This is a genomic window from Massilia sp. WG5, assembly GCF_001412595.2.
Classification (GTDB): domain Bacteria; phylum Pseudomonadota; class Gammaproteobacteria; order Burkholderiales; family Burkholderiaceae_D; genus Telluria.
Map to the genome: position 1 here is coordinate 166887 of NZ_CP012640.2, position 115343 is coordinate 282229.

Here is a 115343-nt window from a genome sequence, read left to right on the forward strand (position 1 = left end):
AAAAAAGAGGTCTACGAGCGCTACGGCCAGCTCGGCATCGAGCGCCTGCGCACCGACGAACTGGGCGCCGTCACGCTCGACTTCGACGGCGCCGTTGCGCACCAGGCCTACCGGACAGCGCACGCCCGCTACTGGAGCGCGCCGCCGCCCTAGGTCAGCCGGCGGCCGGCAGCGTGATCGTCATGCGCAGGCCGCCGCCGGCGCGGTTCGCCGCCGTGATCCGCCCGCCATGCGTCTCGACCACGCGCTTGGCGATCGCCAGCCCCAGGCCGTGGCCGTCGACGTTGTTCTGCGTCGGGTTCGAGCGGAAGAAGGGTTCGAAGATGTCGCCCAGGTCTTCCTCGGCGATGCCCGGCCCCCGGTCAAGCACTTCGATGTGCACCGCGCCCTGCTCGGGATGCAGGGCCACGTCGACCGCGCCGTCGGCGCCGCCGTGCTTGACCGCGTTGCGCACGATGTTCTCGACCGCGCTCCACAGCAGGTCCGGGGCGCCGCGTACCGTCACCGGGACCGGGGCGTCGACTTCGATGCGGGCGCCGGCTTCGAAACGGGCGTCGTCGGCGATCTGGTCGACCATCTCGACCAGGTCGACCGCCTCCATCGCCGGCGGCGCGCTGGCGGCTTCCAGGCGCGACAGGGTCAGCAGCTCGCCGACCAGGCGGTCCATGCGCACGCTCTCGCGCTCGATGCGCTCCAGCGAGGCGCCGATCTTGTCCGGCTGCTGGTGCGCCAGGCCGATCGCGGCCTGCAGCCGCGCCAGCGGCGAACGCAGCTCGTGCGAGACGTCGTGCAGCAGGCGGCGCTGGCCGTCCATCAGCGCGCGCAGCTGGGCGCTCATGCGGTCGAAGTCATGGCCCAGTTCGGCCAGCTCGTCGCTGCCGACCGCCATCCGGGAGTCGGCGAACCTGGGCGCGAGGTCGCCCGCGGCGGCGGCTTCGAAGGCGCCGCGCAGGGCGCGGATCGGGCGCGAAAAATACCAGGCGAGGAGGGCGGCGAACAGGAAGCTGGCCAGGGTCGCGGCGACGATCGGCAGCCAGCGTCCCACGTGGTGGCCGAACTCGGGCGGCAGTCCTAACCAGCCGCCCGTGCCTCCGTGGCCGGGACCGAAGCCGGGACCGAGACCGGGGCCGAAACCAGGGCCGCGGCCTTCCGGCGCCGGATCGGCTGCAGCGCCGGCCGCCGCGGCGATGCCGCGGGCCGCCGGAGCGCCGCCGTCCGCCGTGCCGAAACCGCTTCCCCTGTCGCCAGGGCCGGGACGCGGGCCGGGCATGCGCGAGGCGAAGACGAGCAAGCGCTGTCCGTCGGGGGCGGTGAGGCGGGCCACGGCGTGCGCCTGGGCGCCGGCTTCCAGCTTGCGCTCGACTTCCTCGCGCAGCTTGGGCGGCACCGTCCGCCCGAGCAGTTCGCGACCCTGCTCGTCCAGCACGTACAGGCGCATGCGGCGGCTGCTCGCGGCCAGGTCGCGCAGGCCGTCGACGCCGCCATGCTTCAGGGTGGCGGCCGCCGCATCCAGCATGATGACGGCCGGCGGACCGAGGTCGAGCGTGGGTTCGGTGTTGCGCTGGCGGGCCTGGTCGCGCAGCCAGACCGTGCCGCCGATGCCGATCGTCGCCGCAACCTGGGCGAGCAGGATCGACAGGAAGAATTTCCAGAACAGCCGGCCCATCGCTAGTCGCGGATCAGCTGGTAGCCGAGCCGGTACACGGTCTGCAGGCAGGAGCGCCCGTCCGACAGCGTGCCCAGCTTGTGGCGCAGGCTGCTCAGGTGGACGTCGATGTTGCGGTCGAAGCGGGCCAGCGGGCGGCCCAGGCCCTGCTCGGACAGGTCGTTCTTGCTGACCGGGCGGCCGGCATTGCGCGCCAGGACTTCGAGCAGGTTGAATTCGGTGCTGGTCAGTTCCAGCGGGCTGCCGTCCCAGGTGGCGCGACGCTGCTCGGGCAGCATGGTCAGCTTGCCGACCGTGAGCGTGATGCCGGGACCGTCGCTGACCGCGCCCTGGGTGCGGCGCAGGATCGCGCGTACGCGGGCGGTCAGCTCGCGCGGGGTGCAGGGCTTGGTCACGTAGTCGTCGGCGCCCAGTTCGAGGCCGAGGATGCGGTCGGCGTCGTCGCCGCGGCCGGTCAGCATCAGCACCGGGATGCGGCTGGCGGCGCGGATGCGACGCAGGGTCTCGATGCCGTTCATGCGCGGCATCATCACGTCGAGGATGGCGATGGCGTACTGGCCGCTCAGCGCCTCGCGTGCGCCCAGCTCGCCGTCATGGGCGCAGGCCACGCGGAAGCCTTCCTGTTCCAGGTATTCGGTAAACATCCCGACCAGTTCGGTATCGTCGTCGATCAGCAGTACTTGGTTCATGCTCGCATCTTAACAAATGGGGGAGGAGGGAGGGCCGGGCGGGAACTCGTCTTTACCCCGTTTTACAAGGAACTAACAGCGCTTAACAGGGGCGCGCACGACAATGCGGCATCCCAACCACACAAGGATGCACAACATGAATCTGACGCGCCAAACAATGGCGGCCGCTTTGCTCGCTGCCTGCTGCGCCACCGCCTTCGCCGCCGGCCAGTCCGGGGCGCCGGCCGACGCCGGCCAGCCGGCGGAGCAGGGGCCGCACGGCGGGCCCGAGCGTGGTCCGGGCCCCGGCTTCGGCGGCCACGGGTTCGGCCATCACCTGCACGGCCTGCGCCTGAGCGAAGCCCAGCAGGACAGGCTGTTCGCGATCGAGCACGCCGCCGCGCCGCAGCGCCGCCAGCAGGACAAGGCGGTGCGCCATGCCCACGAGGCCCTGCGCGCCGTCGGCGACGCCGCCCAGTTCGACGAAGCCAGGGCCGGCGCCGCCTCGCGCGAGCTCGGCCAGGCGATCGCCGCCCAGGCCCTGCTGGAAGCACGCCTGCACGCCCAGGTGTTGGCCATCCTGAGCCCGGAGCAGCGCGAACAGCTGCGCCAGCGCCGCCCGCAGCCGCCGCAGGACCGTCCCTGAGCCGGGAGGAGGAAGCATGGATCGCCAGCATGAAGGTCCGGCGCTGGCTGTAGGCGTTTCCCTCTAAACGGGCCGCGCACAGGGAACCCGTGCGCGGCAATGCCCTTACAATGGGCGCCATGAACAAGCCTCTGCTGCACTTCACGCACGGGAACAGTTATCCGTCCGGCTCCTACGGCCGCCTGCTCGACGAGCTGCGCCGCGATTTCGACGTTCGCACCACCGACATGCTCGGCCACGATCCGCGCTACCCGGTCGACGACAACTGGCACGCGCTGGTCGACGAACTGATCGGCCAGCTCGAGCGCTACGACCGGCCGGCGATCCTGGTCGGGCATTCGCTGGGTGGGGCGATCGGCATGATGGCGGCCTGGCGCCGCCCGGAACTGGCGCGCTGCGTGGTGATGCTGGACTCGCCGGTGGTGGCTGGCTGGCGCGCCTGGCTCTGGCGCCTGGCGAAGGCGCTGGGCGCGGGCCGCAAGCTGTCGCCGGGCGGCGTGGCCGAGCGCCGCCGCAATATCTGGCCTTCGCGCGAGGCCGCGCGCGCGCACTTCCTCGCCAAGCCGATCTTCCAGGCCTGGGCGCCGGGCGCGCTCGACGACTACCTGACGCACGGGTTGAAGCCGCATCCGGACGGCGTGCAGCTGCGTTTCGACCGGGATGTCGAGGCGGCCATCTACAGCAGCCTGCCGCACGACATGGGAAGGATCCTGCGCCAGTCCTTCCCGGTGCCGATCGGTTTCGTCGCCGGCACCCGCTCGGAAGAACTGCGCCAGGCCGGCATGAAGGCGACCCGCAGGCTGGTCGGCGACAATCTGGTGACGATCGAGGGAAGCCACCTGTATCCGATGGAGTCGCCCCAGCTCACGGCGCAGCTGACGCGGGAGATGATCGAACGCCTGCTGCCGGCGCTTTCGGCAGGTGACCGCAGGAAGGTATTCGCGTAGAATCGCGGGTTAATATTTAATCACCCGGGAAGCCCTGCGATGAGCATCAAAAGCGATAAATGGATCCGCCGGATGGCGGAAGAACACGGCATGATCGAGCCTTTCTCGGCCAAGCAGGTACGCGAGAGCGAAGGCCGCAGGATCATCTCCTGGGGCACCTCGTCGTACGGCTACGACATCCGCTGCGCCGATGAATTCAAGGTGTTCACGAACATCAACAGCACCATCGTCGATCCGAAGAACTTCGATTCGAATTCCTTCGTCGACGTCAAAAGCGACGTCTGCATCATCCCGCCGAACTCGTTCGCGCTGGCCCGCACCATCGAATACTTCCGCATCCCGCGCAATGTGCTGACGGTCTGCCTGGGTAAATCGACCTACGCGCGCTGCGGCATCATCGTCAACGTCACTCCCTTCGAACCGGAATGGGAAGGCTATGTGACGCTGGAGTTCTCGAACACCACGCCGCTGCCGGCCAAGATCTACGCGGGCGAAGGCTGTGCGCAGGTGCTGTTCTTCGAGAGCGACGAAGTCTGCGAGACCTCGTACAAGGACCGCGGCGGCAAGTACCAGGGGCAGCATGGGGTGACCTTGCCGAAGACCTGATACGGTTTTTGGCGCTAGCTGGCCTGAAACGTATCAAATGAAAAGGGAGGCCTCGGCCTCCCTTTTCATTTGGCGGAACAAACCCGGATCGCTCCGGGTCTTGTTCATGGCCGGACGATCAATCCTGCCTGACGCAATCCACGAAGTAGCCCAGCTTGCCGTCGACTTCGCGCTTGACCAGTCCGTGCACGTCGGTCTCGAAGCCAGGGAAGCGCTCGTTGAAGTCGCGTGCGAAGCGCAGGTAGTCGACGATGGTCCTGTTGAAGCGCTCGCCCGGGATCAAGAGCGGGATGCCCGGCGGGTAGGGGGTCAGCAGGATCGCGGTGATGCGGCCTTCCAGGTCTTCGATCGCCACGCGCTCGATCTCGCGGTGCGCCATCTTGGCGAAGGCGTCCGAGGGCTTCATCGCCGGGATCATGTCTGATAAATACATCTCGGTGGTCAGGCGCGCCACGTCGCGGGATTTATAGAAGTCGTGGATCGACTGGCACAGGTCGCGCAGGCCCCAGGCTTCGTAGCGCGGATTCGCCGCGGTGAACTCCGGCATGATGCGCCACATCGGCTGGTTGCGGTCGTAGTCGTCCTTGAACTGCTGCAGGGCGGTGACCAGCGTGTTCCAGCGGCCCTTGGTGATGCCGATCGTGAACAGGATGAAGAAGGAATACAGGCCGCACTTCTCGATGATCACGCCGTGCTCGGCCAGGTACTTGGTCACGATCGAGGCCGGGATGCCGGAAGCGTCGAAGCTGCCGTCCAGCGACAGGCCCGGCGTCACCACCGTCGCCTTGATCGGGTCGAGCATGTTGAAGCCTTCGGCCAGCTTGCCGAAGCCGTGCCAGGTGTCCTCGGCATGGATCATCCAGTCGGCCTGGGTGCCGATGCCTTCCTCGCTGGTGACCTGCGGGCCCCAGACCTTGAACCACCAGTCGTCGCCGATTTCCTCGTCGACCTTCTGCATCGCGCGGCGGAAGTCCAGCGATTCGTAGATCGACTCTTCGACCAGGGCGGTGCCGCCCGGCGCTTCCATCATCGCCGCGGCGACGTCGCAGGACGCGATGATCGAGTACTGCGGCGAGGTCGAGGTGTGCATCAGGTAGGCCTCGTTGAAGGCGTCCTGGTCCAGCTTGACGGTCTCGGATTCGCGCACCAGCACCTGCGAGGCCTGCGAGAGGCCGGCCAGCAGCTTGTGCGTCGACTGGGTCGAGAAGATCATCGATTCCTTGGCGCGCGGACGGTCGCGGCCGATCGCGTGCATGTTCTTGTAGAAGTCGTGGAAGGTCGCGTGCGGGATCCAGGCTTCGTCGAAGTGCAGGGTGTCGATTTTCCCGTCCAGCATTTCGCGCAGCGTCTCGACGTTGTACACCACGCCGTCGTAGGTCGACTGCGTGATGGTCAGGATGCGCGGCTTCTTGTTCTTGGCTTCGCGCGCGAACGGATTGGCTTCGATCTTGCGGGCGATCGATTCGGGCGTGAACTCTTCCAGCGGGATCGGGCCGATGATGCCGAGGTTGTTCCGGGTCGGCATCAGGAACACCGGGATCGCGCCGCACATGATGATCGAGTGCAGGATCGACTTGTGGCAGTTACGGTCGACCACGACGATGTCGCCCGGCGCCACGGTCGAGTGCCAGACCATCTTGTTCGAGGTCGAGGTGCCGTTGGTGACGAAGTAGCAGTGGTCGGCGTTGTAGATGCGCGCGGCGTTGCGCTCGGACTTCGCCACCGGGCCGGTATGGTCCAATAACTGGCCCAGTTCCTCGACCGCGTTGCAGACGTCGGCGCGCAGCATGTTCTCGCCGAAGAACTGGTGGAACATCTGGCCGATCGGCGACTTCAGGAAGGCGACGCCGCCCGAGTGGCCGGGGCAGTGCCAGGAATAGGAACCGTCGTTGGCGTAGTTGACCAGGGCGCGGAAGAAGGGCGGCGCCAGGCTGTCCAGGTAGGCCTTGGCTTCGCGGATGATGTGGCGCGCGACGAATTCCGGCGTGTCCTCGAACATGTGGATGAAGCCGTGCAGCTCCTTCAGGATGTCGTTCGGGATGTGGCGGCTGGTGCGGGTCTCGCCGTAGATGTAGATCGGGATGTCCGAGTTCTTGTGGCGGATCTCCTGCACGAAGGCGCGCAGCGCGGCCAGCGCGAAGTTGGTCTCTTCGAGTGTCCCGCCGCCGAATTCCTCGTCGTCGATCGACAGCACGAAGGCCGAGGCGCGCGACTGCTGCTGGGCGAACTGGGACAGGTCGCCGTAGCTGGTCAGGCCCAGCACTTCCATGCCTTCTTTCTCCATCGCGGCGGCCAGCGCGCGAATGCCGAGGCCCGAGGTGTTCTCGGAACGGAAGTCCTCGTCAATGATGACGATAGGGAATCGAAATTTCATGGACAGCTCCAAAGCGAAGCGCCGTGCACCCCATCTTCCTGAGCGGTAGATGGCCGGGCACGGCACCGAAAAAAAATAGAAGCGGATTTTCGCAGAATTTCCGCAAGTCGGCGCAATTTTTTTGCTAGGTTAGCCAGACTCGGGCGATCATGGCGCACCGTTGTTGCTCCGTAAGCAATCTTGGCCGATTGCGCCGGCCCAAACGATGGTAGAGTGTACGCTGCATTGCAACTATACAGGCGAGGCCCATCATCCGCACCATTCGCGTCCAGTTCGAAAGCACCCTCCCGGTCTCGCCCGCCGAGCTGTGGGACTGGAGCACTTCCGTGCGCGGCGCCGCCGCGGAGATGCGGCCCCTGCTGAAGCTCGATTTTCCGAAGGGGATGACGCATATCCCGCGCGACGGCAGCGGCCTCGGCACCCCGCTGGGCAACTGTCCCTTCCTGCTGCTGGGCCTCCTGCCGGTCGACCTGTCGCGCCTGACCTTCGTCGAGATGGAGCCGGGGCGCCGCTTCGTCGAACAGTCGCCGCTGCTGTCGATGAAGAGCTGGCGCCATGAGCGCACCATCACGCCGGCCGCGGAGGGCGCGACGGTAACGGACAGCCTGGAATTCACGCCGCGCTTCGCCGCCCCTATCGTGGGCTTTTTCGTGACGAAGCTGTTCCAGCACCGGCACGCGATGCTGGCGAAGCACTACCGCTAGGGTCGAAACGGGCTCAATGCGCGGCCGCGCCGCCGGCCAGCAGCGCCCCGAGCGGATCCACGTGCAGCCAGGCGAAGGCGCCCAGCGCGAAGCCGATCGCGGCCACCACGTAGGTGACGCTCAGCAGCCAGCGGCGCCGCGTCAGCAGGGTGATCGCCGCCAGCGAGATCGCGATCTGCTCGGCGGTGGTGGCCAGCGCCCACTGGTGGTGGGTGTGCATGGCGGCTTCCGATTTGTGGTTCCACTCGTCCGACTGGGCCTCGTATTTTTCGGCTTCCTTCTTGATGCCGCCTTTTTCGCCCTCGTAGCGCGCAACGTCGGCCTTGTACTTCGCCTGGGTCGGCTCGGGCATGCCGGGCAGCGAAGACGCCAGCTCGGCCAGGTTCTGCTTGTTCGACTTGGCCTGGTAGTAGTTCCAGGAGTTCGCCGCCGTGGTCTTGGCGATCGCCGCGTTGTTCTTGAAGAGGGCGGCGTCGTTCTGGGTTGCGCCGCCCAGGTAGCCGAACAGCGCGCCGACCGTGGCCAGCACCGCGGTCATGACGGCGATATTGTTCGAGAAGCCGTCGCTGCCATGCTGGGCGACGTGTTCGACCGCGTGGTCATGCGGTCCATGTACGTGAAAACCGTGTCCGGACATGATGGGGGCTCCCTTATTTCCTGCGTTCGTAGGTGACGAAGGCGAACGCGACGCCCTCCGCCGAGCGGTGTTCTTCGCGCGCGGTCTCGGCCCAGACGGCCGGATCGATCTCGGGGAAGAAGGTATCGCAGCGGTAGGCGCCGTCGATGTGGGTGACGATCATGCGGTCGGCGAAGGCCATCGATTCATTGAAGATCTGGGCGCCGCCGATGATACTGGCCACAGCATCGCCGCCCCGGCCGCCGGCCAGGGCGATCGCCGCTTCCAGCGAGCCTGCCACCTCGACGCCTTCGCGCGACCAGTCCGCATTCCGGGTGACGACGATGTTGCGGCGCTTGGGCAGCGGGCGGCCGATCGAATCGAAGGTCTTGCGGCCCATGATGATCGGATGGCCGAGCGTGACCCGCTTGAAGTGGGCCAGGTCCTCGGGCAGGTGCCAGGGCAGCTTGTTGTCGACGCCGATGCCGCGCTGGGCGTCCATCGCGACGACGAGGGTCAGTTGCGTGCTCATCTCTTACACCGCCACCGGCGCCTTGATTGCGGGATGCGGATCGTAGCCGACCACCTCGAAGTCCTCGAACCTGTAGTCGAACAGTGAATCCGGCTTGCGCTTGATGACCAGCTTCGGCAGCGGACGCTCCGCGCGCGACAGCTGCAGCTCGACCTGTTCCAGGTGGTTCGAATACAGGTGGCAGTCGCCGCCGGTCCAGACGAAATCGCCGACCTCGAGCCCGGCCTGCTGCGCCATCATGTGGGTCAGCAGCGCGTACGAGGCGATATTGAAGGGCACGCCCAGGAAGATGTCGGCGCTGCGCTGGTAGAGCTGGCAGGACAGCCTGCCGTCGGCCACGTAGAACTGGAAGAAGGCGTGGCAGGGCGGCAGCTTCATCTGCGGCACGTCGGCCACGTTCCAGGCCGAGACGATCATCCGGCGCGAGTCCGGATTGTTCCTGATCTGCTCGAGCACCTGGCTGACCTGGTCGATGTGGCCGCCGTCAGGGGTCGGCCAGCTGCGCCACTGGTAGCCGTAGATCGGGCCCAGTTCGCCGTTCGCGTCGGCCCACTCGTCCCAGATCGAGACGCCGTTTTCCTTCAGGTAGGCGATGTTGGTCGAGCCGGCCAGGAACCAGATCAGCTCATGGATGATGGACTTCAGGTGCACCTTCTTGGTCGTGACCAGCGGGAAGCCGTCCTGCAGGTTGAAGCGCATCTGGTAGCCGAACACGGAACGCGTGCCGGTGCCGGTGCGGTCGGTCTTGACCGCGCCATGATCGCGCACATGGCGCATCAGGTCTGAATATTGGCGCATCGGGTAAGTACAGGTGAAAAAAATGCCATTTTAACCGATGGCTGCCTGCGCCGACATCAGCTCGGCCGCCAGCAAGGCCGCCACTTCGCGCACCCGGCCATCCGGCGCGTCGAGCAGGTTGTCGCCCACGTAGACTTCGAAGTAGCTGCTGTCCGGCAGGGCGCCGTGGCTGACGCGGTTGAAGATCCAGACCCCATGCTCGGCCGCGAGCTTGCGGCGGATCTCGAGCGCACGCTCGCGGCTCACCGGCAGGTGGATGTGCAGCATGTTGGCCTGCGGGCGGGCCGGGTTCACTTTGATGGCGGGATGGTCGCGCAGGACGTCATACAGGAACTCGGTGCGGCGGAACAGGGCCGGCATGCTGGCCAGGCGCGCATCGAACTGCATCGCCGCCGCGACCACATAGGGCGAGCGGTGGACGACATTGCCGCCCTGGCGCTTGAACCACTCCGAGGCGCGCGCCACGAATGCCCGGGAGCCCAGCAGCATCGCCCCGCCCAGGCCGCCGATGCCCTTGTACAGCGAGACATAGACGCTGTCGAAGCCGGCCGCGATCTCGGCCACGGGGCGGCCATAGCCGGCCGCCGCTTCCCACAGGCGCGCGCCGTCCATGTGCAGGTGGATGTCCTGCGCCTTGCAATGCGCCTTGATGGCCGCGAGCTCGTCCCAGTCGGAGAGCTGGCCGCCGATCTCGCGCATCGGGATCTCCAGCGCCACGGCCGACAGCCGGTCCGGCACCGACGTGATGTCGGCGGCGCTCCACGGACGGTGGCGGTCGCCGATCTGCAGGGCGTCGAAGTGGCCGAGCAGCTGGTAGTTGGAGCGTTCGTGGACGATGATGTGGGAGGTCGGGTGCAGGGCGACCGGGGCCATGCCGCGGTCCATCGCGGCCAGGCGCAGCGCCGTCACCTGGGTCATGGTGCCGGAAATGCAGAATACCGCGGCTTCGAAGCCGAGCAGGTCGGCGACTTTGCGTTCGAAGTCCTGCACCACGGCGCCGTCGCCGTAGATGTCATGGCTGAGGCCATTCGCTTCGCACCAGGCGGCCATGGCGGAAAACGTCTCGGCGGGCCGGCGCGCGCGGTGGCCGGGAAGGATGGTGGTGCAGCGGGCAAGCAGTTCGGTATCGCTCAAGAGACACTCCAGTGGCGCGGACAATGTTGACCGCGCCACTGTACACCGAAACCTCAGTAGCTGACGAGTGCCGGCCGGCCGGCGGCCGCCGCGGCCTGCGCGCCGTCGAGCTTGAACAGGCGCACGGCGCGCGCCAGCTCGTCGGCCTGTTCCTGCATCGCCTGGGCCGCCGCGCTGGCCTGCTCGACCAGCGCCGCGTTGTGCTGGGTGGCCTGGTCCATCTCGCCGATCGCGCGGTTGATGTTCTCGATGTCGCCGGTCTGCTCGGTGCTGGCGGCGCTGATCCGGCCCATGATGGCGGTGACCTGTCCGGCGCTGCCCAGCACCTCGCTCATCGTGGCGCCGGCTTCCTGCACCAGGCGGCTGCCGGCGTCGACCTCGGCGCCCGAGGCTTCGATCAGGGCCTTGATCTCTTTCGCCGCCGCGGCCGAGCGCTGCGCCAGGTTGCGCACTTCGGAAGCGACGACCGCGAAACCGCGGCCCTGTTCGCCGGCGCGCGCCGCTTCGACCGCCGCGTTCAGCGCCAGGATGTTGGTCTGGAAGGCGATCCCGTCGATCACGCCGATGATGTCCTTGATGCGGCCGGAGGACTGCCGGATCGCTTCCATGCGCTCGATCACCTGGCCGACCATGCGGCCGCCTTCCTCGGCCACCATCGAGGTGTTCACGGCCAGCTGGTTGGCCTGGTGGGCGTCGCCGGCGTTCTGGCGCACGGTCTCGGTCAGGTCCTGCATCGAGCTGGCGGTGGCGGCCAGGGTCGCGGCCTGCTGTTCGGTGCGCGCGCACAGGTCCAGGTTGCCGGACGAGATCTCGCTGGACGCGCTGGCGATCTGCTCGGCGCCGCCGCGCACCCGGCCGACCACGTTCGAGAGACCCTTGCCGATCTCGTCCATGGCGGCGGCCAGGCGGCCGATCTCGTCGCGCCGGCTCGATGCCAGCGCGACGCTCAGGTCGCCCTGGGCCATGCGCACGGCGGCGTCGCGGGCTTCGCCCAGGGGGCGGGTGACGGTGCGCTTGATGACCGCATGGAGGATCGCCGCGAAGATGGCCAGCGCCACCAGGCCGCTGAGGATCGCATGGTTGCGCAGGCGCGCCGCTTCCTGGACGATTTCGTCTTCATAGGTGCCGCCGGCGATCAGCCAGTTCCAGTCCTCGAACAGGGTGTAGGCCACCAGGCGCTTGCGCGGGGCGGCGTCGTCCGCGTTCTGCACGGTGTAGGTGGTGAGGCCTTCCTTCGCGGCCAGCATCTCGCGCACGTAGTCGCGTCCGGCCGCATCGCGGCTGGCGAGCATGTTCTGGCCTTCCCTGGTCGGGTGGACCAGCACCTCGCCCAGGTTCTTGCCGGGCGCCGCGTTCAGCACGTAGATGTAGCCGGAGTCGCCCACCTTCATGCTCTTGATGCGCTGCTTCAGCACGGCGAGGTCGGCGCTGATGTCGACGCCCACGTAGAGCACGGCGATGACCTTGCCCGACGCATCGAGCACGGGCTCGTAGTCGGTGATGGTCTGCTTGCCGAACAGGGTGATCAGGCCGACGTAGGGCTTGCCGGCGCGCACCTTGGCATAGGCCGGGCTGGCGTGGTCGAGCATGGTGCCGACCGCGCGCTCGCCGTTTTCCTTGCGCACCGAGGTGCTGATGCGCACGAAGTCCTCGCCGCTGGCCACGAAGATGGTGGCGTTGCCGCCGGTGGTGCGGGTGAATTCGTCGGGCGCGCTGAAATCGAGGTTCAGCGGCTTGCCCTTCTGGAGCAGCGCCGGCACCTGCTTGCCGCCCACGGCGATCGGGTTGGCGGTGTCGAGGCTGAAGCCGCCCGGCAGGCCGGCGGCGAAGATCCGGCCGAAGGCGGTCGCTTCGCTGGAGACGGCCTTGTCGAACATCTCGACGGTGGCCATCACGCTGCGCAGCTCGGCCTTCACGTTGACCTCCGCGCGGCCCTGCAGGATGCTGGAGGTGGTCCAGCTGATGACGGTGACGAGGGCGGCCAGGATCAGGCCGACGAGGGCGAAGGTGAAAACGGTGATCTTCGAGCCGACCGACCAGCTCGAGACGTCGAACAGACGTTTGTTCATGGATCTCGTGTATGCGGAATGAATCCCGACATGATACGGGAAGTATCCACACGGCAACTATCGAAACCCGCCGGCCCGACGTATTGATACAACAAATTAATATTTGAGTATCATCTTTTGGTCAATGCACGACCTGCACGTTGTGGAACTGCAGCGCCGCCAGGTTCGCGTAGATCCCGCCCAGCGCCACCAGCGAGGCATGGTTGCCGGTTTCGACGATGCGGCCGTCCTCCATCACGATGATCCGGTCGGCGCGCTGCACGGTCGCCAGGCGGTGGGCGATGATCAGGGTGGTGCGGCCGACCATCGCTGCTTCCAGCGCGCTCTGCACCAGGCGCTCGGATTCGGCGTCCAGCGCGCTGGTCGCCTCGTCGAGCAGCAGCAGCGGCGGGTTCTTCAGCAGTGCACGGGCGATCGCGATGCGCTGGCGCTGCCCGCCGGACAGGCGCACGCCGCGCTCGCCCAGGTAGGAGCCATAGCCTTGCGGCAGGCGCTCGATGAACTCGTGCGCGGCCGCCATCTTCGCCGCGGCGATGACTTCAAGGTCGCTGGCGTCCGGGCGGCCGTAGCGGATGTTTTCCATGGCGTTGGCCGAGAAGATCACCGTATCCTGGGGCACGATGCCGATCGCGCCGCGCAGGGTGTGCAGCTCGAGTTCGCGGATGTCGACCCCGTCCAGCTGGATCTTGCCGGACTGCGGATCGTAGAAGCGCAGCAGGAGCTGGAACAGGGTGGTCTTGCCGGCGCCGGACGGTCCGACGATCGCCACCGTCTCGCCCGGCAGGATCGACAGGTCCAGGTGCGCCAGCGCCGCATGGTCCGGGCGCGACGGGTAGGAAAAGCCGACATCGAGCAGCTCGAGGGCGGCGCCGCCCACCTTGCGCGGCGGCAGCGGCTTCGGATGTTGCGGGCTGCCGATGCTGGAGCGCAGCGACAGCAGTTCCAGCAGGCGTTCGGCGGCGCCGGCCGCGCGCTGGGCCTCGCCCATCACTTCGGACAGGGCGCCGACCGCGCCCGAGACGATCGAGGCGTACAGGATGAACTGGCCGAGGTCGCCGCCGGTCATGGTCCCGGCCAGCACCGCATGCGCGCCCAGCCACAGCACGAAGACGATCGCGCCGAACACCAGCACGATGGCCAGCATGGTGAGGATGGAGCGCGCGCGGATGCGCCGCATCGCGGTCTGGAAGGCGTGTTCGACCGAAGCGCCGAAGCGCTGGGCCTCGCGCTTCTCGCCGGTAAAGGCCTGCACGGTCGGCATGGCGTTGAGGATTTCGCCGGCCAGCGCGGAGGCGTCGGCGATGCGGTCCTGGGAATCGCGCGAGAGCTTGCGCACGCGCCGCCCGAACAGCACGATCGGCACCACCACCAGCACCAGCAGGCCGAGGATGATCGAGGTCAGCTTGGCGCTGGTCACGAACAGCATCGCCAGGCCGCCGGCGAACAGCAGGGTATTGCGCAGCGCCAGCGAAATGCTGGTCCCGACCACGGACTGGATCAGGGTGGTGTCGGTGGTCAGGCGCGACAGCACTTCGCCGGTGCGGGTGGACTCGAAGAATTCAGGGCTCTGCTGCACCACGTGGCGGTAGACCGCGCTCCGGATGTCGGCCGTGACCCGCTCGCCCAGCCAGGACACCATGTAGAAGCGCGCCGCGGTCGCCACGCCCAGCACGGCCGCCACGCCGAACAGCGCCAGGAAGGTGGCGTTGACGTTCTCGATGCTGCGCCCGCCGGCGGCGGCCCCGAAGCCGTGGTCGATCATCTGCTTGAAGGCGTAGGGAATGGCCAGGGTGGCGGCGGCGGCAACCACCAGGGCGATCCCGGCCAGCATGAACTGGCGGCGGTAGGGACGCAGGAAAGGCAGCAGGCGGGCCAGGGCGGCGAAGGTGCCCTTGCGGCTGGCGGATTCGGCGGCGTTGCTGGAAAGGGTAGAGCTCTTGGTCATGTCTCGTTGCTTCTTCTTGTTTCGTAAAGGTGAGTCAAAGTCGGGCCGTCAAAGATGCAGCGGGTCGACGTAGCCGGTCAGCTCGAGGTAGCCGCGGCCCACCGGCCGGCCGTCGCGGGCGACGCCCACCGCGCCTTCCCAGTACACCGCGCCGGTCGAGCGGCGCGAGTCGAGTTCCTGGTCCTGCTGCAGGGGCGTCAGCTGCCAGTTCAGCGCGCCGGTCGCGATGGTGGTCGCCACCGGGTAGCTGGCGCCGGTGCGCGGCGACTTCCAGCGCGCCCGGGGGGTAAACGATACCTGATCGGGGCCGAACTGGCTGAGGCGGCCGGCGGCGTCGCGCAGGGTGGCGTGGGCCCAGAGCTTGGCGCCGTCCTTCGCGCGGATCTGGAAGGCCATCAGCGCGCCGCCGTCGTCGAGGTTGATCCCGGTCCAGTCCCAGCCGGCCGCATTCGTGTCCAGCACCTGGCTGGACCATTCGTGGTCGAGCCAGGCCGTGCCCTTGACCCCGATCGCCTTGCCGGCGCGGGTGACGGTGCCCGATACCAGCAGCTGCGGCTGGCTGTAATAATAACTGGCGTGTTCCGCTTGCGGACCTTTCTGCGAAAAACCGGCTTCGCCCTCGAGCAGCACCGGCTGGGTCGGCGCCAGCGCCAGCTCGAAAGCCAGGTCGGCGCCGCGCACCGACACCCGGTAGCGGCCGTCGGCGCCGCGCCGCATGCTCCAGTCCTCGAGCTTGACGTCGGTGTCGCCGGTCCTGGCCCAGGCCAGGCCGAAGCCTTCGCGTGCGCTGCGCTGGTCGTGCAGTAGCCGTCCCCGGGCCGGGTCGGACAGGGCGGCGTGGCCGATGATCAGCTGTTTCGGCGCGAAGGCGCTGGGGTTGGCCGGGTCGTGTGCGGTACGGCTGCGGAAGAAGGTGACCTGGAAGCCGAGCGGCTTGCCGTCGGCATCGGCCAGCCAGCCGGTCACGTACCACCACTCCGTGCGGTACGCGGGATGGGCGCCGAAGTCCTGCGGGAAAACGAGGGCGCGGCCGGGCGTCACCGGCGCAAAGAGCGGCGCCGCCGCCTGGCTTGACTGCACTGCGCCGGCCAGGGCCAGCAGCAGGATGAAGAAACGGCGGAGCATCACCAGTCCTCCCTGACGGCCCGCACCGGCCCGCCGGACAGCGCATAGCGGCCCGACACCAGCGCCGTGGCGACGGCGGCCAGGACCAGCACCGCCGCCACGCTGCCCAGCAGCGGCCAGGGCAGGTGCAGCTGCATGGTCCAGTGGAAGGACTGCGGATTCACGACGAACACCAGGATCAGGCTGATCAGGAGGCCGAGCGCGAAGCCGGTGGCCACGCCCAGCACGGTCAGCGCGCCGCCTTCGAGCGCCAGGATCTTCAGCACCTGGCCGCGCGAGACGCCGACGTGGCGCAGCATGCCGAACTCGCGGGCGCGCGCCAGGGTCTGGGCCGAGAAGGTGGCGGCCACGCCGGACAGGCCGATGGCGATCGCGATCGCTTCCAGCAGGTAGGTCACGGCGAAGCTGCGGTCGAAGATCTTCAGGCTGGCGGCGCGGATCTCGCCGGGGCTGGCCAGCTGCAGGATGGCGCCGAAGGGCAGGGCGCGCAGGCGCGCGGCGAGGGCATCCGCGGAGCTGCCCTTGGCCGCCCACAGCGCGGCGTCGGTGACGGTGCCGTCGCCGGTCAGGCGGCGGTAGTCGGCCAGGCGCACCACCACCGAGCCGGTCTGGTTGGCGTAGTCGCGCCAGACCCCGGCCACGAAGAAGCGCTGCCGGCGCCCGCCCAGCGGCAGCGTGATGCGCTGGCCGGTATGGAAGCCGTACAGGTCGGTCATCGCTTCCGAGACCCACACCGGCAGCTCGCCGGCCGGCGCCGCGGCGGGCGCGCCGACCAGCGCCAGCATCCGGCCGGGGTCGGCCGCATCGAGATCGCGCGCGATCAGGTTGATGGCGGGGCGGGCCGGGTCGAGCGTCAGCGGACGGGTGCGCAGGAAGGCGGCCTGCGCGGCGCCGGGCAGGCCGGCGATGGCCGCCTGTTCGGCGGGACCGAGTCCGCCGGTATTGCCGCCGTTGGCGGTGCGCACGTACAGGTCGGCCGGCAGGATGTGCAGCATCCAGTCGTCCACCGAGACGCGGAAGCTGGCCACCATGATGCCCATCGCGACCATCAGCGAAAAGCTGGCCAGCACGCCGCCCAGCGCGATCGAGGCCTGGCCCGGCGCATTCGCCAGCCGCGCCAGGGCCAGGCTCAACACGGGCGAAGGCGCCGGCGACGAATGCGTGGCCTGCCGGCGCATCTGGACGCGGTTCAGCAGGCGAAAAGCACTGGCCGCCAGGCGCGGCATCAGGCCGATCCCGCCGATCAGCAGCAGGGCGACGGCGATGTAGCCGAACAGCGGCAGTTCGAACACCGGCGGGGCGAAGGCGCAGGCCGCGGCGGCGCCGAGGCAGAGCAGCGAGGGCCAGATGCGCGACAGGCGCTCCAGCGCCGTTTCGTCGTTGCCCGACTTGAGGGCGACCGCCGGGCGCGCGCGCGCCGCTTCCCAGGCCGGCGCCGCGCAGCCCAGCAGGGCCACGCCCAGGCCGAGCAGGAAGAACACGCAGGCCGCCAGCGGGGTGAAGTGGACAGCGGGCTTCACGCCCGAGAAATAGCCGGCGCCGAGGTCGCCGCCGAAGAAGGCCAGTGCGGCGGCGGCCAGCGCATAGCCGGCGCCGATGCCGGCCAGCGAACCGATCACGCCCAGGCTGGCGCCTTCGATCAGCACCTGGCGCAACAGCAGCCGGCGCGGCAGGCCGAGCACGCGCAGCAGCGCGAACTGGCTGCGCCGCCGCAGCACCGACAGGGCCTGGGTCGAGAACACCAGGAAGGCGCCCGTGAACAGGGCCACCAGGGCCAGCACGGTCAGGTTCACGCGGTAGGCGCGGCTGAGGTTATTGTTGCGGCTTTCCTGCTGCGCGTCGTTCGGCGCCGCCACCGTGAAGCGGCCGGGGAAGCTGCTTTCCAACTCCGCCGCCAGGCTGCGTTCGAAAGCGGCGCGGTCGACGCCCTCGCGCAGCTTGAGGTCCACGCGCGACAGCTTGCCCAGCTGGCGGAAGCGCCATTGCAGGGCGCCGATATCCATCACCGCCAGGCGCTGCCCGCTGCGCGCGCGCAGGATCGGGCCGGCCACGCGCAGCGCCACGTCGGCGGTGCCGGCGCGCAGGTGCAGGGTGTCGCCGGTCCGCAGGCCCAGCCAGCTTTGCGCCGCGGGCGAGAGGAAGATGGTGTCGTCGGCCAGCAGGTCGGCGCCGCGGCCTGGTTCCGGCACGCCGGCCAGGTCGGGCGTCACGTAGCCGGCGCGCAGGGCGTCCAGGCCGACGATGTGCAGCGCCCCCGGCCTGCCGGCCAGGGCGGCGTTCACTTCCAGCACCGGCGAGGCGATTGCCACGCCCTGGTGGGTGGCCAGGCGCGGGTAGATGCCTTGGTCGAACTGGGCTTCGCGGCCGCCGACCTGCAGGTCGGCCTGGCCGGCCAGGCTCTGGATGGCGGCGGAGAATTCGTTGAACGCGGCGGCGTTGATCAGGTGAATGGCGAAACCCATGGCGACGCCGACCGCGATCGCCAGCACCGCCAGCAGGGCGCGCATCGGGTGGGCGCGCCACTCGCCGAACAGCAGCCAGCGCGACAGCAGTCCTAGGCCGGACATTCCACCGCCAGGGCTTCGGCCTGGCGCCGCAGCTTGAGGCGTGCAGCCTCGTGCTTCGGGCCGTGGGCGGTGCGTGCCAGGTCTTCCTCCGCCCACTTGCGGCGCAGGCGCAGCCGGTCGCATTTCTTGCGCTGGGCCTGGATCAGGCGCGCTTCCCTGACCTGGACGCGGCCTTCCTTCTCCTGCGATTTTTCACGGGCGATGCGGGCCTTTTCGAGTTCCAGCAGGGTACGCGCATCGCCGCCCTGCGGGCCCAGGGTGTCGGACAGGGAAATGCCGGCCGGCGGCGGCATCGCACTCGATGCGCCGTGGGCGCAGGGCCGGTCGCTGTAGGCGGTCTTGCCCTCGGACTGGCATTTATAGACGGCCTGCGCGTGCAGGATGGTGCAGCAAGCGCAGGCGGCGAGGACGGCGAACAAGCGGGTGGGTAAGCGCAGCATCGGGTCTCCTGGTCAAAGAATTTTGCCAGGGTTCATGATGCCCAGCGGGTCCAGCGCGGCCTTGATGGCACGCATCAGGTCGAGTTCGACCTGCGCCTTGTAGCGCGGCAGTTCGTCGCGCTTGAGGGCGCCGACGCCGTGCTCGGCGGAAATCGAGCCGGCGAAGCCCGCCACGCTGTCGTGCACGATGCGGTTGATGTCGCCCTGGTAGGCCAGGAAGGCGTCGTGCGGCGTGCCGTCGGGCGGTGCGATGTTGTAATGCAGGTTGCCGTCGCCCAGGTGGCCGAAGCAGACCACCTGCACGCCCGGCCAGGCGCTTTCGAGCAGGGCGTCGGTGGCCTCGACGAAATCGGCGATGCGCGAGATCGGCACCGAGATGTCGTGCTTGATGTTCTTGCCGTCCGCGGCCTGGGCCAGCGGGATGTGCTCGCGGATCGCCCACAGCGCGCGCGACTGCGCGATCGAGGTCGCGACCACGGCGTCCTGGGCCAGCCCGGCTTCGAGCGCGCGCTCGATGGTCGCTTCCAGCAGGCGCACCGCGTGCTGCTCGGACTCGTGGCTGGACAGTTCCAGCAGCGCGTATTGCGGATGCGTATCCGGGAAGGGCCGCGGCAGGCCGGGAAAGTGCTTGCCGACCAGGCGCAGGCAGACGTCGCTCATCAGTTCGTAACCCGTCAGGGTCGGGCCGGCGGTCTCCTGGGCCAGGCCCAGCAGCGCCAGCGCGTCGCGGCAGCTGTCCAGCGCCACCAGCGCGGTGATCCCGGCCTTCGGCTGCGGGAACAGCTTCAGCACCGCGCCGGTGATCACGCCCAGCGTGCCTTCGGCGCCGATGTACAGGTCGCGCAGGTCGTAGCCGGTGTTGTCCTTGCGCAGTCCGCGCAGGCCGTCCCACAGCTGGCCCTGGGCGGTGACGAGCTCGATGCCGAGGCAGAGTTCGCGGGTATTCCCGTAGCGCAGCACGCCGGTGCCGCCGGCATTCGTCGCCAGGTTGCCGCCGATGGTGCAGCTGCCTTCGGCCGCCAGCGACAGCGGGAACAGCATGCCCGAGGCGGCTGCGGTCTGCTGGATGTCGTGCAGGATGCAGCCGGCGTCCACCGTCATGGTGCGGTTGACGGGGTCGACGGCGCGGATGCGGTTCAGGCGGCGCAGCGACAGCACCACGGCCTGGCCGGATTCGTCCGGCACGCTGCCGATGACGAGGCCGGTGCGTCCGCCCTGCGGCACGACCGGCACCCGGTGCGCCGCGCACAGGCGCACCAGGCCGGCCACCTGGCCTGGGTCGGCCGGCAGCAGGACGGCGCGTGCGCGCCCGGTAAAGCGGCCGCGCCAGTCGGTCAGGTAGGGCGCGACATCGTGTTCGTCGACCAGCACATGCGCATGGCCGATCAGTTCGCGGCAGTGGGCGAGGAATAAATCTGTCATGCGAAATCAGTCATGCGGCACCTTGACCTTGTCGAGCAGTTCCTTGGCCAGTTTCTGCGCCTGCTTCTTGTAGGGGCGCAGGTAGAGGAGGGCGAACACGAAGTAGGAACAGACCAGCAGCACTTCGCCCAGCGCCATGATGCGCGAGAGTTCGCTCTTGTCGCTCCAGGCCCGCACCACGCCCTCGACGAAATAGATCAGGATGACCATCGATGACCATTGCAGCGTGTACAGGTCGCGCTTGATCACCCCGCGCAGCGGCAACAGCAGCGGCAGCGCCTTCAGCGCCAGCAGCGAGCCGCCCGGATGCAGCGGCGCCACGCCGATCTCCCAGGCGAGCAGCCAGACGCACAGGATGACCAGGCTGGTCACCGCCCCCGTATGAAATACCCTATGGACTTGCATCGCCTACTCCATCCCCTGCAGGTTGCGGCTCGCCAGCGCCAGGCGCCGGCCCAGCGCGATCGCCAGCCGCTTTTCGTCGTCCGTGATGGGACGGTTGCCGTCCACGCCGGACCAGTGGGTCGCGCCGTAGGGGCTGCCGCCGCTTTCGGTGGTCATCAGTTCCGGCATGGTGTAGGGCAGGCCCATGACCATCATGCCGTGGTGCAGCAGCGGAATCATCATCGACAGCAGGGTCGACTCCTGGCCGCCGTGCAGGCTGCCGGTGGAGGTGAACACGGCCGCCGGCTTGCCCGACAGGGTGCCGGACAGCCACTGCGCCGAGGTGCCATCGAGGAAGTATTTCATCGCCGCCGCCATATTGCCGAACCGGGTGGGAGAGCCCAGCGCCAGGCCGGCGCACTCGGCGAGATCCTCGAGTTCGACGTAAGGAGCGCCGCTGCGCGGGATATCCGGCTCGGTAGCCTCGGCCACGGTCGACACGGCAGGCACGGTGCGCAGGCGCGCCTCCGCCCCGGGGACGCTCTCCACGCCCTGGGCGATGAGTTCGGCGAGCTTGCGGGTCTTGCCATGACGTGAGTAATAGAGGACGAGGATGATCGGATTGGTTGGGTTCATCGTTGGTATTATAGGGCGCTTTATAATATGTCACGAAGCGTCCGACACGGAGCGCTGTACGAAACCGGACGGGCTCCGTTCCCGGCCCCCATTTTCCAGGCACCGATGCTCTCGAAAACCGTCTCTTCCATTTCCCGTTCCACCAGCGAGATGATCAATGTCAGCGTCGACATGGTGCGCGGGCTGAGCTGGGCCGAGGTGCGCGACCTGCTGCGCTTCGCGCGCCGCCGCCTGCTCGAAGAAAAGCTGCCGCAGGTGGCCGGCAGCCTGACCTTCACCACCACGCTGGCCCTGGTGCCCCTGCTCACCATCGTGCTGGCGATCTTCACCACCTTTCCGATCTTCGGCCAGCTGCGTTCGAGCCTCGACCATTACTTCGTGCAGATGGTCATGCCGAAGGCCATCGCCAATACGATCACCTCGAACCTGACCCAGTTCGCCAGCAAGGCGACCAAGCTGTCGGCGGTGGGCGCGGTGGCGCTGGTCCTGACGACGGCGGCGATGATCAACATGATCGAGCGCGCCTTCAACCAGATCTGGCGCGTCAAGCGCCCGCGTCCGCTGGTGCAGCGGGTGCTGATCTACTGGGCACTGGTCACGCTCGGGCCGCTGCTGTTCGGCCTCTCGCTGACCCTGACCTCGCAGCTGTTCAGCGCCACCACCGGCCTGATGAGCGCCGTGCCTTTCTTCGGCGCGCTGTTCTACTCGGTGGTGTCGGTGGCCCTGACCACCGGCGCCTACACACTGCTGTACATGACGGTGCCGAACCGCTGGGTCGAGTGGCAGGACGCGCTGTGGGGCGGGCTGGTGGCGGCGATCGCCTTCGAGGTCGCCAAGCGCGTGTTCGCCATTTTCATCCGGCAGTTCCCGACCTACGCCATCATCTACGGCGCCCTGGCGGCGCTGCCGCTGTTCCTGCTGTGGATGTACCTGTCCTGGCTGATCACCCTGGTCGGCGCGCTGCTGACGGCCGCGCTGCCGGTGGTGAAGTACGAGCGCTGGTGGTACCAGCCGGTGCCGGGTGGCGCCTTCGTGGACGCGATGGCCATCCTCAAGGTGCTGCACGGCGGCGCCCGGATCACCGGCACGGCGCTGGTGACCGGCGCCCAGATCCGCGCCCACACCCGCATCGGCTACGACGAGATGAGCCAGCTGCTGGAACAGATGGCGGCCGTGGGCTGGGTCGGCCGCGTGCAGGCCGGCGAAGCGGTCCAGGCGATCTGGGGGCGCGGCGCGCGCGAGGGCGGCGAGGCTTGGGTGCTGCTGGCCGACCCGGCGCTGATCCGCCTGTCCGAGGTCTACCGCCTGTTCGTGTTCGGCGGCGCCAGCGTGGATGCCGGCCCGGGGCCCGGGGCGGCGGCCGGGACGGGCGCCACTGCCGCAGCGGCCGCGAACGGCGAGCCGGCACCGGCGTCGCCGCTGGCGCTGGACACCGCCGCCCTGGCGCGCAAGGTCGAGACGGCGGTCGATCGCGGCCTGGACCAGACCCTGTCCGCGCATTTCGCGCGCTGAAAATTCCTGCGCGGCCACTGTTCTGTTTCTGCATGGATACGTTTTTGCGTTGAATTGTGGAATCAAACGTTTCTCGATGTTACTATTGTCGAGATACGTTTGGAGACCACATGGCTGTGCATCGCGTCCTTTTTGGCCTGCTGTTCCTGTGCTGGACCGCGCTGGCCAATGCCGGCCCGGCCGCGGAGGCATCGGTCCCGCAGTTTGCCCGGGAGCTGGCGCTGGCCCGCGAGGAAGCCTACGTCGCTCCGGCCCAGGCATTGACGACGCTCGACCGCCTGCAACAGGGGCGCGGCGGCGCCGAGCAGGCGCAGGTCCTGAACGAGATGAGCCGCGCCTGGTATTGGCTCGGCGACAAGAACAAGGCCGTGGATACCGCGCTCCAGGCCGAAGGGATCGGCCGCAGCCTGCACGACGACGCCGTGCTGGCCGCGGCGATGCTGAACCAGGGCGCCGCGCTGTCGCGCCTGGTGCACGACCAGCCGAAGGCGCACCGGCTGATCGCGCAGGCGGCGGCCCTTGCCGCCAGGTCCGGCGATCCCTATCTGCAAACCAGGGCGCTGGTGGCGCAGGGACTGCTGGCCGAACTGGACGGCCGCGACGCCGACGCCATCGCCTCGACCGCGGAGGCGCTGGCGCTGGCCAGGACCGGCGGCGATCCGGACGCCCTGGCGCTGGCGCTGCGCGAACATGCCCGGCTGCTGGCCGGCGTCGGCAGCCACGACGAGGCGCTGCGCCTGACCGACGAACTGCTGGCGATCGCGAAGGCCAGGAACGTGCCGGCGCTGCTCGCGCATGCACGGCTGGCGGAGTATGCGGTGGCGGTCCGCGCCGGCCGAGCCAGGCAGGCGGAAACGGCGCTGCAGGCCGCGATCGATATCCTCGAAAAACTGAAGGCCAGGGAACGGCTGGCGACGCCGCTGGCGAACCTGGCCGAACTGTATATCAAGGAGCGGCGCTTCGGCGAAGCCGCGAGGGCCAGCGAGTCGGCGCTGCGCATCGCGCGCGAGTTCGGCGACGAGACCGGCAGGAAGCTTGCCTCCTTCGAACTGGGCATCGCCAGCATCTATTTCCGCGACATCCGCAACGGCAGGGCCACCGTCGACAGCGCGCTCGCCGGGTTGCAGGACGACGAGCGTTACGTGCGCATGCTGCTCGACTATGGCCACGCGCTGAACCAGGTGGGCGAGGGCGACGCCGCGCTGGCGATGTACGAAAAGGCCGGTTCGGTCTCGCTGGCGGCCTGGCGCAAGGAAAAGCAGCTTTCCTACCAGGCGCTGCAGCGTATCCAGGCGGACCAGAAAAAACAAGCCGAACTGGCCCGGCTGCACCACGACAGCGCCATGAAGGCCGCCGAACTCGACACCGTCAAGCGCCTGCGCAGCCTGTGGGTGCTGCTCAGCGTGACGACCCTGGTGGCGGTGCTCCTGATCGCCCTGCTGTACGGCCGGGTGAAGAAGGCGAACGCCTCGCTGCAGACCAAGAACGAGCAGCTGTTCCGCCAGAGCACGCGCGATTCGCTCACCGGCCTGTTCAACCGCCATTTCTTCTACGAGCACGTGGTGCCGGGCTACGACGCCAACCCCGGCCGGGACGGCAAGGCCGGCGGCGTGTTCCTGCTGATGGATGTCGACCACTTCAAGTCGATCAACGACCGCTTCGGCCACAGCGCCGGCGACGTCGTCCTCAAGGAGGTGGCGGCCCGGCTGGCGTCCAGCATGCGCGAGCAGGACGTGCTGATCCGCTGGGGCGGCGAGGAATTCCTGGCCTACCTGCCGGGCGTCGCCACCGAGGAAGCGCGCCAGGTCTGCGCCCGCCTGCTGGCGGCGGTGTCGGGCACGCCGATCGAGGCCGAAGGCCGCGAGCTGAGCGTCACGGTGTCGATCGGCTTCTGTCCGAAGCCGGCGGCGCCGGGCGTCGATGCGCCGGACTGGGAAAAGCTGGTGCACCTGGCCGACCTCTGCCTGTACCTGGCCAAGACCGCGGGCCGCAACCAGGCGTTCGGCGTGCTCGACGCGAACGTGCTGACGAAGGAGGCGATCGCCGCGGCCGACGCCGACCTGAAGCAGGCTTCGAGCGACGGGCTGGTGGGCCTCGTCAACGTCAAGACCCTTACCAGCTGAGCTTGCCGGTAAGCATCTGCCAGTACATCACCCAGTCCGCGCGGAAGGACCACCACGGGTTGCCGAAGGTGGCCGGGCGGTTCTTCTCGTAGACGAAGTGGCCGATCCAGGCCCCGCCGTAGCCGCTCAGCAGGGCGAACAGCAGCCACCACGGGTTCAGGCTGTCGATGTACTGGGCGATCGCGGCGATGGCCGAGGAGGTGCCGATGAAATGCGCGCGCCGGCACAGCCGGTTGTCGTGCTGGGTCAGGTAATACGGGTAGAACTCGGAAAAGCTGCTGTAGCGAACGGCCGCCATGCCAGGTCTCCTTCTAATTTTGTCAGCGGGCCCCGGCAAAGGCGATCAGGGCGTCGAGCACCGCGTCCGGCTGTTCGGCCATCATCGCATGGCCGGCATCCACGGTGACGATTTTGCCATGCCTGAGCGCCGCCGTCAGCGCCTGCGCGGAACGCGGCGGCGTCATCACGTCGCGCGCGCCCAGCACGAACAGCACCGGGCAGCCCACGCCGGCGGCCGCCGCGCCGCCATTCGCGTAGGCATTGCAGGCGGAGAAGTCGGTGTGGAACAGCTGGGCCGGATTGCACTCGGCCATCCGCTGCATCAGGCGGCGCGACATGCCGGTGACCGAGAAGCCCGGCGCCGGGCACGACGGCTTCGGCAGCGGACCGCTGTGGGACCAGATGTTGACCATGTCGATCGCCGCCTGCAAGTCGTCCTTCGAAGCCGCGAGCAGGGCGTCGGACACCTTCATCGGCCAGGTCGTGCCGAGCAGGGCCAGGGATGTGACCCGGTCCGGCGCGCGGTGCGCCGCTTCCAGCGCGATCAGCGATCCCATGCTGTGGCCGACCAGCAGCGCCTGGCGTGCGCCGGCGGCGTCCAGCAGGGCCAGCAGCCAGTCGGCCATGGCCTCGACCGTGGCAAGCGCTGCGCCGCCGCTGCGGCCGTGGCCGGGCAGGTCGGCCGCCAGCACGTTCCAGCCGTGCCAGGCAAACCAGCGGCTCTGCAGGGCCCAGACCGAATGGTCGTTCTGGGCGCCATGCAGGAAGGCGATGGTGGGCTGGGCGGGATCGAAGGCCTTGCCGCCGGTGTAGCAGTAGGCCGCGCTGCCATGTACCTGGTAGATCATCTCAGGCTCCCTTCTGGGCCAGCTTCAGGCCGCGCGCGAGGTCTTCGATCAGGTCGTCCGGGTCTTCCAGCCCGACCGACAGTCGGATCATCCCTTCGCCGACGCCGGCCGCCGCCAGCTGGTCGGCCGGCACCCGGAAGTGGGTGGTCGAGGCCGGATGGATGGCGAGCGACTTGGCGTCGCCGACATTCGCGAGATGCGAGAAGAGCTTCAGGCCGTCGACGAAGCGCTTGCCGGCCGCGCGCCCGCCGCGCAGGTGGAAGGAGAACACGCCGCCGCAGCCGCGCGGCAGCAGGGTTTTCGCCAGCGCATGGTCGGGGTGGCTCTCCAGCTCCGGCCACACGACCGATTCGACCGCCGGGTGGCTGAGGAGGAACTCGACCAGCCTGCGCGCGTTGGCGACGTGGCGTTCCATGCGCAGGCCGAGGGTCTCGATGCCCTGCAGGATGGCGAAGGCGTTGTGCGGGCTCAGCGCCGCGCCGAAGTCGCGCAGGCCCTCGCGGCGCGCGCGCAGGGCGAAGGCGCCGACCGTGGATTCTTCGGCGAACACCATGCCGTGGAAACCCTCGTAGGGCTCGCACAGTTCGGCGAAGCGGCCGCTGCGCGCATGGGCGCGCTGCCAGTCGAAGCCGCCGCCGTCGACCAGCAGGCCGCCGATGGCGGTGCCGTGCCCGCACAGGAATTTGGTGGCCGAGTGGAACACCAGGTCGGCGCCATGATCGAATGGCTTCAGCAGCCACGGCGTGGTGAGGGTCGAGTCCACCATCAGCGGCAGGTCGTGTTCGTGGGCCAGCGCGGCCACGCGCGGGATGTCGAGCAGGTCCAGGCCCGGGTTGCCGATGCTCTCGCCGAACAGGACCCTGGTTTCGGGCCGGATCGCGGCGCGCCAGGCGTCGAGGTCGCGCGGGTCGACGAAGGTGGTCTCGATGCCGAAGCGCTTCAGGGTGTAGGCGAGCAGGTTGTGGGAGCCGCCGTACAGGGCGCGCGAGGCGACGATGTGGCTGCCGGCGCCGGCGATGGTGCAGAGGCCCAGGTGCAGCGCGGCCTGGCCGCTGGCGGTGGCGATGCCCGCCACCCCGCCTTCGAGGGCGGCGATGCGTTCCTCGAGCACCGCATTGGTCGGGTTCGACAGACGCGAATAGACGTGGCCCGCGCGCTCCATATTGAACAGGGAGGCCGCGTGGTCGGCATCGCGGAAGGCGAAGGAAGAGGTGAAATACACCGGCGTGGCGCGCGCGCCGGTGGCCGGGTCGGGGCTGGCGCCGGCGTGCAGCGACAGGGTGTCGAAGCCGGGATACCTGGGACCGCTCATGTTCGCTTCATCCATGGTTGTGTAGACAAGCGGCATCCTACCACTAGGCAAGAGCGCAACAATAGAAGTTTGTTAGCGCGCAAGTCTGGCTTTTTTGGGAGGCATAGGCTAGAGTCGCGCTTATGTGTTAAACAAGGTCAAGTACCTCAGAATCCAGTGTCCAGTTCTCTCGTTCCCAGCGCTCCCGTACCACGTACCCACGACATGGTGACTACTATGAAAGTATCTGAAATCTTGCAGGTGAAGGGCGATATCCTTTACACGGTGTCTCCGGACACGCCGCTGGGCGACGCGGCCTCGACGATGGCGGAACGCGACATCGGTTCGCTGGTGGTGATGGAATACGGCGACCTGGTCGGCATGCTGACCTTCCGCGAAGTGATCCAGGCCGTGAATACCTACGGCAGCGTGAGCGCGGCCGGCAACGTCCGCAAGCACATGGACGACAGCCCGATCACCGTCACCCCGGACACCGAAGTCAACGAGGTGCGCCGCATCATGCTGGAAAAGCATGCGCGCTACCTGCCGGTGATGAACGCCCGCACCCTGCTGGGCGTGATCTCCTTCTACGACGTGGCCAAGGCGGTGCTGGAAGCGCAGAGCTTCGAGAACCGCATGCTGAAGGCGTATATCCGGGATTGGCCGGCGGAGCAGGCGGCCGAGGATTGACGCAAGGTGGGCTCGCCGAGCCCACCCTGCGTATCGCGATTCAGGCGGCGCGGTTGAGGGCATCCGCCCCCAGCCATTCCAGCAAGGCTTCCGGCGACAGCGGCCGGGAGAACAGGAAGCCCTGCGCCAGCGGGCAGCCGAGCGCCTGCAGGATCTGCGCCTGGCGTTCGTCTTCCACGCCCTCGGCGATGATCGACAGCCCCAGGTTGCGTCCCAGTTCGATCACCATCTCCGCAATGCTGCTGCCGCGCGCCGAGCCGGTGATCTCGGTGACGAAGGCGCGGTCGATCTTCAGGCGGTCGACCTGCAGGCGCTGCAGGTAGGACAGCGAGGAGAAACCGGTGCCGAAGTCGTCGATCGCGATCGAGACGCCGGTGCGCTTGATCGCGGCCAGGCGCTCGATCAGCAGGTCCGGCTCTTCCATCGCCATCGATTCCGTGATCTCCAGCTCGATCCGCTCCGGCGGCGCGCCCGATTCCGCCAGCGCCGCGCGCAGCATGTCGAGGAAGCCCGGGTGGCGGAACTGCACCTGCGACACGTTCACCGACATCGTGAAGTCGAGGTAGCCGGCTGCCCGCAGGCGCATCAGCTCGGCGCAGGCCTGGCGCAGCACCCAGGCCCCGATCTCGATGATCAGGCCCGAGGACTCCGCGATCGGGATGAAGCGGTCCGGGCCCACCTGCCGCCCGTCCTCGGTGCGCCAGCGCAGCAGGGCCTCGGCGCCGAAGGGGCGGAGCGCGGCCAGTTCGACCTGCGGCTGGTAGGCCAGGAACAGTTCGCCGCGCGCGAAGCCGCTGCGCAGCGCGTGCATCAGGCGCACCCGCTCGCGGATCTCGACGCCCATGCCGCGCGAAAAATAGAAGTGGCCGCCGCGCTGCCGGCTCTTGGCGCGCTTGAGGGCGATGTCGGCGTCCTTGAGGGCGTCGGCGCCGCTGCCGTCGTGCTCGCGCAGGCGCACCAGGCCGAGGGTGCTCGAGACCTGCAGGTCCTGGCCTTCGATCGAGAAGGACGCCGCGAACAGGGCGCGCAGCGCTTCCGGATCGACCTCGGCGGCGTCGCCGAGCACGCAGAAGATGTCGCTGCCGATGCGCCCCAGCTGCAGGCGCGGATGGAGCCGGGTGCGCAGGCGCTGCGCGACCGCCACCAGCAGGGCGTCGCCGAACTGGTGGCCGAGGGCGTCGTTGATCTCGGCGAAGTGATCGAGGTCGACCAGGCACAGCACCTCGTCGGCGGTGCCGGCGCTGCAGGCCAGGCCGTCGTCGATCAGCTCGACCAGGCGGGTGCGGTTCGGCAGGCCGGTCAGCGGATCGTAGAAGGCGGCGCGCTGCAGGTCGGTCAGCAGGGCCACGTTGTCGAGGCCGACCGCGATGTTCGAGGCGAACAGTTCGAGCAGGCCGCGCCGCATCGGCTCGAGCGGGCGTTCGAGTTCGATCCAGGCGGCGAAGTCGCAATGGGCCTTGCCGCCGAAGTAGAGGGTCAGGTGGCGCTCGCCGAAGACGTGGCGCTGGCCAAGCAGGGTTTGCCGGATCGCGCTTGCTGCGCCGTCGCCGGCGGCGGCCAGCATGCCGGTCGGCGCCAGCGCGGTGCAGCTGCCGCTGGCGGCCAGCACCTGCCAGGCCGCGGCCTGCATCCCGCCCAGGCAGGAGCACATCAGGCCCGGCGCCGGCTGGCCGATCAGGCGCGCCGCTTCGCGCAGGATCCCGTCCGCCATCGCGCCGATCGAACGCAGCGCCATCAGCTCGGCGTTGGCGCGCACCACCTCGGCCAGGCCCCGGCGGCTGGCTTCCAGCGCGTGGATCTGCTCGTAGGCGCGGATCGCCGAGGCCACCGAGGTGTACAGCTTGGTGCGCGTGAGTTCGGACTTGGTGCGGTAATCGTTGATGTCGTAGCCGCGGATCGCATCCATCTCCGGCGCGTAGCCGGGCTGGCCGGTACGCAGGATGATGCGCAGGTCGTGGCGTCCGAGCGTTTCGCGGATGTGGCGCACCAGGTGCAGGCCGGCGTCCGCTTCTTCCATGACCACGTCGAGCAGGACCACGGCGACGTCGACTTCGCGTTCGAGCAGGGTGCGCGCCTCGGCGGCCGAGTAGGCATGCAGGAATTCGATCCGGCGGCCGTGCACTTCGAGGCTGCCGAGCGCGAAGCTGGTGGTGGAGTGGACGTCGGCGTCGTCGTCGACGATCATCACCCGCCATGCGCCGCCGGGCTCCACGGCGCTGCCTTCCATCGAAGCGCCGGGGACGGCCGGCGCTTCGTCGACGAAGACCAGTTCGTCGTTCTGCGCGGGGGGCGGTGCGGGCATTGCTGCGTCTCCGGTTTGACTTGAATCAATGAAACCAAGTATATCTGACTTGCCGACCCGACAGGAAAAAAATTCTCTACGGCAACACTTTGCCAACATTCGAAGCCTGGTTCTCGAACCGCCGCCCACCGAAGGCGGCCGCCTGCTGGTAGAATCGATCATTCCGTTTATTCAACTCGTACGCACCATGTCTGGCAATTCATTCGGTAAGCTGTTCTCCGTCACCACCTTCGGCGAATCCCATGGCCCGGCCATCGGCTGCGTCATCGATGGCTGCCCGCCCGGGCTGCCCCTGTCCGAGGCTGATATCCAGCCCGAGCTGGACCGCCGCAAGCCCGGCACCTCGCGCCACGTGACCCAGCGCCAGGAAGCCGATCGCGTGCAGATCCTGTCGGGTGTCTACGAAGGCGTGACCACCGGCACCCCGATCGCGCTGCTGATCCCGAACGAGGACCAGCGCAGCAAGGACTACGGCAACATCGCCGACACCTTCCGTCCCGGCCATGCCGACTACACCTACTGGCACAAGTACGGCGTGCGCGACCCGCGCGGCGGCGGCCGTTCCTCGGCGCGCCTGACGGCGCCGGTGGTGGGCGCCGGCGCGATCGCCAAGAAATGGCTGCGCGAGCACTACGGCACCGAGTTCATGGGCTGCATGTCCCAGCTCGGCGACATTCCCGTTCCCTTCCAGTCTTGGGAGCACGTGCACGCGAATCCCTTCTTCGCCGCGACCGCGGACGCCGACCTGATCGCGCGCATGGAAAGCGCGATGGACGAACTGCGCCGCGCCGGCGACTCGATCGGTGCGCGCATCGACGTGGTGGCGAAGAACGTCCCGGTGGGCCTGGGCCAGCCGATCTACGACAAGCTCGACGCCGACATCGCGTATGCCATGATGGGGATTAATGCGGTGAAGGGTGTGGAGATCGGCGCCGGCTTCCAGTCGGTGGCGCAGAAGGGTTCCGAGCATGGCGACGAGCTGACCCCGGAAGGCTTCGTCGGCAACAACGCCGGCGGCGTGCTGGGCGGGATCTCGACCGGCCAGGACATCACGGTCTCGATCGCGATCAAGCCGACCTCGTCGATCCGTACGCCGCGCCGCTCGATCGACAAGGACGGCAATCCGGTCACCGTCGAAACCTTCGGCCGCCACGATCCCTGCGTCGGCATCCGCGCGACGCCGATCGCGGAAGCGATGCTGGCGCTGGTGCTGATCGACCACGCGCTGATGCACAGGGCGCAGTGCGGGGATGTGCGGGTCAGTACCCCGCGGATCTAGGAAGGATCAGGCGCGGCTGGCCACGGCTTCCAGCTGCTGCCGCTTTTCCACCGATTTCACCACCAGCGCGCGCATGTCGTTCAGCAGCGAGAACTCGGTCTGGCTCAGGTAGACCGAGGGGAAGCGGTCGTCCCAGTCGCCGTAGATGAAGCCGACCGGCTCGCCGTGGGTGCACAGCGGGATGATCACGAAGCAGCGCGCGGCGCCGAGGCTGCCTTTCCACCAGCCGGGCAGCTTGCTGGCGAACTTCGGATCGCGCGCGTTCTCGATGAAGATCACGCGGTCGCTGCCGAGCGCGGCGAAGAACACGTTCGGCTCGTAAGCGTCGTCGAACACGAGGTTCGGCTGCAGGCTCTTGGCGCCGTCGCCGAGGCCGATCTTGGCGCTGTACTTGCCGTCGCGGCGGCTGCGCAGGAAGCCGAAGGCGCGCGTGAACGACAGTCCGTGGTAGGCGCTCTCGATCGCCATCGACATCATCTGGCCCGGCGAGGCGCTGGCCGCGGCGCTGCGCATCTCGGCCACGCCGCCGATCAGGATCTTGTTGCCGGCGTCGCGCATGCGCGAAGCAAGCGCGGCGCGGGCGCGCTTCTCGGGTGGATTCGCCAGCGGGGCGATCGACAGGTCGGCGGCCGCTTCGATCTTGGCCTGCTCGATGGCGCCGACGAGGCTGTCCGGCTCGATGCCCAGCATCGGTGCGAAGCTCGACGCCAGCTGGGCGACCTGTTCCAGCGCTTCCTCGTCGCCATGCCACAGCGATTCGGCGCACTGCGACGACATGGTGCCCAGCGCCGCCAGCCAGTCATCGTGGCCGAAGCTGTCGCCGCGCTCGCCCGGCTCGACCCGGCGCATGCCGGCGATCAGGTTGCGCGGCAGGCCCCAGTGCTCGGCGGTGGCGCGGCCGACCTGCTCGAGCGTCAGGCCGAGCTGCTCGAATGCGGCATGGTCGACGGCGCCGCCGCCCGCGGCCTCTTGCAACAGGGTCCAGCGCTCCGGCAGGTAGAAGGTGACCATCATCCGGCCCAGCGAATGCAGGATCGAGCAGACCACCGCTTCCTCGGGATCGCGGACCTCGGCCCTGGCGGCGACCTGCTGCGCCACCATCCCGGCCAGCACCGCCTTTTCCATCTCGATGTGGGCCTGCAGCGAATCCGGCGTCGACTTGCTCAGTTCCTCGATCAGCTTCAGGCCGAGGGCCAGGTGGCCGATGGCTTCGGTGCCGAGCACCAGCACGGCCTTCGACACGGTGTTGATGTGCTGGCCGAAGGCCGAATACATGCCGCTGTTCGCCAGGCGCAGCACCTTCTGGGTCAGCACGGGGTCGGACAGCACGGTCTGGGTCATCGAGAAATCGCGCTCGTCCTCGCCGCGCATCGAGGCCAGGATGGCGTTGATCGCGCGCGTGAAGCCGGGCATGTCGCCGCGCCGGCGGATTCGTTCCCACAGCAGGGAGAGGGTGGCGTCGGCCTTCGGCGAACGGTCGATAGGAAGTGTCTGGTTCATAGGGTGCCCGCCCGCAGGTCGTTCGGCAGGAGTTCGGTGTACAGGTCTTCCTTCAGGGCGGCCAGCGCCACATGGGCCGACATCGGCTTGCCGGTCAGGTAACCCTGCACGTAGTCGCAGCCGCGCGATTCGATGTACTTGAATTGGTCTTCGGTCTCGACGCCTTCGGCCACCACCGACAGGTCGAGGTGCTTGGCGATGTCGAGCACCGCGTTGCAGATCGCCGCGTCCTTGCTCGAAGCGGGCAGGTCCTTGATGAAGGCGCGGTCGATCTTCAGCACCGAGATCGGGAAGCGTTTCAGGTAGGCCAGCGAGGAGTAGCCGGTGCCGAAGTCGTCGATCGCGATGCGCGCGCGGCGTTCGGCCATCTTGCCGAGGATGCTTTCGGCATGCGCCGGGTCGACCATCAGCGTGCCCTCGGTGATCTCGAGCACCAGCTTGTCGCCGGGCGTGCCGGAAAAGGCGAGGGCGTCGTCCAGCACCGACAGGAAGCGGTCGTTGCGGAACTGGCGCGGGCTGATATTCACCGAGATGTACAGGTCGCGCTTGGCGACTTCCTCGAACTGGCGGATCTGCACCAGCGCCGACTTCAGCGCCCAGGCGCCCAGCATGTTGATCAGGCCATTGGTTTCGGCGATCGGGATGAAGCGCACCGGCGGCACCATGCCGAGGGTCGGGTGCTTCCAGCGCATCAGGGTCTCGAAGCCCTCGATGCGGCGCGTGCGGCTGCTGACGATCGGCTGGTAGTACAGCATGAACTCGCCCTCGCGCACCGCCTGGAACATCGCCGCTTCGAGCGAGATGTCGTGCTGGGGGGAGCCGGCGGCTTCGCCCGGCTTGCGGCTGCTGTAGGTGACGGTCCGGGCGCCGCCGGTTTCCTTGGCGCGGCCCATCGCGCTGTCGGCCAGCGCCACCAGGCGCACCTCGTCCTCGGCATGCTCGGGATAGACCGAGACCCCGATCGAGGCGCCCAGGTAGACCGTGTGGGCGTCGATCTCGAACGGCGACTGCAGGGCCGCCAGCAGGCGTCCGGTGACCAGCTTGATCTGGGCTTCGTTGTAGGTGCCCGGCAGGACCGCGACGAACTCGTCGCCGCCGACGCGGGCCAGGGTGTCGCTGTCGCGCAGGGTCTTGCGCAGCCGGCCCGCGGCCATGCGCAGCACGGCGTCGCCGACCGGATGGCCGAGGCCGTCGTTGACCTTCTTGAAGCCGTCCAGGCCGATGGTGGCGACCGAGAAGCCCTGGCCGGAACGGCGCGCATTCGCGATCACCATGCGGATCCGGTCCGACAGCAGCAGGCGGTTCGGCAGTTCGGTCAGGGCGTCGTGGGTCGCCATGTGGCGCAGGCGCTGCTCGGTGGCGCGCTGCGCCGACATGTCGCGCCCGACCGCCAGCAGTTCCATGCCGGCGCCGCTGCGGTCATCCAGCAGGCTGACGCGCAGCTCGAACCAGGTTTCCTTCTCGCCGGCCCGCAGGCGGGCTTCGACCAGCACCGCTTCGGTGCGCGCGATGGCGTCGACGATGGCGTTGCGCAGCGCGGCCTGGTCGACGTCGAGGGCAAGGGCGGGAAGGGAGGTGCCGCGCAGGTCGCCGGCGGCAGCCAGCAGGCGCAGGCTGCGCTGGCTGGCATGGCGGATCAGGCCGGACGGGTCGATCCTGAACGCGATATCACCCACCGCTTCCATGAACGCATCCAGCCCGTGGGCTGGCGCCGCATGGCGCGGATCCTCGTTCGTTGCTGCTGGTGAACCGGGGCGCATTGTTGGATTCGTGTCTTTCTTATTTTGGCCGGAACCAGTGATTCCGTTGGAACCGCACGAGTGTACCAAATCAACGGGAAATGTATCACTGAAAGATTCTCAAAAGCATTAAAAAACACAATCGACAGTCGTGTTTAGTCGCGCCTTGATGCCCCGCAGCCCCCATGGCGAACAGGTCGTGCTTGCCCGGCACAAGGCTTTACGCTAGCCTTGTTGCCTTGTCGATAACTCGACCCGACGCCGTGCCGGAGCATTGTCGCCGATATAGTGCAATTAGGAAACTTTTCCTTCTCATGCATGATGCTTAAGTGCAACAACGCAGATCAGGTCCCGGCGGCGCGGCGCCACACTACCAGGAGACGCGGCATGAACCGATTCGATACGCACGAGGTATTCAACCAGGCGCCGCCCTTCGGTGACGTCAATCTGTTCCGGTGCGATCCGGCCTTGCGCGAAGGACTGCAGCGCGAAGGCGCCGGCTGGGCTGCCGGCATGCTGGACGCGCTCGGCGCCCGGCTCGGCGCCAGCGCCGTGCTGGACCTGGCGCGCCTGGCCAACGAGTTCACGCCGCGCCTGGTGAATTTCGACCGCGCCGGCCATCGCATCGACGAGATCGAATTCCATCCGGCCTGGCACGCGCTGATGGTCCTGCTGATCGAAAACGGGGCCCACTCGCTGCCCTGGGAGGCGCCGAAGGCCGGTGCCCAGGTTGCGCGCGCCGCCGCCTACCTGTTGTTCGGCCAGGTCGAGAACGGTTCGCAGTGCCCGGTCACGATGACCTACGCCTCGGTGCCGGCGCTGCGCCAGAATCCGGCAATCGCCGCGCGCTGGCTGCCGAAGATCCTGTCGCGCGAGTACGACCCGCGCTCGCTGCCGGTGACGGAAAAGCGTGGCGCCCTGGTCGGCATGGGCATGACCGAAAAGCAGGGCGGCACCGACGTGCGCGCCAATACCACCCGCGCAGCAAGGCTCGACCCGGCCCAGGCGACAGCCCGGTTCGGCGAGGAGGGCGAGGGGGCATTCGTGATCGTGGGTCATAAATGGTTCTTCTCGGCGCCGCAGTGCGACGCCCACCTGGTGCTGGCCCAGGCCGGCGCGGAAGGCGACGGATCGCCGCCGGGCCTGAGCTGCTTCTTCGTGCCGCGTTTCCTGCCCGATGGCAGCCGCAACGCGATCCGCGTGCAGCGCCTGAAGGACAAGCTGGGCAACCGCTCGAACGCCTCGTCCGAGGTCGAGTTCCACGACGCCATCGGCTGGATGATCGGGCGGGAGGGGCGCGGCATCCCGACCATCCTCGAAATGGGCAGCCACACCCGGCTCGACTGCGTGACCGGTACCGCGGGCATCATGCGCGCGGCGCTGTGCCACGCGCTGCACCACGCGCGCGGGCGCAGCGCCTTCGGGCGTCCGCTGGCCGAACAGCCGCTGATGCAGAATGTGCTGGCCGACCTGGCGCTGGAATCCGAAGCCGCCACCGCGTTTGCACTGCGCCTGGCCGCCTGCTACGACCGCCAGGACGATCCGATGGAGGTGCTGCTGGGGCGGATCCTGACCCCGGCCGGCAAGTACTGGATCTGCAAGCGCGGCCCGGCCTTCGGCGCCGAGGCGATGGAAGTCATGGGCGGCAACGGCTATGTCGAGGACGGCCCGCTGGCGCGCCTGTACCGCGAGTTCCCCGTGAATTCGATCTGGGAAGGCTCGGGCAATGTGATGTGTCTGGACGTGCTGCGCGCCTTCGGCAAGGCGCCCGAGGCGCGCACCGCGCTGGCGCACGAACTGGGCCTGGCGGCGGGGCGCGACGCCCGCTACGACGCCTGGTGCGCGCGCCTGCTGGACGACATCCCTGCGGCTGCGGCCGCCGAATTCGGCGCGCGCCGCCTGGCCGAGCGGCTGGTGGTCGGGGTCCAGGCCGGCCTGCTGCTGCGCCATGCGCCGGCCTTCGTGGCGGACGCGTTCGTGGCTTCACGCATCGCACAGGATGCCGGGGGCGCCTTCGGCAGCCTGCCGGTCGGCGCCGACGCAGCGGCGATCCTGGCCCGCGCGCTGGAAATTTCTTCAACGAGGTAGGGACAAACCGGCGCGCGGCTGGGATAATGCTGGTTTAGCTATGCCTGGCAGCACTTATATAGAGTTCCGACAATGAAACAAGATCCGCGTTTTCCCAGCCTGTACATCCTGAATCACCCGCTTATCCAGCACAAGTTGTCGCACATGCGCGACCGCGGCACTTCGACCCGGACGTTCCGCGAGCTGCTCAGGGAGATCACGCTGTTGATGGGCTACGAGATCACGCGCGACCTGCCGCTGACCACCCGCGAGATCGAGACGCCGCTGATGACGATCGACGCGCCCGTGATCGCCGGCAAGAAACTGGCCATCGTCCCGATCCTGCGCGCCGGCGTCGGCATGAGCGACGGACTGCTGGAACTGGTGCCGTCGGCCCGCGTCGGCCACATCGGCGTGTTCCGCGACCCGGAAACCCACCAGCCGGTCGAATACCTGGTGCGCCTGCCGGACACCAATGAGCGCACCTTCATCCTGTGCGACCCGATGGTCGCGACCGGCAACTCGGCGGTGTACGCGGTCGACGTGCTGAAGAAGCGCGGCGTGCCGGACGATCAGATCATCTTCCTGGCCCTGGTGGCGGCGCCCGAAGGCGTGGAGGTGTTCCACAAGGCCCACCCGAACGTCAAGCTGTACGTGGCCTCGCTGGACAGCCACCTGAACGACCACGCCTACATCATCCCCGGCCTGGGCGATGCCGGCGACCGCATCTTCGGCACCAAGTAAGCCGATGCAGCCGAGCATGGGACAGGCAATGAGCGGCGGCGCCGATGCCGAATTCTTCGAGCGCCTGGCCGAGCTGAACGACAGGTTCGCGGCGGCCCTCCCGCAGACCCTGGCCCGCGTGTCGGCTGCGCGCAACGTTTTTGATACGGAACGGCCGCAACCCGAACTGATCCAGGAATTGCATGCCGTGCTGCACACGCTGGCCGGCTCCTCCGCCACCTTCGGTTTCCGCATCCTCGGCCACCAGGCGCGCAATCTTGAACAGCGCCTGCGGGTCCTGATGACCTTCGATGCCGTCGCGCCCGGCGAATGGGATGCCTGGCTGGCCGAGCTGGATGTCTTCGTCGCCTGGGCGCTGAAGGATCCGAAGGACGCCTATCCTATTGAAGAGCCCGCCGCGTAGATGTTGAACAAGAAGCTTGTCCGGGAGTCGTTTGATTTAGGACAAACTTGCCAGATGTCGATGACCTATATTCTGCGTACTGCCGACGCAAATAAGGGCCGCAACAGTTGAAATTTGGAATTATTACGGGTGCGGTGTTTTTATTTCGCGAAAACCGTGTATTTTTTGGTTTATTCGGTATAATTAGGGATCGTTGGATTCGAGGTAGCAGTGCAGTTAGTCTGTCATTTGTTTCTTGCTTCTTCAAACGATCGTAAACGGACGCAAGTCCACTTCAACTGAAATAGGAAATAGTAATGGCAACTGGCATCGTAAAATGGTTCAATGACTCCAAGGGTTTCGGCTTCATCACCCCGGACGAAGGCGGCGAAGATCTGTTCGCTCACTTCTCGGCGATCCAATCCCAAGGCTTCAAGTCGCTGCAAGAGAATCAGCGTGTTTCGTTCGACGTGACCTCGGGTCCGAAGGGCAAGCAAGCATCGAACATCCAGCCGCTGTAATCGTCACGATTCAGCGCTGAGTGTCAGCAAAAAATCCTCGGCATGTCCGGGGATTTTTTTTGCCTGGAGAAACCGGAATCATCGATTCCGGCTGGCTTTCTATCAAATTCCCACACTGTTCCGCCAGTAATTCGGCTGGGAATAAGTGTGGCGTAGAAAATCGACAAAGGCGCGGATCCGCAGCGGCAAGTGGCGGCGTTGTGCAAATACTGCATAAATGTCGTTGCCGGGCGCTGCATGGTTCTCGAGCACGGGCACCAGTTGTCCCGCCGCGATTTCCGCGCCCACTTCCCACATCGAGCGCCACGCCAGGCCCCGTCCCGCCAACGCCCATTCGTGCAACACCGCGCCGTCGTTGCAGACCATGTTCCCGCTCACCTTCAGGGTCACGTTGCGGCCGTTCTCCTGGAAGGTCCAGCCGCGCTGGCTGCCTTCGCTGCTGATCGCCAGGCAGTTGTGGCGCGCCAGTTCCTCGAGCGACTGGGGGGCGCCGTGGCGCTTCAGGTAGCTCGGGGCCGCCACCACGACGCGGTGGTTGTCGGCCAGCTTGACGCCGACCAGGCTGGAATCGGACAGGGAGGCGATCCGGATCGCCACGTCCACGCCCTCGCCGATGACGTCGACCACGCGGTCGTTCAGGTTGAGGTTGACGGTGACGTCGCGGTGTTCGGCCACGAAGGAGGGCACCAGCGGCGCCACGTGCTGGCGCCCGAAGCCGGCCGGCGCCGACACCAGCAGGTGACCGGTGGCGACCGCGCTGCGCTCCGATACCGCCGCCTCCGCTTCCTCCAGCTCGGCCAGGATACGCTGGCAATCCTCGAGGAAGGCCGCGCCCTCGTCGGTGAGGACCAGCTTGCGCGTGGTCCGCTGCAGCAGCTTGACGCCGAGGCGGCTTTCGAGGGCGTCGAGGCGGCGTCCGATCATGGCCGGTGCAATGCCCTCGGCACGCGCCGCGGCCGACAGGCTGCCGCGGGCAACGACTTCGACGAAGGTGGAAATCTGGCGGAAGTGACCCATGAATGTGTGCTTGGCTCCTCAGCTGTGATAAAAACGCACAGATGAATATATTATTTGTCTCGTTTAGTACGGCTGGAGTGAATATACTTGACGGGATAGCAAACGCCAAGCCGCGTTGCTGCGGATTTATATACTAAGAGGAGCATGTCATGACCATCGCCACCCCGTCCGGAATGGAGATCCGTGCCGAGATCAAGCCCGGCTACGAACAAATTCTGACACCCGAGGCCCTTGATCTCGTTGCCAAGCTGAGCCGCGAATTCGAACCGCGCCGCCAGGAACTGCTGGCCGCCCGCGCCGAGCGCGCCAAGCGCCTGGATGCCGGCGAGCGTCCCGACTTCCTGCCGGAAACCGCCGATATCCGTAACGGCGACTGGAAGATCGCCCCGATCCCGAAGGCACTGGAATGCCGCCGCGTCGAAATCACCGGCCCGGTCGAGCGCAAGATGGTGATCAACGCCCTGAACTCGGGCGCCGACAGCTACATGACCGACTTCGAGGACTCGAACACCCCGAACTGGGACAACCAGATCACCGGCCAGCTGAACATGCGCGACGCCGTGCGCCGCACCATCTCGCTGGAGCAGAACGGCAAGCAGTACAAGCTGAACGACAAGGTCGCGACCCTGGTCGTGCGTCCGCGCGGCTGGCACCTGGACGAGAAGCATGTGCTGGTGGACGGCAAGCGCGTCTCCGGCGGCATCTTCGACTTCGCGCTGTTCATGTTCCACAATGCCAAGGAACAGATCGCGCGCGGCGCCGGCCCGTACTTCTACCTGCCGAAGATGGAATCGCACCTCGAGGCGCGCCTGTGGAACGACATCTTCAAGATGACCCAGGACGAGCTGGGCCTGCCGCAGGGCACCATCAAGGCGACCGTGCTGATCGAGACCATCGTCGCCGCTTTCGAGATGGACGAGATCCTGTATGAGCTGCGCGAGCACAGCGCCGGCCTGAACGCGGGCCGCTGGGACTATATCTTCTCCTGCATCAAGAAGTTCAAGCTGGACAAGGAGTTCTGCCTGGCCGACCGTCCGAAGGTCACGATGACCGCGCCCTTCATGCGCGCCTACGCACTGCTGCTGCTGAAGACCTGCCACAAGCGCGGTGCACCGGCAATCGGCGGCATGTCGGCCCTGATCCCGATCAAGAACGATCCGGAGAAGAACGCCGTCGCAATGGCCGGCGTGATCGGCGACAAGTCGCGCGACGCCACCGACGGCTACGACGGCGGCTGGGTTGCCCACCCGGGCCTGGTCGAAGCCTCGATGGCCGAATTCAAGAAAGTGCTGGGCGACCGTCCGAACCAGATCGACAAGCAGCGTCCGGACGTCGAGGTCAGCGCCAAGGACCTGCTGGACTTCCGCCCGGAAGCCCCGATCACCGAGGCCGGCCTGCGCTACAACATCAACGTCGGCATCCACTACCTGGGCGCCTGGCTGGCAGGCAATGGCTGCGTGCCGATCCACAACCTGATGGAAGACGCGGCGACCGCCGAGATCAGCCGTGCCCAGGTCTGGCAGTGGATCCGCACGCCGAAGGGTGTGCTGGACGACGGCCGCAAGGTCACCGCCGACATGGTGCGCGCGATGATTCCGGAAGAGCTGGCAAAGGTCAAGCAGGTGGCGCCGAACGGCGACAACCCGACCTACGCACGCGCGGCCGAGATCTTCGAGCAGATGTCGCTCTCGGATGAGTTCGCAGAGTTCCTGACGCTGCCGCTGTACGAAGAGATCTGATGGCAGGGTGGGCGGCCTCCGCCCACGCGGGCGCGCGCCTTACGTTGACGTCCCCGTGGGCACGGTGTGCCCACCCTACCGTTGACGCTGCGCCAGCGGCGGCCGCGCCAGGAACTCCTGCAGCTTGTCTTCGTCGATCGTTCCGCCCTCGAGCCGCCACAACAGCGTCTCGATGCGGTCGCCGCCCCAGAACAGCTCGCCGTCCAGTCTGAAGGTCGGCACGCCGAAGATCCCCTCGGCGACCGCCGCCTCCGTGGCCGCCGCCAGCGCCTGCTTCACGGCCGGCGTGGCGGCGCACGCCATCAATGCCTTCCCCTCGAAGCCGGCCGCATCGGCCAGGCGCGCCAGCACGGCCGCGTCCGAAATATCTTGCCCGCCTTCCCAGCAGCCCGCGATCAGGGCCAGCGCCAGCCTGCGCCGTTCGGCGTCGTCGGCGAGCGCCGTACACATGCGCAGGGCCGCCAGCGGGTTGAAGGGATGGCCGGGCGGGCCGGCGAAGGGCAGGGCGCGCCGCTCCGCTTCGCGCATCACGTCGCGGAACAGGTAGCTGCGCTTGGCCGGCACTTCGGCCGGCCCGAGCTTGGCATGGGCCTTCAGCAGGCCGGCGAACAGCACCGGTACGAAGCGCAGGTGCAGGCCGGCCGCGTCGATCCGGTCCAGCGAACGCGCCGCCAGCCAGGCATAGGGACTGACCGGGTCGAAGTAGAAGTCGATCGTGGGCATGGCCGGGCGGGGCGGCCGTCAGAACACGTTCTTCCACTCGCGCAGCGCGGCGAAGGCCGCCACCGGCGAAGCGCCCGGCTGCAGCCGGCCGGCCGCCACCAGGCTGTCGACGATGCCCGGCTCGGTCGCGCGCAGGAAGGGGTTGGTGGCCTTCTCGATGGCGATGTTCGAGGGTACGGTCGGCAGATTGGTGCCGCGCGCCTTGCTGTCGGCCACGATGCGCATCTTCAGCGCCACGTTGCCGGGTTCGACCGCCTCGGCGAAGCGCAGGTTGGACAGGGTGTATTCGTGGGCGCAATACACCAGGGTGTCCTCGGGCAGGGCGGCCAGCTTGGCGAGCGAGGCCGCCATCTGCTCGGGCGTGCCTTCGAACAGGCGGCCGCAGCCGGCGCCGAACAGGGTGTCGCCGCAGAACAGCCAGTGCGGCGCGGAGGGATTGTCGGGATCGTTCCTGACGTAGGCGATGTGGCCGCGCGTGTGGCCCGGCACGTCCAGTACGCTCAAGGTCAGCGCCAGCCCCGGCACCTGTACGCGGTCGCCTTCTCCCAGCGGCTGCGTCACCGCATCGATGCCATCCTTGCGCGGACCGAGGACAGGTACGCTATATTCTGAAAGCAATTGAGGCACACCACCGATATGGTCAGCATGATGATGGGTGAGTAGAATGGCAGTGAGGGTCAATCCATTCGCCCGCAAGGCATCGAGGATGGGCTGCCCGTCGCCCGGGTCGACCGCCGCGGCATGGACGCCGTCGTGGATAAGCCAGAGATAGTTGTCTTTGAAAGCGGGAACCGTCAGGACGCTCAGGGCTGCGGGGCTGCTCGGCGAATTCGTCATAAGCTAGTCAGATGAGATGCGTTAAAAAAGGGGTGGCATGGATAGCGCGGCATCCGAAAAATCCATTATAGCGCTCGACCAGTGGTTGCAATCGCCGGCCGGCGCCTACGTGCGCGCCTGGGAGCAGGCCTGCCTGGACGAGCTCACGGCCGATATCTTCGGTTTCAATGCCGTGCAGATCGGCGTACCGCAGATCGACGCGCTGGCGGCCAACCGCATGCCCAACAAGTGGCAGGCCGCGACCCGCACCTCCACCGCCGACGAACTGTCGATCGCCGCCGGCGGCAAGCAGATCGCGGTGGCGCTGGATTTCGCCGACCTGCCGTTCGCTTCGCAGAGCCTGGACCTGGTGGTGCTGCCGCACGTGCTGGAGTTCGCGGCCGAGCCGCACCAGGTGCTGCGCGAGGTCGAGCGCGTGCTGATCCCGGAAGGCCAGTTGATCATCTGCGGCTTCAATCCGGCCAGCATGTGGGGCATACGCCAGGGCATGGGGCGCATCACCAGCAGCGCCTACCTGCCGACGGCGGGGGAGTTCATCTCTATGCCGCGGCTGAAAGACTGGTTAAAATTGTTGAATCTCGGCGCCACGCGCAGTCATTTCGGCTGCTATGCGCCGCCTTTCCGCACCTCGCAGTGGCTGAACCGCTTCGCCTTCGCCGAAGGTGCGGGGCAGCGCTGGTGGCCTTACCTCGGCGCCGTCTACATCGTGCATGCGATCAAGCGCGTCAAGGGGATGAACATCATCGGTCCGGCCTGGAACAAGAAGCCCGGCAAGGCGCCGAAGGCGGTGCCGGCCACCAACCGCAACGAACGAAACAAGTAAAGAGAGCATGACGACCAAAGTAGAGATTTTTACCGACGGGGCCTGCAAGGGAAATCCGGGCACCGGCGGCTGGGGCGCACTGCTCGTGGCCGATGGCAATCACCAGAAGGAAATCTTCGGCGGCGAGCCGAACACCACCAACAACCGCATGGAGCTGCGCGCCGTGATCGAGGCGCTGACGGTCCTGAACCGTCCCTGCCAGGTGGTGCTGCACACCGACAGCCAGTACGTCCAGAAGGGCATCTCGGAATGGATTCATGGCTGGAAGGCGCGGGGCTGGAAGACCTCGACCAAGGAGCCGGTCAAGAACGAAGACCTGTGGAAGGCGCTCGACGCCGCCCAGCAGCAGCATGCGGTCGAATGGCGCTGGGTGCGCGGCCACAACGGCCACCCGGGCAACGAGCGCGCCGACGTCCTGGCGAACATGGGCGCGGCCTCGGTCAAGCGCTGAGAATGGTAGAATAAGCGTTTGATTTTTCAACGAATTCATCACTGAGAGCGCATGCGCCAGATCGTCCTCGATACCGAAACCACCGGCTTGAATCCCCGCACGGGTGACCGCGTCATTGAAATCGGCTGCGTTGAAATCCTCAACCGCAAGCTGACCGGCAACAACTTCCATCGCTATATCAATCCCGAGCGCGACTCGGATGAAGCGGCGCTGGCGGTGCACGGCCTGACCACCGAATTCCTGCGCGATAAACCGAAGTTCCACGAGATCGTCGAGGAACTGCGCGAATTCGTGCAGGGCGCCGAAGTCATCATCCACAACGCGCCTTTCGACCTGGGCTTCCTGAACCACGAGTTCGAGCGCCTCGGCCTGCCGCCTTTCGTCAAGCACTGCAGCAATGTGATCGACACCCTGGTGAACGCGAAGGAACTGCACCCGGGCAAGCGCAACTCGCTGGACGCGCTGTGCGACCGCTACGGCATCTCGAATGCGCACCGCAAGCTGCACGGCGCACTGCTGGACTCGGAGCTGCTGGCCGACGTCTACCTGGCGATGACCCGCGGCCAGAACATGCTGTCGATGGATGTCGAGGCCGAACAGGCGGGTGGCGGCGAGCTGCTGGAAGCCGGTCCGCTTGGCGAGATCCTCGTGCTGCCGGCGGCCGCTGACGAGCTCGCCGAACACGAGAATGTGCTCGCCGCACTTGATAAGGGTGTGAAGGGAGAATGTGTTTGGAGAAAATATTCTCTGCAGGGGTGACAAAACGCAAAAGTCCCCCTATAATGCTCGTCATTGCAGCGACGCAATCGCAGCAAAGCAGTAAGAAGTAGGGCGGTTAGCTCAGGGGTAGAGCACAGCATTCACACTGCTGGGGTCGCAAGTTCGAAACTTGCACCGCCCACCAGAATTCAGCGTTTGGATTCAAATACTTGGGTTTCCATAGAAAGTCGAGAAAAGCGACTTGGGAGAATCTGGGGAATCTGAACAAGACAGTAGAGGCCAGCGAATAGCTGGCCTTTTTGTTTTTGCGGCCCATGTCAAGGGTTCGCAGCGGGAGGATTTTCGGTCTTCAGACGTTCGCCGAAAAGAGTTGGTTGCTGAGTTGGACGACGATGTCGAATGTGCGTGCATGTTTCTCGGTGCAGGCGAAGCCCGATGAAATGCTCGAGCCGGTCATGCGACAGGTCTTCATCATTCGGCACTACCTGCATGTAGTCGACGATGCACTTGTGAAGCCCTTCCCGGCGCCAAATGGAAAAATGGGGGAAAAGCCTGGAGCAGGTTCCGCGAACTGGTTTGCTACTGTGAGCGACATTCCACTTGCAGACCTCATCTTTGAAGTGTGGCTTTACCAGCTCGGATGGGATAAGGCAAAGCCACATGAAATGGTCGAAGTCCGGGTGCCTCACATTCAGTCGCGCGCTCCCTTTCGATAGCGGTATCGGCGCTGGTCGGCTCGACTTGCAAGCACTTGCACCATTTTTGCAAGCTGCGTGAACAGTAAGGCAGCGCATGTCTGTCTGCATTGGCCAAGCCTGGCATGACGCAGCTCAGATCTGCGTTTCCAGGCTGGGGATTGCATACACGATGCCGAAGGGTTCAGAGGGACAGCAGGATTTCGCTCGCGGCGATACAGCAAGATGATGAAGGCTCAAACTCTAGCTGGCTTGCATACCATGCCGAAATTTTTCCGTCACCGGCATTCTGTGGACAGACAAAGTGTCTTCCATCTTCGCCGCCCCCAGGGAAATCGCTCGCAAGCGCTCCCGCATACCATACACGCTAACCGAACGCTATTTCATGTTCTGAAATTCAATTAGAACAAGGGCATGGTGGAAGCGTGCCTTGTTCATAACCGAGAGATTCGACCGTAGCGATGGTGGTCGCTTTGTGCAGGGTGGGGGACATGTTAATAAGTGGAACGAGCATCTGTGATCTTGGCGAAATGCAAGCATCCGTCATTTCGGGCGTGCAGACCTGGGCCTGAACGAAGCGAATGCAGTTGTCGGCGTTAGGGTTCTTCATGCAAACCTCCTTGTTCTCCGCTGCGCTTGCCGGCCAATCCGACTCCGGGATGACCGACAGATCATGTCGCAGATAACTGAGCCGGATGTATTTATCCGTGATGGGAGCTGCCAGGATGAGCTCGCCAGGAGAGTCGCGGAAAACGGCGCGCTGCTTCAGTTTTGCAATGGCGGCAGTGTCATTGGGATACACGTGAACGGCAGCAGCGACGGCACGGCGGGTGACTTCCTGCAACGTGTTGTAGACGAACAGCAATCGTGAGACTTCGATTATCCCGAATACAAGGGTGAAAAAAAGTAAGGCCAGTATCGCGAATTCGACAGCGGCAGTGCCGTTCTGCGAAATGGATGGGCAGGACCGTTTACGCTGCGCCATGTCAATTGCCGGCATAGTTCAGTGTTACCGAGGCGTTGATTGATATCTGCCCCCAGGTCTCGATGTTGAAAATCGGATCGGTCATGAAGAATCCCATCTCTACAGTCACGGTTTTCGGCAACGATCCGATCGGAATGGTATAACCGCAGCGCGCGCCGCCATTGCAATACGCTTGTGGAGGAATGATTTCCCCGCCCGGTGAAAGTTCGGCGATCTCTCGCGTTGCGATTTCAATGGCGCGATTCACGGCGATATCAGCGAGCGCAGGCGACAACATCTCCGATTTGGGAACCGATGCGAGATAGCGTACGGCGTCCTGTACTGCTTTCTGTGCTGCCGTGTAATGCCATAGACAGCGTGCATAGAAGATGGGAAACGTGAGAAAGAGGATCAGGATTGGCAGTAGCAGAGCTGCTTCAAGGGCTACGGCGCCGCGTTCACGGGTTCGCCATCGATAGTTCAATCGAGCAAGCTTCCTTTTCATGGATAGAGCCTCACTTCACCAGTCAATGATTGTTCTTCGATCAGTCCGCTGAATTCTGCAATCAAGCTTTCTTCCGTCGCAGGAACCATCATGAAGAACTTTGCGATTGCCAGGACGGTTGCCTGCGCATTGCTGCCAGCGGGTGCTGTGGGCGAGCAGGAAAGAAGAGGTATGTTCAATACCCGCCGATTACGTGTCGGCACAGTACCGGAAGCCACGGTTGGGGGCAGATAGAATCCGTTGGTGGTGGTGGTAGCCTGGTAAGGGACGCTCGGAAGGTTCGGATAATTGCTCTGTTTGGTGGGGCCGGATTTGTAGAGAGTGGCCCAGACACTGGCATCGAAAGCTGTATAGCCGCCGCTTGGCTCGGCACTGTCGACCGGGGAAGGGGCCTTGACGGCTCTGGCGTAAGCCCAGAGCGGCCCATAGTCGCCCGGCGATGACGGCAGCGCCGGATGATTGTCCGGGAGGTCGGCGACCGTCTCAAGCTTGTTGCGGGCCCGGGTTGTCAGCGCAGCGGGCGTGCCTTTGACAGGATTCATCCACTTTACGCCATTCGTCTGGTCGTATGCATACTCCTTGGAGTTGGCGTCGGGTGGCGAGATGCTTGGCTCGCATGAGCCGTTGACATATTTGTTGAAGCGCGAGTTCAGGGGGGTGTAAAGGGATGCAAGTGGGGATGTGGACGGCAGTGGAGTGACACGGATGTCGCCTCCGGTCAGCCGTGGCACCCACATGGTTCCGCTGCACATGAATGGTTTGAGCATCGAGATGCTGAACGCCGAACCGCCCGTCTGCGGTGCAGCAGCCGGGTTGATCGCGAAGCGGACAGGCGTCGTGCCGTTGGGATTGAGTTGCATGAGGTCGTAGCTCACGCCGCGACGAAAGCCGTACTGCACCAGTTCTGAAAGTACTGTGCCATTGGCTGCGGTCGCCTTGCGCTCTGCAGTCTTTTCCGCGGACATCGCACAGACCCCGATTGGGGTGACATTTATGGAAACTCTTCCCGCAATTGCACTATCCTGCAGCTGGACAGTTGCGAGGTTGCTGGAAAGAATTTGAATGAAAAAGGTTTTGACGGTTGTTGCCTCTTTGTCAATTCCGCTGGTATCCACTTTGGTAAAATAGAGCCCTGAAGCCGCTTCGGTGGACTCCGGACCCAATGACGATGCCGGTATCCAGGTTCCGGAGCGTGAAGGAGAGGTACTGAAGCTGAGCGCGTCATCGCTCCAGACAAAGTCGCTACCGTTGCCATAATATTGATACTTGAGACGTTCTGCAGTTTGTCTGGCCATCGCTTTGGCTGCAAGGACGCCAGCCGCGGTGCCATTGAGCTCGTGTGCTGCCGATAGTGCCACCTCTCTGGCCATCCCGTGCAGGTCGACCTTCCGGTTGTACAAACGCCCCGCGTCGATCGCCATGCCACAGAAGCCGATGATCACGATCAGCAAGGGGCCGAACATTACTGCGAATGCCCCTTCCTGACGCGTCGCAAGGCGGGTGCGCTTGTCGCGAGATGTCATATCGCCGGCCTCATGCCTCAACGCCATCCGGTTGCTCATCTTTTCATGCGTGCGCATGTCGAGTTCACCATCAATCCGTAAATGGATGCGATTGGAAAGCGCTGGCAACGCGTTTTGCGCTACGCTGGTTCTGCCACAGTTTTTCTGCTTTCGACAGGAGAACGAGAGCAGTGCATGTCCAGAATATCCAGGAAGCGATCGCTGGAAACATCAGGTCAATTGAGTGACGCCCGATGTAGAGTGCAGAAGCAATTCCGGCCGACATCACTATGCATGCTGAAAAAAGATGATTACGGCAAAAAGGAATACGTGACCACGGGGCAAAGCAGAGGGGGACAATCAGTGCAGCAAGAAAGAACGTTCCTCCATTGACCACGAACACTCCGATCAGATTGCCTATCCCGAAAAGGAATAAAGCGTATCCGATGTCCGGTCCTCGAAAGTCGGGCCGTCCGGAAGGCCGCAGAGCGTCATCCTCGACCCGTCCAATCCGGTATTTCGACGAATGTCTCAACGAGAGGTAAACAAGTATCGAGCCCAGTACCCCTCCTGCCATTTGCGCGCGTACGCTCGCATGCATCAGTAGGAACCACATTTCGAGAAGAAGCCAGCCACTGAATGAAAAGACGACGGCAATGAAAGACTTGCTCAGAAGTGAATCTGTCAGTGCCTGGGTATTTTTGCTCATGAAATCCTCTTGAACGAGGCTAGCGTTACGAAAGTTCCAAAGGAAATTGTTTTAATGATTGTGCAGAGACCATCTGGGCCATACGCCGAGTTGTCTCAATTAAAGGTTCTTCAACGCTTGATCAGGATCATTCCTTCTTGCGCGTGTGGGCGTAAGCCCATGTCGTGTTCAGCGGCTACGCTCTTGCTTTGGCAGGGCGTGGCAACGGGCAGACTGTTCCGTCCAGCTCTTGCTGACTGAAAACGAAGAAACAGGCACCGATGCGAGCCTGACTCCATGCTCCGGCTGATCACCGATTGATCACTGATGAAGGGCGAACGTGATGTTCCGGAACCGGGGAACAACAGATCAGCCAAGCGCACAACAGATGACCGCTTGCATCGTCGTACCCAGCCCCGGTCAGCGCTTGCGCCGATGAACAGCTGGCGGGTCGGCCGCGCGGCGGCGCATTTGCGAGGTCACGGCATCGAACCAGAGCGTCCCCAGCAGTGCGCTGCCAATGGCGACGGACAGCATCCCGACCGGCGGCAGGGCGAAGGAAAACAGGCGCGCGATCTCCGGCGTGGCGAGAACGATGGCGAGCAATCCCGCCGCCAGCAGGGCCATCCAGTTGAAGTAGCGATTGGCGCGCCGCCTGGCTTGCCAAAGGGAGGCGTCCCAGCTGCGGTTCACATAGATCAGCCCGATATTCGAGAGAACCAGCACCGTGAAGCTCATGGCGCGGGCGATCTCGTCGGACAGGGTTTCATGGCGGCTCCATGCATACACGGCGCACAGCAGCACCAGCAGCCCGCTTCCCTGCAGCAGCCCCCTGGCCAGTACCGCGCGATCGAACAGCCGGTCATCCGGACGGCGCGGCTTGCCGCGCATGGCATCCTGTTCCTGCTCCTCTGCTTCGAACACCAGCGAGCAGCTCGGGTCGATGATCAACTGCAAGAACAGGATATGGGCCGGCATCAGCACCAGCGGCCAGCCGAAAATGACGGGAAGAATGGACAGGCCGACGATGGGTACATGGACGGCGACCACGAACACGATCGCCTTGCGCAGGTTGGCGAAGATGCGCCGGCCATAGCGCACCGCCGTGACGAGCGAGGAAAAGTCGTCCTTCAGCAATACCAGGCTGGCCGCCTCGCGTGCGACGTCGGTGCCGCGCGCGCCCATCGCAACCCCGATGTGGGCCGCTTTCAGGGCCGGCGCATCGTTGACGCCGTCGCCGGTCATGGCGACCACTTCGCCCCTGGCCCTGAACGCGCGCACCAGCCGAAGCTTGTGCTCCGGTCGTACCCGGCAGAAGATGTCCGTCTGCTCCAGTCGTGTTTCGAGCGCTTCGTCGTCCAGCAAGGCCAGTTCGGGGCCGGTCATGAGCCCGCCGTTCGCGGACAGTCCCGCCTGGCGCGCGATCGACTGGGCGGTGGCCGGGTGGTCGCCGGTGATCATCACGACGCGGATACCCGCCGCACGGCACTCGGCGATGGCGGCCGGCACGTCGGCGCGGACCGGGTCCTCCAGCCCCACCAGGCCGAGGAAGCGGAAATCGAAATCGTGCTGGCTTTCCGGCAGCTCGTGCGATTCGAACACCGCCCTGGCCACGCCGATGACGCGCAGGCCGCCGGCGGCCATGCGCGCGACCTGTTCCGCGATCCGCCCGTTGTGCGCGGCGTCGAGATGGCACAGGTCGGCGATCGCTTCCGGCGCGCCCTTGGCCGCAATCATGCGTTCGCTCATGTCGGGCGATTGCCATACCCGCGACATGGCCAGCATCTGGCGCGACAGGGGATAGTCGTCCACCAGTGTCCAGTCGCGGTGCAGATGCTCGGTGTCGGCCAGCAATGCCTGGCCGGCCTCCGTGATGGCCGTTTCCATCGGGTCGAAGGCGCGGCGGTGGCTGGCCAATACGGCGTACTCCAGCAGGCCATGAAAGGTCTCTGGAAAAAGAGCGTTCCCTGCGTCGGCCACGCTGTATTCCGCGTCTTCGCACCACAGCTTGCGGACGACCATATGGTTGGTGGTCAGGGTGCCGGTCTTGTCGACGCAGAGCACCGTCGTCGCGCCGAGCAGTTCGACAGCCGGAATGTTCCTCGCCAACACGTTTTCCCTCGAAAGGCGCCAGGCGCCGAGTCCCAGGAACAGCGTCAGGACGACCGGCAGCTCCTCGGGAATGACCGCCATCGCCAGGGTGAGCCCCGCCAGCAAGGCACGCAGCCAGTCTCCGCGCAGAAGGCCATAAGCGAGCGCCAGCAAGGCGGCCAGCGCCATGCCGGCCAGGGCCACGAACTTGACGATACGACGGGTTTCGGCCTGGATGGGCGTGCTTTCGCTCCCCAGCGCCGCCAGCGACTTGCCGATCTTTCCCAGGGCGCTGAGCTCGCCGGTCGCGACGACCTCGCCGCGCCCGGTGCCTTGTGTCACCAATGTCCCGGAGAAAACCTCGCTGTCCGTGGCCGCGGCCGGCTCGGGCGCCCCCGCATGCTTGGCGACCGGCGCCGACTCCCCGGTCAGCATCGATTCGTCGACCATCAGGTTCGACGATTCGCACAAGCGGATATCGGCCGGCACGCGGTCGCCTTCGGCCAGGAGAACAATGTCGCCGCGCACGAGTTCGCGTCCGGGGATTCTGCGCGCCCGGCCCGAGCGCAGCACCAGCGCTCGCGGGCTGGACAGGTCGCGCAAGGCATCGAGCGAGCGTTCGGTGCGGCGCTCCTGGACGAAGGTAATGCCCATCACGACAAACACGAAGGCCAGCAGCATCAAGGCTTCCCGCCGGTCGCCCAGCATCATGTAGATGCCTCCGCAGACCACCAGCAGCAGGAACATCGGCTCGAACACGACCTGGCGTAGCAGGCTCAGCAGACTGCGTGGCCTCGATGCCGGAAGCTCGTTGGGGCCCTCTTCGCGCAGCCGCCGGCCGGCTTCCTCTTCAGCGAGCCCTGGGGCCTGGCCGGGGGGCGTGCTCATGCTGCTTGCCGGGCTGCGTCTGCAAGGCGACTATTTCTATGCATGTCGGCTCCTTCACCTGTCTAATCGGACAGTAGCACTTTGCGTCGCTGAGCCGCGTACGATCGCGGCCGGGCGGCGGCAAACCGACTTCCGTGGAGGGCAGGATGAAGCTTATCGTTTCCTACAGCGCCGAACCGGTCGGCTCGCATCGGACCGAACTATGCGAACACAAGGGCGAGGGTCATCCCGACAGCCTGTGCGACAGCGTTGCCGAAGCCGTCAGCCAGGCCCTGTGCGCCGCCTACCTGCGGGCCTATGGCGAGATCCGGCACCACAACGTGGACAAGGCCCTGCTGATCGGCGGCCGCAGCCGCCCCCGCTTCGGCGGCGGCGAGGTGGAGGCGCCGATGCGTATCGTGATCGCGGGCTGCGCGGACCCGCTGCCCGCGCCGGCCGAGGTGTCCGAGCTCGCCAAGACCGCCGCCCGGGCATATCTCCGAAGCGCATTGCGGCATGGGCCGGACCGTTTCGACATCGAGGCGGCGATCCGGGTGGGCGCCCCGCAGCTGCGCAGGACGGTGGTCCACGCCGGCATTCCCCTCGCAAACGACACGTCCTTCGGCGCGGGCCATGCGCCTTGCTCCAGGCTGGAACAGGCGGTGCTGGACTTCTCCTCGCTGCTGCGCGGCGGCGAATTTCGCCGGGCCTTCCCGGCGGCAGGCGATGATCTCAAGGTGATGGGCAGGCGCATCGATGGGGAGATCGGCATGACGGTCGCGCTGGCCTTCGTCGACCGCGAGGTCAGAAGCGTGGACGATTACTTTGCGCTGAAAGCCGCGATGGAGAGCTGGCTGACGGCGCGGCTCGCGGAGCCGTGCTCCGTCCGCATCAATACGCTCGACGCCAGGGACGCGGGCGACGAGAGCGGGATCTACCTGACGGTTACCGGCACCAGCGCCGAGCACGCCGACGACGGACAGGTCGGGCGCGGGAACCGGGTCAACGGGCTGATCACGCCGTCGCGGACGATGTCGCTCGAAGCCGCCGCCGGCAAGAATCCGGTCAGCCATGTCGGCAAGCTCTACAACGTACTGGCACTCGAGATGGCGCGCGCGCTGAGGGTGAACATACCCGAACTGTGCGAAGTGAGCGTGCAATTGTTGTCGGCGATTGGCGAGCCGGTGGACCGGCCCTTGCTTGTCGGGCTCGGCTGCTGCCTGGAGGAGGGCGTAGCCTTACCGTTCGACGAACGGCGCCTGCTGCCGGTCGTGCAAGCCCGGCTCGCCGAACTTCCCGTTCTCTCGATGCGTCTTGCCCGGGGCGAGCTGCGCGTCTTCTGAGCCCTACCTCGCATTGCAGGCCTGCGGCTCCAGCCGGATCCGCCTGGGCGCCCATCGGTAGTCCGCCCACTTGAGGATCTGGACATGCATGCTGCCGCGATTATTGTCGAAGGCGCCGGGCTGGTCGTTCATCGACAGGCTCAGTTCTCCGGACGCCGCTGGAATGAAGCAGAGCTGCCTTTCGATGAGAAAGGGGGCGTTCGCGCCGATCCTGCCGATCAGTGCGCCGGTCCGGGAGACCACTTCCGGAACCGTGTTGGGCTCGTCCTTGCCGAATCCTTCCGGCCCATAGAAGGGCGTCATCGCCTGGATGCCCTGGCCACCGTGGGACCAGAGTCCTTCCGCCCCCACGCAAATGAACTGGCCCGGCCCGACGCTCACGCCGCTGCCCTGCCACGCCGCATTCGCCTGGACCGTGCGGCATTGGCTCTCGGCCTTGTTTCCGGGCTCCGCCGCGCCGCTCGCGCCGGCAGCCGTGGCCGCCAGCAGGGTGCACGCCATCGCTGCACGCCTGAATCGGTAGATGGGGTTCATTGGCGAGCCTCCCTGGTTTTGCAGGACGCTCCGATTATGTGCCGGCTTTTCCCATGCCGGTCGGCGGACATCAATGCATGGCGTCGAACTTTTTTGGGATGCAGGACACGGCGCATATGTATTGATGTGTTAAGCTGCGCGCCCACATGACCATAAAAACGGCGCGGTGCGCCATATCCTCGCGACGCCCGGCCTTCAAGGAGCCACTCATGCACAGTACCCAGTGGCCACCGGGAGGCGGCGAATCAGGCGCATTGATGCGGTGCTTCGATTGGGCCGCGACCCCGCTCGGCCCGGTCGGGGAATGGCCGCAGTCCCTGCGTACCCTGGTCGAGCTGGTACTCATCAACCCGGCGCCGAGCGCACTGCTGTGGGGCGAGACGGGCACCCTCATCTATAACGACGGCTATGCGACGATCTGCGGCGGCAAGCACCCGCAGGTATTCGGCGGCTCCGTGCGCGACGCCTGGCCGGAAGCCTGGGACTTCAACGGCAAGATGCTGGCAAACTGCCGCGCCGGTCATCCGCAAGTCTTCCAGAATGCCCATTTCGTTCTCGAACGCGATGGTCTCATGCGTGATTCCTGGTTCGACCTCTATTATGCGCCCGTCGGCGGCGGCGGCGGGGCGTATGAAGGCGTGATGGCGACCGTCGTCGAGATCACCGACCGCGTCCTCGCCGAACAGGCCAACGCGGCGCGGGCCACCGAGTTGCGCAAGCTGAACACGGAACTCGACACGCAGCGGGCACGCCTGGAAATCGCCAACCGCCGGCTTGCCGGCGACATGGCCTTCCTGAACAATCTGTTCCAGAGTTCACCCAGCTTCTTTGCGGTGCTGATCGGGCCGGACCACCGTTTCGAACTGACCAACGCGGCTTACGACGAGCTGATCCAGAAGAGCGACGTGCATGGCAAGCCGGTGCGGGAGGTGCTGCCCGAGATTGCCGAACAGGGATTCCTCGACCTGCTCGACCGCGTGTACCATAGCGGCGAACCCTTCCACGGACAGAACGTCGAAGTGATGCTGGCCCCTGCCGGCTCGAGCGTCACCGAGCGCCGTATCCTCGACTTCATGTACCAGCCCCTGAAGAATGCCGACGGGCTCACCTATGGCATCCTGGTCGAAGGCATCGACGTCACCGCCCGCGCGCTCGCCGAGGAGCGCTTGCGTGTGGCGCAGGAAGCCGGCGGGGTCGGCACTTTCGAATGGTATCCGCTGCGCAAGGAGCTGGTCGTGTCGGACGCCTACCGGAGCCTGTGGGGCATCGCGCCCGGCGTGCCGGTGACCGATGAGCTGCTGCTGGGCCTGCTCGACGCTTCCTATATGTCGCACAGCGGCGTTCACCGCTATGGACGGGTCCAGAATCCGCTCGAATACACGGAATTTCCGATACGGCGCGCCGATACGGGCGAACGCCGCTGGCTCGCCCGCCGGGGCCAGCCTGTCGACACCCAGCGGCAGGCAGAGCCGCGCTATCTCGGCGTTGCGTTCGACATCACCGACCGCAAGGCGGCCGAGCAGGCCTTGCGCGAGCTGAATGAATCGCTCGAACGCACCGTCAGCAACGAGGTCGCCGAACGCCTCAAGGCCGAAGGCGCCTTGCGCCATGCGCAGAAGATGGAAGCGGTGGGACAACTGGCCAGCGGGATCGCCCACGATTTCAACAATGTCCTGCAAGTCATCTCGAGCAACCTCCAGCTTGTCGAGCGCGATTTCGCCGGCTCGGCGCGGCAGCTCGAGCGGGTGTCGCAGGCGCTGGCGGCGGTGTCGCGCGGCTCCCGCCTGTCGCTGCAGCTGCTGGCTTTCGGGCGCAAGCAGAGCCTGCAGCCTGCGGTGACGCACCTGGGCCGCCTGCTCGAGGACATCCGGCCGCTTCTCCAGCGTGCGCTGGGCGACGGGATTGTCATGTCCATCGAGTCCGACGCGGAACTGTGGAGCGCGTTTGTCGATCGTAACCAGTTCGAGAACGCCGTCCTGAATATCGCGATCAACGGACGCGACGCCATGAAAGGCAAGGGACGGCTGCGCATCGCCGCGGGCAACCGGGTCGCGCCCGACGGCGGCGAGCGGGTCGTGCTGTCCCTGGCGGACAATGGTTGCGGCATGCCGCCCGAGGTGCTGGCCAAGGTGTTCGATCCCTTCTACACGACCAAGGAAGCGGGCAAGGGCACTGGACTGGGGATGAGCATGGTCTACGGTTTCGTCAAGCAGAGCGGCGGGCATATCAGGATCGACAGTACGGTCGGCGCGGGCACCACGATCGCGATCGAATTGCCGCGCATGGCGGGCGAACACGAAATCCACGGCGCGACGGTCGACTCGCCGGTCGAGCGCGGGCAGGAGACGATCCTCCTTGTCGAGGACGATCCTTCGATCCGCACGGTGGCCGTCGACATGCTGGCCGGACTGGGCTACCGCATGCTGACCGCCGCCGACGGCGAACAGGCCCTGGATATCCTGAAGAGCGGGGCCGCGATCGATCTCATGTTCAGCGATATCCTGATGCCCGGCCCGGTGTCCGCGGCGGAACTGGTGCGCCAGGCCGCCGGCCTGGCCCCGGACATGGCGATCCTACTGACGTCCGGGCATGCCGTCGACAGCGCGCTGCTCGACGACGGCATGCCCAGCGATCTCGCTCTGCTGCCGAAGCCCTACGCGCTGGCCCAACTGGCGCATGCGATCCGCGCGAGCCTGGGGCCGCGCCTTGCGGGCCGCGTGCAGCCGCCGCAGGCGGCGCCGGCGGACGGCGGGGACGAAGGCGGGGCGCTGCGCTTTCTCGTCGTCGAAGACGACCCCGAGTCACGCGCCCTCGCGTGCGAGATGATCGAGGCGCTCGGCTGCGAGGCGCAGGGGGTGGCGTCGGCCGAACAGGCGCTGACCGTGATGGCGTACACCACGGTCGACGTGCTGTTCACCGATTTGCATCTGCCCGGCATGCCCGGCGATGAACTGGCCGCGCAGGCCTGCCTGCTCAGGCCGTCCGTGCAGGTGGTCTTCGCATCGGGCGAAGGGATGGTCGACCTCGATGCGGCGGCGTGTCCCGCCATGCTGCTGCCCAAGCCCTACGACCTGCTGCAGCTCCAGCAAACGATCGGCATGCTCGAGCGCGCGCGACACCAGGCCGGCGCGAAGACCGTGCCCGATACAGACTTGTTCTCACAAATTCAGTAATGCATAACAACGACAACAGCGTCCGCATCCTTCTGGTCGATGACGAACCCATGAGCGCCGATATGCTGAAGGGCATGTTCGCCGGGGCTCCCGAGGTTGCCATCTGTTTCACCAGCGAGCCCGGCGCCGTGCTCGAGACCGCATACGCATTCGCGCCAAGCGTCATGCTGGTCGACCTGCGCATGCCCACCATCGACGGTCTCGAGCTGATCCGGATGCTGCGCAGCGACCCGCGCACGGCGGTCATTCCACTGCTGATGCTGTCGACCGAGGTCGATCCGCGGATCAAGGCGGCCGGATTCGAGGCCGGCGCCGCCGACTACCTGGTCAAATGGCCGGATCGCGTCGAGCTGACGGCGCGGATCCGCGCGCACTCGAACGCCTGTCGCCTGGCCCAGGAGCGCGACCGCGCCGCTGCGGCGCTGGCCGACAGCCGCAACGAGCTGCTGCGCCGTACCGAGCAGCTGGCGCTGGCGCAAGCGGCCCTGCATGAAGCGCAGAAGCTGGAAGCCATCGGCCAGCTGACCAGCGTGGTCGCGCATGACGTCAACAACATCCTGCATATCATTAACGGCCACCTGCAGCTGATGCGCATCGAGCACAAGGACGAGCGCGCGCTCCGGCGGATCGATATCGCGACCGAAGGCGTCAGGCGCGGCACGCAGCTGACCGCGCAGCTGCTGGCGATGGCGCGCGGCAAACCCGTGGCCGGCGAACGGATCGACCTCGCGGCCTTCCTGCGCGGGATCGAGGCGACCGTGTTCAATCCTCCAGGCTTGCCGGCGTGCCGCGTGCTCCTGGCCGACGGGGCGCACGAGGCCGTGCTCGATCCGGTGGAACTGCAGAAGGTGCTGGTCGAACTCGTGGACAACGCGCGCGAAGCCACCAGCGATGGAAGTCCGGTCACCATCGCACTGGACAGTGAAGCTGGCGGCAGCCGGACCGGGCTCCTGCCTCCCGGCGGCCAGGTCCGGATCTGCGTGTCGGACCAGGGCCGCGGGATGGCGCCGGAAGAACAGCGGCGCGCGTTCGAGCCCTTCTTCAGCACGAAGACCGGTGTCCAGGGAGCCGGGCTGGGATTGAGCCTGGCGGCCGGATTCGTCCGCAAGCACAAGGGCCAGATCGATCTCGAGACGGAAGCCGGCCGCGGCACCCGCGTCAGCCTGCGCTTCCCGCGCTGCGCCGACTGAAGCGGTCACGCATCCGGCGCGGGCCGGCCGGCCCTTGATCGATCAGCGCTGCATCTCGCGCCTGATCAGCCAGAGGCCGGGCAGCATCGGCAGCCAGGTGGTCGTGCCGCGCAACAGCAGCGTCGCCGTCAGGCCGGCTTCGAGACCGATGCCGGCGCCGTGCAGCATCGCGACGCAGCTCGCCTCGAAGGTGCCGAGGCCCAGCGGAACCGGGCTCACCGACATGACCGCCGACGCCACCACGAAACTCGAAAACACCGGGGCGAAGGCCGGATCCAGCCCCAGTGCGCGCAAGCTCGTCCAGAGAGTGGCCGCGTCCAGCAGGATCACGCCGGCGTGCAGCGCCATCATCTGCACGAAGGCGAGGGGTTGGAGCGAGAGCCGGCGCGCGGCCGCCTGCAAGATGCCTGAGCGTACAGGCAAGCGTGGATGGCGGCGCTTGACATACCAGAGCGCAAGCGGCACGGCGGTTTGCAGCATGATGAAGACGACGCCGGGCGCGAGCAGCCAGCGATAGACCGCGCCGTGCAGCTCCAGCACGAGCAGGGCGAGCGCCGCCAGCGACGCGTAGGCCGCGAAATAGCTGGCGAGATCGGCCAGGACGCAGGACATCGCCGGTACCGGAGGAACGCCGCGCCGCCGCAAGGCGCTCAGGAAGAAGGCATTGCCGCTGAGCCCGGCGCTCGGGATGGCCTGGTCGGAAAACAGCTTGGCGACACTGAGCGGCAGCAGCCGCCGGATCGCGAAGGGATAGCCGAGGCGCCGCATGACCAGCTTCCAGGCCAGCGATTCGCAGAGGTAGGTGGCGGTTTGCAGCGCCAGGCACAGCGCCAGCCAGCGCGGTTCGAGCCGCCGCGCCAGCACGATGAACTGCTCGATCTCGCCCATCTGGGCCACGACGCCGAGCAGGGCCGAGAACATCAGCACGCCGAGCAGCCAGGAAGCGAGGATGGAACGGGGCATCACAATTGGAAGCCGATGACCCGCACCAGGCCTTCGCCGAGGTCGCGCAGCCAGGACGGTTCGCGCGCCCGGTATGGCGCGGACCGCGCCGCGCGTCCCAGCACCCAGCCGGCAAGCCAGTCGATCTCCGCCCGGCCATAGAAGGCCACCATCATCTCGAAGTTCAGGAACAGGCTGCGACCGTCCAGGTTGGTCGAACCGCAGAGCGCCACCGCATCGTCGACGATCACGGCCTTGGCGTGGATCATGCGTGGAAACAGGCGGATCTCCGCGCCGGCGGCGCACAGGTCGCGCAAGGCGCGGGCGCGTCCCCAGTCGGCAAGCCGGTGATTCGACCTGGCGGGCAGGAGCAGCGTGAGGCGCACCCCGCGCTCGCAGGCGATGCGCCAGGCCATCAGCAGCGCGTCGTCCGGAATGAAGTAGGGCGAGACCGCGACGATGCGCCGGCGCGCATGGAAGGCGCTCGCCAGCAGGAGCGCATAGACATTGTCGTCGGCATGGTCCGGGCCGCTGCTGACGATCTGCGCAAGGTGGGTGTCCGCTGCGGGCGCCGGCGTGTCGCTTGCGAACGGTGGGCCGCCGGCCGCGAGCCAGTCGCGCCGGAAAAGCAGCTCGGCGTCGCCGGCCAGCGGGCCGCGGATGTCGAAACTGAGGTCTTCCCACGGCGCGCCGGCGGCCTCCTGCGTGAAGTATTCCTGGGCGAAATTGCGGCCGCCGCTCCAAAGCGCGCTGCTGTCGCATACCACCAGTTTGCGGTGATAGCGCAGGTTGAGCCGCGTCGCCGGATGCCTGCGCAAGGAGGCGACCCAGCGCACCGCAATGCCTGCCGTCCGCATCCTGCGCAACTGCCCCCGCCCGCAGCGCAACCTGGCCAGGGCGTCGAGCAGGACGCAAACGCCGACCCCGGCCTCGGCGCGCCGTACCAGCGCTGCCACCAGGTCGTCGCCGAAGTCGTCCGCGCCGAGGATGAAGGTCGACAGCAGGATGCGGCGTTCGGCGGCGTCGATCATGGACAACAGGGCGCGCCGCGCTTCCAGGCCGTCGACGTGGAAGCGTACCGCCCGGTTGCAGGTGGGCGGCGGCAAGCCGAGGGCGGCAAGCAGGGCGCAGGCCCACGGCGGGTCGCCGCCTGCGAGCGCGGGCGTGGCCGTGCCGGGCTGGCGCCGCGGCCGTACCAGTTTGCTGGCGCCGAACAGCAGGAACAGCGGAATGCCCAGGTAGGGCAGGAAGGCGATCGTGAGGACCCAGGCGAAGGCAGCCGATGGATGGTGGCGCTGGCGCCGGAGGCGGGTGGCGACCACATACAGCAGCAGGCCAGCGAGCACGACGGTGGCATGGACCAGTGCCGGCAATGCGAAGGGGTAGCTGTCGAGCTGGCCGCCCGCCGGTGTCCGGAGCAGGACCGCGGACTGCGCGGCCTGCATGCTCATGCGGCCGGTCCCGGGCGGTCGCCCAGGCAGATGCCGAGCTCGCGCGCGGTGCGGACCGTGTCGCCGCCGACCGGCACGCGCCTGGTGCGGCCGGCCACTTCCGCCAGCGGCACGGCGCCGATGTCCTGTCCGTCCAGCGTCACCATCACGCCGGCCTGGCCGCGCGCCAGCGCCCGCACCGCAGCGGCGCCGAAGCGCGACGCCACGATGCGGTCGAAAGCGGACGGGCTGCCGCCGCGCAGCAGGTGGCCCAGCACCACGCTGCGGCATTCCTTGCCGGTCAGCTCCGCCAGCCGGGCTTCGACCCAGGCGCCGATTCCGCCCAGGCGCTCGGCGCGGCCGGCGCCGGCGGCTTCCAGCACTTCGCGCCGCCCACCGAGCGGCAGCGCGCCTTCGGCCACGACCACGATCGAATGGCGCCAGCCGAGGGCGTCGCGGGCGTGGACGGCGTCCGCCACGGCGCGCGTCTCGAACGGGATCTCCGGCAGCAGGATCGCATGGGCGCCCCCGGCCATGCCGGCATGCAGCGCGATCCAGCCTGCGTAGCGGCCCATTACCTCGACCACCAGCACCCGGTGCTGGCTGTCGGCGGTGGTGTGCAGGCGGTCGATGCATTCGGTCGCGAAACCGACCGCCGAGTCGAAGCCGAAGGTCTGGAGCGTGCGGTCGAGATCGTTGTCGATGGTCTTCGGCACGCCGACCACGCGCAACCCCTTGCGGTGCAGGCACTCGGCGATCGTCATCGAGCCGTCACCGCCGATCACCACCAGGGCGTCGAAACCGCGCTGCCTGCACAGGCCGACCAATTCGTCGCTGCGGTCCTGTTCCGCCAGGCTGCCGTCGGCGCGCGGGGCCGGATAACGCAGCGGATCGCCGCGGTTCGTGCTGCCGAGGATGGTCCCACCGAGGTGGCCGATCCCGTGCACCGATGCCGCCGACAGGGGCACGACCGGCTCGCCCTGGCAGCGCGCGGGCGCGAGCAGGCCGTTGAAGCCGTCCCGGATGCCATGGCAGTCCCAGCCCAGCCGCCCGGCGGCCAGCACCACCGCGCGGACCACGGCATTCAGGCCGGGAGCGTCGCCGCCGCCGGTGACGATGGCGATCCGCTGGATGGGCGTGTCCATGGCCCGTCTTCAGGACTGGCGCGGCGCGATCCCGAGCGTGCGCTCGACCTCGACCAGGTTGCGCACCGTCGCCACCACCGAATCGGGGTTCAGGCTGATCGAGTCGATGCCCTGTTCGACCAGGTAGCGCGCCACTTCGGGATAGTCCGAGGGCGCCTGGCCGCAGATGCCGACGTGGCGCCCGTTGCGCTTCGCGCCGGCGATGGCCTGGCGCAGCATCTCCAGCACGCCCGGATCGCGCTCGTCGAAGTCGAAGGCGACGATGTCGGAGTCGCGGTCCACGCCCAGCACCAGCTGGGTCAGGTCGTTCGAGCCGATCGAGAAACCGTCGAACAGGCGCGCGAAGGCGTCGATCTGGATCACGTTGTTGGGAATCTCGCACATGACGAAGATCTCGAGCCCGTCCTTGCCGCGTTCGAGTCCGTGCTGCGCCATCGCGCGCAGCACATCCTCGGCTTCCGTGACGCGCCGGCAGAACGGAATCATCAGGCGCAGGTTCGACAGGCCCATGTCCTCGCGCACCCGCTTCATCGCCCGGCATTCGAGGGCGAATCCTTCCGCATAGGCGGGGTGCGAGTAGCGCGCGGCGCCGCGAAAGCCCAGCATCGGATTGGCCTCGTCCGGTTCGAAGCCGGCGCCGCCCAGCAGGCTGGCGTATTCGTTGGTCTTGAAATCGGACATGCGCACGATCACGGGCTTCGGCCAGAACGCCGCGGCGATGGTGCCGACGCCCTCGGACAGCTCGCGCACGAAGTAGTCCGCCGGCGACGGCGCGCCGCGGGTGATGCGCCCGATCTCGGCGGCTACCGCGGCATCCGCCACCTTTTCCGGATGCGCGAGCGCCATCGGATGGATGCGGATGTGCTCGGCGATGATGAATTCCATGCGCGCCAGGCCGACGCCGTCGTTCGGCAGGAAGGAGGTCCGGAAGGCGGTGTCCGGATTGCCGATATTCACCATCAGGCGGGTGCGCGGCATCGGCAGCGCGGCCAGGTCGGTGGTGGTCTTCTGAAACGGGATCCGGCCGGCGTACACGTGGCCGGCTTCGCCCTCGGCGCAGGACACGGTCACCTCGTCGCCGGTGCGGATCGCCGTGGTGGCGTCGCCGCAGCCGACCAGCGCCGGCACCCCGATCTCCCGGGCCACGATCGCGGCGTGGCAGGTGCGGCCGCCACGGTCGGTCACCACGCCGGCGGCGGTCTTCATCACGGTGCCCCAGTCGGGCATGGTGGTCTGCGCCACCAGGATCTCGCCGGGCTCGAACTGGCCGAGCTGGCCGACCTCGGCGATCACCCGCGCCTTGCCGGATGCGACCTTGCCGCCGACCGCGCGTCCGCTGGCCAGCACCTGTCCCTTGCCTTCCAGCCGGTACTCGTCGATCCGGGTGCCCGTCCTGCGCGAGGCGACCGTCTCCGGCCGCGCCTGCACCATGTAGAGCTTGCCGTCGACGCCGTCGCGGGCCCATTCGATGTCCATCGGGACCGGATGGCCGGCGCGGGCGGAGTAGTGGTCCTCGATCCGCATCGCGGCCCCGGCCAGTTCGAGCACCGCGTCGTCGTCCAGGCAGAACAGGGCGCGCTCGTCCGGCGAAGTGGGAATGTTCCGGGTGCTGGCGGCGCTGCCGGCCGCCGCGTACACCATCCGCACCTGCTTGGCGCCCAGGCTGCGCCGCAGCACGGCGCGCCTGCCTTCGCGCAGCGTGGGCTTGAACACGTAGAATTCGTCCGGATCGACCGTGCCCTGCACCACGTTCTCGCCCAGCCCGTAGGCGCCGGTCACGAAGACGACGTCGCGGAAGCCGGTCTCGGTGTCGAGGGTGAAGATCACGCCGGAGCAGGCCAGGTCGGCGCGGACCATCTTCATCACGCCGACCGACAGCCAGACCTTGAAATGGTCGAAACCGTTCTCGATGCGGTAGACGAGCGCGCGGTCCGTGAACAGGCTGGCGAAGCAGCGGCGGACACTGTCGAGCAGGGCCGCCTCGCCGGCGACGTTGAGGTAGCTCTCGTGCTGGCCGGCGAAGCTGGCGGTAGGCAGGTCCTCCGCGGTGGCGGAACTGCGTACGGCGACGGTCAGGTCGGCGCCGTATTCCTCGCGCAGGCGCCGCCACGCCTGCAGGATGCCATCCTCGAGCCCGGGCGGCAGCGGCGCGCGGTACACGATGTCGCGCGCGGCCGCGGCGCGGCGCGCCAGGTCATGCACGTCCGCCGGATCGAGTCCGTCGAGCACCGCATGCAGGCGCTCCCACGCCCCGGCATGGTCGAGTGTCGCCTTGTAGGCCGCGGCGGTGACCGCAAACCCGTTCGGCACGCGCAGGCCGTGACCGCCCAGCTCGCGGAACATCTCGCCCAGCGAGGCGTTCTTGCCGCCCACCTTTGGCACATCGCCGATGCCCAGTTCCGAGAACCAGAGGATGAATTCGCGTTGCGCATCCATGGCCTGTCCTTCCCGTTGTAGCGTGCCCATTCATGGTAAGACTGGTGTTAGTATAAGTCAAACACCAACACAAACCATGAGTAATCAATCGCGCATCCAAGCCTGCCATCCGCCGTCGCCGCAGACGCTGGTGCGCTCGTTCTCGTTTTGTACCGGCATCGAGAACAGTGCGCCCATCATTGCCGGGCCGGACGGCCAGCCCTGCCGGATCGACCAGATGACGGCCTCGGGACACCGCCGGCGCTGGCGCGAGGATTTTCGCCTGGTGCACGAGCTCGGCATACGTTGCCTGCGGTTCGGTCCGCCTTATTACGCCACCCACATGGGCCCCGGCCTGTATGACTGGACCTTTGCCGACGAGACCCTGACCGAGCTTTCCAGGCTCGACATCACGCCGATCGTGGACCTGTGCCATTTCGGTTTGCCGGACTGGCTCGGTAATTTCCAGAACCCGGATTTTCCACGCTATTTCGCGGAATACGCGGAGGCCTTTGCGCGCCGCTACCCATGGGTCTGGATGTACACGCCGGTGAACGAAATGCTCGTCACCGCCGAGTATTCCGCGCTGCGCGGCTACTGGAACGAACGGCTGAGCAGCGACCGCGCCTTCGTCAATGCCCTCGGCAATGTGGTGGAGGCGAACATCCGCGCCAGCGAGGCGATCTGCCGGGTCTGCAGCCCATGGTTCGTGCAGAGCGAAGCGACGCGCTACTATCATCCCTCCAATCCGGATGCGGTGGCCTCGGCCGATTACCTGAACGAGCGCCGCTTCCTTCCGCTCGACCTGAACTATGGCCACATGCCGTCCGCGCAGATGCTCGACTACCTGTTCGCAAACGGCATGTCGCGCGCGCGGCTGGATTATTTCATGCAGCGCAGCATCTGGCCGTCCTGCGTCATGGGTACGGACTACTACGAGGAAAGCGAACTGGTGGTGTTCCCGGACGGCACGACCCGGGGTTCCAACGTGCTGGGGTATTACGGCCTGACCCGGCAGTACCACGACCGTTACCGCTTGCCGATCATGCACACGGAAACCAACCAGGTCGAGAAGCGGAATGCGGTTTTCTGGCTGGAGCGGCAATGGGCCAACGTGCTGCGCCTGCGCCAGGAGGGCTATCCGATCATCGGCTTCACCTGGTACAGCCTGACCGACCAGGTGGACTGGGATATCGACCTGCGCGAACTGCGCGGCCATGTCGTGGAAAACGGGCTGTTCGACATGGGCCGGCAGATCCGCCGTGCGGGCGAAGAGTATCGCCGCATCATCCGTGACTGGAGCGACGTCCTGGCAGGCGGTCTCCAGCCCGAATGCGGGCCGGAGACCTTGCCGCCCCAGATCGCGGCTTCAGGAAAGGAGACGGGTATTCGTCTGCTGCAGCACCCGGCGGATCACCCGTGAAAAATAGTAGGGATTGCCCGCCGCGAGCAGGTGCGAGAAAAAGAGTTGCGGCGTTTCCGCGGTCTCCTGGTTGTACAGGCAATGGATATCGAATCCTTCCCTGCGCATCTGCCGCATGACAATGGCGACTTCCTGCGGCAGCAGGGCGAATTTCGGCGCCACGGCGGTCCTGCCGTCCGCAAGGGGCTCGAAGTGCACCTCGTGCGACACACCCAGCCGCGGATCGATGGCTACGCCGCCCAGGGTCAGTTGTTCCCGGCGCAGGATGGACACCGACACCACCCCGTCCTCGTGGATCCTGGCCTCGCCGCCGAGGAGCCTGCCGAGCCGCGGCGCATCGAGCGTCGTGCTCGGGTTCAAGGGCGCGCTCTGCGGGAGCGGCGTACCGGTGGCGCGGACCACGTAATCGAGGCCGCGCGCCATGCCGTAGGAACTGCCGGTGCCGCGCAGGTGGACGAACCAGATCTGCGGGTCGAGGTCGAAAAAGTGCTGATGAAAAGCCTGGAACACCAGGCCGACGGACAGGATCCGGTCGATGACGGCATTGATTTCCTCGGCCGGCAGCGCGAGGTCGCCGTTGAGGATGGCGCGCCCCGGTCCGATCGACTGGAAGTAGAAGTCGTTATGAAGCGCAAAGGCCGGCTTGAACGGAATATCCGCCGGTCCGGCTACATCGTTCAGGTCCTTGCGCAGTTGAGAAACGTGCAGCACGCTCCCGCTCACATGGCCGCTTGCGCGTAGTATCCGCTGGATATCCTGGACCGGCAGGCTGCCCGTCGTGGGAGGCGGCATGACCGGGCCGGCCTGGCCGAACGCGCTGCCGGGGGTATTGGCAAGCACGGCGGCCATGACGGCCCCGCCGGCGGTCAGCGTCCTGCGCCGCCCGAAGTCTGGTTCGCGATCAGTGTTCATGGTCTGGTTTTCCTTCTTGTTACGCGGTTGAAGCTTCCGGCCGGGCGCGCGCCGTCCGGGCGCATGCCGGCCAGGCCTTTCGCCTCCCGTCTGAAGGGAACGCGGAAAGGCCATTCTGGTCAGCCCATGATGTGTATTTCTGCGCTGTCGCAATGGTGTTTCTGGAACCCGATCTCAGTGGGCCATCAGCACAGGCAGGGTCAGGCGGTTCAGGATGGTGCGGCTGACCCCGCCGAGCAGCAGTTCGCGGAAGCGCGAATGACCGTAGCAGCCCAGGACCAGCAACCCGGCGCCGCTGTCGGCCGCCAGCGACAGCAGGGTCTCGCCGGCATCGCCGGCCGAGGGCTGCTGGCGCAGCTGGACGCGTACTCCATGTCGCGCGAGAAACTCCGTAATGCCGCGCCCGGCTTCGGGGTCGGGGATCCGTCCGCCGCCTTCGCCGTGGACGATGGCGACCTGTACCTCGCTGGCCTGCCGCAGGAATGGCAGGGACTGTCGCACCGCGCGCGCCGCTTCCGGGCTCGCATTCCAGGCCACCATGACCCGCTCGAAAGACGGCTCCAGCGTTCCGCTCCACGGCAGCACCATCACGGGGCAGGGCGCGTTCATCGCGACGTATTCGGGAACCGCCGCCTCGCTGCCGTGGTCCGCGTTGGCGGGATCGCGCTGGCTCAGCAGCACCAGGTCCGCATACATCGCCTGGGTGGCGAGGGCGTTGCCGGGATCCTCGCTGCCGACCCGGTGTTCGAAGGAAACGACGCCGGCGCGCCGCACCTGCTCATCGAACAGTGTGGCGCGCAGCTCGGCTTCCTGCTGCAGCTGCTCGAACAGCGGCGTCAGGCCGCCCAGGTCGACGCCCGGCACGGCCGACTGGCGGATGAAGCGGTCGATGCCGGTCTGGGCCACCCCGACCAGGTGGGCCTGCTGTGCGACGGCGAGCCGGGCGGCGAAGGCGATGCGCTCGGCGGTCCTGCCCGGAGGGTCGATGTCGACGAGAATGGTGCGGTAGTCCATGTCAGTCTCCTTGCTGGGTTGAAATCACATCGGGAACCGGTGCGAGCACCGTACGGTTGCGTCCTGCCTGCTTGGCCGCGTACATGGCAAGGTCTGCCGCACGCAGCAATTCGGGCCAGTCGGCATGCTGCCGGCCGAGGACGGCGACACCGATGCTGACCGTGAAGTGCAGCGGTCCCGCATCGGTCGCCAGGCACAGCCGGGCAATGTTCGTCCGGATGCGCTCGGCGCAGGCGACGGCGTCTTCGGTGCCCGCCTCGGGCATCACGCAGACGAATTCCTCGCCGCCGATGCGGCCGATGTAATCGGTCGAGCGCAGCATTTCCCGGCAGGCGCCGACCAGCGCGGACAAGGCGAGGTCGCCGGTGGCGTGGCCATGGCGGTCGTTGATCTGCTTGAAGTTGTCGATGTCGAGCATGGCGACCGCCAGTCGCCGGCCATGGCGGCGCGCCAGGGCGACGTCGTGCGTGGCCAGTTCGGTCACGTAGCCGCGCGCCAGCGCGCCGCTGAGGCTGTCGTGCCGGACGGCATGCAGCACGGCCTGCTCGGCGACCCAGGCGCGCCGGCGCAAGCGCAGGTTGGCCCGCGCCACGCCCAGCGCCAGCACCCACGACACGCCCAGCAGCAGGACGGTATTCAGGAACAGCATCGCCGGCAGGGTGAGGGCGGCCGCGAGTACCAGCAGCGCCGACGGCGCCAGCGCCGCCAGCATGAAACGCCATGGCCGCGGTTCGATCAGCGCCAGCACGAACATCGCGCCGGTGACGCCCGGCAGCGCCAGCATCAGTCCTTGCGACAGGAGCGCGGCGCAGGCCACCATTGCCCCGGCCTGGGTCGCGTACAGCCAGGCGCAGCGCCACCCTGCGCTCCAGCGCAGGCGGCCCTGGCGATAGGCGAGCATGCCCAGCAGGGCCATGACAACGCGGATGCGCAGCGTAAGGGCGGCCTGGGCCGGATCGATCCAGTAGTCCCATGCAGCGAACAGCAGCAGGAAGACGCCGAACACCGGACCCAGCACCGGCAGCAGTTGTGCGAGGCTGCGGTCGAGCTCATCGTCGAAGCCGTCGTTCGCCGGAAAGCCGCCGTGCATGTCGCCTCCCATAGCGATCTGACTGTTATGATCTGGGTCAGGTTCATTCGCGCGCGGCGCAGGCCGCTGCGCAGTCGAAGCCAATATACGTCGGAAAGCCATGGACAGGATCATGCTACGCCGTTTTGGTGTCCCGCTGCTGGTTTTCCTGGGCGGCCTGGCCGGGGCGTATGCGTGGCGTAGCCGCCACAGTGGCGACCCCGCCGAGGGCTTTGTCAGCGGCAACGGCCGGATCGAGGCGATCGAGATCGACATCGCCACCCGACAGCCGGGGCGGATCGCCGACATCCTCGTCGACGAGGGTGACCTGGTCCGGGCCGGCCAGGTGGTCGCGCGCATGGACCTGCAGTCGCTGCAGGCCGAGCGTACCGAGGCGGCGGCGCGCGAGCAGCAGGCGCGCGACGCCGTTGCCGGCGCCCAGGCCCAGCTGGCCATGCGCACCAGCGACGAGGCCGCGGCCGCGGCCCTCGTGGTGCAGCGCGAGAGCGAGCTGGACGCCGCCCGGCGCCGGCTGGCGCGTTCGACGACGCTGGCGGCCGCCGGCGCCGCCGCCGCGCAGGAGCTGGACGACGACCGGGCGCGCGTACGCAGTATCGAGGCGGCGGTCGAGGCCGCCCGGGCGCAGCGGAAAGCGGCCCGCGCTTCGGTCGACGCCGCCCAGGCCCAGCTGGTCGGTGCGCGCTCCGCCGTCGCCGCCGCCGTCGCGACCACCGCCCGCATCGACGCCGACCTGCGCGACGGCGTGCTGAAGGCGCCGCGCGCCGGACGCATCGAGTACCGCGTCGCCCAGCCGGGCGAAGTCCTCGCGGCCGGCGGCAAGGTCTTGAACCTGATCGACCTGACCGATGTCTACATGACGTTTTTCGTCCCCGAAGCCGCCGCCGGCCGCGTCGCCCTCGGCGCCGAGGTGCGCCTGCGCCTGGACGCCGCGCCCGGCTTCGTGGTGCCGGCCCGGGTCAGCTATGTCGCCAGCGCAGCCCAGTTCACGCCGAAATCGGTCGAAACCGCCAGCGAGCGCGAGAAGCTGATGTTCCGCGTCAAGGCCCAGGTCGACCGCAAGGTGCTCGAACGTTATGCCAGCCATGTGAAAGCGGGTGTGCCGGGCGTGGCCTGGATACGGCTGGATCCGCGCCGGCCGTGGCCGCCGGCGCTCGCCTTGCGGAGCGCGCCATGAAGCGGGAGACCGGATTCGCGGCCAGGGTGTCCGGCTTGAGCCTGCGCTACCGAAAGGTGATGGCGCTGGACGGGGTCGACTTCGAGTTGCCGGCCGGCAGCCTCACCGGCCTGATCGGGCCGGACGGGGTCGGCAAGTCCAGCCTGCTGGCGGTGCTGGCCGGCGCCCGCCGCATCCAGCAGGGAAGCGTGGAGGTGCTTGGCGGCGACATGCGGCGGGCGGCCTTCCGTGCGCAGGTATGCCCGCGCATCGCCTACATGCCGCAGGGTCTCGGCAGGAACCTGTACGCCACCCTGTCGGTGGACGAGAACCTGCAGTTCTTCGGCCGCCTGTTCGGCCAGGACGCGGCGACGCGGCGCGCGCGCATCGATCTGCTGGCCCGCAGCACCGGCCTCTACGCCTTCCTCGACCGTCCGGCCGGGCAGCTGTCGGGCGGCATGAAGCAGAAGCTCGGCCTGTGCTGCGCCCTGATCCATGAGCCCGACCTGCTCATCCTCGACGAACCCACCACCGGGATCGATCCGCTCGCGCGGGTCCAGTTCTGGGACCTGATCGCCACGATACGAGGCGCGCGGCCGGGCCTGAGCGTGCTGGCGGCCACCGCCTACATGGACGAGGCCAGCCGCTTCGACCGGCTGGTGGCGCTCGACGCCGGCCGGGTGCTGGCGGCCGGCACGCCCCAGGGTTTGATGGCCCGGACCGGCGCCGCCAGCCTCGAGCAGGCCTTCGTCGGCCTGCTGCCGGCGGCGAAGCGGGCGGGCTACCGGCCGCCGCGCCCCACGCCCCTGGCGCGCGCCGCGGACGGCGAGGCCGCGGTCGAGGCCACGGGGCTGTCGCGCCGCTTCGGCGATTTCGTCGCCGTACAGGACGTCAGCTTCCGGATCGCGCGCGGCGAGATCTTCGGCTTCATCGGCTCCAACGGCTGCGGCAAGACCACCACCATGAAGATGCTCACCGGGCTGCTGGCCCCCAGCGGCGGCGAAGCGCGCCTGTTCGGCCGGCCGCTGCGGCGGCAGGACGCCTCCACCCGCCGCCGGGTCGGCTACATGTCGCAGGGCTTCTCGCTCTACCAGGAGCTGAGCGTGCGCCAGAACCTGCTGCTGCATGCGCGCCTGTTCGACTTGCCCGAAGATCGCGCCCGGCAGCGCTGCGCGGCGATGACGCGGCGTTTCGGCCTCGACGCCGTGCTCGACATGCTGCCGGGCCGGCTGCCGCTCGGGATACGACAGCGTCTGTCGCTGGCGGTGGCGATGGTGCACGAGCCCGAACTGCTGATCCTGGACGAGCCCACCTCCGGGGTCGACCCGATCGCACGGGATGGATTCTGGGAGCAGATGCTGCTGCTCTCGCGGCAGGACGGGGTAACGATCTTCATCTCGACGCACTTCATGAACGAGGCGGAGCGCTGCGACCGGGTCGCCCTGATGCATGCGGGACGCGTGCTGGCCTGCGGCACGCCCGAGGCGCTGCGCGCGCACCGCGGCGCGCCGGACCTCGAACAGGCTTTCATCGGCTGGCTGCGCGACGCCGACCCGGGCGCCGCCGGACCGGCGCCGGCCATGCCGAGGGAAGCCCGGCGCGCGCCTGCAGGTGGCGCGGCCGCCGGCTGGCTGCGGCGCGCCGGCAGCTATGCCTGGCGCGAGTCGCTGGAACTATGGCGCGACCCGGTGCGCGCGATCCTTGCCATGTTCGGCTCGCTGCTCCTGATGATCGTGATCGGCTACGGCATCAGCATGGATGTCGAGAACCTGCGCTACGCCGTGCTGGACCGCGACCAGACCACGCTCAGCCGCGACTATGTGCTGAACCTGTCCGGCTCGCGTTATTTCACGGAGCGCGCACCGCTCGCCAGCTACGAGGAGCTGGACCGGCGCATGCGCTCGGGCGAGCTGGCGCTGGCGATCGAAATTCCGCCGGGCTTCGCGCGCGCGGTCGGGCATGGACGCCCGGCACGGGTCGGGGCCTGGATCGACGGCGCCAATCCGGTGCGCGCCGAGACCGTCGACAGCTATGTCCAGGGCATGCACCGGCAGTGGCTGCACAGTCGGCCGGACATCGCGCCGGCGCCGGCACAGGCCGCGCCGGACAGGCTGGTGGACGTCGAAACCCGCTTCCGCTACAACCCGGACGTGCGCAGCCTGCCGGCGATGGTGCCGGCCATCATCGCCATCCTGCTGCTCAACCTGCCGGCCATGCAGGCCGCGCTGGCGGTCGTGCGCGAAAAGGAGATGGGGTCGATCGTCAACCTGTACGTGACGCCGGTGCGGCGCAGCGAATTCCTGCTCGGCAAGCAGGCGCCCTACGTGGTGCTGGCGATGGCGAACGCCTTCGTCATGACCCTGCTGGCGGCGACGGCGCTCGGCGTGCCCCTCAAGGGCAGCGTGGCGGCGCTGGCCGTCGCGGCTTTCCTCTACTGCGTCTGCTCGACAGGGATGGGCCTGCTGGCTTCCAGTTTCACCCGCAGCCAGATCGGCGCCATCTTCTTTACCATGATCGGCACGATGCTGCCCGCCATCCAGTTTTCGGGCCTGATCCATCCCGTGACGGCGCTGCAGGGGGCGGGGCGGGTGGTCGGCGAAGCCTACCCGGCCTCGCACATGCTGACGATCGCACGTGGCGTGTTCGGCAAGGCGCTCGGCTTTGCCGGACTGGCGCCCGATTTCCTGGCCCTGCTGGCGGCGGTGCCGGTGATCCTGGGGCTGGCGATCGCGGCCCTGCCGAAGCAGGAGCGCTGACATGGCGACCCTGTCCCTGCGCAAGGTGTGGCGGCTCGGGATCAAGGAGCTGTGGAGCCTGTTGCGCGATCCGGTGATGCTGGGCCTGATCGTGTGGGCTTTCAGCGCCGGGGTCTGGATGGCCGCCACCGCCCAGCCGGACACCTTGAGCCGCGCCGCCCTGGCGATCGTCGACGAGGACCGCTCGCAGCTGGCGCTGCGCATCCGCGAAGCCTTCGCGCCGCCGCAGTTCGTCACGCCGGAGCTGATTTCGCTGGACCAGATGGACGCCCGCCTGGACCGCGGGCGCGCGACCTTCGTGCTGGTGATCCCGGCCGGCTTCCAGCGCCGTGTGCTGGCCGGACGCACGGCCGCGCTGCAGCTCAACGTGGACGCGACCCGCATGAGCCAGGCGTTTACCGGCAGCGGCTACGTGCAGCAGATCGTGCTCGGCGAAGTGGCGGCCTTCCTGCAGGGCGTGCGCGCGGAGCCGCCGCCCGCGGTGGAACTGTCGGTGCGGGCGCGCTTCAATCCGGCGCTCACGCCGTCCTGGTTCGGCGGCGTGATGGAGATGGTCAACAACATCACCATGCTGTCGGTGGTCCTCACCGGCGCCGCCCTGATCCGCGAGCGCGAGCACGGCACCGTCGAGCACCTGCTGGTGATGCCGGTGTCGCCGCTCGAGATCATGCTGGCCAAGCTGTGGGCGATGGCGGCGGTGGTGCTGCTGGCGGCGCTGCTGGCCCTGCTGCTGGTCCTGCGCACGCTGCTGCATGTCGGGATCCAGGGCTCGCTGGCGCTGTTCATGGCGGGCGCGGCGCTGCACCTGTTCGCCACGGCCTCGCTCGGGATCCTGATGGCGACCGTGGCGCGCAGCATGCCGCAGTTCGGGCTGCTGGTGATCCTGGTGCTGCTGCCGCTGGAGATGCTGTCCGGGGCGAACACGCCGCGCGAAAGCATCCCCTACCTGCTGCGCGAACTCATGCTGCTGGCGCCGACCACCCATTTCGTCGAGTTGAGCCAGGCGATCCTGTTCCGCGGCGCCGGCATCGACGTCGTGTGGCGGCCCTTCCTGGCCCTGCTCGGCATCGGCGCGGTGCTGTTCGGCCTGTCGCTGGCGCGCTTCGGCAGGGCGATGCGGCAAGACTGATCGAGGAGGCAATATGGAAACTACGATGACCGCAATGGTGCTGGATGCGCCCGGCCGCCCGCTGCGCAAGGCGGCGCTGCCGCTGCCCGCGCCGCAGGGCCATGAAATCCTGATCCGCGTGCGCGCCTGCGGCGTGTGCCGCACCGACCTGCACATCGTCGACGGCGAGCTGGCGCCGCACCTGCTGCCGCTGGTGCCGGGCCACGAGATCGTCGGCGAGGTGGCGGGCGCCGGGCCGCTGGCGCAGCGTTTCCGCGCCGGCCAGCGGGTGGGCGTACCCTGGCTCGGCTGGACCTGCAATGCCTGTCCTTGGTGCGTGGGCGGCCGCGAAAACCTGTGCGAGCACGCGCGCTTCACGGGCTACGACCGCCACGGCGGCTTTGCCGAGTACACGCTGGCCGACGAGCGCTACTGCTTCGCGCTGCCGGACGCCTACGACGACGTGCACGCGGCGCCGCTGCTGTGCGCCGGCCTGATCGGCTATCGCGCCTATGCGATGACGGGCCCGGCGCGCCGGCTCGGCCTGTACGGCTTCGGCGCCGCAGCCCACCTGATCGCGCAGCTGGCGCTGCGCCAGGGACGGGACGTGCTCGCGTTCACGCGCCCGGGCGACACCCGCTCGCAAGCCTTCGCGCGCGCGCTCGGCGCCGGCTGGGCCGGCCCGTCGGACGCGGCGCCCTCGAGCCCGCTGGACGCCGCCATCCTGTTCGCGCCGGCCGGCGAACTGGTGCCCCAGGCGCTGGCGGCCACCGCCAAGGGCGGGACCGTGGTCTGCGCCGGCATCCACATGAGCGACATTCCTGCCTTTCCCTACCGGCTGCTGTGGGGAGAACGCTGCGTGCGCTCGGTGGCGAACCTGACGCGCGCCGACGGCGATCGGTTCTTCCACGAGGTCGATCACGGCGAGGTGCGCACGACGGTCGTGCGCTATGCCCTGGAAGACGCGAATGCGGCGCTGGACGACCTCAGGGCCGGGCGGATCGACGGCGCCGCCGTGCTGGTGCCGCCGGGCGCACGCTCAGCCGATCCCGAAGCGCCGCACCAGCCATGATTTCACCAGCTGCGTGAGGACAGCGTAGGCGGCCAGGATGGCGCCCAGTCCCCACCAGTAGGCCGGCGGCAGGGGCGTGAAGCCGAGCGTCCGCGCGAGTGGCGACCAGGGCAGCCACAGGCCGGCGCCGCACACCAGCAGGCTGGCCGCCAGCAGCGGCACCGACGGGCGGTTGGCCAGCGTCGGCAGGGCGCTGGTACGGATCACGTAGACGATCAGGGTCTGCGACAGCAGCGACTCGACGAACCAGCCGGTCTGGAACATGGCGGGGAGCCGCGCCGTGTCCACCACGAACCAGAGCAGGGCGAAGGTGGCGTAGTCGAACAGGGAGCTGATCGGTCCGAAGCACAGGACGTAGCGGCGCAGGCTGGCGACCTCCCAGCGCCGGGGCCGGGCCAGGTAGCCGGGGTCGACCCGGTCGGTGGTCAGCGCCGTCTGCGAACAGTCGTACAGCAGGTTGTTCAGCAGCACCTGGACCGGCGCCATCGGCAGGAAGGGCAGCATCACGCTGGCGCCGAGGACGCTGAACATATTGCCGAAGTTCGAGCTGGCGCTCATGCGGATGTATTTGACGATATTCCCGAACACGGTGCGGCCGGCGATGACGCCATCGGCCACCGCCACCAGGCTCTTCTGCAGGAGGATCAGGTCGGCCGACTCCTTGGCGATGTCGGCCCCGGTGTCGACCGAGATGCCGACGTCCGCCGCCTTCAGGGCCGGGCCGTCGTTGACGCCGTCGCCGAGGAAGCCGACCACCCGACCCTCGCGCTGCAGGCAGCGGATGACCCGGGTCTTCTGCTCGGGCGCGAGCCGGGCGAACACGCTGGCGCGCAAGGCCCGGGCGCCCAGTTCGGCGTCGTCCAGCGCGTCGACCTGGGCGCCGTCCATGACCAGGCGCGCATCGATGCCGACCAGGCCGCAGACATGGCTGCAGACCGCGGCATTGTCGCCGCTGAGCACCTTGACAGCCACGCCGCGCTGCCCCAGGGCCGCGATGGCGGCCGTCGCCGAGTCTTTGGGCGGATCGAAGAAGGCGATGTAGCCCACCAGGGTCAGGCCGCGTTCCAGCGCCGGATCGGTGAGGGCGGTGTCGGATGGCGCCAGCAGGCGGTAGGCGATCGCGATGACGCGCAGGCCGTCCGCGTTCAGGCGCTGGACCACGTTCCCCAGCATGTCGGCATGGCCCGGCGCGATGGCCAGCGGCCGGCCGTCCTGTTCGGCGTTGGCGCAGACGCTCATGATTTCCTCGACCGCGCCCTTGCAGATCAGGATGCGCTCGCCGTCCAGCCGCTGCAGCACCACCGACATGCGCCGGCGCCGGAAGTCGAAGGGGATCTCGCCGATCTTGCGCCAGCCCTCGACGGCGTTCAGGCGCGCGTGGACGTGGGCATATTGCAGGACCGCGGTGTCGAGCAGGTTCCGCAGCCCGGTCTGGTGGTAACTGTTCAGGTAGGCATAGTCGACCACGAGTTCCGAGGCCTTGCCGACAATGTCGAGATGCTGTTCCAGCACCACGCGGTCCTGCGTCAGGGTGCCGGTCTTGTCGGTGCACAGAACGTCGATCGCGCCCAGGGTCTGGACCGCGCCGAGCCGCTTGACGATTACTTGCCGCTCGGCCAGCACCAGCGCGCCGCGCGCCAGGTTGACGGTGACGATCATCGGCAGCATCTCCGGCGCCAGGCCGACCGCGACTGCGGTCGCAAACAGCAGCGCTTCGTGCCAGTCGCCCTTGCTGGCCCAGTTCAGGAACAGGACCAGCGGCGCCATCACCAGCATGATGCGCAGCAGCAGCGCGATGACCCGGTCGATGCCGCGGTCGAAGTCGGTGCGTTCGCGCGCTTCGGCCAGGGCGGCCGCCACCCGGCCGAAGCTGGTGGCGGCGCCGGTGAAGAGCACCAGGGCGCGCGCGCTCCCGCTGGTCACGTGCGACCCCATGAAGCCGATGTTGCCGAGCCCGTCCTCCGGTTCGCCCGCGGCGACGGGGCGGTCGTGCTTCTCGACCGGCAGCGACTCCCCGGTCAGGGAGGACTGGTCGACGAACAGGTCGACGGCCTCGAGAAAACGCACCTCGGCCGGAATCGGGTCGCCGGCGGCCAGCAGCACGATGTCGCCCGGCACCAGCTCATCCAGGGGGAGCTCGGCGGCGGCGGCGGCGCCCGCTTCCGCGCCGTCGCGCCGGAGTACGCGGACCGTCGTGCGCACCATCGCGCGCAGCTTCTGCACGGCGCGGTCCGAGCGGTACTCCTGCACGAAGCCGAGCAGGGACGAGAGGACGACGATGACCACGATCACGGCGGCGCTGACGCCTTGCCCGGTGGCAAGGTCGAGCGCCGACAGTCCCAGCAGCAGGAGCGGAAGCGGACGGGCGAACTGCGCCAGGAAGGCCAGCCCGGGGGCGCGCCGCCGCCCGGCTGCCACGGCGTTCGGCCCGTGGCGCGCCAGGCGGGCGCGGGCCTCGGCGCTGGAAAGGCCGCCGGGTGCCGTCTCCAGCTGCCGCATGAGTGCATCGCCGTCCAGCCCGGCGAGCGATGCGAGTTCGGCGGTATTCAATGCGCCATCAACACGGGAATACCGGATTCCGCCAGCACCGTGCGGCTCGCGCCGCCCATGCACAGCTCGCGGAAGCGGCTGTGGCCGTAGCAGCCCATGACCAGCATGCCGCAATCCAGCTCGTCGGCGAGCGCCAGCAGTTCGCGGCCGGTGTCCCGGCGCGGCGCCCGCACCAGCATGCGCACCGGCACGCGGTGGCGCTCCAGGAAATGGCGCAGTTCGGGCTGCTGGGCGCGGAACTCTTCCTCGCGGCCGTCCAGCCCGGCAAGCGAGACCAGGATCACGCCCGCCGAGCGGCGCAGCACCGGAATCGCGCCGCGCAGGGCGGACGAGGCCTCCTTGCTGCCGTCCCAGGCCACCAGGACCTTGCGGCCGTGCGACGGCGCCGCGGCCGCGCGCGGGACCAGCAGCACCGGGCGCGCGCAGTTCAGGATCAGGTATTCCGGCAGGTGGACCGCCATGTCCGTCATCGATTCCTCGGGATCGTCCTGGCTGATGACGACCAGGTCCGCAAAGCGGGCGTGCCGGGCCAGCCCGTCGTCGGCCTGGTCGCAGACGAAGCGGGTTTCGTACTTGAGCCCGGCCTTCGCGGCGAGGGTCTCGAACGCGGACAGGGCGCGCCGGGCATTGTCGGCCAGCGGCTGGAAATAGCTGGCGCAGAGCGAGCCTGGCGCGGCCTCGTAGCCGCGCGGGAAGACGGCGCGCGACACGCCGAGCATCGCGGCGCCGACCAGGTGGGCGCCGTGGGCGTGCGCCAGCGCGGCGGCGCACTGCATGCGCGCCGGCGCGTGGGCCGACAGGTCGACGTGGACGAGGATGGTCTTCAACATGCTGGAACCCTCCTTTCAATGCGCGAACAGGACCGGCAGCGTCATTTCCCGCAGGACGGTCGCCGTCACCCCGCCCAGCAGCAGTTCGCGGAAGCGCGCGTGGCCGTAGCCGCCCATGACGAGCAGGCCGCAGTCCGCGCCGGCGGCGGCCGACAGCAGCGCCTTGCCGATATCGCCGCCGAGGGGGGACGAGATCGGCTGCGCCGCGACGCCTTGCCGCCGCAGCCAGGCCGCCAGGCCGTCGCAGGCCTGCGCGCCGGTCGACGGGTCGTCGCCGTCGTCGCCCAGGCCGATGACCGTGGCCCGGCGCGCCGCACGCAGCAGCGGCAGGGCGCCCGCGGCGGCGCGGCAGGCCTCGACGCTGCCGTCCCACGCCACCATCGCATTCCCGTCCATGGCACGGCCGTCGTGGGCGGCGGGCAGCACCAGCACCGGGCGGCCGCTGGTCAGCATCAGGTATTCCGGCAGGTCGTCCGGCATCGGCGGCTCGACGGCGCCGGCCTTGCTGACCACCACCAGGTCGCAGTAGCGCGCCTGCAGGGCCATGCCGGCGTCGGCATCGTCGTCGACCAGCCTTGCCTCGGCGGAATCGACGCCTTCCTCCGCGGCGAGCCGCTCGAAGCGCGCCAGCGCAAGCGCGGCGTCGCGGCGCAGTCCGGCGCAGCGCTCGGCGAAGGCGGGGCCGGCGGCCGCCAGGGTCGCCGGAGGGATGAAGCGGGAGACGCCGGTCGGGGCGCTGCCGATCAGGTGGGCGGCGCCGGCGCGCGCCAGGCGTGCGGCCAGCCGGATGCGGCCCTCGGCGCCGGCGCCCAGGTCCGCATGGACGAGGATGGTCTTGTAGCTCATGGTGCCCCTCGATGGTGGACGCGCCGTGGCGTGATTGCCACCTTAGCGCCAACGGCCCGAACTGGCAATCGTGCCTTGAACCGGGCCGCGACAAGTGATGTAAGCTTGGGTACGCTGCGCAGTATCCATCGGGAGACGGAAGCATGAGCACACGGAACCTGGATCGCTTCTTCATGCCGAAGTCGGTGGCCGTGATCGGCGCTTCCGCGCGGCCCGGCAGCGTCGGCGCGACCGTGCTGGCCAACCTCGCCGGCGCCGGCTTCCAGGGGACGATCTGGCCGGTCAATCCGAAATACCGCGTGCTCGCCGGCACGGCCGTCCATGCCGACGTCGCCGACCTGCCGCAGGCGCCGGACCTGGCCGTCATCTGTACGCCGGCGCCGACGGTGCCGGGAATCATCACCGTGCTCGGCGCGCGCGGCTGCAAGGCCGCGGTGGTGCTGAGCGCCGGCCTGGACGCCCCGGCCGCCGGCGGGCGCAGCCTGCGCCAGATGATGCTGGACGCGGCGCGCCCGCACCTGCTGCGCATCCTCGGGCCGAACTGCGTCGGCCTGCTGGTGCCCGGCGTGGGCCTGAATGCGAGCTTCGCGCCGGTGGCCGCCCTGCCGGGCCGGCTTGCTTTCGTGGCGCAGTCGGGGGCGCTGGTCACCGCCGTGCTGGACTGGGCGCGCGCACGCCGGATCGGCTTTTCCTGCTTCATATCGCTGGGCGACGCCAGCGACGTCGATTTCGGCGACCTGCTCGACTGGCTGGCCGGCGACAGCGGCACCGACGCCATCCTGCTGTATGCGGAGAGCGTGCGCGAGGCGCGCAAGTTCATGTCGGCGGGGCGCAGCGCGGCGCGCGCCAAGCCGACCGTGATCGTGAAGGCGGGGCGGACGGCCGAGGCCGCGCATGCCGCCTTCAGCCACACCGGCGCCCTGGCCGGCGCCGACCTGGTGGTGGACGCCGCCCTGCGCCGCGCCGGCATGTTGCGGGTGAGCACCACGAGTGACCTGTTCGACGCGGTCGCGATCCTGTCGCAGCCGCGCAGGCCGCGCGGCCCGCGGCTGGCGATCCTGACCAATGGCGGCGGCCCCGGCGTGATGGCGACCGACGCCCTGGTCGGCGCGGGCGGCAGGCTGGCGGCGCTGGAGCCCGCCACGCTGGCGCGCCTGGCGGCGGTGCTGCCTCCCACCTGGTCGCACGGAAATCCGGTCGATGTCGTCGGCGACGCCCCCGGCGAGCGCTACCGGGCGGCCCTGCAGGCGCTGCTCGAGGACGGCGAAACGGACGCGGTGTTGCTGATCCACGCCCCGACCGCGATCGTGCCGGCGGCCGACATCGCACGCTTGCTGCTGCCCTTGCTGCACGGCGCGGCCCGGCCGGTATTGTGCTGCTGGCTCGGCGGCGCCAGCGTGGCCCAGGCGCGCAGCCTGTGCATGGATGCCGGCGTGCCGGTGTTCGACACCCCGGAAGAGGCGGTGCGCGGTTTCCTCGAACTGGTGGACTACCAGCGCAACCAGCAGCTGCTGATGCAGGCGCCCCCGGCCTGCGTGACGGCGCCGCCGGACCGCGCGGCGGCGCGCGCGCGGGTCGACAGCCTGCTGGCGGCAGGGGTGCTGGCGGTGGGCGAGGCCGACGCCAAGGCCATCCTGGCGGCCTACGGGATACCGGTGGTGGCGACCGAGGCGGTCGGCGACGCCGATGCGGCGCTGGATGCCGCGCGCCGCATCGGCTACCCGGTGGCGCTGAAGATCCTGTCGCCGGATATCGTGCACAAGACCGACGTCGGCGGCGTGGTGCTCGATCTCGCCGACGATGCCGGGCTCGCGCGCGCTGCCCGGGCGATGCTCGAGCGCGTGCGCGGCGCCCTTCCGCAGGCCCGCATCGCCGGCTTCACGGTGCAGGCGATGGCGCGGCGCGCGCGCGCCCACGAGCTGATCGTCGGGATCGGCAGCGATCCGGTGTTCGGCCCGGTGGTGCTGTTCGGGCAGGGCGGGGTGGCGGTCGAGGTCACCGCCGACCAGGCCGTGGCGCTGCCGCCGCTGAACCGGGTGCTGGCGGCGGACCTGGTCGGCAGGACCCGCGCGGCGCGCCTGCTGGCGGGTTTTCGCGATTATCCGCGCGCCGACATGGATGCCCTGTACGAGGTGCTGGTGCGGGTCGGGCAGCTGGCGGCCGAGCTGCCCGAGCTGGCGGAGCTCGACATCAACCCGCTGCTGGCGGATGCCGGCGGGGTGGTGGCGCTGGACGCCCGCATGCGCCTGGCGCCGGCGCCGCCGGGGCAGGATCCGCTGGCCCGCCTGGTCATCCTGCCGTATCCGCAGGAACTCGAACGGCATGTCGACAGCGGCATCGGCCCGCTGCTGCTGCGCCCGATCCGCCCGGAGGATGCGCCGGCGCACGTCGCCTTCTTCCACGCCCTCAGGCCGGAAGACGTGCATTTCCGCATGTTCGGCATGATGCGCGAGCTGTCGGCGGCCCAGCTCGCGCGCTTCACCCAGATCGACTATGCGCGCGAAATGGCCATCATCGCCACCCGCAAGGGCGCGGCGGGCGCCGACGAGACGCTGGGTGTGGTGCGCCTGATGGCCGATCCGGACAATATCGCCGGCGAATTCGCGATCGTGGTGCGCCCGGACCTGCAGCGCAAGGGGCTGGGCCGGCTGCTGATGGACTGCATCCTCGATGTGGGGCGGGCGCGCGGCCTGGGCATCGTGCGCGGCGTGGCGCTGGCCGGGAACGAGGGCATGCACGCGCTGGCCCGGGCCTGCGGTTTCCGCCTGAGCGCGGCCGCGGACGGCACGGTGGAGATGGTCCTGCCCCTGCAGCCCGGCGCGGCGCGCTGACGGCGAACGGGCCGGCATCTCAGTGCGCGATCAGCAGCGGCACCTGCGCCTGGGTCAGCAACTCGCGCGTCACCCCGCCCAGCACCCATTCGCGGTAGCGGGTATGGCCATACGCGCCGATCACCATCAGCCCGGCGCCGCAGTCCCTGGCCAGTCCCATCAGGGCCTTGCCTTCGGAAGCACGGGTACGCTCGACCACCACCTCGACCTGGATGCCGTGGCGCGCCAGGTAGAGCGCCATGTCGGCGCCGGGCTGCTCGCCGTGCAGTGCGGACAGCGTGTCCGGGTTGATCAGGACCAGCTTGACGTTTTCGGCGCGGCGCAACAGGGGCAGGGCGGCGCTCAGCGCGCGCAGCGCCTGCAGGCTGCCGTCCCAGCCGGCGACGGCGGTGCCGGGGATCGGCTGGCCCTGGTAGCCGGGAGGAACCACCAGCACCGGCCTGGCGCCGTGCAGGGCCAGGTGTTCCGGCAGGCGGCGCTCGTGCGAGGGCAGGCCGGGGGAGGAGGATGCCTCGGCGTCCTGGCTCAGGACCACCAGGTCGGCGTAGCGCGACTGCAGCAGCAGGCCGTAATCGGTGGCCTCCTCGATGAGGCGCTCTTCCACGGATTCCACGCCGAGGCGGCGCGCCTGCTCGGTGAACAGGCGCAGGCGGGCGGATGCGGCATCGCGCACCGCATCGAAGTCTTCCAGCGGGACCGGGGCCGCCATCGATCCGGACAGCAGGGCGAACTCGATCCACGAGACGCCGGTCGCGGCGCTGCCGACGAGATGCGCGCCATGCTCGTTCGCCAGCAGGGCGGCGGCGCGCAGGCGGCTTTCCTGCCCGGGGCCATCATCGACGTGCATGAGAATAGTCTTGATCATGTCATTCCCCAGTAAAGTGTAGGCAAGATCCACTGTAAGCCCGCGCTATTCCATGTGTCTGCCCCGATTTTGATTTGCATCAAAAACACATGAACTTCCTGCGCACTTCCTGCCTTATGATTCCTGCATACGCGTGCAGCTGCACTGTCGAGGAGGCCACCATGCGGGGACTTGTGTATCACGGGCCGGGCCGCCGCAGCCTGGAAGAGCGGTCGCTGCCGGCGATCGACCATCCCGGCGACGCCATCGTGCGCCTGACCCGCACCACGATCTGCGGGACCGACCTGCACATCCTGAAGGGCGACGTGCCGACCTGCCAGCCCGGCACCACGCTCGGGCACGAAGGCGTGGGTGTCATCCAGGCCGTGGGCGGCTCCGTCACCGCCTTCAGGCCGGGCGAGCGCGTCCTGATCTCCTGCATCACGTCCTGCGGACGCTGCGATTACTGCCGCAGGGCCATGTATTCGCATTGCCTGGATGGCGGCTGGATACTCGGCAACCGCATCAATGGCACCCAGGCGGACTATGTGCGGATCCCGCACGCCGACTTCAGCCTGCACCATGTTCCGGACGGCGCCGACGAGGACGCGCTCACCATGCTCAGCGATATCCTGCCGACGGGCTTCGAATGCGGCGTCCTGAACGGGAAGGTCGCGCCCGGCTGCAGCGTCGCCATCGTCGGTTCCGGACCGATCGGCCTGGCCGCCCTGATGACGGCGCAGTTCTATGCGCCGGCGCTGCTGATCGTGATCGACCCGGACCGCCGCCGCCTGGAGGTCGCCCAGCGCTTCGGTGCGACCCACGTGCTGGCGCCCGACGCCGGCACGGTTGGGCGCGTGATGGCCCTGACCGGGGGGCGCGGCGCGGATACCGTCATCGAAGCGGTCGGCGTGCCGGCCAGCTTCGAATTGTGCGAGGAACTGGTGGCGCCGGGCGGCACCATCGCGAATATCGGCGTGCACGGCACCAAGGCCGACCTGCACCTGGAACGCCTGTGGTCGCACAACATCACGATCACCACGCGGCTGGTGGACACGGTGACCACGCCCCAGCTGCTGAGGGCGGTGGCGTCGCACCGGCTGGCGCCGGCCTCGCTGGTGACGCACCGCTTCCGGCTGGACCAGATGGAGGAAGCCTACGATACCTTCGGCCGCGCGGCGCAAACCGGGGCCATGAAGGTGATCATCGAGGTATAGCGGCACGGCTGTCGTGGCGATGTAAGGGAATTCGATCGTTTTCCTCGGGCTTCGCGGGTGGCGATCGAGTGCCGGATTCGAAGTCCCGGATCCGGTCGGCGCTGGAGGGGATCCTCATGATCATCGAAAAGATCTTGGTAGCAACGGACGGTTCGGACGTCGCGGTCCGCGCCGCGCAGATGGCGGTAGTTCTGGCGCACACCGGGGCCAGGCGGATGGTGGCGGTGTCGGTCGCACAGCCCCAGTTTTCCCTGGCGCCGGAGGCCTCGTCCATCCACGGCCTGGAGCCTGCCGCGGACCGCGCCCTGAAGGCGGCGCGTGCCCATGTCGAGACGGTCGCGCGCATCGCCAAGAGCGGCGGCGTGTCGTGCGAGGTGCTGGTGAAGCTGGCCTCGTCGCCGGGGCCGGAGATCGTGCAGACGGCGGAGGACTACGAGTGCGACCTGATCGTCATGGGCTCGCATGGTCCGTCCGCCGTGGAGCGCGGCTACGCCGGCAGCGTTGCCCAGTATGTGCTGGCGCGCTCGGCGATTCCGGTGCTGGTGCTGCGCGACCCGAGGGAGACGACGCAGCCGGAGTTCAGGGATGAACCGCTGTCCTGAGCGGTCGTGGCGGCGCGGCGCGAGCGCCCGCCTGGGCGCCGCGTTCGCGATCCTGTCCCTGGCCGCGGCGGCGGCGGGCGCCGCGCCGTCCTACCTGTCGGTGACCCCGGTGGCCGGGAAATACGCGGCCGCGGTCGACCTGAACGACGGTGGCCGTTACGCCGTGAACAATTTCGGTCCGGACATTCCGATCGAGCCGGCCTATATTTCCGGCCAGCCGCTGAACGAGAACGTCGACAGCCTGGGCGGGAACATCACCCGGATCCGCAGCATCAACAACAAGGGGCAGGCCGTCGGCGAATCGAGCACGGCGGACGGTTCCCTGCATCCCTTCTTCCATGCGTCCGGCCGCACCCAGGACCTGTCTGCCAGGTACGGGATCGGCAGCGTGAACGCGCTCAACGACCGCGGCGACATCACCGGCCAGACCACCGACCTGCGCGCGATGGTGATCCGCGACGGGCGCGTCGATGTCGTCGGCCCCGCCGGCAGCGTGGCGGGGGCCATCAACCAGGCCGGCGACATGCTGGTCGAGTACTACCCGCCCGGACGGGGCATCGTCACCTGCGTCTACAGCCACGGACGGTGCACCGACCTGCCGGCCTTCGGCACGCAATCCGTCGCCAGCGCGATCAACGACGCCGGCTGGGTCAGCGGAACCGCCACGGCCGGCGACGGCCGCCGGCACGGCTGGCTCTACGACGGCAGGACGATCGCCGACCTGACGCCGGCGGCCGCGAACGGGGCGGCCTACGACGTCAACGACCTGGGCCAGGTGGTCGGAACCATGGACCAGCGCGCCTTCCTCTACGCCGACGGCAGGCTGATCGACCTGAACACGTTCGTCGACCCGCAGGCCGACCTGCTGCTGACGTCGGCCTACGCCATCAATAACGACGAGCAGATCCTGGCCAGGACCTGCGACCGGGCGGGCGTATTCTGCTATGGGACCGTGCTCCTGAGCGGCATTCCGGCAGTGCCCGAGCCCCCGGCCGCCGCGATGCTGGTGCTGGCGCTGGGCTTGCTGGCCGCGCGCCGGGCGCGGCGCTGGCGGGTCCGGCCTCTACGGCCCGCCTGCCGCTTCAGGCCGGGGGGACCCGGTTGACGAGTTCTTCGCCGCGTTCGAACGCCGTGATGCTTTCGATCGTGGTCTGCATGATCTGTCCGATCGCCTCGACGGTAAAGAAAGCCTGGTGGCCGGTGACGATCACGTTGGGAAAGGACACCAGGCGCTGGATGATATCGTCGCGGATGATCGTCGAGGACAGGTCCTGGAAAAACAGATTCGCTTCCTGTTCATAGACATCGATCGCCAGTCCCCCCAGTTGCCCGGTCTTCAGCGCCTGGATGGCCGATTCCGTGTCCACCAGGCCGCCCCGGCTGGTGTTGATGAGAATGCTGCCGTGCTTGGCGCGCGCCAGCGTCTCCGCATTCACGATGCGCCTGGTCTGGTCGGTGAGCGGGCAGTGCAGGGAAACCACATCGCTGGACGACAGCAGCTCGTCCAGCGACACATAGCGAGCGCCCGCCGCTTCGAAAGCCGGATTCCGGTAGGGATCGTAGCCGACCACATGGCAGCCGAAGCCGCCCATGATCCGTGCGAAGATCACCCCGATCTTGCCGGTGCCGACCACGCCGACCGTCTTCCCGTGGAGGTCCACGCCCATCAGGCCATCCAGGTCGAAATTGCCGTCGCGCGTGCGGACGCTGGCGCGCGCGATTTTCCGGTTCACGGCGAGCAGCAGGCCGACCGCGAACTCCGCCACGGAATACGGCGAATAATCGGTGACGCGCACGACAGCGATCCCGTGCTGCCCGGCAGCGGCGACATCGATGTGGTTATAGCCGGTCGAACGGGTGGCGATCAGGCGGGTTCCCTGTCGCGCCAGGATCGCCAGCACTTCGGCATCGACGACATCGTTGACGAAGACGCAGACGGCCTCGCATCCTTCGGCAAGCGGGGCGTTCTCGGCGGTCAGCCGGTCGTCGAAAAAACGCAATTCGTGCCGGGCCGAGGCATTCGCCCGCGCCAGCATCGTCCTGTCATAGCGCCGCGCGCTGAACACTGCTGTTTTCATATTTCCTCCCGGTCAGACGATGAAGGTGCCGAGCTCAGGAAGGGCAGCGCATGCGCGAGCAGGGCTTCCGGCGCCTCCTCGGGAATGTAGTGGCCGCAGGGCAGCGCCGTTCCCGCCACCTGGTCCGCCACGGCCTGCCACTCCTGCAACGGTTTGAAGCAGCGCTGCACGACCCCGTCGCCGCCCCACAGCACGAGCAGCGGCATGCCGAGGCGCCGTCCGGCCGCGCGGTCGGCGCGGTCGTGTTCCAGGTCGATGCCGCTCGAGGCGCGATAGTCTTCGCAGATGCCGTGCGCGGCGCCGGGAAGCGCGATGCAGCGCTGGTATTCGGCCAGCGCCCGCGGATCGAAAGGCGCGAGCCCGGCGCTGCGGCGGCCCATGACGTCGGTGATGTAGGCGCGTGGATCGGCGGCGATCAGGCGTTCCGGGAGCGGCGCCGGCTGGATCAGGAAGAACCAGTGCCAGTAGGCGCGCGCGAACGCTTCGCCGGTCTGCTCGTACATCGCCAGCGTGGGCGCGATGTCGAGCAGGACCATGGCCTCGACGGCGTCCGGATGGTCGATGGCGAGCCGGTGCGCGACCCTGGCGCCGCGGTCGTGCGCCAGGACCTTGAAGCGCCCGAAGCCGAGCGCATGCATGACCGCGAGGATGTCGGCGGCCATGGTCCGCTTGCTGTAATTGCCGTGGTCGGCGGCGCCCGGCGGCTTGGACGAGTCGCCGTAGCCGCGCAGGTCGCAGGCGACCAGCGTGAAGCGTTCGGCCAGTGCCGGCGCCACCTTGTGCCAGATGGCGTGGGTCTGCGGATGGCCATGCAGCAGGACCAGGGGCGGGCCGCTGCCGCCGATCAGGGCATGGATGGCGACACCCGGCGCGACGTCGATGCTGCGTGCGCTGAAGCCGGGAAACAGGGAGGTTTGTGTCATGGCGCGCTCGGTCAAGATGGTCGACATCCGATTCTACTGCAGACCGCCGGGCCGATTCGATACAATGCCGGATGAATTCGCCACGTATCCAGGAAAGAGCCAGCGCGTGAACGCAATAGAAAAAGCCAGTGCAGTCGTCGCAAGAACCTTCCCGTTCTGGGTCCTCCTGTTTGCCTGCTTCGGCTTTTTCGCGCCGCAGCTCTTTACCGGCTATAAATCCTGGATCACGCCGCTGCTCGGCATCGTCATGTTCGGCATGGGGCTGACGCTGTCCGCGGCGGATTTCCGGGAAGTGTTCCGCCGGCCGCGGGACGTCGCCATCGGCGTGGTCGGGCACTACCTGATCATGCCGGGCATCGCCTATGTGCTGGCGATCGCGCTGCGCCTTCCACCCGACATCGCGGTCGGCGTGATCCTGGTCGGCTGCTGCCCGAGCGGCACCGCCTCCAACGTCATGACCTTCCTGGCCAAGGGCGACGTCGCGCTCGGGGTCTCGATCGCGGCGGTATCGACGCTGGTGGCGCCGCTGGCCACGCCGGCGCTGGTCTCGCTGCTGGCCGGCGAATGGATGGACATTAATACGCAGTCCCTGTTCATGGACATCGTGCAGGTCGTGATCCTGCCCATTGTGCTGGGGGTGGTCGCCAAGACCCTGTTCCGCAGGCAGGCGGCGGCCAGCGTGAAGGCCTTGCCGCTGGTGTCCACGATCGCGATCGTGCTGATCATCGCGATCATCGTCGGCCTGAACCGGCCGAAACTGTTCACCAATGGCCTGCTGATCCTGGTGGCGGTCATCCTGCACAACCTGCTCGGCTTCGCGCTCGGCTATCTGTTCGCCAGGCTGTTCGGCATGGACCTCGCCAAGCGCAAGGCGGTGATGCTGGAGACGGGCATGCAGAATTCCGGGCTCGGCGCCGCGCTGGCGGCCGCGCATTTCAACCCGCTGGCCGCGGTGCCGAGCGCCGTGTTCAGCGTGTGGCACAACCTGTCCGGCTCCGCGCTGGCGGCCTGGTTCGCGCGCAAGGCGGATTAGCGCCATCGTTTAGAATGGCCGGATGACGAAACCAAGCAGATCGAAGGCCGCCTCCAAGGCCGAGGAAGACGGCACCCGCGACCGGATCCTGAATGTCGCCCTCCAGGAATTCTCCAGGCACGGGCTGAGCGGCGCCCGCATCGACGCGATCGCCGCCGAAAGCGGGCTGAACAAGGGGATGATCTACTACTACTTCGGCAGCAAGGAAGACCTGTACGTGGCCGCGCTGGAAGAGAGCTACCGCCGCTTCCGGCAGATCGAGGGCGAGTTCCATGTCGACGAGAGCCTGGCGCCGGAGCCCGCCTTGCGCAAGCTGGTCGGCGCCACCTTCGACTTCCATGCCGCGCATCCCGAGTTCATCCGGATGGTGATGGGCGAGAACATCAACCACGGCGAGTACATCCGCAAGATCCCGGAACTGCGGGCGATCAACCGTTCCGCCATCACGGTGCTGGAGCGCCTGTGCCAGCGCGGTATCGCCGAAGGGGTATTCCGCGCCGACGTCGATCCGGTCGACCTGCACATGTCGATCAGCGCGCTGTCCTTCTATAACGTCTCGAACCGCCATACCTTCAGCTTCATCTTCGACCGCGACCTCGGCGCGCCCGAGGTGCACGCGGCGCGGCGCGAGTCCGTGGTCGACACGATCCTGCGCTCCGTGCGCGCGTCCTGATCAGAAGCTGATTTTCAGCTGGCTGCCGAGCGCCAGCGCATTGCGGGTAGAGCGGTAAGCAAATGCGCCGGGCTCGACGATGTACTGGAGATCGGCCCGCACACCCAGCCAGCGCCGCGGCTGCCATCCGTAGCTCAGTTCGACCACGGATTCGCCGGCGGGGAGCGATGCATAGCCGCCGTCATCGGCGTTAACCACGGCGGCGCTCTCGCGCAAGCGTGGATTCACCTGCGCATGCACGAGGCCCAGCGCGAGCGTATCCGCATCCCGCCCCGCGAAGGTGCCGGTCTTGACCAGGCCGGCCGCATACCAGCGCGTGATCTGGGCCGACGCGCGCGGGTTCGCCGTGAACTGGCCGAACACGGAAAGGCCGCGGCCGCCCGGGCCCTGGCGCCATACCATCTGGTCCGCCAGCACATACATGCCATACCGTCCGCTCACCGTGCCAGGCTCGCCCTGCCGCTTCACCTTGGCCGTATCGTAGAAGGCGCCAAGCTTGTAATGTCCAGGCAGCGCCGCGGCGTGCGGCGCGCTGCCGGGCGCATATTCCAGCTCCAGTGGCAGCAACACGCCGGCGGTGCCGGCGGCGAAGGGCCGGAAGGCGTTCTCCCTGTCGCCGAGGCGCGGATTGTCCTGGTAGAGGCCGGTGCGGACCAGCAGTTCGGGCCGCAGCTGGTAGCGGACGGCGGCGCCCCAGCGCGCATTCGGGTAGTTGTACCAGCCGCTGTTACCCGAGAGGGACAGCGGGTGTGCGCAGAAGACCGCATTCACCAGTTGGCATCCGAGGATCATGCCGCCAAGGTCGTTGCCCATGGCGAAAAAGCCGAGCCGCAGATTGAGGCGGCCGCCAGCCAGGTTCTGTTCGATGCTGGCCTCGGACAGGCGGGTGTAGGGGCCGCCGTAGACTTCCTGGACCGGCAGCCGGTTGCCGATGTAGTCGGCCGAAACGCCCGCCCCGCGCCGGTCGTTGACCGTCAGGTGCAGCGTGGCGCCCGACCAGCCGGCAAGCCGGTCCATGTCGAAGTCCGCGCCCAGGCGCAGCTGCTGGGCATAGGTGCTGCCGCGTTGGCGTCCGCCGCTGACGTTGGCAAAAGTCTCGGAGACGTAATCGCCGCGGAAGTTCACGCCGGCGTCGAGATATCGGGTCCGCGCGCCGCCCCAGTCGCCGGTCAATGTGGCGTCGTCCGCCCGTGCGGGCGTTGGCGCCAGCGTTGCCATCGCGAGCAGGGCGGCGCAGCCGGCGGGGCGCCAGATCGGCGGACGCCGGGATTCATTCTTCAGTTGCATTCTTGGCCTCAAGATAATCATGGATTCAGCGCATACGCGATGACGTAGTCGCCGCGGTCCGGCGACTGGCGTGCGCCGCCGGCCGAGATCAGCACGTACTGCTTGCCGGTCTTCGGCGACACATAGCTCATCGGGCCGCCCTGGCTGCCCACCGGCAGGCGCGCTTTCCAGACTTCCTTGCCGGTCGCGCTGTCGAAGGCGCGCAGGTAGTAGTCCTGGGTGCCGGCGATGAACACCAGGCCGCCCTGGGTCGCCAGGGTGCCGCCGAGGGTCGGCATCCCGACCGGCATCGGCATGCGCATCTTGACGCCCATCGGGCCGGTATCCTGCACGGTGCCGACCGGGACCTGCCACAGCAGCTTGCGGGTCTTCAGGTCCACCGCCGACAGGGTGCCGAACGGCGGCTTCTGGCAGGGGATGCCGAGCGCCGACATGAAGCGGTTCTTGTTGACGGCGTACGGGGTGCCCTTCAGCGGCACCGCGCCCATGCCGGTATTGACCGCTTCGCCGCCGTTGCCGGCGGGGCCATTGTCGGTCTTCTGCGGGATCATCTGCACCCACAGGCCGAGCCGCATGTCGTTGACGAAGATGACGTGATGGTTCGGGTCGATCGACAGCCCGCCCCAGTTCATGCCGCCGAGCGAGCCCGGGAAGCTGAGCGAGACGTCGGTGCCGGGCGCCGTGAACAGGCCTTCGTAGCGCATCGACTTGAAGCTGATGCGGCACATCAGCTGGTCGAAGGGCGTGGCGCCCCACATGTCGGATTCCTTCAGCGGTCCGGTGCCGATCTGCGGCATGCCGCTTGAAACGGGCTGGGTGGCCGAGTACTGCTCCTGCATGATGCCGGCGGTCTTCACCGGGCGTTCCTCGACGCGCGTCAGCGGCTTGCCGCTCACGCGGTCGAGGACGAACAGCTGGCCGGCCTTGGTGCCGAACACCAGGGCCGGCGTGGTCGAGCCGTCCGCCTTCGGGAAGTCGATCAGGCTCGGCTGCATCGGCACGTCGAAGTCCCACAGGTCGTTGTGGACCGTCTGGTAGACCCATTTCTCCTTGCCGGTGCTGGCATCGAGCGCCAGGATCGAGGTCGCGTAGCGATGGTCCAGCGGGGTACGGTTGCCGCCCCACAGGTCGACCGAGGAGCTGCCCATCGGGACGAACACCGTGTTCATGGCGGCGTCGTAGGACATGCCGGCCCATGAATTCGGCGTGCTGCGGGCCCAGGTCTGGCCCGGCGCGAGGCGGGCGTTCGGATCGTCGTGGCCGGGGTCGAAGGCCCAGCGCATCGCGCCGGTGATGACGTCGAAGCCGCGCAGGACGCCGCCCGGCATGTCGGTCTGGACGTTGTCGGCCACGCGGCCGCCCACCACCACGGTCGTGCCGGCGACGGTCGGCGCGGACGTCAGCTGGTAGGTCGGATCGGCCGCCGCGCCGAGGCCGGCCTTCAGGTCGACGAAGCCGCCCATGCCGAAGCCTTCGCACATGGCGCCGGTGTCGGCGTCGATCGCGACCAGGCGGGCGTCGATGGTATTCATCAGGAGGCGGCGCCGGCAGTTCGCGCCGGCGGGCAGCGCTGCCGGCGGCACCGGCGAGGCGCCGGCCAGGGTCGGCTGGGCGAGCGGCTGCGTCGCATCGAAATACGCCAGGCCGCGGCAGCGGTTCCACACCTGCGCCTGGGCGTTGATGTCGCGCTCCCAGATCTTCCTGCCGCTGTCGGCGTCGACCGCGATCACATTGTTATGCGGCGTGCAGAGGTAGATGCGGTCGCCGATCTGCAGCGGGGTTTGCTGGTCTTCCGCGCCGTTGCCGGTGGGGCTGACCGGGATGTCGCCGGTATGGAAGGTCCAGGCGACCTGCAGGTTCTTCACGTTGTCGCGCGTGATCTGGTCGAGCGCGACGAAGCGGCTCGCGCCCGGCGTGTTGCCGTAGCTGCTCCAGTCCTTTTGCTGCTGGCCGGCGGCGACCGGCAGCAGCGGCGTCGGCGTCCCCTGGAAGGCGACGGTCGGATGCGGCTGGAACATCGCTGCGAAGGCGCCGGCCATGCCCAGCGCCAGCAGGGCGGCAAGGCCGTAAGCGCCTTTCGATCCCGCCAGTCCGGAATCGACCCTGCGCAGCGCGGGCCAGGCCAGCAGGGCCAGCACCATCAGGCCGGTCGGCAGCATCAGGCGCGACACCAGCGGCCAGAAATCGAGGCCGGCGTCGAGCGGCGCCCAGGCCAGGGTGCCGACGAAGGCGGCGCCGTACACGAGGACGGCGGACCATTTCAGCCGTATGAACTGCACGGCGGCTGCGACCATGACGAGGCCGGCGATCAGGAAGTACCAGCTGCCGTGCAGGGTGGCGAGCCTGGCGCCGCCGACGGCAAAGAACAGGCCGGTGGCGAGCAGGACGAGCCCGAGCAGGACACAGCCGGCCCGCAGCGCCGCTGACGGAGGGGTTTCACTTTTAGTCATTACAAATTCTCCAGGAACTAAGCATGCGATGAAGCGTCGTTCGGGCAGCCTCGCGAGGGCCTGCGGCGATGCTTATCGTCCTGGCATCGCAGGGTTCTTAACTAACTAGTTGGTTAAGAACCCTGCGAACTTTGTCGTCCCTTGCTCCAAATGCAAGCCTGGTGAACATTACCGGGTAGTGGAGGATCGGTCCGCAATCATTGCGGACCTGGTCAGTGGAGGGGCGGGGAGGCGCGGGCGATACGAGTCGTCGATAAGACCATTCAAGCGGGGTTTCCCCGATTGCAGGATTCTATCACGCCCGATCGGCCCTTGCCGGGAGCCGCCGCACGGCGGCCGGATGGAAAACGCGGCCGCCTGCTCAGTGGCGGACGACGGTGAGGGTCCTGCGTTTCGGCTCGCGGCCGGCCGGTACGCCGATCCTGGCCGTGCGCGCAGCGGCGATCGCATGCGGCGAACCGGTGACGGCCAGCACCTCGTCGGGCGGCACACCCATCTGGTTCAGCACCACGGAATAAGGGGCCTTGTGGCCGCGTTCCTTGAAGTCGGCGCCGGTCAGCACCACCGAAAAGATGTGGTGCGCGGTGTCGCCGAAGCGGCGGCGCAGCTGCTGCTCGGCCTGGCGGTAAGGGAGTTCCGAGATCAGGGCGCAGGGCAGGCCGTGTTCCACGGCTTCGTCCAGCAGGCGGTCGACATCCAGGCCGGCAGGAGCTTCCGGCGCGTGGCCGGCCGCCTGTACGCCAGGGAATGCGGATAAGTCGAAGATGAGCGCTTGTGCCGTCATGATGAGCTCCTTTTCTGAACTGTTGTCGCGGGATGGCTTTACTATACGGCCGAGCAAGATAAAATAAAAATAAATAATTTTCGAAAACCGATAAGTAAAAGCTTATGTATCCAGCCAGCTTCAAGCAATTGCAGGCGCTCGTGCTCGTGGCGCGCCACCAGAGCGTTTCGCGCGCCGCGGAGGCGATGCACGTGACCCAGCCCGCCGTTTCCCTGCACCTGAAACAACTGGAAGAGGCGTCCGGCGTGCCGCTGACGCGCCGCCAGGGCCGCAACATCCAGATGACGGCGGCCGGCGAACTGCTGGTCGGCTACGCCGAACGCATTCTCGGCCTGTGGGAAGAGGCGGGCGACGGGATCGCCGCGCTGAAGGGCGTGACCAGCGGTACCCTGCGCATCGGCGCCGTGATGACGGCCGAACACCTGCTGCCGCCGATGCTGGTGCGCTTCACGACGGGCCGCCCGCACGTGCGCATCAAGCTGCAGGTCGGATCGCGCCCCGAGGTGATCGGCATGCTGAGCCGCGACGAGATCGACCTCGCCATCATGGGGACGCCGCCGCGCGAATTCCCGACCAGCGCCAGCCGCTTCGCGCGCCACCCGATGGCCTTCTTCGTCGCGCCGGGACACCCGCTGCTGAAGAAGGCGGCGCCGACGCTGGCCGACATCGCGGACGACAACCTGCTGGTGCGCGAGCGCGGTTCGGGCACGCGCGCCGCCATCGAGCGCCTGTACGAGGACGCGGGCATGCCGCTGGCGATCGGCTCCGAGCTGTCGAGCAACGAGGCGATCAAGCAGATGACGGCCGCGGGCCTCGGCGTGGCCTTCCTGTCCGTGCACGCCTGTACGCTCGAGGTGAGGAACCGGCTGCTCAGCGTGCTGCCGGTGCCGGGCGTCGTGGTGCAGGGCGACTGGTACGTGATGCACAAGGAGGCGCGTGGGATTCCGCGGGTGGCCGGCTCGTTTCATGAATTCATGGTCGAGCATGGGCAGCAGGTCATTTCCGACGAACTGGAAAGCATGGCCTGGCCCGCAAGCCCGCCGGCCGGATAGTTCAGGGGACGGGTGCGCACGGCAGCACTGCGGGCAAGGTGTATGCTAGCCGGGCTCCCCCTGTATTTTCCGAGGATGGGTCAGAATGCCCTTACACTCTGCCCGTAAGTTGCGCCGCGGTCTGCTGGCGCTCGCGATCGCGCTGCCGGTGCTGTATATCTTGTCTGCCGGCATTGCAATCATGCAAGACTACCAGTCGACGATCGGCAAGGCCGAGTCCGAAATGCGCAGCATCGCCGCGACGCTCAACGAGCACGCCGTGCGCACCTTCGGCGAAGCGGACAGCCACGTCAGTGCGGCGGCGGCCGAGATCCAGCGCCGCGCGCTGACGCTCGACGACCAGGCCGGCCTGCACGAGATCCTTGCCGCTGCGATCCAGGATCTTCCCATGGCCAGCGGGTTCTCGGTCACCTCGCCGGATGGCATGATGCGCGCCAGCGCCTCGCGCTATCCGATGCAGCCGATCGACAACCGCGACCGCGAGTATTACGCCTACCTGGCTTCGCACCACGACACCGGCATGCACATTTCCCGCCCGGTCAAGTCGCGCACCACCGGCAGGTGGAGCGTTCCGATCGCGCGCCGGCTCGACAATCCGGACGGCTCCATGAAGATGATCGTCAGCCTCGGCGTCGACATGGCCTATTTCGACCGCTTCTACCGCAGCCTGCAGCTGGGCGAATATACCCGCCTGCTGCTGGTCAGGCGGGATGGCTGGGTGGTGATGGAAACGCCGCTGGCGGCCGACGTGATGGGACGTAACCTGGCGCGCACGCGGCTGTTCCGCAGCCTGCAGAGCGTGCCGACCGGTTCCTTCATCAACGACCGCAGCGTGACCGACGGCAGTGCGCGGGTGATCGGCTATGCCAGCTACGCCCAGTCGCCGCTGGTCGCCGTGGCGAGCGCGCGGCGCGACGAGGTCCTGCAGCCCTGGGTCACGCGCAGCTGGCAGTTCGCCGGCCTCGGCGCCCTGTCCACGTTCCTGCTCCTGATGCTGCTGCGTTTCGTGTGGCGGCGCCTGGCCGACCTGGAAGCGGCCCAGCTTGGCCTGGCAAAGCGCAACGACGAACTGGACGCCGCGCGCCGGCGCTTCCAGGAGCTGGTCGATGGCATCGACGGTGTCGTCTGGGAAGCGACCCTGCCGGAATTCCGATTCACCTATGTCAGCGGCAACGCCGAAGCGATCTCTGGCTACAAGGCCGACGCATGGGTGGACGACCCGCACTTCTGGCGCGACAAGCTCAGCACTGGACTGGATGGCAAACCGGTCGAAGCGGCGCTGGCCGTCGGCGGGCCGAGCCTGTTCAAGCCGATGGAACACCGTATCCTCCGGCCCGACAAGAGGGAAATTTGGCTTCGAAGCAACATCATGTTGGCCGGCACCAGCGGCGGGACCTTGCACGTCCGCGGCGTCACGATCGACATCACGCGCCAGAAACAGTCGGAACTGCAGCTGTTCCAGGCGATCCACCTCGATCCCCTGACCAAGCTCCCCAACCGGCATGCGCTGGCCGACAGCATCGAGCACGCCTTGACGCTGGCGCAGCACAATCACGCGGGGGTGGCGATCCTCCTGATCGACGTCGACAATTTCAATATGCTGAACGACAGCCTGGGACATGGGCCGGGCGACGAGGTGCTGGTCGAGATCGCCGAGCGCCTGCGCGGCTGCATCGGGCCGGCCGGCACGCTGGCGCGGATGGGCGGCGACGAGTTTGCCGTGGTAATGGAGGAGGTGGACCATGTCGCCTTGCGGGTCGAGCAGCTCGCCGAGCGCATCAACGCAGCGCTCGAGCGCAGGATTCCGGTCGAGGGCCGCGAGCTCTACGTGACGGTCAGCATGGGCATTTCCCTGTTTCCGGCGGACGGAACAGATGCGCAGACCCTGCTGCGCAATGCCGATACCGCCCTGTACCGGGCCAAGGCCGCCGGCCGCAACGGCTGGCAATTCTTCGACAGCTCGATGGCGCGCCAGGTCGAACACCGGCTGGACATGGAAACCGCGCTCCGGCACGCGATCGAGCATGACGAGTTCAGCCTGTTCTACCAGCCGCAACGCTCGCTCAAGGGGGGGCACATCGTCGGCGCCGAAGCCCTGGTGCGCTGGGACCGCCCGGGGGTCGGCATGGTGCCGACCCAGGAGTTCATCAACCTGGCCGAGGACAGCGGATTCATCGTTGCGCTGGGCAACTGGGTGCTGAGGGCGGCCTGCCGCCAGGCGATGGACTGGAGCCGCGCCGGCCTGAAGCTGCGGATCGCCGTCAATGTGTCCATGGTGCAGCTGCAGCAGACCGATTTCGTAGAGCAGGTGCGGTATGCGCTTGCCCTGTCGGGACTGCCCGCACATTGCCTCGAACTGGAGATCACCGAGGGAGCGCTCGCGGCCGACGTCGTGGACGCCCTCGACAAGCTGCGCCAGATCAAGGCGATGGGCGTGGAACTCGCGGTGGACGACTTCGGCACCGGTTACTCGTCGCTGTCCTACCTGAAGCAGATGCCCTTCGACCGCCTGAAGATCGACCAGAGTTTTGTACGGGACATACCGGGCAGCGCGGATGGCTGCGCGATCGTGCGCACGATCCTGGCGATGGCGTCCAACCTGAACCTGCAGGTGATTGCCGAAGGCGTCGAATCGACGGAACAGCTGGATTTCCTGCGCGCCGAAGGCTGCCAGGAAATCCAGGGCTACCTGCTGTCGCCGCCGATCAGTCCCGACAGCTTCATTGCGCGCTTCCTGACTGCCGGGCGAGCGCCCGAACCGGTGCCGGCAGGCCGGGCCCGCACCATCGGGCGCTAGGCCTGCCGCGATTCGCCGGCCGGCTTACCAGACCGCCTTGCCCGCGCCATCCTTCAGATTGTTCTTCCAGGCGGCTTCCACCAGCTTGGTGACCGAATCCGGCATCGGCACGTAGTCCAGTTCGGTGGCCGCGCCGGCGCCGTTCTTGAAGGCGTAGTCGAAGAACTTCAGCACTTCCTTGCCCTTGGCGGCGTCGCCCTGCGACTTGTGCACCAGGGCGTAGGTCACGCCGGTGATCGGCCAGGCGGCCTTGCCCGGCTGGTCGGTCAGGACCACGCCGAAGCCCGGCGCCTTGACCCAGTCGGCGTTGGCGGCGGCGGCCTTGAAGGCGTCGTCGTCCGGCTGCAGGAAGCTGCCGTCGTGGTTCTTCAGCTGGGTGTGGCTCAGCTTGTTCTTCTTCGAATAGGCCCACTCGACGTAGCCGATCGAACCCTTGATGCGCTGGACGTTGGCGGCGACGCCGTCATTGCCCTTGCCGCCCACGCCGGTAGCCCATTTCACGGCGGTGCCGGCGCCGATCTTCGACTTGAAGTCCGGGCTGGTCTTCGACAGGTAATCGGTGAACAGGAAAGAGGTGCCCGAGCTGTCGGCGCGGTGCACGACGGTGATGTCCTCGGCCGGCAGCTTCACGCCCGGGTTCAGGGCGGCGATGGCCGGGTCGTTCCACTTGGCGATCTTGCCGAGGTAGATATCGGCCACGACCGGACCGGTCAGCTTCAGCTGGCCCGGCTGCACGCCGTCCAGGTTCACGATGGTGACGACGCCGCCCATGATGGTCGGGAACTGCATCAGGCCGGCTTCGTTCAGCTCCTCGAGCGACAGCGGCATGTCCGAGGCGCCGAACTCCACGGTCTTGGCCTTGATCTGCTTGATGCCCGCGCCCGACCCGATCGACTGGTAGTTGAGGCCGTTACCGCTGGTCTTCTTGTACATTTCGGCCCACTTCGAGTAGATCGGGTAGGCGAAGGTCGAACCGGCGCCCGTGATGTCCACAGCCAGGGCCGCGGTGCTCGCGAAGGTAGCCGAGGTGCCGATGATGATGGTTGCCAGCAGGTGCTTCATGCGCATATCAAGCCTTTCAGGTTATAAAAATGTTCGAGAAGCGCAGTGTATGGAAGAAAAATAACAGCTTGATGACATCGATTTTCCGGGTCCGCGCCATGCGCGCCACCGCTTTGATCGCGATCAAATCTCCCGTACAGGCGCCGCTCCTGGCGCCGCGGGCCAGGTCTGACGGACGTAGCAAAGAGCAAGGAGGCGGCATGGGACGGATGGCGGTAGTGACGGGCGGCACGCGCGGGCCTGGCCGGGCTCACCCAGGCCCTGGGTCCGGCGGAGATTTTGGTCAACAATGCCGGCGTCACCGCCGATGCCGCTTTCCACAGGATGGGCAAGGAGCAGTGGTGGCGGGTCGTGCGCACCAACCTGGGCTCGGTGTTCAATATGAGCCGCCTGGTGATCGAGGGCATGCGCGAGCGGCGCTTCGGGCGTATCGTCAACATCAGTTCGATCAACGGGCGCAAGGGACAGGCGGGCCAGTGCAACTATGCGGCGGCCAAGGCCGGCATCCTCGGCTTCACCAAATCGCTGGCGCTGGAGAATGCCGGCGACGGCATCACGGTCAATGCCGTCGCGCCGGGCTACTGTGACACGCCAATGGTGGCCGCCGTGCGGCCCGAGGTCCTGCAGGGCATCGTCGCCGGCATTCCGGTCGGGCGGCTCGGCATGCCGGAAGACATCGGGCGGGTGGTCGCCTTCCTGGCCGACGACGCCGCCGGCTTCATCACGGGCGCGACCTTCGACGTGAACGGCGGACAGTACCTGGCGTGAGCCCGGGCCTGCGGCCATGCGCCATCAGCACCGGCAGGGCCGCTTCAGGCCGGCAGGTTCATGGCTGCAGCACGTAGGTGCCGGGCGCGTCGCCGAGGCTGGGCGCCGGCGCGGGCGGCGCCGTCATCGGGCCGGCATGGCGCGCCAGCCAGGACTCCCAGGCCGGCCACCAGCTGCCCTGGCGCTCTTCGGTCGCGGCCTGCCAGCTCTCGGGGTCGACGTAGCGGCCGTCGTGGGCATGGGTAGCGATCTGGTAGCTGCGCTTTGGCGTGCCGGGCGGCGACACCACCCCCGCATTGTGCCCGCCCGAGGTCAGCAGGAAGGTGACGTCGGTGTCGCTCAGGGGCACGACCTTGTACACCGAGCGCCACGGCGCCACGTGGTCGGTGAGGGTGCCCACCGCGAAGACCGGGATGTGGATGTCGGTCAGGGCCACCGGCCGGCCGTCGACGATGTAGCGCGAGCTGGCCAGGCTGTTTTTCAGGAACAGCTTGCGCAGGTACTCCGAGTGCATGCGGTAGGGCATGCGGGTCGCGTCCGCGTTCCAGGAAGCGAGGTCGTTGTCCTTGTCGGGAATGTCGAGCAGGTAGTGGCGCAGGCGGCGTGACCAGATCAGGTCGCTCGAACGCAGGAGCTGGAAAGCGCCCGCCATCTGGCGCGTGTCGAGGTAGCCCTGCTGCCACATCACGGCTTCGAGGAAGGCGACCTGGCTGTCGTCGATGAACAGCGACAGCTCGCCCGGCTCGGTGAAGTCGACCTGGGCCGCCAGCAGGCTCATGCTGGCCAGGCGGTGGTCGCCGTCGCGCGCCATCGCCGCCGCCGCGATCGCCAGCAGCGTGCCGCCGATGCAGTAGCCGCAGGCGTTCACCTTCGGGGCGCCGGTCTGGGCGACGATCGCGTCGAGCGCCGCCATGATGCCGAGACGGCGGTAATCGTCGAGCGAGAGTTCGCGGTCCTCGGCCTCCGGGTTCTTCCAGGACAGCACGTAGACGGTGTGGCCGTGCCCGACCAGGTAGCGCACCAGCGAATTCTCCGGCGACAGGTCGAGGATGTAGTACTTCATGATCCAGGCCGGCACGATCAGCAGCGGCACGGCGTGCACCTGCGGCGTCTGCGGCGCGTAGCGGATCAGTTCGACCAGGTGGTTCTGCAGTACCACGCTGCCTGGCGTGATGGCGACCTCGCGTCCCGGGCGGCAGCTGACCTCGGGTGCGCCGCCGGTCAGCGCCCGCCGCGCGTCGCCGGCGGCGCGCACCGTTCCGCGCACGAGATTCTGGCCGCCGCTGGACAGCGTCGCCTGCTGCGCCACCGGGTTGGTGGCGATGAAATTCGACGGCGCCACGCCATCCAGGAGCTGGCGCGTCATGAAGGTCACCACATCGCTGTGATGCGGCGAGACCCCGCGCACGCCGGTGGTGGCGCGGTGCCACCATTGCTGGGCGAGCAGGAAGCCCTGGCTGAGCTGGTTGTAGGGCCAGGTGTGCCAGAGCGGATCGGAAAAACGCTTGTCCTGGGCCAGCGGGCGCACCGGTTCGTCGGCCGTGCCGAGCATGGCGCTGGCGCTGTAGTGCAGCCAGCGCTCGGCGTTGGCTGCAGCCTGTACCGTCAGTTCCATCTGCTTGGCCGGCGACAGCAGCAGGTGTGCGCCCCAGTCCTGCCAGGCCGCCGCCAGTGCGGCGGGGGAGATGTAGCCGGTCAGCCGGCCCAGCCAGGCGTTCACGGCCAGGTCGATCTGCGCATGTTCGGGGCTGGCCTCGGGATACTGGTGGCGCCAGGCGCCGCCTTGCCAGGCGCTGGCGTCGCGCCGCTGCTCGCTGGCCGGGATGTCGGAGCGGATGTTCATGCGTGGTTCCCCGTGGAGACTCATTGGGCTTGCATCACTCTAAGGCAGGGGGATGTCCAGGGCCAGTGGCACACTTGATGTGCGTCAAAAGGCGCCAACAATTCGCGCTGCCGCCGACGCTGTGCAGGGCCGCGGCGCCGGGCCGTGCGCCGTATCGCGCTTGCCGCGCTGTGCGCGCGGCGTTCGTGCTAGGCTGTGCATCTCGTCGACCAAGCCGTTTTACGCCTGCGCTCATGGACTCTTCGATTGCCGCGGACATCCGGCGGCACTTCGACGACCTGCTGGAACACTTGCCGGCAGGGGTCGTCGTGCATGATGCCGATGGGCGCATCCTGTCGGCGAACCGGCTCGCCTGCGAACTGCTCAAGCGGAGCCCGGCGCAGCTGAAGGACACGGCCCCCACGGCGGCCGCCTGGACCTTCATCCGCTCGAACCGGCAGCCGATGCCGCCGGAAGAGTTTCCTGTGAACGTGGTCCTGCGCACCGGCGACAAGGTCTCGCAGGTGGTCGTCGGCATCCCGGCGACGGAACAGGAAGCGGAACGCTGGCTGATCTGCAATGCCTATCCGGAATTCGACGACGCTGGAGAGTTGTCCCGGGTCGTGGTGTGCTTCACCGACTGCACCGCCCTGAAGCGCGCCAAGCAGCGACTGCAGAAATCCGAGCGGCGCCTGCAACTGGTGCTGCGCGGCTCCAGCGATGCGTCATGGGATGTCGACCTGGTCAGCGGCGAAGTCTATTACTCGCCGCGCTGGTGGAGCATGCTCGGCTACGAGCCGAATGCGCTGCCCGCCGACGGCGAGCTGTGGTTGAGGCTCACCCATCCGGACGACCGTACGCGGGTCGAAGCCTTCATGCGCGAACTGCTGCTGTCGCGGCGCGAGAGCTACGGCATCGAATTGCGGCTGCGGCACCGCGACGGCCACAACGTCCCGGTGCTGTCGCGCGGCTATGTCCTGCGCCGTTTGGACGGCCGGCCGCTGAGGATCTCGGGAACGAACACCGACCTGACCGAACGCAAGCAGGCCGAGCGGCGCATCTACGAGGCGGCCTATTTCGACCACCTGACCGGCCTGCCGAACCGCCGTTTCCTGATCGAGGAACTGGACAAGGTACTGGCGCGCAGCGACCGTTCCGGCCACCACGGCGCGCTGCTGTTCCTCGACCTCGACAATTTCAAGCTGCTCAACGATACCCTCGGCCACGACCTCGGCGATGCGCTGCTGCGCCAGGTCGCGCAGCGCCTGCGGCTCACGCTGCGCCACAGCGACCAGCTGGCGCGCCTGGGCGGCGACGAATTCGTGATCGTGCTCGAGGAACTGGGCGCAGCCCTGGGAGAGGCGGTGACGGAGGCGAAGCACGTGGTCGAGAAGCTGCTGGCGGCCTTCGAACAACCGTTCTACCTGTCCGGGCGCCTGATCCTGAGCACGCCAAGCATCGGCATCGCGCTGTTCGAGGGCAGCGCGGCCGGCATCGAGACCCTGCTCAAGCAGGCCGACCTGGCGATGTACAAGGCCAAGGCGGAGGGTCGGAACACCGCGCGCTTCTTCGATCCGGGCATGCAGTCGGCGGCCGACCGCCAGGCATCGCTGGAGAGCGCGCTGCGCCGCGGCGTGAAGCGGCACCAGTTCGTGCTGTACTGCCAGCCGCAGTTCAGCGGCCACGGACACCTGGTCGGCGCCGAAGCCCTGGTCCGCTGGCGCCGCGAGGACGGCGTCCTGGTCAGCCCGGGCGAATTCATCGGGCTGGCCGAATCGACCGGCCTGATCCTGCCGCTCGGGCAGGACGTCCTCGAACAGGGCTGCCGCGCGCTGGCGCGCTGGAGCACCGACCGCGCGCTCTCCAGGTTGAAGCTCGCGGTCAACGTCAGCGCGCGCCAGTTGCGCGACGCCGAGTTCCCGCAGACCGTGGCCGCGATCCTGGCCGGCACCGGCGCACCGGCCGACCGGCTGTGCCTGGAGCTGACGGACAGCGCGTTCGCCGGAAACCTCGGCGAGATCGTCGAGCGCATGCGCGAACTGTGCGGGCAGGGCGTGTGCTTCTCGCTGGACGATTTCGGCACCGGCTATGCCTCGCTCGCCTGCCTGAAGCGGATCCCGCTGGCGGCCCTGAAAATCGACCGCTCCTTCGTGCACGACGCCCATGTTGACCCGGAAGCAGCGCCCATGGTGCAGGCCATCATCGCGCTGGCGCACACGCTCAATCTCGACATCGTCGCGAAAGGCGTCGAGCACGAGGACCAGCGCCGCTTCCTGGTGTCGGGGGGCTGCGGGGGGCTGCAGGGCAACCTGCTGGGGCCGGCGATGCCGATCGAGGACTTTGAACGTCTCTACAGCGCGTCCGGCATGGGACATGCATGAAGTTTCCATAAAGACACATGCTATGCTGCAAATATAAGTTTGTAACGTGCAAATTGGATAAGTTACAATGTCACGAGGAAATTACCGTCTGACTTGTAATCATGTCCAGCCCCCACAAGATTTACCCGGCCCCGGCCGGCTCCGGCGGCATCCGTTTGCGCACACTGGTACGTTGCCTGGTCCTGACCACGGCAGCGGCGGCCGCGCATGCGGAGACGCTTTCTTCCGAACCCCGGGATCTCGGCGACCTGAGCCTGGAAGAGCTGGCGAATATCCAGGTCACCTCGGTATCGCGCCGTCCGGAATCGCTGTCGGATGCGGCCTCGTCGATCTTCGTGATCACCGGCACCGACATCCACCGCGCGGGCGCCACCACGCTGCCGGAAGCCCTGCGACTGGCGCCCAACCTGCAGGTGGCGCGTGTCGATGCGCGCAACTATGCGGTCACGGCGCGCGGCTTCAGCAGCGCCTTCGAGAACAAGCTGCTGGTCCTGATCGACGGTCGCACCGTGTACTCGCCGCTGTTTTCCGGCGTGTACTGGGACGTGCAGGACGTGGTGCTGGAAGACGTCGAGCGCATCGAGGTCATCAGCGGCCCGGGCGCCACGCTGTGGGGCGCGAATGCGGTCAACGGCGTCATCAACATCATCACCAAATCGGCGGCCGCCACCCAGGGCACGCTGATCACCGCCGCCGGCGGCAAGGACGAGCGCAACGGCGCCGTGCGCTACGGCGGCGCGCTCGCCAACGGCGGCCACTACCGGGTGTACGGCAAGTACGCCGCCAACGACGACCTGAACACCGAAAAGGGCGTGCGTTCGTCCACCGGCTGGCACCGCCAGCAGGCCGGCTTCCGCGCCGACTGGGGCGACGCGGCGCGCAATGCCGTGGTCCAGGGCGATGTCTATGACGCCAGCCTGCACCAGCGCGGCACGGCCGACATCCAGGTGCGCGGCGCCAATCTGCTCGGACGCGTCAACCACAACTTTGCCGGCGGCTCGACCGCGACCGTGCAGATGTACTGGGACCACACCGAACGCGACCAGCCGCTCGCCTTCGTCGAACACCTCGACACCTTCGACCTGCAGCTCCAGCACTCGGTCGGCCTGGGCGAGGGCCACCGCCTGGTCTGGGGCGGCGGCTATCGTTTGGGACATGACCGCGTGCAGAACGGCGCCGCCTTCGGCTTCCTGCCCGGGACCCTGAACCTGCACTGGGCCAATTTGTTCGCCCAGGACGAGATGGCGCTGCGCGACGACCTGCGCCTGACCGCCGGGCTTAAGTTCGAGGACAACAACTACACCGGTGTGGAAGTCCTGCCGACCCTGCGCCTGGCCTGGAATCCGAAGCCGTCGACGCTGGTCTGGAGTTCGCTCTCGCGCTCGGTGCGCGCGCCATCGCGGATCGACCGCGATTTCTATTCGCCGACCGTGCCGGCGGTCGTCAAGGGCGTGCCCCAGTACGCGATCGCGGGCGGGCCGGATTTCGAATCCGAAGTGGCGAACGTGTTCGAACTCGGCTACCGCGCGCAACCCCTGCCGGCGCTGTCGTATTCGGCCACGGCCTTCTACGGTCGCTACGACAGGCTGCGCACCCTCGAGCCGAACCCGAACGGCACCGGTTCCGTGTTCCGCAACCTGGCGGACGGCCGCACCCGCGGCATCGAAGCCTGGGCCAGCTGGCAGGCCGCCAAGTCCTGGCGCGTCTCCGGCGGCGGCGTGGTGCAGCGGGTCGACACCGCCCTGGCTGCCGGCAGCAGGGACGCCTCCGGCGCGACCGGCCTCGCCACGAGCGATCCGAGCCACTACTGGATGCTGCGCTCTTCCTACGATGTCGCGGCCGGGCAGGAATTCGACCTGACGCTGCGCCACGTCGGCGCGCTGGAAAAGCCGGCCGTGCCATCGTACACGGCGGTCGACCTGCGTTACGGCTGGCGCATCCGCGATGGGCTGGAGCTGTCCCTAATCGGGCGTAACCTGTTCGATCCGCACCACGCCGAATTCGGCGCCCCGGGCGCGCGCAGCGACTACGAGCGCGCCGTTCTTCTCAAGCTGGTCTGGAACCTGTAAAGCCGTGCGAGACCGTCGAGTGTTTTTCCATCGCGCCCTCATCGCCCTGTGGCTCGGCGCGGCAGGCCTGAACATGGCAGCCCCGGCAGCGGCCGCCGGCACCGTCGTCGCCAGCGAGGAGCGGGTCGAAGCCGCCTATCTGCACAAGTTCCTGAATTACGCGGACTGGCCGCCGGCCTCCTTCCCGCAGGCCGATACGCCCTATGTGATCGGCGTCGCCGGCGACGATGCGGTGGCCGACGAACTGGCGCACATCGCCGCCGGGCGCAGCGTCAACAACCGCGGCGTGATCGTCAAGCGCCTGCTGCCCGGCGACGCGGTGAACGGGCTGCACATGCTGTTCGTCGGCCGCGGCGAGCGTGCCCGGCTGGCCCAGTGGCTGCACCAGGCCAAGGGGCGGCCGATCCTGACCGTGTCCGCCTTCGACGGCGCGCTGGAGCAGGGCAGCATCCTGAATTTCCGGGTCGTCGACGACCGCGTCCGCTTCGAGGTGTCGATCGACGCGGCCGAGCAGAGCGGCATCCACCTGAATTCCCGTCTTTTTAGTGTCGCCACGAACGTGGTAAAAGGAAACCGTTGATCATGTTCGGCGCCGTTCGACAATCCATCTCACGCAAGCTGGTGCTTGGGGTGCTGGTCACCACACTGACCACGCTGCTCATCGCCTGCGCCTCGATGCTGGTGCTGGACATCCATAATTACCAGACCGGCTGGGCCGGCGACCTGCGCGCGCAGGCCGACATCCTGGCCGAGGTCACCAAGCCGGCCCTCGAATTCAACGACACCAAGGTGGCGCAGGAAAACCTGCTGCAGCTGCGCGCCAGGCCGCTGATCGTCAGCGCCGCGGTCTACCGCGCGGACGGTTCGGTGTTCGCGTCCTACGGCAAGACCCCGCAGGACCTGCAGCGGGTGCCGAAACGCATGCCGCGCGCCGGCAACATGATCGACGGCGGCCAGATCGCCGTCGCCACGCCGATGCTGCGCAACGGCGACCTGGTCGGCACCGTCTACGTCGAAGCCGCATACCCGCTGATGGCCCAGGTGCGGCGCTACCTGACTATCCTCGGCGCCGTGCTGCTGGGCAGCCTGCTGATCGCCATGCTCATGTCGAGCTGGCTGCAGGCGGCGATCATCAAGCCCGTGCTGGCGCTGACCGCGGCGGTCGACCAGGCGATCCGCCGCCGCGACTTCTCGATACGCGTGCCGAAGACCACCGACGACGAAGTCGGGGTGCTGGTCGATGCGTTCAACGGCATGCTCGACGAAGTCGGCCAGCGCGCGCGCGAACTCGAGCAGTCGCACGCCCAGATGCGGCACGAGGTGGACGTCCGTATCGAGGCCGAGGAAGCGGTGCGGCAGCTGAACAATTCGCTGGAAGAGCGGATCCGCGAACGCACCACCGAACTGGAGAAGACCCACGCCCAGCTGCGCCAGTCGCAGAAGCTGGAAGCGATCGGCCAGCTCACCGGTGGCGTCGCGCACGACTTCAACAACGTCCTGCAGGTCATCGCCGGCAACCTGCAGCTGCTGCAGATGTCCCTGGCGGGCAATCCGGAGGCGCAGCGCCGCCTCGAGTCGGCGGCCTTCGCGGCCGACCGCGGCGCCAAGCTGTCCTCGCAGCTGCTGGCGTTCGCGCGCCGCCATCCGCTGCAGCCGGTGGCGACGAACATCGGCCGGGTCCTGCGCGGCATGGACGACCTGCTGCGCCGCGCCCTGGGCGAGTCGGTGCAGATCGAGACCGTGGTCGCCGGCGGGCTGTGGACTACCCTGGCCGACCCGCACCAGCTCGAGAACGTGATCCTGAACCTGGCCATCAATGCGCGCGACGCCATGCAGGGCGACGGCCGGCTCACGCTGGAACTGAACAACGCCATGCTGGACGATAACTACGTGCTGCACGAACCGGAAGTGACGGCCGGCCAGTACGTGATGCTGGCGATCTCGGACACCGGCTGCGGCATGCCGCCCGAAGTCATCGCGCGCGCCTTCGAGCCCTTCTTCACCACCAAGCGCGAAGGCGAGGGCACCGGCCTGGGCCTGTCGATGGCCTACGGCTTCGTCAAGCAGAGCCATGGCCACATCCGCATCTACAGCGAAGTCGGCAGCGGCACCACGATCAAGATCTACCTGCCGCGCTCGATGCAGCCGGAAGTCGAACTGCCGAACCTGCGCAACGCGCCGGTGCTGGGCGGCTCGGAAACCATCCTGGTGGTCGAAGACGACCTCGCGGTGCAGGCGACCGTGGTCGACATGCTGCAGGGCCTGGGCTATCGCGTGCTGAAGGCCAGCGACGGCCAGGGCGCGCTGACCATCCTGCAGAGCGGCATCCCGATCGACCTGCTGTTCACCGACGTCGTGATGCCGGGCCCGGTGCGCAGCATCGAGGTCGCGCGCCAGGCCAAGCAGATGTTCCCGGCCATCGAGGTCCTGTTCACCTCGGGCTATACGCAGAACGCCATCGTCCACGGCGGCCGCCTCGATCCGGGCGTGGAGCTGATCAGCAAGCCTTACCGCCGCGACGAGCTGGCGCGCAAGATCCGCCAGCTGTTCGCGTCGCGCAAGGTAGGCGCGGCCCCGGCTTCTCCCGCGCCCGCACCCGCCCCGGCGGCGCCGGCCGCGGGCGAGGAGCCGGGCCTGACCGTCACCACCAACCCGATGGCGATCCTGGTGGTCGAGGACAACCCGGACGCGCGCGCCATGCTGTCGGAGCTGCTGCTGATCCTCGGCCATGCGGTCGAAGGCGTGGGCAGCGCCGAACAGGCGCTGGAAGTCCTGGCGCAGAAGCGCTTCGACATCCTGCTGACCGATCATTCGCTGCCGGGCATGTCCGGACTCGAACTGGCGCGCAAGGTGACGGCGCAGGGATCCGGCATGAAGATCATCTTCTCGTCCGGCTACGGTGCGCCGGACACGCCCGACCTCGAGATCCGCCCGGCCTTCCTGCCAAAGCCCTTCACCCTGGCAGCGCTGCAGAAGGTGCTGGGCGAGGCGACCTGCGCGGACGGCGTGTAAGGCATGGAGGGCGCGTTCGCCGCCCTGGCCCTGGCGGTGCTGCTGCCGTGGGCCCCGCCGATTCGCGGCCGGCGTGACTGGACCTGGTGCGCGGGCCTGCTGCTGGCCTGCCTGGCCGGCCTGCTGTCGGGGGCGGTGGACTGGCGGGCGCCGGTGTCGGCGACGCTGTTCGCTGCGCTGGCCTGGCGCGCACGCGAGGCCCGGCAAAGCCGGCTGCGAGTGGCGCTGCTGGTACTGGCCGGCCTGTGCGCCTTCCTGTTCGCGCTGCACCGGGTGCCGGGTTTCCTCAATCCGGTGCTGGCGGAAGGCATCGTCTTTTCGAAGGGCGCCGCGCCGCTCACCCTGCGCCTGAATGTCGACACCGCGGTGGCGGGTATCGTGCTGGTGGGCGTGTTCTGCCGGCCGATCCGCAGCGTCGAAGAATGGCGCGCCATGCTGCGCCGGGTGTGGCCGGTGTCGGCGGCCACCCTGGTCGTCGTGCTGGGCATTGGCTGGGCGCTCGGCTATGTGCGGCCCGACCCGAAGTGGACGCCGTATTCCGCCTTCTTCCTGGCTTCCAACCTGCTGTTCACCTGCGTCACCGAGGAAGCCTTCTTCCGCGGCCTGCTGCTCGAGCGCGTGGCGCGCGCCATGGACCGCGGGCGCGCCGGCGCGGTGATCGCCACCGTGCTGAGCGCCGTGCTGTTCGGCCTGGCCCATGCGCGCGGCGGCGCGCCGCTGGTGCTGCTGGCGACCGTCGCCGGCCTGTTCTACGGCGCGGCCTACCTGAAGTCGCGCCGCATCGAGGGCGCGATCCTGACGCACTTCGCGCTCAACGCCGTGCACTTCCTGGCCTTCAGCTATCCGGCGCTGGCGCGCTGAAGCGGCGCCCGCGGTTGACGAAAAAAGCAGGAGGTATATACTCGGGCCGTCACCGACCAGCCAGGGGCATCGAGATGGACACATGCTCTGCCTTCCGTGCGCGCCTTGCGCACCTCGCCACGCGAGACATCGCCGGCCTTTTCTAGGCTCGGCGAGGTCCCGAACCTGCCGTTCCAGGACCTCCCGAGCACCCCGCCCGATCGTTCAATGAGCCGGCGCACGAGCGCGCCGGCGCCGTTTTCCGTCGACGTCCGGCCAGGGTATGCCTGGCCGTGGAGGGTCTTGTCATGCCGAAACCTGTCCTCGTGATCTCCGAATCCCCGCATCCGGTCGCCCACGCGGCCGCGCGCGCAGCGATGCTGGCGGCTGCGCTGCAATGCCGGCGCATGGAATTCCTGTGCGCGGCGCGCGGCGCCGGCACCCTGTGCAAGGGCATGGAGGAGGTGGAGCACGCCGGTGCGGCGGCGCAGCTGCGCTTCGGCGTCCACTGCTCGGCGCAATTCGATACCGGCGCGTTCCCGGCGGCCCTGATGCAGCGCGCGCTCGATGCCGATCCGCTGCTGATCGCGGCCGCCTGGCAGGCGCACGAATGGTGGCCGATCCTGCACAACTTCAACCTGCTGCGCGACGTCTCCCGTGCCAGCCTGACGCCGGTCCTGCTGGTGCGCCAGCCGGCCCGCAAGCCCTATGCGCACGCGGTGTTCCCGAGCGACTTCTCGCCCGACTCGCTCGACACCCTGCAAGCCGCGCTGAGACTGCTGCCGGCCACGCGCCTGACGATCGTGCACGCCTTCCACGTCCCCGGCGAAGGGCAGATGCGCGCCGCGCGCGTGCGCGACGAGGCGATCGGCGCCTGCCGGCGCAAGGCGGAGCTGGCGGCACAGGAAGCGTTCGCGGCGCTGGCCGCGCGACTGCAGCCGCATCCGGCCAGGCTGTCGCTGGTGTTGCTGCCCAGGCCCACCGGGCTTGCAGTCGCGGAATACGTCAACGCGGTCGATGCCGACATCATCGTCCTGTCAGGCAGCCAGCGCTGGCTGGTCGACGACTGGTCCTGGCAGCACCGCGCCCGCGAGCTGATCGAGAAGACCTCGAGCGACCTGCTGATGGTGACGCCGGCGAAACCGGGGCCCTGCAGGCTGGTGGGACTGGACCTGCTGGCGGACCGCTCGGAGGCATGAGGGCCCGGGGCGCGAGCGTGCTTCAGGCGCCGGCGGCCTGGCCGCGTTCCCAGTAGCCCGGCGTGTTGTAGATGCCCTTCAGGTAATCGACGAAATGCCGGATCTTGGCCGGCAGGTAGCGCTGCTGCGGATAGACGGCCTGGATCGGGTAGTCGACCACGGCGAATTCGTCCAGCACCGTGATCAGCTCGCCGCGCTTCAGCTCGGCCTGGATCTCCCAGGTCGAGCGCCAGCCGATGCCGAGTCCCTGCCTGACCCAGTCGTACAGCAGTTCGCCGTCGTTGCAGGCGAGGTCGCCGTCGACCCGCACCGCGAACAGCTTGCCGTCGCGCTGGAAGGTCCAGCCGCGCTGCTGGCCGCCCTGCAGGTTGAAGGCCAGGCAGTTGTGACGCGCGAGATCCTCGGGCTGGGCCGGCGTGCCCTTGCGTTCGAAGTAGGCCGGCGTGCCGCACACCACGCGGCGGTTCGGGAACAGCGGGATCGCGACATAGTTCGGGTCGAGCACCGCGCCGATCCGGATCGACATGTCGTAGCCCTCCCGCACCAGGTCCACCACGCTGTCGGTGAAGTTGAAGGACATCTTCAGCTCCCCGTGGATGGCGCGGAAGGCCGGCGCGTGCGGGGCCACGTGCGAGCGCCCGAAGGCCGCCGGCGCCGACACCACCAGGTGGCCGCGCACCGTGCTGCGTCCCTCGGTGATGCTGTTCTCGGTGATCTCGAAATCGCGCAGCAGCTGGCGGCAGGGCTCGAGGAACTGTTCGCCCAGCGCCGTCAGCGACAGGCCGCGCGTCGAGCGGTGCATCAGGCGCACCCCGAGCCGGCGCTCGAGCGCGTCCAGGCGCCGGCCCATCACCACCGGCGTCACGCCTTCGATCATGGCGGCGGCCGCGAAACTGCCTTTTTCCGTGACGAGCACGAAGCTGCGGATTTCCGTGTAACGGTCCATGCATCCTCCATTCAATACTTTAAGTATCGGCAGAGACAATAGTAGCAGCAATTCAACATTGCGGCGCTTGGGGCTATGCTGACTTCATCGATCCGATTCCAACCATCCAATGGAGGCGAGCATGACCCGTATGAGGGCAATCGACGCGGCGGCGGCGGTACTGCGCAAGGAAGGCGTCAGCAAGGTGTTCGGCGTGCCCGGCGCCGCAATCAACCCGTTTTATTCGGCCATGAAGCGCAATGGCGGCTTCGAGCATGTGCTGGCGCGCCACGTCGAGGGCGCCTCGCACATGGCCGAGGGCTATACCCGGGCGCGCGCCGGCAATATCGGCGTGTGCATCGGCACCTCCGGCCCGGCCGGCACCGACATGATCACCGGCCTGTACTCGGCCTGGGCCGATTCGATACCAATCCTATGCATTACCGGCCAGGCGCCGCGGGCCAGGCTGCACAAGGAAGACTTCCAGGCGGTCGACATCGAGTCGATCGCCAAGCCGGTCACCAAGTGGGCCGTCACGGTGCGCGAGCCGGCGCTGGTGCCGCGCGTGATCCAGCAGGCCTTCCACATCATGCGTTCCGGTCGTCCGGGGCCGGTGCTGATCGACCTGCCGTTCGACGTGCAGATGGCGGAAATCGAATTCGACGTCGAGACCTATATGCCGCTGGCGGTCTACAAGCCGTCCGCCACCCGCGCCCAGGCCGAGAAGGCGCTCGCGATGCTGAACGAAGCCGAGCGTCCCGTGATCGTCTGCGGCGGCGGCGTGATCAATGCGGACGCCGCGGCGCGCCTGCAGGAATTCGCCGAGATCGTCGGCGTGCCGGTGATCCCGACCCTGATGGGCTGGGGCGCGATCCCCGACGACCATCCGCTGATGGCGGGCATGGCCGGCCTGCAGACCTCGCACCGCTACGGGAATGCGACCATGCTGGCCTCCGACTTCGTGATCGGCATCGGCAACCGCTGGGCGAATCGCCACACCGGCTCGGTCGAGGTCTACACCAAGGGTCGCAAGTTCGTCCACATCGACATCGAACCGACCCAGATCGGCCGCGTGTTCGGGCCCGACTTCGGCATCGTCTCGGATGCCGGCGCCGCCCTCGACCTGCTGATCGAGGTGGCGCGCGGCATCGACTCGATCGGCGGCCTGCCGAAGCGCGAAGCATGGGTCGCCGAATGCCAGGAGCGCAAACGGACCTTGCTGCGCAAGACCCGGTTCGAGGACGCGCCGATCAAGCCGCAGCGCGTGTACGAGGAGATGAACCACGCCTTCAGCCCCGATACCTGCTACGTCAGCACGATCGGCCTGTCGCAGATCGCCGCGGCCCAGTTCCTGCACGTGTACAAGCCGCGCCACTGGATCAACTGCGGCCAGGCCGGTCCGCTCGGCTGGACTATTTCGGCGGCGCTGGGCGTGTGCGCCGCGGACCCGCAGCGCGAGGTGGTCGCCATCTCCGGCGACTACGAATTCCAGTTCATGATCGAGGAGCTGGCGGTGGGCGCGCAATTCCGGTTGCCTTACCTGCACGTGGTGGTGAACAACGCCTACCTCGGCCTGATCCGCCAGGCGCAGCGCGGCTTCGACATGGATTACTGCGTCCAGCTGGCGTTCGAGAACATCAACGCGCCGGAACTGGGCAGCTACGGGGTCGACCATGTGGCGGTCGTCGAAGGCCTGGGCTGCAAGGCGATCCGGGTGCGCGACCCCGGGGAGATCCAGCCGGCCTTCGTCCAGGCGCGCGCCTGGATGCGCGAGCACCGCGTGCCGGTGGTGGTCGAGATCATTCTCGAACGCGTCACGAATATCGCGATGGGCACCGAGATCGACGCCGTCAACGAATTCGAGGCGCTGGCCGACCATCCGGCCGACGCACCGACCGCCATCGCCCACGCCGTCGCCAAGGCCATCCATTAAGGAGAACACCATGCCAAGATTCGCAGCCAACCTGACGATGCTGTTCAATGAACTGCCTTTCCTGGACCGCTTCGAGGCGGCCTCGAACGCGGGCTTCCGCGGCGTCGAGTACCTGTTTCCCTATGCCTTCGAGGCCGCGGCGCTGGCGGAGAGGCTGGACCGCCACGGCCTGGTCCAGGTCCTGCACAACCTGCCGGCCGGCGACTGGGACAAGGGCGAGCGCGGCATCGCCTGCCATCCCGGCCGCGCGGGCGAATTCCAGGACGGCGTCGGCCGCGCCATCGACTATGCGCGCCAGCTGGGCTGCCGCCAGCTCAACTGCCTGGTCGGGATCGCACCCGCCGGCGCCGATCCGGAGCGCGTGCGGCGCACCGTGGTCGACAACCTGCGCTTCGCGTCGGGCAAGCTGAAGGAAGCCGGCATCCGCCTGCTGGTCGAGCCGGTGAATACCTTCGACATCCCGGGCTTCTGGCTGAACCGCACTGCACAGGCCATCGCCCTGATCGAGGAAGTCGATTCCGACAATCTCTGGCTGCAGTACGACATCTACCACGCCCAGCGCATGGAAGGCGAGATCGGCAACACCATCGCCAAGCACCTGGCGCGCATCGCCCACATCCAGCTGGCCGACAACCCGGGCCGCAACGAGCCGGGCACCGGCGAGATCAACTTCCCGTGGTTGTTCCGGCACATCGACCGGCTCGGCTACGACGGCTGGATCGGCTGCGAGTACAAGCCGGCCGCCGGCACGGCAGCGGGACTGGCGTGGCGCCAGGCCCTGGCCGGTTGAACCGACCCTTATCACATCTGGAGGAACGAGACATGGCAAACATCGGATTCATCGGGCTGGGCATCATGGGTGCCCCGATGGCGGGACACCTGCTCAAGGCGGGCCACCGCCTGTTCACCTACACCCACGGCGAGACCCCGGCGCAGCTGCTGGATGCCGGCGCCGCGGCCTGCGCCAGCAGCGCCGAGGTGGCGCGCCAGGCGGATATCGTCATCATCATGGTGCCGGACACGCCGCAGGTGGAGGAGGTGCTGTTCGCGGAGAACGGCGTGGCTGCGGGCCTGAGCGCCGGCAAGGTCGTGGTCGACATGAGCTCGATCTCGCCGGTCGCCACCAAGGACTTCGCGCGCCGCATCGATGCGTTGGGCTGCGACTACCTGGACGCGCCGGTGTCGGGCGGCGAAGTCGGGGCCAGGGCGGCGAGCCTGACCATCATGGTGGGCGGCAGCGAGGCGGCCTTCGACCGCGTGCTGCCGCTGTTCCGGCTGATGGGCAAGAACGTCACCCTGGTCGGCGGCAACGGCGACGGCCAGATCACCAAGGTCGCCAACCAGATCATCGTCGCGCTGACCATCGAGGCGGTCGGCGAGGCCCTGCTGCTGGCGGCCAAGGCCGGCGCCGATCCGGCCCGGGTGCGGGAAGCGCTGATGGGCGGCTTCGCCTCCTCGCGCATCCTGGAAGTGCATGGCGAGCGCATGATCAAGCGCACTTTCGCGCCGGGCTTCCGGATCGACCTGCACCGCAAGGACCTCAACCTGGCCTTGACCACCGCGCGCCAGCTCGGCGTGGCGCTGCCGAACACGGCTACCGCCCAGGAGCTGTTCAACACCTGCGCCGCCCACGACGGCGGCAACTGGGACCACTCGG

Annotated in this window: 93 protein-coding genes and 1 tRNA gene (2 of these 94 cut by a window edge); 45 read left to right on the forward strand and 49 right to left on the reverse strand. The window is 67.8% G+C overall.

The window, feature by feature from the left end:
• A protein-coding gene (locus AM586_RS00840; protein ID WP_047825929.1) for a DNA internalization-related competence protein ComEC/Rec2 crosses the window boundary here: on the forward strand, positions 1-153 show its 3' end. 2232 nt of this gene lie to the left of the window's left edge; only the last 153 of its 2385 coding nucleotides appear in the window; the start codon falls outside the window, past its left edge; its stop codon occupies positions 151-153.
• Position 154: 1 nt separating this feature from the next.
• Here AM586_RS00840 and AM586_RS00845 read toward each other — a convergent pair whose 3' ends face one another.
• Positions 155-1666: a cell wall metabolism sensor histidine kinase WalK gene (locus AM586_RS00845; protein ID WP_047825930.1), complete on the reverse strand. Its 1512-nt coding sequence runs from the start codon at positions 1664-1666 to the stop codon at positions 155-157.
• Positions 1667-1668: 2 nt separating this feature from the next.
• Complete coding sequence (locus AM586_RS00850; protein WP_047825931.1) at positions 1669-2355, reverse strand: response regulator transcription factor; 687 nt, start codon at positions 2353-2355, stop codon at positions 1669-1671.
• Between the two features lie 136 nt (positions 2356-2491).
• Here AM586_RS00850 and AM586_RS00855 point away from each other — a divergent pair, with 136 nt between their 5' ends.
• From AM586_RS00855 to dcd, 3 genes are all read left to right on the forward strand, one after another.
• Complete coding sequence (locus AM586_RS00855; protein ID WP_162600506.1) at positions 2492-2980, forward strand: Spy/CpxP family protein refolding chaperone; 489 nt, start codon at positions 2492-2494, stop codon at positions 2978-2980.
• 119 nt (positions 2981-3099) lie between these two features.
• Entirely contained in the window at positions 3100-3927 is an 828-nt protein-coding gene (locus AM586_RS00860) for an alpha/beta fold hydrolase (protein WP_047825972.1), read from the forward strand.
• 39 nt (positions 3928-3966) lie between these two features.
• The gene (dcd, locus tag AM586_RS00865) at positions 3967-4533 is read left to right on the forward strand and encodes a dCTP deaminase (RefSeq protein ID WP_047825933.1); all 567 of its coding nucleotides are present in this window, start codon (positions 3967-3969) and stop codon (positions 4531-4533) included.
• Positions 4534-4651: 118 nt separating this feature from the next.
• On the opposite strand, the gene AM586_RS00870 is transcribed toward dcd, so the two are convergent.
• Positions 4652-6907 (reverse strand): arginine/lysine/ornithine decarboxylase, encoded by a 2256-nt coding sequence (locus AM586_RS00870; RefSeq protein WP_047825934.1) that lies wholly within the window; start codon positions 6905-6907, stop codon positions 4652-4654.
• 326 nt (positions 6908-7233) lie between these two features.
• Here AM586_RS00870 and AM586_RS00875 point away from each other — a divergent pair, with 326 nt between their 5' ends.
• On the forward strand, positions 7234-7611 hold the full coding sequence (locus AM586_RS00875; protein ID WP_082439573.1) for a hypothetical protein: 378 nt from the start codon (positions 7234-7236) through the stop codon (positions 7609-7611).
• Between the two features lie 13 nt (positions 7612-7624).
• On the opposite strand, the gene AM586_RS00880 is transcribed toward AM586_RS00875, so the two are convergent.
• The 12 genes from AM586_RS00880 to wrbA form a co-directional block, all read right to left on the reverse strand.
• Positions 7625-8248: a DUF4337 domain-containing protein gene (locus AM586_RS00880; protein WP_047825935.1), complete on the reverse strand. Its 624-nt coding sequence runs from the start codon at positions 8246-8248 to the stop codon at positions 7625-7627.
• A 13-nt stretch (positions 8249-8261) separates the two neighbouring features.
• The gene (locus AM586_RS00885) at positions 8262-8759 is read right to left on the reverse strand and encodes a dihydrofolate reductase (protein ID WP_047825936.1); all 498 of its coding nucleotides are present in this window, start codon (positions 8757-8759) and stop codon (positions 8262-8264) included.
• 3 nt (positions 8760-8762) lie between these two features.
• Positions 8763-9557 (reverse strand): thymidylate synthase, encoded by a 795-nt coding sequence (gene thyA / locus AM586_RS00890; protein WP_047825937.1) that lies wholly within the window; start codon positions 9555-9557, stop codon positions 8763-8765.
• Between the two features lie 30 nt (positions 9558-9587).
• A complete protein-coding gene (locus AM586_RS00895) occupies positions 9588-10691 on the reverse strand; it encodes a low specificity L-threonine aldolase (RefSeq protein WP_047825938.1) in 1104 nt (367 codons plus the stop codon).
• Positions 10692-10744: 53 nt separating this feature from the next.
• Positions 10745-12760, reverse strand: coding sequence for a methyl-accepting chemotaxis protein (locus tag AM586_RS00900; RefSeq protein ID WP_047825939.1), 2016 nt, complete (start codon positions 12758-12760; stop codon positions 10745-10747).
• A 121-nt stretch (positions 12761-12881) separates the two neighbouring features.
• A complete protein-coding gene (locus AM586_RS00905) occupies positions 12882-14705 on the reverse strand; it encodes an ABC transporter transmembrane domain-containing protein (RefSeq protein WP_047825940.1) in 1824 nt (607 codons plus the stop codon).
• A gap of 48 nt (positions 14706-14753) precedes the next feature.
• On the reverse strand, positions 14754-15830 hold the full coding sequence (locus AM586_RS00910; protein WP_047825941.1) for a lipocalin-like domain-containing protein: 1077 nt from the start codon (positions 15828-15830) through the stop codon (positions 14754-14756).
• Positions 15830-18397, reverse strand: a complete 2568-nt coding sequence (locus AM586_RS00915) for an ABC transporter permease (protein ID WP_047825942.1) — start codon at positions 18395-18397, stop codon at positions 15830-15832. Before AM586_RS00915 ends, AM586_RS00910 begins: the two co-directional genes overlap by 1 nt.
• Positions 18385-18837: a DUF4124 domain-containing protein gene (locus tag AM586_RS00920; protein ID WP_047825943.1), complete on the reverse strand. Its 453-nt coding sequence runs from the start codon at positions 18835-18837 to the stop codon at positions 18385-18387. The genes AM586_RS00915 and AM586_RS00920 overlap by 13 nt, the downstream gene beginning before the upstream one ends.
• Positions 18838-18849: 12 nt before the next feature.
• On the reverse strand, positions 18850-20259 hold the full coding sequence (locus AM586_RS00925; RefSeq protein WP_047825944.1) for an FAD-binding oxidoreductase: 1410 nt from the start codon (positions 20257-20259) through the stop codon (positions 18850-18852).
• 6 nt (positions 20260-20265) lie between these two features.
• On the reverse strand, positions 20266-20664 hold the full coding sequence (locus AM586_RS00930; protein WP_047825945.1) for a DUF2069 domain-containing protein: 399 nt from the start codon (positions 20662-20664) through the stop codon (positions 20266-20268).
• Positions 20665-20667: 3 nt separating this feature from the next.
• A complete protein-coding gene (wrbA, locus tag AM586_RS00935; protein WP_047825946.1) occupies positions 20668-21279 on the reverse strand; it encodes an NAD(P)H:quinone oxidoreductase in 612 nt (203 codons plus the stop codon).
• A gap of 105 nt (positions 21280-21384) precedes the next feature.
• Between wrbA and AM586_RS00940 the strand changes: the two genes are divergently transcribed.
• Together AM586_RS00940 and AM586_RS00945 are read left to right on the forward strand one after the other, a co-directional pair.
• A complete protein-coding gene (locus AM586_RS00940; protein ID WP_229411217.1) occupies positions 21385-22791 on the forward strand; it encodes a YihY family inner membrane protein in 1407 nt (468 codons plus the stop codon).
• Between the two features lie 110 nt (positions 22792-22901).
• Positions 22902-24914 carry a diguanylate cyclase gene (locus AM586_RS00945; protein ID WP_052234093.1) on the forward strand — a complete coding sequence of 671 codons (2013 nt, stop codon included), beginning with the start codon at positions 22902-22904 and terminating at the stop codon, positions 24912-24914.
• On the opposite strand, the gene AM586_RS00950 is transcribed toward AM586_RS00945, so the two are convergent.
• Genes AM586_RS00950 through AM586_RS00960 form a run of 3 tightly spaced genes read right to left on the reverse strand, consistent with a single transcriptional unit; the run spans position 24904 to position 27353 of the window.
• Positions 24904-25212, reverse strand: a complete 309-nt coding sequence (locus tag AM586_RS00950) for a DUF962 domain-containing protein (RefSeq protein WP_047825947.1) — start codon at positions 25210-25212, stop codon at positions 24904-24906. The two genes, AM586_RS00945 and AM586_RS00950, sit on opposite strands and share 11 nt — an antisense overlap.
• 22 nt (positions 25213-25234) lie before the next feature.
• Complete coding sequence (locus tag AM586_RS00955; RefSeq protein WP_047825948.1) at positions 25235-26041, reverse strand: alpha/beta fold hydrolase; 807 nt, start codon at positions 26039-26041, stop codon at positions 25235-25237.
• 1 nt (position 26042) lies between these two features.
• Positions 26043-27353, reverse strand: coding sequence for an O-acetylhomoserine aminocarboxypropyltransferase (locus tag AM586_RS00960; protein WP_047825976.1), 1311 nt, complete (start codon positions 27351-27353; stop codon positions 26043-26045).
• Positions 27354-27569: 216 nt separating this feature from the next.
• Here AM586_RS00960 and AM586_RS00965 point away from each other — a divergent pair, with 216 nt between their 5' ends.
• The gene (locus AM586_RS00965; RefSeq protein ID WP_047825949.1) at positions 27570-28022 is read left to right on the forward strand and encodes a CBS domain-containing protein; all 453 of its coding nucleotides are present in this window, start codon (positions 27570-27572) and stop codon (positions 28020-28022) included.
• A gap of 40 nt (positions 28023-28062) precedes the next feature.
• Here AM586_RS00965 and AM586_RS00970 read toward each other — a convergent pair whose 3' ends face one another.
• Positions 28063-30324, reverse strand: coding sequence for a bifunctional diguanylate cyclase/phosphodiesterase (locus AM586_RS00970; RefSeq protein WP_047825950.1), 2262 nt, complete (start codon positions 30322-30324; stop codon positions 28063-28065).
• Positions 30325-30511: 187 nt separating this feature from the next.
• Here AM586_RS00970 and aroC point away from each other — a divergent pair, with 187 nt between their 5' ends.
• On the forward strand, positions 30512-31603 hold the full coding sequence (aroC, locus tag AM586_RS00975; RefSeq protein WP_047825951.1) for a chorismate synthase: 1092 nt from the start codon (positions 30512-30514) through the stop codon (positions 31601-31603).
• Positions 31604-31609: 6 nt separating this feature from the next.
• On the opposite strand, the gene AM586_RS00980 is transcribed toward aroC, so the two are convergent.
• Together AM586_RS00980 and AM586_RS00985 are read right to left on the reverse strand one after the other, a co-directional pair.
• Positions 31610-33103 carry an HDOD domain-containing protein gene (locus tag AM586_RS00980; protein ID WP_047825952.1) on the reverse strand — a complete coding sequence of 498 codons (1494 nt, stop codon included), beginning with the start codon at positions 33101-33103 and terminating at the stop codon, positions 31610-31612.
• Positions 33100-34863: a bifunctional diguanylate cyclase/phosphodiesterase gene (locus AM586_RS00985; protein WP_229411218.1), complete on the reverse strand. Its 1764-nt coding sequence runs from the start codon at positions 34861-34863 to the stop codon at positions 33100-33102. The genes AM586_RS00980 and AM586_RS00985 overlap by 4 nt, the downstream gene beginning before the upstream one ends.
• 366 nt (positions 34864-35229) lie before the next feature.
• Between AM586_RS00985 and AM586_RS00990 the strand changes: the two genes are divergently transcribed.
• From AM586_RS00990 to AM586_RS01005, 4 genes are all read left to right on the forward strand, one after another.
• Positions 35230-36930: an isovaleryl-CoA dehydrogenase gene (locus tag AM586_RS00990; protein ID WP_047825954.1), complete on the forward strand. Its 1701-nt coding sequence runs from the start codon at positions 35230-35232 to the stop codon at positions 36928-36930.
• 72 nt (positions 36931-37002) lie between these two features.
• The gene (gene upp, locus AM586_RS00995) at positions 37003-37653 is read left to right on the forward strand and encodes a uracil phosphoribosyltransferase (protein ID WP_047825955.1); all 651 of its coding nucleotides are present in this window, start codon (positions 37003-37005) and stop codon (positions 37651-37653) included.
• A gap of 16 nt (positions 37654-37669) precedes the next feature.
• On the forward strand, positions 37670-38056 hold the full coding sequence (locus tag AM586_RS01000) for an Hpt domain-containing protein (RefSeq protein ID WP_229411219.1): 387 nt from the start codon (positions 37670-37672) through the stop codon (positions 38054-38056).
• 296 nt (positions 38057-38352) lie between these two features.
• Complete coding sequence (locus AM586_RS01005; protein ID WP_036166698.1) at positions 38353-38556, forward strand: cold-shock protein; 204 nt, start codon at positions 38353-38355, stop codon at positions 38554-38556.
• Between the two features lie 102 nt (positions 38557-38658).
• On the opposite strand, the gene AM586_RS01010 is transcribed toward AM586_RS01005, so the two are convergent.
• Complete coding sequence (locus tag AM586_RS01010) at positions 38659-39573, reverse strand: LysR family transcriptional regulator (protein ID WP_047825957.1); 915 nt, start codon at positions 39571-39573, stop codon at positions 38659-38661.
• A 149-nt stretch (positions 39574-39722) separates the two neighbouring features.
• Between AM586_RS01010 and aceB the strand changes: the two genes are divergently transcribed.
• Entirely contained in the window at positions 39723-41312 is a 1590-nt protein-coding gene (gene aceB, locus AM586_RS01015; protein WP_047825958.1) for a malate synthase A, read from the forward strand.
• 75 nt (positions 41313-41387) lie between these two features.
• Here the strand turns inward: aceB and AM586_RS01020 are convergent, their stop codons facing one another.
• Positions 41388-42035 (reverse strand): 2-hydroxychromene-2-carboxylate isomerase, encoded by a 648-nt coding sequence (locus AM586_RS01020; RefSeq protein WP_047825959.1) that lies wholly within the window; start codon positions 42033-42035, stop codon positions 41388-41390.
• 18 nt (positions 42036-42053) lie between these two features.
• Positions 42054-42872: a hydroxyacylglutathione hydrolase gene (gene gloB / locus AM586_RS01025; RefSeq protein ID WP_047825960.1), complete on the reverse strand. Its 819-nt coding sequence runs from the start codon at positions 42870-42872 to the stop codon at positions 42054-42056.
• A 37-nt stretch (positions 42873-42909) separates the two neighbouring features.
• Here gloB and AM586_RS01030 point away from each other — a divergent pair, with 37 nt between their 5' ends.
• The 5 genes from AM586_RS01030 (at position 42910) to AM586_RS27930 (ending at position 45582) form a co-directional block, all read left to right on the forward strand.
• Positions 42910-43695 carry a class I SAM-dependent methyltransferase gene (locus AM586_RS01030; protein WP_047825961.1) on the forward strand — a complete coding sequence of 262 codons (786 nt, stop codon included), beginning with the start codon at positions 42910-42912 and terminating at the stop codon, positions 43693-43695.
• A 7-nt stretch (positions 43696-43702) separates the two neighbouring features.
• Positions 43703-44146, forward strand: coding sequence for a ribonuclease HI (rnhA, locus tag AM586_RS01035; RefSeq protein ID WP_047825962.1), 444 nt, complete (start codon positions 43703-43705; stop codon positions 44144-44146).
• 51 nt (positions 44147-44197) lie between these two features.
• Positions 44198-44905, forward strand: coding sequence for a DNA polymerase III subunit epsilon (dnaQ, locus tag AM586_RS01040; protein ID WP_047825963.1), 708 nt, complete (start codon positions 44198-44200; stop codon positions 44903-44905).
• Between the two features lie 70 nt (positions 44906-44975).
• Positions 44976-45050, forward strand: a tRNA-Val gene (locus tag AM586_RS01045).
• Between the two features lie 208 nt (positions 45051-45258).
• A complete protein-coding gene (locus tag AM586_RS27930) occupies positions 45259-45582 on the forward strand; it encodes a hypothetical protein (protein ID WP_162600507.1) in 324 nt (107 codons plus the stop codon).
• Positions 45583-45958: 376 nt separating this feature from the next.
• Here the strand turns inward: AM586_RS27930 and AM586_RS01050 are convergent, their stop codons facing one another.
• The 5 genes from AM586_RS01050 to AM586_RS01065 all read right to left on the reverse strand — a co-directional run bounded on the left by AM586_RS01050 (position 45959) and on the right by AM586_RS01065 (position 52199).
• A complete protein-coding gene (locus AM586_RS01050) occupies positions 45959-46546 on the reverse strand; it encodes a TadE/TadG family type IV pilus assembly protein (protein WP_060566867.1) in 588 nt (195 codons plus the stop codon).
• Between the two features lies 1 nt (position 46547).
• Entirely contained in the window at positions 46548-47030 is a 483-nt protein-coding gene (locus tag AM586_RS01055) for a TadE/TadG family type IV pilus assembly protein (protein WP_082439575.1), read from the reverse strand.
• Positions 47027-48661: a TadE/TadG family type IV pilus assembly protein gene (locus tag AM586_RS01060; protein WP_162600508.1), complete on the reverse strand. Its 1635-nt coding sequence runs from the start codon at positions 48659-48661 to the stop codon at positions 47027-47029. Before AM586_RS01060 ends, AM586_RS01055 begins: the two co-directional genes overlap by 4 nt.
• The gene (locus AM586_RS27935; protein ID WP_162600509.1) at positions 48624-49241 is read right to left on the reverse strand and encodes a hypothetical protein; all 618 of its coding nucleotides are present in this window, start codon (positions 49239-49241) and stop codon (positions 48624-48626) included. Before AM586_RS27935 ends, AM586_RS01060 begins: the two co-directional genes overlap by 38 nt.
• A gap of 399 nt (positions 49242-49640) precedes the next feature.
• Positions 49641-52199 carry a cation-translocating P-type ATPase gene (locus AM586_RS01065; RefSeq protein WP_060566869.1) on the reverse strand — a complete coding sequence of 853 codons (2559 nt, stop codon included), beginning with the start codon at positions 52197-52199 and terminating at the stop codon, positions 49641-49643.
• A 146-nt stretch (positions 52200-52345) separates the two neighbouring features.
• On the opposite strand from AM586_RS01065, the gene AM586_RS01070 reads away from it, so the two are divergent.
• A complete protein-coding gene (locus tag AM586_RS01070; protein ID WP_060566871.1) occupies positions 52346-53521 on the forward strand; it encodes a methionine adenosyltransferase in 1176 nt (391 codons plus the stop codon).
• Positions 53522-53524: 3 nt separating this feature from the next.
• On the opposite strand, the gene AM586_RS01075 is transcribed toward AM586_RS01070, so the two are convergent.
• On the reverse strand, positions 53525-54055 hold the full coding sequence (locus AM586_RS01075; RefSeq protein ID WP_109370402.1) for a LecA/PA-IL family lectin: 531 nt from the start codon (positions 54053-54055) through the stop codon (positions 53525-53527).
• Positions 54056-54312: 257 nt separating this feature from the next.
• On the opposite strand from AM586_RS01075, the gene AM586_RS01080 reads away from it, so the two are divergent.
• Together AM586_RS01080 and AM586_RS01085 are read left to right on the forward strand one after the other, a co-directional pair.
• Positions 54313-57228, forward strand: coding sequence for a response regulator (locus AM586_RS01080; RefSeq protein ID WP_060566874.1), 2916 nt, complete (start codon positions 54313-54315; stop codon positions 57226-57228).
• Positions 57228-58418, forward strand: a complete 1191-nt coding sequence (locus AM586_RS01085) for an ATP-binding protein (protein ID WP_052233936.1) — start codon at positions 57228-57230, stop codon at positions 58416-58418. The genes AM586_RS01080 and AM586_RS01085 overlap by 1 nt, the downstream gene beginning before the upstream one ends.
• Before the next feature lie 42 nt (positions 58419-58460).
• On the opposite strand, the gene AM586_RS01090 is transcribed toward AM586_RS01085, so the two are convergent.
• From AM586_RS01090 to ppsA, 4 genes are read right to left on the reverse strand one after another with little or no spacing between them, the layout of a single operon-like run.
• Positions 58461-59381, reverse strand: coding sequence for a lysylphosphatidylglycerol synthase transmembrane domain-containing protein (locus AM586_RS01090; RefSeq protein ID WP_047824998.1), 921 nt, complete (start codon positions 59379-59381; stop codon positions 58461-58463).
• Positions 59381-60811 (reverse strand): phospholipase D-like domain-containing protein, encoded by a 1431-nt coding sequence (locus tag AM586_RS01095; RefSeq protein WP_229411163.1) that lies wholly within the window; start codon positions 60809-60811, stop codon positions 59381-59383. Before AM586_RS01095 ends, AM586_RS01090 begins: the two co-directional genes overlap by 1 nt.
• Complete coding sequence (locus AM586_RS01100; protein ID WP_047824999.1) at positions 60808-61935, reverse strand: 6-phosphofructokinase; 1128 nt, start codon at positions 61933-61935, stop codon at positions 60808-60810. The genes AM586_RS01095 and AM586_RS01100 overlap by 4 nt, the downstream gene beginning before the upstream one ends.
• A 9-nt stretch (positions 61936-61944) precedes the next feature.
• Positions 61945-64371, reverse strand: coding sequence for a phosphoenolpyruvate synthase (ppsA, locus tag AM586_RS01105; RefSeq protein ID WP_047825000.1), 2427 nt, complete (start codon positions 64369-64371; stop codon positions 61945-61947).
• 76 nt (positions 64372-64447) lie between these two features.
• On the opposite strand from ppsA, the gene AM586_RS01110 reads away from it, so the two are divergent.
• Complete coding sequence (locus AM586_RS01110; protein ID WP_109370403.1) at positions 64448-65773, forward strand: family 1 glycosylhydrolase; 1326 nt, start codon at positions 64448-64450, stop codon at positions 65771-65773.
• On the opposite strand, the gene AM586_RS01115 is transcribed toward AM586_RS01110, so the two are convergent.
• The 3 genes from AM586_RS01115 to AM586_RS01125 form a co-directional block, all read right to left on the reverse strand.
• Complete coding sequence (locus tag AM586_RS01115; protein WP_047825001.1) at positions 65720-66685, reverse strand: DUF1259 domain-containing protein; 966 nt, start codon at positions 66683-66685, stop codon at positions 65720-65722. The genes AM586_RS01110 and AM586_RS01115 overlap by 54 nt on opposite strands.
• A gap of 174 nt (positions 66686-66859) precedes the next feature.
• Entirely contained in the window at positions 66860-67699 is an 840-nt protein-coding gene (locus tag AM586_RS01120; protein ID WP_047825002.1) for a universal stress protein, read from the reverse strand.
• 1 nt (position 67700) lies between these two features.
• Positions 67701-68789: a diguanylate cyclase gene (locus AM586_RS01125; RefSeq protein ID WP_162600511.1), complete on the reverse strand. Its 1089-nt coding sequence runs from the start codon at positions 68787-68789 to the stop codon at positions 67701-67703.
• A gap of 100 nt (positions 68790-68889) precedes the next feature.
• On the opposite strand from AM586_RS01125, the gene AM586_RS01130 reads away from it, so the two are divergent.
• Genes AM586_RS01130 through AM586_RS01145 form a run of 4 tightly spaced genes read left to right on the forward strand, consistent with a single transcriptional unit; the run spans position 68890 to position 74878 of the window.
• Positions 68890-69963 (forward strand): HlyD family efflux transporter periplasmic adaptor subunit, encoded by a 1074-nt coding sequence (locus AM586_RS01130; RefSeq protein WP_197416441.1) that lies wholly within the window; start codon positions 68890-68892, stop codon positions 69961-69963.
• Positions 69960-72698 (forward strand): ribosome-associated ATPase/putative transporter RbbA, encoded by a 2739-nt coding sequence (gene rbbA / locus AM586_RS01135; RefSeq protein WP_047825349.1) that lies wholly within the window; start codon positions 69960-69962, stop codon positions 72696-72698. Before AM586_RS01130 ends, rbbA begins: the two co-directional genes overlap by 4 nt.
• Before the next feature lies 1 nt (position 72699).
• Entirely contained in the window at positions 72700-73827 is a 1128-nt protein-coding gene (locus AM586_RS01140; RefSeq protein WP_047825003.1) for an ABC transporter permease, read from the forward strand.
• 13 nt (positions 73828-73840) lie between these two features.
• A complete protein-coding gene (locus tag AM586_RS01145; RefSeq protein WP_229411164.1) occupies positions 73841-74878 on the forward strand; it encodes a zinc-dependent alcohol dehydrogenase family protein in 1038 nt (345 codons plus the stop codon).
• Here AM586_RS01145 and mgtA read toward each other — a convergent pair.
• Genes mgtA through AM586_RS01160 form a run of 3 tightly spaced genes read right to left on the reverse strand, consistent with a single transcriptional unit; the run spans position 74846 to position 79104 of the window.
• A complete protein-coding gene (gene mgtA / locus AM586_RS01150) occupies positions 74846-77428 on the reverse strand; it encodes a magnesium-translocating P-type ATPase (RefSeq protein WP_229411165.1) in 2583 nt (860 codons plus the stop codon). The two genes, AM586_RS01145 and mgtA, sit on opposite strands and share 33 nt — an antisense overlap.
• A complete protein-coding gene (locus AM586_RS01155) occupies positions 77425-78258 on the reverse strand; it encodes a universal stress protein (protein ID WP_047825005.1) in 834 nt (277 codons plus the stop codon). Before AM586_RS01155 ends, mgtA begins: the two co-directional genes overlap by 4 nt.
• Positions 78259-78273: 15 nt before the next feature.
• Positions 78274-79104, reverse strand: coding sequence for a universal stress protein (locus AM586_RS01160; protein ID WP_047825006.1), 831 nt, complete (start codon positions 79102-79104; stop codon positions 78274-78276).
• 143 nt (positions 79105-79247) lie between these two features.
• Between AM586_RS01160 and AM586_RS01165 the strand changes: the two genes are divergently transcribed.
• Positions 79248-81935 (forward strand): bifunctional acetate--CoA ligase family protein/GNAT family N-acetyltransferase, encoded by a 2688-nt coding sequence (locus tag AM586_RS01165; RefSeq protein WP_047825007.1) that lies wholly within the window; start codon positions 79248-79250, stop codon positions 81933-81935.
• Positions 81936-81954: 19 nt separating this feature from the next.
• Here the strand turns inward: AM586_RS01165 and AM586_RS01170 are convergent, their stop codons facing one another.
• Complete coding sequence (locus AM586_RS01170; RefSeq protein ID WP_047825008.1) at positions 81955-82800, reverse strand: universal stress protein; 846 nt, start codon at positions 82798-82800, stop codon at positions 81955-81957.
• Between the two features lie 161 nt (positions 82801-82961).
• Between AM586_RS01170 and AM586_RS01175 the strand changes: the two genes are divergently transcribed.
• From AM586_RS01175 to AM586_RS01185, 3 genes are all read left to right on the forward strand, one after another.
• Entirely contained in the window at positions 82962-83996 is a 1035-nt protein-coding gene (locus tag AM586_RS01175) for a zinc-dependent alcohol dehydrogenase family protein (RefSeq protein WP_047825009.1), read from the forward strand.
• Between the two features lie 134 nt (positions 83997-84130).
• Positions 84131-84598 (forward strand): universal stress protein, encoded by a 468-nt coding sequence (locus AM586_RS01180; protein ID WP_162600512.1) that lies wholly within the window; start codon positions 84131-84133, stop codon positions 84596-84598.
• The gene (locus AM586_RS01185; RefSeq protein ID WP_060566876.1) at positions 84582-85703 is read left to right on the forward strand and encodes an HAF repeat-containing protein; all 1122 of its coding nucleotides are present in this window, start codon (positions 84582-84584) and stop codon (positions 85701-85703) included. Before AM586_RS01180 ends, AM586_RS01185 begins: the two co-directional genes overlap by 17 nt.
• Here AM586_RS01185 and AM586_RS01190 read toward each other — a convergent pair.
• Both AM586_RS01190 and AM586_RS01195 read right to left on the reverse strand, forming a co-directional pair.
• Entirely contained in the window at positions 85681-86676 is a 996-nt protein-coding gene (locus AM586_RS01190) for a 2-hydroxyacid dehydrogenase (protein WP_060566877.1), read from the reverse strand. The genes AM586_RS01185 and AM586_RS01190 overlap by 23 nt on opposite strands.
• Positions 86673-87599 (reverse strand): alpha/beta fold hydrolase, encoded by a 927-nt coding sequence (locus AM586_RS01195; RefSeq protein WP_047825351.1) that lies wholly within the window; start codon positions 87597-87599, stop codon positions 86673-86675. Before AM586_RS01195 ends, AM586_RS01190 begins: the two co-directional genes overlap by 4 nt.
• A gap of 106 nt (positions 87600-87705) precedes the next feature.
• On the opposite strand from AM586_RS01195, the gene AM586_RS01200 reads away from it, so the two are divergent.
• Both AM586_RS01200 and AM586_RS01205 read left to right on the forward strand, forming a co-directional pair.
• The gene (locus AM586_RS01200) at positions 87706-88632 is read left to right on the forward strand and encodes a bile acid:sodium symporter family protein (RefSeq protein ID WP_047825352.1); all 927 of its coding nucleotides are present in this window, start codon (positions 87706-87708) and stop codon (positions 88630-88632) included.
• A 22-nt stretch (positions 88633-88654) separates the two neighbouring features.
• The gene (locus tag AM586_RS01205) at positions 88655-89305 is read left to right on the forward strand and encodes a TetR family transcriptional regulator (RefSeq protein WP_047825012.1); all 651 of its coding nucleotides are present in this window, start codon (positions 88655-88657) and stop codon (positions 89303-89305) included.
• Here AM586_RS01205 and AM586_RS01210 read toward each other — a convergent pair whose 3' ends face one another.
• The 3 genes from AM586_RS01210 to AM586_RS01220 form a co-directional block, all read right to left on the reverse strand.
• The gene (locus AM586_RS01210; protein WP_047825013.1) at positions 89306-90592 is read right to left on the reverse strand and encodes a carbohydrate porin; all 1287 of its coding nucleotides are present in this window, start codon (positions 90590-90592) and stop codon (positions 89306-89308) included.
• A gap of 17 nt (positions 90593-90609) precedes the next feature.
• On the reverse strand, positions 90610-93042 hold the full coding sequence (locus AM586_RS01215; protein WP_047825014.1) for a membrane-bound PQQ-dependent dehydrogenase, glucose/quinate/shikimate family: 2433 nt from the start codon (positions 93040-93042) through the stop codon (positions 90610-90612).
• Between the two features lie 361 nt (positions 93043-93403).
• Complete coding sequence (locus AM586_RS01220) at positions 93404-93826, reverse strand: HAD hydrolase-like protein (protein ID WP_047825015.1); 423 nt, start codon at positions 93824-93826, stop codon at positions 93404-93406.
• A gap of 104 nt (positions 93827-93930) precedes the next feature.
• Here AM586_RS01220 and AM586_RS01225 point away from each other — a divergent pair, with 104 nt between their 5' ends.
• Together AM586_RS01225 and AM586_RS01230 are read left to right on the forward strand one after the other, a co-directional pair.
• The gene (locus tag AM586_RS01225; protein WP_047825016.1) at positions 93931-94878 is read left to right on the forward strand and encodes a LysR family transcriptional regulator; all 948 of its coding nucleotides are present in this window, start codon (positions 93931-93933) and stop codon (positions 94876-94878) included.
• An 85-nt stretch (positions 94879-94963) separates the two neighbouring features.
• Entirely contained in the window at positions 94964-97675 is a 2712-nt protein-coding gene (locus AM586_RS01230; protein WP_082439583.1) for an EAL domain-containing protein, read from the forward strand.
• A 24-nt stretch (positions 97676-97699) separates the two neighbouring features.
• Here the strand turns inward: AM586_RS01230 and pstS are convergent, their stop codons facing one another.
• Positions 97700-98743 carry a phosphate ABC transporter substrate-binding protein PstS gene (gene pstS / locus AM586_RS01235; protein ID WP_047825017.1) on the reverse strand — a complete coding sequence of 348 codons (1044 nt, stop codon included), beginning with the start codon at positions 98741-98743 and terminating at the stop codon, positions 97700-97702.
• A 234-nt stretch (positions 98744-98977) separates the two neighbouring features.
• On the opposite strand from pstS, the gene AM586_RS01240 reads away from it, so the two are divergent.
• A complete protein-coding gene (locus AM586_RS01240) occupies positions 98978-99505 on the forward strand; it encodes an SDR family oxidoreductase (RefSeq protein WP_109370404.1) in 528 nt (175 codons plus the stop codon).
• Between the two features lie 58 nt (positions 99506-99563).
• On the opposite strand, the gene AM586_RS01245 is transcribed toward AM586_RS01240, so the two are convergent.
• Positions 99564-101348: an alpha/beta hydrolase gene (locus AM586_RS01245; RefSeq protein WP_082439584.1), complete on the reverse strand. Its 1785-nt coding sequence runs from the start codon at positions 101346-101348 to the stop codon at positions 99564-99566.
• A 233-nt stretch (positions 101349-101581) separates the two neighbouring features.
• Between AM586_RS01245 and AM586_RS01250 the strand changes: the two genes are divergently transcribed.
• The 6 genes from AM586_RS01250 (at position 101582) to AM586_RS01275 (ending at position 110828) form a co-directional block, all read left to right on the forward strand.
• Positions 101582-103708: a GGDEF and EAL domain-containing protein gene (locus AM586_RS01250; RefSeq protein ID WP_052233939.1), complete on the forward strand. Its 2127-nt coding sequence runs from the start codon at positions 101582-101584 to the stop codon at positions 103706-103708.
• Between the two features lie 101 nt (positions 103709-103809).
• Positions 103810-105777, forward strand: coding sequence for a TonB-dependent siderophore receptor (locus AM586_RS01255; RefSeq protein WP_052233940.1), 1968 nt, complete (start codon positions 103810-103812; stop codon positions 105775-105777).
• A 19-nt stretch (positions 105778-105796) separates the two neighbouring features.
• Entirely contained in the window at positions 105797-106357 is a 561-nt protein-coding gene (locus AM586_RS01260) for a YfiR family protein (RefSeq protein WP_047825018.1), read from the forward strand.
• A gap of 2 nt (positions 106358-106359) precedes the next feature.
• Positions 106360-108789, forward strand: a complete 2430-nt coding sequence (locus AM586_RS01265) for a response regulator (RefSeq protein WP_052233941.1) — start codon at positions 106360-106362, stop codon at positions 108787-108789.
• A 3-nt stretch (positions 108790-108792) separates the two neighbouring features.
• Positions 108793-109650, forward strand: coding sequence for a CPBP family intramembrane glutamic endopeptidase (locus AM586_RS01270; RefSeq protein WP_047825019.1), 858 nt, complete (start codon positions 108793-108795; stop codon positions 109648-109650).
• A gap of 287 nt (positions 109651-109937) precedes the next feature.
• Positions 109938-110828, forward strand: coding sequence for a universal stress protein (locus AM586_RS01275; protein WP_047825020.1), 891 nt, complete (start codon positions 109938-109940; stop codon positions 110826-110828).
• A 22-nt stretch (positions 110829-110850) separates the two neighbouring features.
• On the opposite strand, the gene AM586_RS01280 is transcribed toward AM586_RS01275, so the two are convergent.
• Entirely contained in the window at positions 110851-111774 is a 924-nt protein-coding gene (locus AM586_RS01280; RefSeq protein ID WP_047825021.1) for a LysR family transcriptional regulator, read from the reverse strand.
• Positions 111775-111895: 121 nt separating this feature from the next.
• On the opposite strand from AM586_RS01280, the gene gcl reads away from it, so the two are divergent.
• The 3 genes in view from gcl to AM586_RS01295 are tightly spaced (at most 32 nt apart) and all read left to right on the forward strand, a layout consistent with a single transcriptional unit that may run on beyond the window.
• Complete coding sequence (gene gcl, locus AM586_RS01285) at positions 111896-113686, forward strand: glyoxylate carboligase (RefSeq protein WP_047825022.1); 1791 nt, start codon at positions 111896-111898, stop codon at positions 113684-113686.
• Between the two features lie 10 nt (positions 113687-113696).
• Positions 113697-114476, forward strand: a complete 780-nt coding sequence (gene hyi / locus AM586_RS01290) for a hydroxypyruvate isomerase (RefSeq protein ID WP_047825023.1) — start codon at positions 113697-113699, stop codon at positions 114474-114476.
• Between the two features lie 32 nt (positions 114477-114508).
• Positions 114509-115343 carry the 5' portion of a 2-hydroxy-3-oxopropionate reductase gene (locus tag AM586_RS01295; RefSeq protein WP_047825024.1) on the forward strand. Its footprint extends 56 nt past the window's final position, so only the first 835 of its 891 coding nucleotides appear in the window; the start codon lies at positions 114509-114511; its stop codon lies beyond the right edge, outside the window.

Bases quoted from the DNA above. Each gene is read 5' to 3' on its own strand.
- AM586_RS00845 (WP_047825930.1), bottom strand. From the start codon at position 1,666: ATGGGCCGGCTGTTCTGGAAATTCTTCCTGTCGATCCTGCTCGCCCAG.
- AM586_RS00850 (WP_047825931.1), bottom strand. From the start codon at position 2,355: ATGAACCAAGTACTGCTGATCGACGACGATACCGAACTGGTCGGGATG.
- AM586_RS00855 (WP_162600506.1), top strand. From the start codon at position 2,492: ATGAATCTGACGCGCCAAACAATGGCGGCCGCTTTGCTCGCTGCCTGC.
- AM586_RS00860 (WP_047825972.1), top strand. From the start codon at position 3,100: ATGAACAAGCCTCTGCTGCACTTCACGCACGGGAACAGTTATCCGTCC.
- dcd (WP_047825933.1), top strand. From the start codon at position 3,967: ATGAGCATCAAAAGCGATAAATGGATCCGCCGGATGGCGGAAGAACAC.
- AM586_RS00870 (WP_047825934.1), bottom strand. From the start codon at position 6,907: ATGAAATTTCGATTCCCTATCGTCATCATTGACGAGGACTTCCGTTCC.
- AM586_RS00880 (WP_047825935.1), bottom strand. From the start codon at position 8,248: ATGTCCGGACACGGTTTTCACGTACATGGACCGCATGACCACGCGGTC.
- AM586_RS00885 (WP_047825936.1), bottom strand. From the start codon at position 8,759: ATGAGCACGCAACTGACCCTCGTCGTCGCGATGGACGCCCAGCGCGGC.
- thyA (WP_047825937.1), bottom strand. From the start codon at position 9,557: ATGCGCCAATATTCAGACCTGATGCGCCATGTGCGCGATCATGGCGCG.
- AM586_RS00900 (WP_047825939.1), bottom strand. From the start codon at position 12,760: ATGAACAAACGTCTGTTCGACGTCTCGAGCTGGTCGGTCGGCTCGAAG.
- AM586_RS00905 (WP_047825940.1), bottom strand. From the start codon at position 14,705: ATGACCAAGAGCTCTACCCTTTCCAGCAACGCCGCCGAATCCGCCAGC.
- AM586_RS00910 (WP_047825941.1), bottom strand. From the start codon at position 15,830: ATGCTCCGCCGTTTCTTCATCCTGCTGCTGGCCCTGGCCGGCGCAGTG.
- AM586_RS00915 (WP_047825942.1), bottom strand. From the start codon at position 18,397: ATGTCCGGCCTAGGACTGCTGTCGCGCTGGCTGCTGTTCGGCGAGTGG.
- AM586_RS00920 (WP_047825943.1), bottom strand. From the start codon at position 18,837: ATGCTGCGCTTACCCACCCGCTTGTTCGCCGTCCTCGCCGCCTGCGCT.
- AM586_RS00925 (WP_047825944.1), bottom strand. From the start codon at position 20,259: ATGACAGATTTATTCCTCGCCCACTGCCGCGAACTGATCGGCCATGCG.
- AM586_RS00930 (WP_047825945.1), bottom strand. From the start codon at position 20,664: ATGCAAGTCCATAGGGTATTTCATACGGGGGCGGTGACCAGCCTGGTC.
- wrbA (WP_047825946.1), bottom strand. From the start codon at position 21,279: ATGAACCCAACCAATCCGATCATCCTCGTCCTCTATTACTCACGTCAT.
- AM586_RS00940 (WP_229411217.1), top strand. From the start codon at position 21,385: ATGCTCTCGAAAACCGTCTCTTCCATTTCCCGTTCCACCAGCGAGATG.
- AM586_RS00945 (WP_052234093.1), top strand. From the start codon at position 22,902: ATGGCTGTGCATCGCGTCCTTTTTGGCCTGCTGTTCCTGTGCTGGACC.
- AM586_RS00950 (WP_047825947.1), bottom strand. From the start codon at position 25,212: ATGGCGGCCGTTCGCTACAGCAGCTTTTCCGAGTTCTACCCGTATTAC.
- AM586_RS00955 (WP_047825948.1), bottom strand. From the start codon at position 26,041: ATGATCTACCAGGTACATGGCAGCGCGGCCTACTGCTACACCGGCGGC.
- AM586_RS00960 (WP_047825976.1), bottom strand. From the start codon at position 27,353: ATGAGCGGTCCCAGGTATCCCGGCTTCGACACCCTGTCGCTGCACGCC.
- AM586_RS00965 (WP_047825949.1), top strand. From the start codon at position 27,570: ATGAAAGTATCTGAAATCTTGCAGGTGAAGGGCGATATCCTTTACACG.
- AM586_RS00970 (WP_047825950.1), bottom strand. From the start codon at position 30,324: ATGCCCGCACCGCCCCCCGCGCAGAACGACGAACTGGTCTTCGTCGAC.
- aroC (WP_047825951.1), top strand. From the start codon at position 30,512: ATGTCTGGCAATTCATTCGGTAAGCTGTTCTCCGTCACCACCTTCGGC.
- AM586_RS00980 (WP_047825952.1), bottom strand. From the start codon at position 33,103: ATGAACCAGACACTTCCTATCGACCGTTCGCCGAAGGCCGACGCCACC.
- AM586_RS00985 (WP_229411218.1), bottom strand. From the start codon at position 34,863: ATGCGCCCCGGTTCACCAGCAGCAACGAACGAGGATCCGCGCCATGCG.
- AM586_RS00990 (WP_047825954.1), top strand. From the start codon at position 35,230: ATGAACCGATTCGATACGCACGAGGTATTCAACCAGGCGCCGCCCTTC.
- upp (WP_047825955.1), top strand. From the start codon at position 37,003: ATGAAACAAGATCCGCGTTTTCCCAGCCTGTACATCCTGAATCACCCG.
- AM586_RS01000 (WP_229411219.1), top strand. From the start codon at position 37,670: ATGGGACAGGCAATGAGCGGCGGCGCCGATGCCGAATTCTTCGAGCGC.
- AM586_RS01005 (WP_036166698.1), top strand. From the start codon at position 38,353: ATGGCAACTGGCATCGTAAAATGGTTCAATGACTCCAAGGGTTTCGGC.
- AM586_RS01010 (WP_047825957.1), bottom strand. From the start codon at position 39,573: ATGGGTCACTTCCGCCAGATTTCCACCTTCGTCGAAGTCGTTGCCCGC.
- aceB (WP_047825958.1), top strand. From the start codon at position 39,723: ATGACCATCGCCACCCCGTCCGGAATGGAGATCCGTGCCGAGATCAAG.
- AM586_RS01020 (WP_047825959.1), bottom strand. From the start codon at position 42,035: ATGCCCACGATCGACTTCTACTTCGACCCGGTCAGTCCCTATGCCTGG.
- gloB (WP_047825960.1), bottom strand. From the start codon at position 42,872: ATGACGAATTCGCCGAGCAGCCCCGCAGCCCTGAGCGTCCTGACGGTT.
- AM586_RS01030 (WP_047825961.1), top strand. From the start codon at position 42,910: ATGGATAGCGCGGCATCCGAAAAATCCATTATAGCGCTCGACCAGTGG.
- rnhA (WP_047825962.1), top strand. From the start codon at position 43,703: ATGACGACCAAAGTAGAGATTTTTACCGACGGGGCCTGCAAGGGAAAT.
- dnaQ (WP_047825963.1), top strand. From the start codon at position 44,198: ATGCGCCAGATCGTCCTCGATACCGAAACCACCGGCTTGAATCCCCGC.
- AM586_RS27930 (WP_162600507.1), top strand. From the start codon at position 45,259: ATGTCGAATGTGCGTGCATGTTTCTCGGTGCAGGCGAAGCCCGATGAA.
- AM586_RS01050 (WP_060566867.1), bottom strand. From the start codon at position 46,546: ATGGCGCAGCGTAAACGGTCCTGCCCATCCATTTCGCAGAACGGCACT.
- AM586_RS01055 (WP_082439575.1), bottom strand. From the start codon at position 47,030: ATGAAAAGGAAGCTTGCTCGATTGAACTATCGATGGCGAACCCGTGAA.
- AM586_RS27935 (WP_162600509.1), bottom strand. From the start codon at position 49,241: ATGAGCAAAAATACCCAGGCACTGACAGATTCACTTCTGAGCAAGTCT.
- AM586_RS01065 (WP_060566869.1), bottom strand. From the start codon at position 52,199: ATGAGCACGCCCCCCGGCCAGGCCCCAGGGCTCGCTGAAGAGGAAGCC.
- AM586_RS01070 (WP_060566871.1), top strand. From the start codon at position 52,346: ATGAAGCTTATCGTTTCCTACAGCGCCGAACCGGTCGGCTCGCATCGG.
- AM586_RS01075 (WP_109370402.1), bottom strand. From the start codon at position 54,055: ATGAACCCCATCTACCGATTCAGGCGTGCAGCGATGGCGTGCACCCTG.
- AM586_RS01080 (WP_060566874.1), top strand. From the start codon at position 54,313: ATGCGGTGCTTCGATTGGGCCGCGACCCCGCTCGGCCCGGTCGGGGAA.
- AM586_RS01085 (WP_052233936.1), top strand. From the start codon at position 57,228: ATGCATAACAACGACAACAGCGTCCGCATCCTTCTGGTCGATGACGAA.
- AM586_RS01090 (WP_047824998.1), bottom strand. From the start codon at position 59,381: ATGCCCCGTTCCATCCTCGCTTCCTGGCTGCTCGGCGTGCTGATGTTC.
- AM586_RS01095 (WP_229411163.1), bottom strand. From the start codon at position 60,811: ATGAGCATGCAGGCCGCGCAGTCCGCGGTCCTGCTCCGGACACCGGCG.
- AM586_RS01100 (WP_047824999.1), bottom strand. From the start codon at position 61,935: ATGGACACGCCCATCCAGCGGATCGCCATCGTCACCGGCGGCGGCGAC.
- ppsA (WP_047825000.1), bottom strand. From the start codon at position 64,371: ATGGATGCGCAACGCGAATTCATCCTCTGGTTCTCGGAACTGGGCATC.
- AM586_RS01110 (WP_109370403.1), top strand. From the start codon at position 64,448: ATGAGTAATCAATCGCGCATCCAAGCCTGCCATCCGCCGTCGCCGCAG.
- AM586_RS01115 (WP_047825001.1), bottom strand. From the start codon at position 66,685: ATGAACACTGATCGCGAACCAGACTTCGGGCGGCGCAGGACGCTGACC.
- AM586_RS01120 (WP_047825002.1), bottom strand. From the start codon at position 67,699: ATGGACTACCGCACCATTCTCGTCGACATCGACCCTCCGGGCAGGACC.
- AM586_RS01125 (WP_162600511.1), bottom strand. From the start codon at position 68,789: ATGCACGGCGGCTTTCCGGCGAACGACGGCTTCGACGATGAGCTCGAC.
- AM586_RS01130 (WP_197416441.1), top strand. From the start codon at position 68,890: ATGGACAGGATCATGCTACGCCGTTTTGGTGTCCCGCTGCTGGTTTTC.
- rbbA (WP_047825349.1), top strand. From the start codon at position 69,960: ATGAAGCGGGAGACCGGATTCGCGGCCAGGGTGTCCGGCTTGAGCCTG.
- AM586_RS01140 (WP_047825003.1), top strand. From the start codon at position 72,700: ATGGCGACCCTGTCCCTGCGCAAGGTGTGGCGGCTCGGGATCAAGGAG.
- AM586_RS01145 (WP_229411164.1), top strand. From the start codon at position 73,841: ATGGAAACTACGATGACCGCAATGGTGCTGGATGCGCCCGGCCGCCCG.
- AM586_RS01155 (WP_047825005.1), bottom strand. From the start codon at position 78,258: ATGTTGAAGACCATCCTCGTCCACGTCGACCTGTCGGCCCACGCGCCG.
- AM586_RS01160 (WP_047825006.1), bottom strand. From the start codon at position 79,104: ATGAGCTACAAGACCATCCTCGTCCATGCGGACCTGGGCGCCGGCGCC.
- AM586_RS01165 (WP_047825007.1), top strand. From the start codon at position 79,248: ATGAGCACACGGAACCTGGATCGCTTCTTCATGCCGAAGTCGGTGGCC.
- AM586_RS01170 (WP_047825008.1), bottom strand. From the start codon at position 82,800: ATGATCAAGACTATTCTCATGCACGTCGATGATGGCCCCGGGCAGGAA.
- AM586_RS01175 (WP_047825009.1), top strand. From the start codon at position 82,962: ATGCGGGGACTTGTGTATCACGGGCCGGGCCGCCGCAGCCTGGAAGAG.
- AM586_RS01185 (WP_060566876.1), top strand. From the start codon at position 84,582: ATGAACCGCTGTCCTGAGCGGTCGTGGCGGCGCGGCGCGAGCGCCCGC.
- AM586_RS01190 (WP_060566877.1), bottom strand. From the start codon at position 86,676: ATGAAAACAGCAGTGTTCAGCGCGCGGCGCTATGACAGGACGATGCTG.
- AM586_RS01195 (WP_047825351.1), bottom strand. From the start codon at position 87,599: ATGACACAAACCTCCCTGTTTCCCGGCTTCAGCGCACGCAGCATCGAC.
- AM586_RS01205 (WP_047825012.1), top strand. From the start codon at position 88,655: ATGACGAAACCAAGCAGATCGAAGGCCGCCTCCAAGGCCGAGGAAGAC.
- AM586_RS01210 (WP_047825013.1), bottom strand. From the start codon at position 90,592: ATGCAACTGAAGAATGAATCCCGGCGTCCGCCGATCTGGCGCCCCGCC.
- AM586_RS01215 (WP_047825014.1), bottom strand. From the start codon at position 93,042: ATGACTAAAAGTGAAACCCCTCCGTCAGCGGCGCTGCGGGCCGGCTGT.
- AM586_RS01220 (WP_047825015.1), bottom strand. From the start codon at position 93,826: ATGACGGCACAAGCGCTCATCTTCGACTTATCCGCATTCCCTGGCGTA.
- AM586_RS01225 (WP_047825016.1), top strand. From the start codon at position 93,931: ATGTATCCAGCCAGCTTCAAGCAATTGCAGGCGCTCGTGCTCGTGGCG.
- AM586_RS01230 (WP_082439583.1), top strand. From the start codon at position 94,964: ATGCCCTTACACTCTGCCCGTAAGTTGCGCCGCGGTCTGCTGGCGCTC.
- pstS (WP_047825017.1), bottom strand. From the start codon at position 98,743: ATGCGCATGAAGCACCTGCTGGCAACCATCATCATCGGCACCTCGGCT.
- AM586_RS01245 (WP_082439584.1), bottom strand. From the start codon at position 101,348: ATGAACATCCGCTCCGACATCCCGGCCAGCGAGCAGCGGCGCGACGCC.
- AM586_RS01250 (WP_052233939.1), top strand. From the start codon at position 101,582: ATGGACTCTTCGATTGCCGCGGACATCCGGCGGCACTTCGACGACCTG.
- AM586_RS01255 (WP_052233940.1), top strand. From the start codon at position 103,810: ATGTCCAGCCCCCACAAGATTTACCCGGCCCCGGCCGGCTCCGGCGGC.
- AM586_RS01265 (WP_052233941.1), top strand. From the start codon at position 106,360: ATGTTCGGCGCCGTTCGACAATCCATCTCACGCAAGCTGGTGCTTGGG.
- AM586_RS01270 (WP_047825019.1), top strand. From the start codon at position 108,793: ATGGAGGGCGCGTTCGCCGCCCTGGCCCTGGCGGTGCTGCTGCCGTGG.
- AM586_RS01275 (WP_047825020.1), top strand. From the start codon at position 109,938: ATGCCGAAACCTGTCCTCGTGATCTCCGAATCCCCGCATCCGGTCGCC.
- AM586_RS01280 (WP_047825021.1), bottom strand. From the start codon at position 111,774: ATGGACCGTTACACGGAAATCCGCAGCTTCGTGCTCGTCACGGAAAAA.
- gcl (WP_047825022.1), top strand. From the start codon at position 111,896: ATGACCCGTATGAGGGCAATCGACGCGGCGGCGGCGGTACTGCGCAAG.
- hyi (WP_047825023.1), top strand. From the start codon at position 113,697: ATGCCAAGATTCGCAGCCAACCTGACGATGCTGTTCAATGAACTGCCT.